Source organism: Gordonia paraffinivorans, assembly GCF_900683595.1.
GTDB classification, from domain to species: Bacteria; Actinomycetota; Actinomycetes; order Mycobacteriales; family Mycobacteriaceae; genus Gordonia; species Gordonia paraffinivorans.
In genome coordinates this window covers 1-114,878 of sequence record NZ_CAACYD010000007.1, presented here as the reverse complement: position 1 = coordinate 114,878, position 114,878 = coordinate 1, and the positions used below count along the sequence as shown (strand labels likewise).

At 68.8% G+C, this 114,878-nt stretch carries 105 protein-coding genes, 7 pseudogenes and 1 other annotated feature (1 of these 113 running past the window's edge); of the genes and pseudogenes, 48 read left to right on the top strand and 64 right to left on the bottom strand.

Annotation, left to right across the window (positions count from 1 at the left end):
- From E1P53_RS13535 to E1P53_RS13520, 4 genes are all read right to left on the bottom strand, one after another.
- Positions 1–11: the 5' portion of an NAD(P)(+) transhydrogenase (Re/Si-specific) subunit beta gene (locus E1P53_RS13535; protein WP_006901008.1), read on the bottom strand. It extends 1,522 nt beyond the left edge of the window; only the first 11 of its 1,533 coding nucleotides appear in the window; it begins with the start codon at positions 9–11; its stop codon lies beyond the left edge, outside the window.
- Entirely contained in the window at positions 8–313 is a 306-nt protein-coding gene (locus E1P53_RS13530; RefSeq protein ID WP_006358004.1) for an NAD(P) transhydrogenase subunit alpha part 2, read from the bottom strand. The genes E1P53_RS13535 and E1P53_RS13530 overlap by 4 nt, the downstream gene beginning before the upstream one ends.
- The gene (locus tag E1P53_RS13525) at positions 313–1,395 is read right to left on the bottom strand and encodes a Re/Si-specific NAD(P)(+) transhydrogenase subunit alpha (RefSeq protein ID WP_131734637.1); all 1,083 of its coding nucleotides are present in this window, start codon (positions 1,393–1,395) and stop codon (positions 313–315) included. The genes E1P53_RS13530 and E1P53_RS13525 overlap by 1 nt, the downstream gene beginning before the upstream one ends.
- A gap of 346 nt (positions 1,396–1,741) precedes the next feature.
- Positions 1,742–3,304 (bottom strand): molybdopterin-dependent oxidoreductase, encoded by a 1,563-nt coding sequence (locus E1P53_RS13520; RefSeq protein WP_131734636.1) that lies wholly within the window; start codon positions 3,302–3,304, stop codon positions 1,742–1,744.
- Positions 3,305–3,476: 172 nt separating this feature from the next.
- On the opposite strand from E1P53_RS13520, the gene E1P53_RS13515 reads away from it, so the two are divergent.
- Entirely contained in the window at positions 3,477–4,949 is a 1,473-nt protein-coding gene (locus E1P53_RS13515) for an FAD-binding protein (RefSeq protein WP_006901005.1), read from the top strand.
- A 128-nt stretch (positions 4,950–5,077) separates the two neighbouring features.
- Here the strand turns inward: E1P53_RS13515 and E1P53_RS13510 are convergent, their stop codons facing one another.
- From E1P53_RS13510 to nadB, 7 genes are all read right to left on the bottom strand, one after another.
- Positions 5,078–7,396, bottom strand: coding sequence for a heavy metal translocating P-type ATPase (locus E1P53_RS13510; RefSeq protein ID WP_131734635.1), 2,319 nt, complete (start codon positions 7,394–7,396; stop codon positions 5,078–5,080).
- Complete coding sequence (locus E1P53_RS13505; RefSeq protein WP_131734634.1) at positions 7,396–7,617, bottom strand: hypothetical protein; 222 nt, start codon at positions 7,615–7,617, stop codon at positions 7,396–7,398. Before E1P53_RS13505 ends, E1P53_RS13510 begins: the two co-directional genes overlap by 1 nt.
- A gap of 33 nt (positions 7,618–7,650) precedes the next feature.
- Complete coding sequence (locus E1P53_RS13500) at positions 7,651–7,857, bottom strand: heavy-metal-associated domain-containing protein (protein WP_131734633.1); 207 nt, start codon at positions 7,855–7,857, stop codon at positions 7,651–7,653.
- Between the two features lie 39 nt (positions 7,858–7,896).
- Complete coding sequence (locus E1P53_RS13495) at positions 7,897–8,190, bottom strand: metal-sensitive transcriptional regulator (RefSeq protein WP_006901001.1); 294 nt, start codon at positions 8,188–8,190, stop codon at positions 7,897–7,899.
- A gap of 178 nt (positions 8,191–8,368) precedes the next feature.
- Complete coding sequence (locus E1P53_RS13490; protein WP_131734632.1) at positions 8,369–9,316, bottom strand: hypothetical protein; 948 nt, start codon at positions 9,314–9,316, stop codon at positions 8,369–8,371.
- A gap of 160 nt (positions 9,317–9,476) precedes the next feature.
- Positions 9,477–10,523: an alpha/beta fold hydrolase gene (locus E1P53_RS13485; RefSeq protein WP_006900999.1), complete on the bottom strand. Its 1,047-nt coding sequence runs from the start codon at positions 10,521–10,523 to the stop codon at positions 9,477–9,479.
- A 114-nt stretch (positions 10,524–10,637) separates the two neighbouring features.
- Positions 10,638–12,299 (bottom strand): L-aspartate oxidase, encoded by a 1,662-nt coding sequence (gene nadB, locus E1P53_RS13480; RefSeq protein ID WP_131734630.1) that lies wholly within the window; start codon positions 12,297–12,299, stop codon positions 10,638–10,640.
- A 171-nt stretch (positions 12,300–12,470) separates the two neighbouring features.
- On the opposite strand from nadB, the gene E1P53_RS13475 reads away from it, so the two are divergent.
- Positions 12,471–14,012 (top strand): FAD-dependent oxidoreductase, encoded by a 1,542-nt coding sequence (locus E1P53_RS13475; protein ID WP_131734629.1) that lies wholly within the window; start codon positions 12,471–12,473, stop codon positions 14,010–14,012.
- 6 nt (positions 14,013–14,018) lie between these two features.
- Here the strand turns inward: E1P53_RS13475 and E1P53_RS13470 are convergent, their stop codons facing one another.
- From E1P53_RS13470 to E1P53_RS13445, 7 genes and pseudogenes are all read right to left on the bottom strand, one after another.
- Positions 14,019–14,891 carry an SDR family NAD(P)-dependent oxidoreductase gene (locus E1P53_RS13470; protein ID WP_131734628.1) on the bottom strand — a complete coding sequence of 291 codons (873 nt, stop codon included), beginning with the start codon at positions 14,889–14,891 and terminating at the stop codon, positions 14,019–14,021.
- 112 nt (positions 14,892–15,003) lie between these two features.
- Positions 15,004–15,171, bottom strand: coding sequence for a hypothetical protein (locus tag E1P53_RS20495; RefSeq protein WP_165484437.1), 168 nt, complete (start codon positions 15,169–15,171; stop codon positions 15,004–15,006).
- A gap of 72 nt (positions 15,172–15,243) precedes the next feature.
- Positions 15,244–16,421: pseudogene (locus E1P53_RS13465) on the bottom strand (IS3 family transposase).
- 208 nt (positions 16,422–16,629) lie between these two features.
- The gene (locus tag E1P53_RS13460; RefSeq protein WP_131733946.1) at positions 16,630–18,024 is read right to left on the bottom strand and encodes an IS1380 family transposase; all 1,395 of its coding nucleotides are present in this window, start codon (positions 18,022–18,024) and stop codon (positions 16,630–16,632) included.
- Between the two features lie 494 nt (positions 18,025–18,518).
- Positions 18,519–19,001 carry a superinfection immunity protein gene (locus tag E1P53_RS21165; protein WP_408877559.1) on the bottom strand — a complete coding sequence of 161 codons (483 nt, stop codon included), beginning with the start codon at positions 18,999–19,001 and terminating at the stop codon, positions 18,519–18,521.
- A gap of 251 nt (positions 19,002–19,252) precedes the next feature.
- Complete coding sequence (locus E1P53_RS13450; protein ID WP_062394413.1) at positions 19,253–19,486, bottom strand: hypothetical protein; 234 nt, start codon at positions 19,484–19,486, stop codon at positions 19,253–19,255.
- 291 nt (positions 19,487–19,777) lie between these two features.
- Positions 19,778–20,017, bottom strand: a pseudogene (locus E1P53_RS13445) (transposase); the annotation flags it as partial.
- A 52-nt stretch (positions 20,018–20,069) separates the two neighbouring features.
- On the opposite strand from E1P53_RS13445, the gene E1P53_RS13440 reads away from it, so the two are divergent.
- The 4 genes and pseudogenes from E1P53_RS13440 to E1P53_RS13425 all read left to right on the top strand — a co-directional run bounded on the left by E1P53_RS13440 (position 20,070) and on the right by E1P53_RS13425 (position 23,572).
- A protein-coding gene (locus E1P53_RS13440; protein ID WP_131734626.1) for an IS3 family transposase occupies positions 20,070–21,322 on the top strand; the annotation gives its coding sequence in 2 pieces (ribosomal slippage) (positions 20,070–20,364 and positions 20,364–21,322; 1,254 coding nt in all).
- Positions 20,354–20,485, top strand: a sequence feature (AL1L pseudoknot). Its footprint overlaps the gene before it by 132 nt.
- A 36-nt stretch (positions 21,323–21,358) precedes the next feature.
- Positions 21,359–21,505: pseudogene (locus tag E1P53_RS20820) on the top strand (IS481 family transposase); the annotation flags it as partial.
- A 10-nt stretch (positions 21,506–21,515) separates the two neighbouring features.
- Positions 21,516–23,141: a phytoene desaturase family protein gene (locus E1P53_RS13430; RefSeq protein ID WP_131734625.1), complete on the top strand. Its 1,626-nt coding sequence runs from the start codon at positions 21,516–21,518 to the stop codon at positions 23,139–23,141.
- Positions 23,138–23,572, top strand: coding sequence for an SRPBCC family protein (locus E1P53_RS13425; protein WP_131734624.1), 435 nt, complete (start codon positions 23,138–23,140; stop codon positions 23,570–23,572). The genes E1P53_RS13430 and E1P53_RS13425 overlap by 4 nt, the downstream gene beginning before the upstream one ends.
- A 22-nt stretch (positions 23,573–23,594) precedes the next feature.
- Here E1P53_RS13425 and E1P53_RS13420 read toward each other — a convergent pair whose 3' ends face one another.
- From E1P53_RS13420 to E1P53_RS13390, 7 genes and pseudogenes are all read right to left on the bottom strand, one after another.
- The gene (locus E1P53_RS13420; RefSeq protein WP_006900993.1) at positions 23,595–24,719 is read right to left on the bottom strand and encodes a hypothetical protein; all 1,125 of its coding nucleotides are present in this window, start codon (positions 24,717–24,719) and stop codon (positions 23,595–23,597) included.
- The gene (locus tag E1P53_RS13415) at positions 24,719–24,940 is read right to left on the bottom strand and encodes a hypothetical protein (protein WP_006900992.1); all 222 of its coding nucleotides are present in this window, start codon (positions 24,938–24,940) and stop codon (positions 24,719–24,721) included. The genes E1P53_RS13420 and E1P53_RS13415 overlap by 1 nt, the downstream gene beginning before the upstream one ends.
- A 519-nt stretch (positions 24,941–25,459) precedes the next feature.
- Positions 25,460–25,748: pseudogene (locus tag E1P53_RS13410) on the bottom strand (integrase core domain-containing protein); the annotation flags it as partial.
- A 7-nt stretch (positions 25,749–25,755) separates the two neighbouring features.
- The gene (locus E1P53_RS13405; protein ID WP_220398983.1) at positions 25,756–27,153 is read right to left on the bottom strand and encodes an IS30 family transposase; all 1,398 of its coding nucleotides are present in this window, start codon (positions 27,151–27,153) and stop codon (positions 25,756–25,758) included.
- 358 nt (positions 27,154–27,511) lie between these two features.
- Positions 27,512–27,811, bottom strand: a pseudogene (locus E1P53_RS21170) (IS3 family transposase); the annotation flags it as partial.
- The gene (locus E1P53_RS13395) at positions 27,808–28,083 is read right to left on the bottom strand and encodes a transposase (protein ID WP_157211702.1); all 276 of its coding nucleotides are present in this window, start codon (positions 28,081–28,083) and stop codon (positions 27,808–27,810) included. The pseudogene E1P53_RS21170 and the gene E1P53_RS13395, both read right to left, overlap by 4 nt.
- Before the next feature lie 216 nt (positions 28,084–28,299).
- Entirely contained in the window at positions 28,300–29,343 is a 1,044-nt protein-coding gene (locus E1P53_RS13390) for an NAD(P)-dependent alcohol dehydrogenase (RefSeq protein WP_006901412.1), read from the bottom strand.
- A 183-nt stretch (positions 29,344–29,526) separates the two neighbouring features.
- On the opposite strand from E1P53_RS13390, the gene E1P53_RS13385 reads away from it, so the two are divergent.
- Both E1P53_RS13385 and pgfA read left to right on the top strand, forming a co-directional pair.
- On the top strand, positions 29,527–30,906 hold the full coding sequence (locus tag E1P53_RS13385) for an ABC1 kinase family protein (protein ID WP_131734622.1): 1,380 nt from the start codon (positions 29,527–29,529) through the stop codon (positions 30,904–30,906).
- A gap of 100 nt (positions 30,907–31,006) precedes the next feature.
- Positions 31,007–32,362, top strand: a complete 1,356-nt coding sequence (gene pgfA, locus E1P53_RS13380) for a cell envelope lipid trafficking protein PgfA (RefSeq protein WP_006901410.1) — start codon at positions 31,007–31,009, stop codon at positions 32,360–32,362.
- A gap of 531 nt (positions 32,363–32,893) precedes the next feature.
- Here pgfA and E1P53_RS13375 read toward each other — a convergent pair.
- Complete coding sequence (locus tag E1P53_RS13375) at positions 32,894–33,859, bottom strand: alpha/beta hydrolase (RefSeq protein ID WP_006901409.1); 966 nt, start codon at positions 33,857–33,859, stop codon at positions 32,894–32,896.
- Between the two features lie 495 nt (positions 33,860–34,354).
- Between E1P53_RS13375 and E1P53_RS13370 the strand changes: the two genes are divergently transcribed.
- The 7 genes and pseudogenes from E1P53_RS13370 to E1P53_RS13340 all read left to right on the top strand — a co-directional run bounded on the left by E1P53_RS13370 (position 34,355) and on the right by E1P53_RS13340 (position 44,041).
- Positions 34,355–35,839, top strand: a complete 1,485-nt coding sequence (locus E1P53_RS13370; RefSeq protein ID WP_181954850.1) for an amidase — start codon at positions 34,355–34,357, stop codon at positions 35,837–35,839.
- A 77-nt stretch (positions 35,840–35,916) separates the two neighbouring features.
- The gene (locus E1P53_RS13365; RefSeq protein ID WP_131734621.1) at positions 35,917–37,578 is read left to right on the top strand and encodes an FAD-binding dehydrogenase; all 1,662 of its coding nucleotides are present in this window, start codon (positions 35,917–35,919) and stop codon (positions 37,576–37,578) included.
- A 113-nt stretch (positions 37,579–37,691) separates the two neighbouring features.
- The gene (locus E1P53_RS13360; protein ID WP_040527183.1) at positions 37,692–38,699 is read left to right on the top strand and encodes a Dyp-type peroxidase; all 1,008 of its coding nucleotides are present in this window, start codon (positions 37,692–37,694) and stop codon (positions 38,697–38,699) included.
- A 48-nt stretch (positions 38,700–38,747) separates the two neighbouring features.
- Positions 38,748–39,548: a family 1 encapsulin nanocompartment shell protein gene (locus E1P53_RS13355; RefSeq protein ID WP_109238044.1), complete on the top strand. Its 801-nt coding sequence runs from the start codon at positions 38,748–38,750 to the stop codon at positions 39,546–39,548.
- 97 nt (positions 39,549–39,645) lie between these two features.
- Positions 39,646–41,379: an ABC transporter ATP-binding protein gene (locus E1P53_RS13350; protein WP_131734620.1), complete on the top strand. Its 1,734-nt coding sequence runs from the start codon at positions 39,646–39,648 to the stop codon at positions 41,377–41,379.
- Positions 41,376–43,288, top strand: a pseudogene (locus tag E1P53_RS13345) (ABC transporter ATP-binding protein). Before E1P53_RS13350 ends, E1P53_RS13345 begins: the two are co-directional and overlap by 4 nt.
- A 53-nt stretch (positions 43,289–43,341) precedes the next feature.
- Positions 43,342–44,041, top strand: a pseudogene (locus E1P53_RS13340) (hypothetical protein).
- A 23-nt stretch (positions 44,042–44,064) separates the two neighbouring features.
- On the opposite strand, the gene E1P53_RS13335 reads toward E1P53_RS13340, so the two are convergent.
- From E1P53_RS13335 to rnhA, 3 genes are read right to left on the bottom strand one after another with little or no spacing between them, the layout of a single operon-like run.
- Positions 44,065–44,856, bottom strand: coding sequence for an SDR family oxidoreductase (locus tag E1P53_RS13335; RefSeq protein WP_006901401.1), 792 nt, complete (start codon positions 44,854–44,856; stop codon positions 44,065–44,067).
- A 59-nt stretch (positions 44,857–44,915) separates the two neighbouring features.
- Positions 44,916–45,827 (bottom strand): D-isomer specific 2-hydroxyacid dehydrogenase family protein, encoded by a 912-nt coding sequence (locus E1P53_RS13330; RefSeq protein WP_131734619.1) that lies wholly within the window; start codon positions 45,825–45,827, stop codon positions 44,916–44,918.
- Entirely contained in the window at positions 45,824–46,300 is a 477-nt protein-coding gene (gene rnhA / locus E1P53_RS13325; protein ID WP_006901399.1) for a ribonuclease HI, read from the bottom strand. The genes E1P53_RS13330 and rnhA overlap by 4 nt, the downstream gene beginning before the upstream one ends.
- A gap of 132 nt (positions 46,301–46,432) precedes the next feature.
- Here rnhA and E1P53_RS13320 point away from each other — a divergent pair, with 132 nt between their 5' ends.
- Both E1P53_RS13320 and E1P53_RS13315 read left to right on the top strand, forming a co-directional pair.
- Positions 46,433–47,200: a methyltransferase domain-containing protein gene (locus E1P53_RS13320; RefSeq protein ID WP_131734618.1), complete on the top strand. Its 768-nt coding sequence runs from the start codon at positions 46,433–46,435 to the stop codon at positions 47,198–47,200.
- Entirely contained in the window at positions 47,200–47,778 is a 579-nt protein-coding gene (locus E1P53_RS13315; RefSeq protein WP_131734617.1) for a DUF1697 domain-containing protein, read from the top strand. The genes E1P53_RS13320 and E1P53_RS13315 overlap by 1 nt, the downstream gene beginning before the upstream one ends.
- A gap of 25 nt (positions 47,779–47,803) precedes the next feature.
- Here E1P53_RS13315 and E1P53_RS13310 read toward each other — a convergent pair whose 3' ends face one another.
- The 5 genes from E1P53_RS13310 to E1P53_RS13290 form a co-directional block, all read right to left on the bottom strand.
- Positions 47,804–48,007: a hypothetical protein gene (locus E1P53_RS13310; protein ID WP_131734616.1), complete on the bottom strand. Its 204-nt coding sequence runs from the start codon at positions 48,005–48,007 to the stop codon at positions 47,804–47,806.
- A gap of 87 nt (positions 48,008–48,094) precedes the next feature.
- Positions 48,095–48,571, bottom strand: coding sequence for a hypothetical protein (locus E1P53_RS13305; RefSeq protein WP_131734615.1), 477 nt, complete (start codon positions 48,569–48,571; stop codon positions 48,095–48,097).
- A 58-nt stretch (positions 48,572–48,629) separates the two neighbouring features.
- Positions 48,630–49,901, bottom strand: coding sequence for an acyl-CoA dehydrogenase family protein (locus tag E1P53_RS13300; protein WP_131734614.1), 1,272 nt, complete (start codon positions 49,899–49,901; stop codon positions 48,630–48,632).
- A 43-nt stretch (positions 49,902–49,944) separates the two neighbouring features.
- Positions 49,945–51,342, bottom strand: a complete 1,398-nt coding sequence (locus tag E1P53_RS13295) for a phosphotransferase family protein (protein WP_131734613.1) — start codon at positions 51,340–51,342, stop codon at positions 49,945–49,947.
- A 166-nt stretch (positions 51,343–51,508) separates the two neighbouring features.
- The gene (locus E1P53_RS13290; protein ID WP_006901392.1) at positions 51,509–51,877 is read right to left on the bottom strand and encodes a YybH family protein; all 369 of its coding nucleotides are present in this window, start codon (positions 51,875–51,877) and stop codon (positions 51,509–51,511) included.
- A gap of 97 nt (positions 51,878–51,974) precedes the next feature.
- Here E1P53_RS13290 and E1P53_RS13285 point away from each other — a divergent pair, with 97 nt between their 5' ends.
- Positions 51,975–52,856 (top strand): LysR family transcriptional regulator, encoded by an 882-nt coding sequence (locus E1P53_RS13285; RefSeq protein WP_131734612.1) that lies wholly within the window; start codon positions 51,975–51,977, stop codon positions 52,854–52,856.
- A 19-nt stretch (positions 52,857–52,875) separates the two neighbouring features.
- On the opposite strand, the gene E1P53_RS13280 is transcribed toward E1P53_RS13285, so the two are convergent.
- Genes E1P53_RS13280 through E1P53_RS13270 form a run of 3 tightly spaced genes read right to left on the bottom strand, consistent with a single transcriptional unit; the run spans position 52,876 to position 54,788 of the window.
- On the bottom strand, positions 52,876–53,649 hold the full coding sequence (locus E1P53_RS13280; protein ID WP_131734611.1) for a hypothetical protein: 774 nt from the start codon (positions 53,647–53,649) through the stop codon (positions 52,876–52,878).
- Between the two features lie 16 nt (positions 53,650–53,665).
- Entirely contained in the window at positions 53,666–54,097 is a 432-nt protein-coding gene (locus E1P53_RS13275) for a CoA-binding protein (RefSeq protein ID WP_006901389.1), read from the bottom strand.
- Between the two features lie 49 nt (positions 54,098–54,146).
- Positions 54,147–54,788 carry a TetR/AcrR family transcriptional regulator gene (locus tag E1P53_RS13270; RefSeq protein ID WP_131734610.1) on the bottom strand — a complete coding sequence of 214 codons (642 nt, stop codon included), beginning with the start codon at positions 54,786–54,788 and terminating at the stop codon, positions 54,147–54,149.
- A 108-nt stretch (positions 54,789–54,896) separates the two neighbouring features.
- On the opposite strand from E1P53_RS13270, the gene E1P53_RS13265 reads away from it, so the two are divergent.
- Together E1P53_RS13265 and E1P53_RS13260 are read left to right on the top strand one after the other, a co-directional pair.
- A complete protein-coding gene (locus E1P53_RS13265; RefSeq protein WP_131734609.1) occupies positions 54,897–56,030 on the top strand; it encodes a phosphotransferase family protein in 1,134 nt (377 codons plus the stop codon).
- Positions 56,030–57,172, top strand: a complete 1,143-nt coding sequence (locus E1P53_RS13260) for an Rv3169 family protein (RefSeq protein WP_131734608.1) — start codon at positions 56,030–56,032, stop codon at positions 57,170–57,172. The genes E1P53_RS13265 and E1P53_RS13260 overlap by 1 nt, the downstream gene beginning before the upstream one ends.
- 69 nt (positions 57,173–57,241) lie before the next feature.
- Here the strand turns inward: E1P53_RS13260 and E1P53_RS13255 are convergent, their stop codons facing one another.
- Entirely contained in the window at positions 57,242–58,333 is a 1,092-nt protein-coding gene (locus tag E1P53_RS13255) for a polyhydroxyalkanoate synthase family protein (protein WP_131734607.1), read from the bottom strand.
- A gap of 227 nt (positions 58,334–58,560) precedes the next feature.
- Here E1P53_RS13255 and E1P53_RS13250 point away from each other — a divergent pair, with 227 nt between their 5' ends.
- Positions 58,561–59,130, top strand: coding sequence for a type 1 glutamine amidotransferase domain-containing protein (locus tag E1P53_RS13250; protein ID WP_131734606.1), 570 nt, complete (start codon positions 58,561–58,563; stop codon positions 59,128–59,130).
- 34 nt (positions 59,131–59,164) lie between these two features.
- On the opposite strand, the gene E1P53_RS13245 is transcribed toward E1P53_RS13250, so the two are convergent.
- Entirely contained in the window at positions 59,165–59,779 is a 615-nt protein-coding gene (locus E1P53_RS13245; protein ID WP_131734605.1) for a maleylpyruvate isomerase family mycothiol-dependent enzyme, read from the bottom strand.
- Between the two features lie 108 nt (positions 59,780–59,887).
- Between E1P53_RS13245 and E1P53_RS13240 the strand changes: the two genes are divergently transcribed.
- Complete coding sequence (locus E1P53_RS13240) at positions 59,888–61,213, top strand: aspartate aminotransferase family protein (RefSeq protein WP_006901382.1); 1,326 nt, start codon at positions 59,888–59,890, stop codon at positions 61,211–61,213.
- Between the two features lie 30 nt (positions 61,214–61,243).
- Here the strand turns inward: E1P53_RS13240 and E1P53_RS13235 are convergent, their stop codons facing one another.
- A complete protein-coding gene (locus E1P53_RS13235) occupies positions 61,244–63,253 on the bottom strand; it encodes an OPT family oligopeptide transporter (protein ID WP_131734604.1) in 2,010 nt (669 codons plus the stop codon).
- Between the two features lie 207 nt (positions 63,254–63,460).
- Between E1P53_RS13235 and E1P53_RS13230 the strand changes: the two genes are divergently transcribed.
- Positions 63,461–64,102, top strand: coding sequence for a TetR/AcrR family transcriptional regulator (locus E1P53_RS13230; RefSeq protein WP_006901380.1), 642 nt, complete (start codon positions 63,461–63,463; stop codon positions 64,100–64,102).
- A gap of 27 nt (positions 64,103–64,129) precedes the next feature.
- Here E1P53_RS13230 and E1P53_RS13225 read toward each other — a convergent pair whose 3' ends face one another.
- On the bottom strand, positions 64,130–65,731 hold the full coding sequence (locus tag E1P53_RS13225) for a GMC oxidoreductase (protein ID WP_131734603.1): 1,602 nt from the start codon (positions 65,729–65,731) through the stop codon (positions 64,130–64,132).
- A gap of 432 nt (positions 65,732–66,163) precedes the next feature.
- Here E1P53_RS13225 and E1P53_RS13220 point away from each other — a divergent pair, with 432 nt between their 5' ends.
- Positions 66,164–67,000 carry an SDR family oxidoreductase gene (locus E1P53_RS13220; protein ID WP_131734602.1) on the top strand — a complete coding sequence of 279 codons (837 nt, stop codon included), beginning with the start codon at positions 66,164–66,166 and terminating at the stop codon, positions 66,998–67,000.
- 70 nt (positions 67,001–67,070) lie between these two features.
- Here the strand turns inward: E1P53_RS13220 and E1P53_RS13215 are convergent, their stop codons facing one another.
- Positions 67,071–67,496: a DUF5313 domain-containing protein gene (locus tag E1P53_RS13215; RefSeq protein ID WP_040527179.1), complete on the bottom strand. Its 426-nt coding sequence runs from the start codon at positions 67,494–67,496 to the stop codon at positions 67,071–67,073.
- A gap of 186 nt (positions 67,497–67,682) precedes the next feature.
- On the opposite strand from E1P53_RS13215, the gene E1P53_RS13210 reads away from it, so the two are divergent.
- The gene (locus tag E1P53_RS13210; RefSeq protein ID WP_006901375.1) at positions 67,683–68,180 is read left to right on the top strand and encodes a MarR family winged helix-turn-helix transcriptional regulator; all 498 of its coding nucleotides are present in this window, start codon (positions 67,683–67,685) and stop codon (positions 68,178–68,180) included.
- A gap of 35 nt (positions 68,181–68,215) precedes the next feature.
- Here E1P53_RS13210 and E1P53_RS13205 read toward each other — a convergent pair whose 3' ends face one another.
- Positions 68,216–69,235: an IS481 family transposase gene (locus E1P53_RS13205; RefSeq protein ID WP_131733169.1), complete on the bottom strand. Its 1,020-nt coding sequence runs from the start codon at positions 69,233–69,235 to the stop codon at positions 68,216–68,218.
- A 128-nt stretch (positions 69,236–69,363) separates the two neighbouring features.
- Between E1P53_RS13205 and E1P53_RS13200 the strand changes: the two genes are divergently transcribed.
- Positions 69,364–70,659 (top strand): competence/damage-inducible protein A, encoded by a 1,296-nt coding sequence (locus E1P53_RS13200; protein WP_109238022.1) that lies wholly within the window; start codon positions 69,364–69,366, stop codon positions 70,657–70,659.
- Positions 70,660–70,668: 9 nt separating this feature from the next.
- Here the strand turns inward: E1P53_RS13200 and E1P53_RS13195 are convergent, their stop codons facing one another.
- Together E1P53_RS13195 and E1P53_RS20480 are read right to left on the bottom strand one after the other, a co-directional pair.
- Positions 70,669–72,315 (bottom strand): acyl-CoA synthetase, encoded by a 1,647-nt coding sequence (locus tag E1P53_RS13195; RefSeq protein ID WP_131734601.1) that lies wholly within the window; start codon positions 72,313–72,315, stop codon positions 70,669–70,671.
- A 172-nt stretch (positions 72,316–72,487) separates the two neighbouring features.
- Entirely contained in the window at positions 72,488–72,697 is a 210-nt protein-coding gene (locus E1P53_RS20480; protein ID WP_165484435.1) for a hypothetical protein, read from the bottom strand.
- Here E1P53_RS20480 and E1P53_RS13190 point away from each other — a divergent pair.
- Both E1P53_RS13190 and E1P53_RS13185 read left to right on the top strand, forming a co-directional pair.
- Positions 72,609–73,595 carry an esterase/lipase family protein gene (locus E1P53_RS13190; RefSeq protein WP_040527164.1) on the top strand — a complete coding sequence of 329 codons (987 nt, stop codon included), beginning with the start codon at positions 72,609–72,611 and terminating at the stop codon, positions 73,593–73,595. The genes E1P53_RS20480 and E1P53_RS13190 overlap by 89 nt on opposite strands.
- On the top strand, positions 73,592–74,461 hold the full coding sequence (locus E1P53_RS13185; protein ID WP_131734600.1) for an oxygenase MpaB family protein: 870 nt from the start codon (positions 73,592–73,594) through the stop codon (positions 74,459–74,461). Before E1P53_RS13190 ends, E1P53_RS13185 begins: the two co-directional genes overlap by 4 nt.
- Positions 74,462–74,568: 107 nt before the next feature.
- Here E1P53_RS13185 and E1P53_RS13180 read toward each other — a convergent pair whose 3' ends face one another.
- From E1P53_RS13180 to E1P53_RS13155, 6 genes are all read right to left on the bottom strand, one after another.
- The gene (locus E1P53_RS13180) at positions 74,569–75,903 is read right to left on the bottom strand and encodes an NtaA/DmoA family FMN-dependent monooxygenase (RefSeq protein ID WP_006901365.1); all 1,335 of its coding nucleotides are present in this window, start codon (positions 75,901–75,903) and stop codon (positions 74,569–74,571) included.
- A gap of 90 nt (positions 75,904–75,993) precedes the next feature.
- Entirely contained in the window at positions 75,994–76,767 is a 774-nt protein-coding gene (locus E1P53_RS13175; RefSeq protein WP_006901364.1) for an ABC transporter ATP-binding protein, read from the bottom strand.
- Positions 76,764–77,651, bottom strand: coding sequence for an ABC transporter ATP-binding protein (locus E1P53_RS13170; protein WP_006901363.1), 888 nt, complete (start codon positions 77,649–77,651; stop codon positions 76,764–76,766). Before E1P53_RS13170 ends, E1P53_RS13175 begins: the two co-directional genes overlap by 4 nt.
- The gene (locus tag E1P53_RS13165; RefSeq protein ID WP_131734599.1) at positions 77,648–79,276 is read right to left on the bottom strand and encodes an ABC transporter substrate-binding protein; all 1,629 of its coding nucleotides are present in this window, start codon (positions 79,274–79,276) and stop codon (positions 77,648–77,650) included. Before E1P53_RS13165 ends, E1P53_RS13170 begins: the two co-directional genes overlap by 4 nt.
- A gap of 102 nt (positions 79,277–79,378) precedes the next feature.
- Complete coding sequence (locus E1P53_RS13160; protein WP_131734598.1) at positions 79,379–80,263, bottom strand: ABC transporter permease; 885 nt, start codon at positions 80,261–80,263, stop codon at positions 79,379–79,381.
- A 1-nt stretch (position 80,264) separates the two neighbouring features.
- A complete protein-coding gene (locus E1P53_RS13155; RefSeq protein ID WP_131734597.1) occupies positions 80,265–81,407 on the bottom strand; it encodes an ABC transporter permease in 1,143 nt (380 codons plus the stop codon).
- A gap of 352 nt (positions 81,408–81,759) precedes the next feature.
- On the opposite strand from E1P53_RS13155, the gene E1P53_RS13150 reads away from it, so the two are divergent.
- From E1P53_RS13150 to fabG, 6 genes are all read left to right on the top strand, one after another.
- The gene (locus tag E1P53_RS13150) at positions 81,760–82,542 is read left to right on the top strand and encodes a GntR family transcriptional regulator (RefSeq protein WP_244941189.1); all 783 of its coding nucleotides are present in this window, start codon (positions 81,760–81,762) and stop codon (positions 82,540–82,542) included.
- Between the two features lie 82 nt (positions 82,543–82,624).
- Positions 82,625–83,137, top strand: a complete 513-nt coding sequence (locus E1P53_RS13145; RefSeq protein WP_131734595.1) for an NADPH-dependent FMN reductase — start codon at positions 82,625–82,627, stop codon at positions 83,135–83,137.
- Positions 83,137–83,640 carry a flavin reductase family protein gene (locus E1P53_RS13140; protein WP_181954849.1) on the top strand — a complete coding sequence of 168 codons (504 nt, stop codon included), beginning with the start codon at positions 83,137–83,139 and terminating at the stop codon, positions 83,638–83,640. Before E1P53_RS13145 ends, E1P53_RS13140 begins: the two co-directional genes overlap by 1 nt.
- Before the next feature lie 147 nt (positions 83,641–83,787).
- Complete coding sequence (locus E1P53_RS13135; protein WP_131734593.1) at positions 83,788–84,570, top strand: SHOCT domain-containing protein; 783 nt, start codon at positions 83,788–83,790, stop codon at positions 84,568–84,570.
- Between the two features lie 210 nt (positions 84,571–84,780).
- Positions 84,781–85,800 (top strand): phosphotransferase enzyme family protein, encoded by a 1,020-nt coding sequence (locus E1P53_RS13130; RefSeq protein WP_131734592.1) that lies wholly within the window; start codon positions 84,781–84,783, stop codon positions 85,798–85,800.
- Positions 85,801–85,862: 62 nt separating this feature from the next.
- On the top strand, positions 85,863–86,639 hold the full coding sequence (fabG, locus tag E1P53_RS13125; RefSeq protein WP_131735321.1) for a 3-oxoacyl-ACP reductase FabG: 777 nt from the start codon (positions 85,863–85,865) through the stop codon (positions 86,637–86,639).
- A 124-nt stretch (positions 86,640–86,763) separates the two neighbouring features.
- Here fabG and ribB read toward each other — a convergent pair whose 3' ends face one another.
- Entirely contained in the window at positions 86,764–88,023 is a 1,260-nt protein-coding gene (gene ribB / locus E1P53_RS13120) for a 3,4-dihydroxy-2-butanone-4-phosphate synthase (protein ID WP_131734591.1), read from the bottom strand.
- A gap of 290 nt (positions 88,024–88,313) precedes the next feature.
- Here ribB and E1P53_RS13115 point away from each other — a divergent pair, with 290 nt between their 5' ends.
- On the top strand, positions 88,314–89,279 hold the full coding sequence (locus tag E1P53_RS13115) for a DUF808 domain-containing protein (protein ID WP_181954848.1): 966 nt from the start codon (positions 88,314–88,316) through the stop codon (positions 89,277–89,279).
- Positions 89,280–89,285: 6 nt separating this feature from the next.
- Here the strand turns inward: E1P53_RS13115 and E1P53_RS13110 are convergent, their stop codons facing one another.
- Genes E1P53_RS13110 through E1P53_RS13085 form a run of 6 tightly spaced genes read right to left on the bottom strand, consistent with a single transcriptional unit; the run spans position 89,286 to position 95,514 of the window.
- Positions 89,286–90,068 carry a sulfite exporter TauE/SafE family protein gene (locus tag E1P53_RS13110; protein WP_109238007.1) on the bottom strand — a complete coding sequence of 261 codons (783 nt, stop codon included), beginning with the start codon at positions 90,066–90,068 and terminating at the stop codon, positions 89,286–89,288.
- A 49-nt stretch (positions 90,069–90,117) separates the two neighbouring features.
- Positions 90,118–91,224, bottom strand: coding sequence for an ABC transporter ATP-binding protein (locus tag E1P53_RS13105; RefSeq protein ID WP_131734589.1), 1,107 nt, complete (start codon positions 91,222–91,224; stop codon positions 90,118–90,120).
- A gap of 54 nt (positions 91,225–91,278) precedes the next feature.
- Complete coding sequence (locus tag E1P53_RS13100; RefSeq protein WP_109238005.1) at positions 91,279–92,166, bottom strand: carbohydrate ABC transporter permease; 888 nt, start codon at positions 92,164–92,166, stop codon at positions 91,279–91,281.
- Positions 92,166–93,122, bottom strand: a complete 957-nt coding sequence (locus tag E1P53_RS13095) for a carbohydrate ABC transporter permease (RefSeq protein WP_109238004.1) — start codon at positions 93,120–93,122, stop codon at positions 92,166–92,168. The genes E1P53_RS13100 and E1P53_RS13095 overlap by 1 nt, the downstream gene beginning before the upstream one ends.
- Before the next feature lie 2 nt (positions 93,123–93,124).
- Positions 93,125–94,474, bottom strand: coding sequence for an ABC transporter substrate-binding protein (locus E1P53_RS13090; RefSeq protein WP_109238003.1), 1,350 nt, complete (start codon positions 94,472–94,474; stop codon positions 93,125–93,127).
- The gene (locus E1P53_RS13085) at positions 94,471–95,514 is read right to left on the bottom strand and encodes a sugar-binding transcriptional regulator (RefSeq protein ID WP_131734588.1); all 1,044 of its coding nucleotides are present in this window, start codon (positions 95,512–95,514) and stop codon (positions 94,471–94,473) included. Before E1P53_RS13085 ends, E1P53_RS13090 begins: the two co-directional genes overlap by 4 nt.
- Before the next feature lie 125 nt (positions 95,515–95,639).
- Between E1P53_RS13085 and E1P53_RS13080 the strand changes: the two genes are divergently transcribed.
- The 5 genes from E1P53_RS13080 (at position 95,640) to E1P53_RS21140 (ending at position 100,077) form a co-directional block, all read left to right on the top strand.
- Entirely contained in the window at positions 95,640–96,686 is a 1,047-nt protein-coding gene (locus E1P53_RS13080; protein WP_131735320.1) for an NAD(P)-dependent alcohol dehydrogenase, read from the top strand.
- The gene (locus E1P53_RS13075) at positions 96,683–98,170 is read left to right on the top strand and encodes a mannitol dehydrogenase family protein (protein ID WP_131734587.1); all 1,488 of its coding nucleotides are present in this window, start codon (positions 96,683–96,685) and stop codon (positions 98,168–98,170) included. Before E1P53_RS13080 ends, E1P53_RS13075 begins: the two co-directional genes overlap by 4 nt.
- Positions 98,167–99,549 carry a xylulokinase gene (xylB, locus tag E1P53_RS13070; protein WP_131734586.1) on the top strand — a complete coding sequence of 461 codons (1,383 nt, stop codon included), beginning with the start codon at positions 98,167–98,169 and terminating at the stop codon, positions 99,547–99,549. Before E1P53_RS13075 ends, xylB begins: the two co-directional genes overlap by 4 nt.
- Before the next feature lie 131 nt (positions 99,550–99,680).
- Positions 99,681–99,911, top strand: a complete 231-nt coding sequence (locus tag E1P53_RS21145; protein ID WP_109237998.1) for a class I SAM-dependent methyltransferase — start codon at positions 99,681–99,683, stop codon at positions 99,909–99,911.
- Positions 99,912–99,930: 19 nt separating this feature from the next.
- Positions 99,931–100,077 (top strand): hypothetical protein, encoded by a 147-nt coding sequence (locus tag E1P53_RS21140; protein WP_165484436.1) that lies wholly within the window; start codon positions 99,931–99,933, stop codon positions 100,075–100,077.
- Positions 100,078–100,131: 54 nt separating this feature from the next.
- Here E1P53_RS21140 and E1P53_RS13060 read toward each other — a convergent pair whose 3' ends face one another.
- Both E1P53_RS13060 and E1P53_RS13055 read right to left on the bottom strand, forming a co-directional pair.
- On the bottom strand, positions 100,132–100,962 hold the full coding sequence (locus E1P53_RS13060) for an aldo/keto reductase (RefSeq protein WP_131734585.1): 831 nt from the start codon (positions 100,960–100,962) through the stop codon (positions 100,132–100,134).
- A 205-nt stretch (positions 100,963–101,167) separates the two neighbouring features.
- Positions 101,168–101,896, bottom strand: a complete 729-nt coding sequence (locus E1P53_RS13055) for a TetR/AcrR family transcriptional regulator (protein ID WP_083900254.1) — start codon at positions 101,894–101,896, stop codon at positions 101,168–101,170.
- An 84-nt stretch (positions 101,897–101,980) separates the two neighbouring features.
- On the opposite strand from E1P53_RS13055, the gene E1P53_RS13050 reads away from it, so the two are divergent.
- The 3 genes from E1P53_RS13050 to E1P53_RS13040 all read left to right on the top strand — a co-directional run bounded on the left by E1P53_RS13050 (position 101,981) and on the right by E1P53_RS13040 (position 104,309).
- On the top strand, positions 101,981–103,426 hold the full coding sequence (locus E1P53_RS13050; protein ID WP_006901348.1) for an MFS transporter: 1,446 nt from the start codon (positions 101,981–101,983) through the stop codon (positions 103,424–103,426).
- Between the two features lie 5 nt (positions 103,427–103,431).
- Positions 103,432–103,920, top strand: coding sequence for a hypothetical protein (locus E1P53_RS13045; RefSeq protein WP_006901347.1), 489 nt, complete (start codon positions 103,432–103,434; stop codon positions 103,918–103,920).
- 185 nt (positions 103,921–104,105) lie between these two features.
- Positions 104,106–104,309 (top strand): cold-shock protein, encoded by a 204-nt coding sequence (locus E1P53_RS13040; protein ID WP_006901346.1) that lies wholly within the window; start codon positions 104,106–104,108, stop codon positions 104,307–104,309.
- Between the two features lie 165 nt (positions 104,310–104,474).
- On the opposite strand, the gene E1P53_RS13035 is transcribed toward E1P53_RS13040, so the two are convergent.
- Positions 104,475–105,116: a trypsin-like serine protease gene (locus tag E1P53_RS13035; RefSeq protein WP_131734584.1), complete on the bottom strand. Its 642-nt coding sequence runs from the start codon at positions 105,114–105,116 to the stop codon at positions 104,475–104,477.
- 207 nt (positions 105,117–105,323) lie between these two features.
- Here E1P53_RS13035 and E1P53_RS13030 point away from each other — a divergent pair, with 207 nt between their 5' ends.
- The 5 genes from E1P53_RS13030 to E1P53_RS13010 all read left to right on the top strand — a co-directional run bounded on the left by E1P53_RS13030 (position 105,324) and on the right by E1P53_RS13010 (position 111,817).
- Positions 105,324–107,627 carry a glycerol-3-phosphate 1-O-acyltransferase gene (locus tag E1P53_RS13030; protein ID WP_131734583.1) on the top strand — a complete coding sequence of 768 codons (2,304 nt, stop codon included), beginning with the start codon at positions 105,324–105,326 and terminating at the stop codon, positions 107,625–107,627.
- Positions 107,624–109,114 carry an HAD-IB family hydrolase gene (locus E1P53_RS13025; protein WP_131734582.1) on the top strand — a complete coding sequence of 497 codons (1,491 nt, stop codon included), beginning with the start codon at positions 107,624–107,626 and terminating at the stop codon, positions 109,112–109,114. Before E1P53_RS13030 ends, E1P53_RS13025 begins: the two co-directional genes overlap by 4 nt.
- Positions 109,111–110,565 (top strand): wax ester/triacylglycerol synthase domain-containing protein, encoded by a 1,455-nt coding sequence (locus E1P53_RS13020; RefSeq protein ID WP_131734581.1) that lies wholly within the window; start codon positions 109,111–109,113, stop codon positions 110,563–110,565. Before E1P53_RS13025 ends, E1P53_RS13020 begins: the two co-directional genes overlap by 4 nt.
- A 108-nt stretch (positions 110,566–110,673) precedes the next feature.
- The gene (locus tag E1P53_RS13015; protein WP_131734580.1) at positions 110,674–110,877 is read left to right on the top strand and encodes a hypothetical protein; all 204 of its coding nucleotides are present in this window, start codon (positions 110,674–110,676) and stop codon (positions 110,875–110,877) included.
- A gap of 97 nt (positions 110,878–110,974) precedes the next feature.
- Positions 110,975–111,817: an alpha/beta fold hydrolase gene (locus tag E1P53_RS13010; RefSeq protein WP_131734579.1), complete on the top strand. Its 843-nt coding sequence runs from the start codon at positions 110,975–110,977 to the stop codon at positions 111,815–111,817.
- A 105-nt stretch (positions 111,818–111,922) separates the two neighbouring features.
- Here the strand turns inward: E1P53_RS13010 and E1P53_RS20470 are convergent, their stop codons facing one another.
- The 3 genes from E1P53_RS20470 to E1P53_RS12995 form a co-directional block, all read right to left on the bottom strand.
- A complete protein-coding gene (locus E1P53_RS20470; RefSeq protein ID WP_230824385.1) occupies positions 111,923–113,257 on the bottom strand; it encodes a DoxX family protein in 1,335 nt (444 codons plus the stop codon).
- Positions 113,258–113,374: 117 nt separating this feature from the next.
- Positions 113,375–114,307 carry a winged helix-turn-helix transcriptional regulator gene (locus E1P53_RS13000; protein WP_131734578.1) on the bottom strand — a complete coding sequence of 311 codons (933 nt, stop codon included), beginning with the start codon at positions 114,305–114,307 and terminating at the stop codon, positions 113,375–113,377.
- Positions 114,308–114,345: 38 nt separating this feature from the next.
- Positions 114,346–114,878: thiolase C-terminal domain-containing protein (locus E1P53_RS12995; RefSeq protein ID WP_407066432.1), on the bottom strand; the 533-nt coding region annotated here is incomplete at its 5' end.

Here is a 114,878-nt window from a genome sequence, read left to right as displayed (position 1 = left end):
GAGCCGATCACTTGGCGGCCTCCTTCTTACCCTTGAACATGCCCAGCATGCGGTCGGTGACCGCGAAGCCACCGATCACGTTGAGCGTGCCGAACACCAGCGCGACGAAGGCGATGATGCGCACGCCCCAGCCGGCGTCGGCGGGCAACTTGCCCAGGACCACCAGCGCGCCGAGCACGACGATGCCGTGGATGGCGTTGGTGCCCGACATCAGCGGGGTGTGCAGGGTGTTGGGGACCTTCGAGATGACGGCGAAGCCGACGAACCCGGCGAGCACCAGGATCGCGAGATTCGCGAGAAGTCCGGAGTACATCAGGCAGTCGCCTCCTCACGCGTGACGCACGCAGCGGCCAGCACCTCGTCGTCGAAATTCGGTGTGAGGGCACCGTTCTCGTCGAGCATCAGTTCCAGCAGCGCCTGCAGGTTCTTCGAGTACAGCTCGCTGGCGTGCTCGGGCATGGTCGCCGGCAGGTTCAGCGGCGCGGTGATCGTCACGTCGTGGCGGACGACGGTCTGGCCCGGCTCGGTCAGCTCGCAGTTGCCGCCGGTCTCGCCGGCCAGGTCGACCACGACGCTGCCCGGCTTCATCCCCTCGACCGCGGCGGCGGTCACGAGGCGGGGAGCGGGACGGCCCGGCACCAGCGCGGTGGTGATCACCACGTCGAAGCCCTTGATGGCGTCCTCGAGCGCCTGCTGCTGCTTGGCACGCTCCTCGTCGGTCAGCTCACGGGCGTAACCGCCCTCGCCGGCGGCGTCGATGCCGAGGTCGAGCCACTGCGCACCGACCGATCGCACCTGCTCGGCGACCTCCGGCCGCACGTCGTAACCGGTGGTCCGGCCGCCGAGACGCTTCGCCGTCGCCAGCGCCTGCAGGCCGGCGACACCGACACCGAGCACGAGCACGGTGGCCGGCTTCACGGTGCCGGCGGCGGTGGTCAGCATCGGGAAGAAACGCGTCGACAGGTCTGCGGCGACGATCACGGCCTTGTAGCCCGCGACGTTGGCCTGCGAACTCAGCGCATCCATCACCTGGGCGCGAGAGATACGCGGAATCGCCTCGACCGCGTACGCCTCGACACCCGCCTTCTTCAGGGCACCGATCTTGTTGTCGGCATTGCGCGGGGCCAGAAAGCCGATGAGCTTCTGCCCGCTGCGCAGCTTCGCGATCTCCTCGTCGGAGGGCGGCGACACGCGCAGCACCACGTCCGCGGAGTACGGATCTCCGATCGTCGCTCCGACCTCGGTGTATGCCTCGTCGGGGATCAGGGCGCCGAGTCCGGCCCCCGACTCCACGACGACGGGCACACCCTTGCCCACGAGCGAGGCGACCACCTTCGGGACGAGCGCCACTCGGCGCTCTCCCGGGGCCGTCTCGCGCACGACTCCCACTGTCATCTATCTCACCTTGTCTGGGCGACGCTGCGGACAGCGTCGCGTCGTTCGGCGCCGATGGTCGGCGCACGCGTTGTACAACGGCGTGACCTGCGTGCAAGTCGTGCAGCTCCGCCATGTATCGGCGGTGCGGACGACCTGACGCAGGTCACGAATGCTGGGTCCGACAGTGATGACTGTCACCCTGCTCACATATGGGTCCGAAGAACATAACACGTGGTGAAAGCCCGAAATGAACCGGAGTCGGAAACCTCACTCCGACCTTGACATCTGAATGCTCATGATCTTTGTGCGTACTCGCCGGTAGCCGCGAAAGCCACCGACCGAGACCGGGTTTCCGGCGGCCCACTCAGGTGATGGTGTACCGGCGTTCGTCGAGTCCGGTCGCGCCGTCCGGCGCCGGTGGTCGGTAACGCTCGACCTGGGGCCGCCCCAGCCTGTCGATCGCGCGGACCTCGACGACGTGATCGCCAGGGGCCGCCTGCCAGACGTACCTCCACTGCCGCCAGGTGTCGACGCTGTACTCGGCCGCCAGGTCGGCGGGCCGCCACTCGCCGCCGTCGATGCGGACCTCGACGCGGTCGACCCCCGTGTGCTGCGCCCAGGCGGTTCCCGCGATCACGACCTCGCCCGCGGGATACCTCCCGGGATCGGGTCGGTCGATGCGCGACGACAGCTTGATCGGGCCGAGCGCCGACCATCCGCGACTCGTCCAGTACGCCTCGGCCTCGGAGAAACGGGTGACCTCCCAGTCGACGACCCACTTGGTGGCCGAGACGTATCCGTACAGTCCCGGCACCACCTGCCGCACCGGGTACCCGTGCTCGACGGGGAGCGGATCGCCGTTCATCCCCACCGCAAGGAGCGCGTCGCGACCGTCGGCGATCGCGGAAATCGGTGTGCCACAGGTCCATCCGTCAGCGCTCGTCGACAGCAACAGGTCGGCGCCAGGTCGGACGCCGGCGAGGTCGAGCACGTCGCGCATGGGGACGCCGAGCCAGCGGGCGTTGCCGATCAGGTCGCCGCCGACGTCGTTGGAGACACACGCGAGCGTCACGTATCGCTCGACCATCGGCATCGCGAGAAGGTCGTCCCAGCTCAGGACGACCTCCCTCTCGACGTCACCGTGTATGCGCAGCCGCCATCCGGCGGTGGTCAGCGTGGGCACCTGCAGCGCCGTGTCGATGCGATAGAAGGCGTCGTTGTCGGTGACGAACGGGGTCACCCCGTCGACGTCGAGCCGCGTTCCCTCGGGTACGGGCGGCGCGGGCCGGACGGGGCGCGGGAGCATCAGCCGCGCGCGGTCCGCGAGGGTCTCCGCGGTGTCGGCAAGCATGCGCCGGCCGATGACGCCCAACGCGACGGCCGCGACGGAGACACCGCCGGCGGTCAGGATGAACCGCCGAGTCAGCGGTGCGTTCCCGTTGACGCCCACGCGCAGCTCCGACTGCTCCTCGTACTGCCCGGATCTACACTGCGCCACAAGGATTCGCAGGACGACCACCCCCACCGCCGCGGCGATCACCGACGGCAGCGCGTGTGTCCACACCGCGCCGGGCCGGTCGAGGGCGGCGACCACTCCCACACCGCCGAAGACCGCGATGAGCAGCGAACCCACCGGCGGCCGACGGTGCTCCAGCGACCCGGCGACGGCCGCGATGATCGCGATGAGGAGTCCCATCCCGAGGAACAGCGCGACCTTGTCCGCGGCGCCGAAGGTCTCGATCGCCCATTCGCGGACCGCCTCCGGCGAGTGGTCGACCACCGACGAGCCCACCGCGAAGTACGGAGAGGCGTCCGGCGACACCGGGATCGCGGCGATCTCCCCAGCCGCCAGACCGGCCCCCGCGGCGACGACGCCCGAGATCCAGGGGCCGAGCGGATTCGCGTGCGGGGACGTCGAGGAGGTCACACTTCTTGATACCGGAGTTCCGACGGCCACGGCGGCGGCGCGCCCCCCCGGACCCCGTCGATCGTCCGACGACCGTTCGGCCGACGCACGGCGCAGAGGGCGGCGAAACCGGTCCTCCCGCTGTTCGGGAGAACACTAGAACAGGTTCTATTTTGTCGGCTAATCTGGCCGCATGGCTACCAGTACCGAGATCCCGGAGACCGTCGCCCTCGATTCGGTGACCGACTTCTCCGACGAGGTCGACGTCGTCGTGATCGGATTCGGCATCGCCGGCGGATGCGCCGCCGCGGAGGCCGCGGCCCACGGGGCGCGCGTCCTCCTGCTCGAGCGTGCCGCCGCACCGGGCGGGACCACCTCGCTGTCCGGCGGCTTCTTCTATCTCGGCGGCGGCACCCCCGTGCAGGAGGCGACCGGCCAGCACGACACCCCCGAGGAGATGGAGAAGTACCTCACCGCGGTGTCGATCGATCCCGAGGTCGACAAGATCCACGCCTACTGCGTCGACAGCGTCGACCACTTCCACTGGCTCGAAGGACTCGGTTTCGAATTCGAGCGCAGCTTCTACCCCGAGAAGGCCGTCATCCAGCCCGGCACCGAGGGCCTGATGTACACCGGCAACGAGAAGGTGTGGCCGTTCAACACGATGGCCAAGCCGGCCCCGCGCGGCCACAAGGTGCCGGTGCCCGGCGAGACCGGCGGCGCCTCCCTGGTCATCGACCTGCTCGTCAAGCGCCTCGACGAGCTCGGCGTCGAGGTCCGGTACGAGACCGGCGCGCGTCAGCTCGTCGTCGATTCCGACGGCTCGGTCGCCGGTGTCACCTGGAAGTCCTCCGACGGCCAGGGCGTGATCCGGGCCGGTTCGGTCATCATCGCCGCGGGCGGCTTCGTGATGAACCCGGACATGGTCGCCGAGCACACGCCGTACCTCGCCGAGAAGCCGTTCGTCCTCGGCAACACCTACGACGACGGTCTCGGCCTGCGACTCGGACGGTCGGTCGGCGCCGAGCTGAAGTACATGGACAAGGCGTTCATCACCGCCCCGATCTACCCGCCCGCCAGCATGGTCATGGGCGTCATCGTCAACAAGTTCGGCGAGCGCTTCGTCACCGAGGACTCCTACCACGCCCGGACGTCGGGATTCATTCTCGAGCAACCGGATTCGGTGGCCTACCTCATCGTCGACGAGGCGCACATGAATCCGAACCAGAACTACCTCATCCCGCTGATCGACGGCTGGGAGACCATCGAGGAGATGGAGAAGGACCTGGGCATCCCGGAGGGCAACCTGCAGCGGACGATGGCCCGCTACAACGAGAACGCCGCCAAGAAGGAGGACCCGGACTTCCACAAGGCGGCGGAGTTCCTCGAACCCCAGGACACCGGCCCGTGGGCCGCCTACAACCTCTCGCTCGGCAAGGCCATGTACGCCGGCTTCACGATGGGCGGCATGGCCACCTCGCTCGACGGCGAGGTCATCGACGAGTCGGGCAAGGTCATCAAGGGCCTGTACGCGGCCGGCGCCAGCGCCTCCAACATCGCCCAGGACTGCAAGGGCTACTGCAGCGGCACGCAGCTCGGCGAGGGTTCGTATTTCGGCCGGCGCGCCGGCCGGCACGCGGCGGCGCGGGTGAAGGCCGACGCCTGAGTTCTCGCACCCACCGACCGGAAGCCGCCCCTGAGATCAGCCCCGCGGAGCGAAGCGGGTGACATATCGTCATCCGCTTTCCCACGGAGGGTCGTTCTCAGGGGCGGCTTCTCGCGTCGGACGACGCGTCAGTTCTGACGCCGAGGAGCAAATCGCCGCAGCCGCAGGCTGTTGCCGACGACGAACACCGACGACAGCGCCATCGCGGCACCGGCGATCATCGGGTTCAGCATGCCCGCAGCGGCCAGCGGGATCGCCGCGACGTTGTACCCGAAGGCCCAGAACAGATTTCCCTTGATCGTCCCGAGCGTCCGGCGTGCCAGGCGGATCGCGTCCGCGACGACGCGAAGGTCGCCGCTCACCACGGTCAGGTCACCGGCCGCCATCGCCACGTCGGTTCCGGTGCCCATCGCGAGACCGAGATCGGCCTGCGCCAGCGCCGCGGCGTCGTTGATGCCGTCACCGACCATCGCCACGACGTGACCGCGCGACTGCAGCTCGGCGATCACCTCGAGCTTGCGCTGCGGACTGACACCGGCGGTCACGTCGTCGATGCCGACCTCGGCCGCCACCGCCCGGGCCACGCCCTCGTTGTCTCCGGTCAGCAACATCGGGGTGAGGCCGAGGCGCCGGAACTCGGCGATCGCCGCCGCCGACGTCTCCTTGATCCGGTCGGCGACCACGATCACGCCGACCGGCGCCGGGAGCGCCTTCCCGTCAGGTGCGCCGGTCTCGTCCGCCAGGACGACGACCGCAGTGGCCCCGCCCGACTCCGCGGCGGCGACCGCGTCGGCGAGCACATCGGGGAGATCGGCCTCGACCTTCGACGGTGACACGACCGAGACCCGGCGGCCGCCGACCGTTCCCGACATCCCGACACCCTGTTCGGCGACGAAATCAGTTGCTTTCTCGGGCAACGGATTCGGTGCTCCGGCGACGATCGCGGCACCGATCGGGTGCTCAGAACCGGCCTCGACCGCGGCCGCGGCCGCGAGGACCTGCTGCTCGTCGTACCCGGGCGCCGCCGTCACCGATGACAACGTCATCTCTCCGGTGGTGACGGTTCCGGTCTTGTCGAGCACGATCGTGTCCACGCGACGGGTCGACTCCAGGACCTCGGGCCCCTTCAACAGGATGCCGAGTTGCGCACCGCGCCCGGTGCCGACCATGAGCGCCGTCGGCGTCGCCAGCCCCAGCGCGCAGGGGCACGCGATGATCAGCACCGCGACGGCGGCGGTGAACGCGAAGGTCACGTCGCCTCCGGTGAGTCCGCCGGACGATCCCGACCCGAGCCAGAATCCCAGCGTGGCAACGGCGATCGCGATCACCGCGGGCACGAACACCGCGGAGATGCGGTCGGCGAGACGCTGCGCGTCGGCCTTGCCCTCCTGCGCGGCGGCGACCATGCGCGCCATCTGGGCGAGTGCGGTGTCCGCGCCGACAGCGGTGGCGCGGACCACGAGCAGTCCGCTGGTGTTCACCGTGGCCCCGATGACGGAGTCGCCCACGGTCACCTCGACCGGGACGGACTCGCCCGAGACCATCGATGCGTCGACGGCCGACGACCCCTCGACCACCACGCCGTCGGTGGCGATCTTCTCACCCGGGCGGACGACGAACTCGTCCCCGACGGCCAACTGCCCGATCGGGATTCGCGTCTCCACACCGCCGCGCCGGACCACGACGTCCTTGGCGCCCAGGCCCATCAGCGCGCGCAGCGCGTCACCGGCTCGACGCTTCGCGCGCTTCTCGAAGTAGCGCCCGGCGAGCAGGAAGGTCGTCACGCCCGCCGCGGCCTCGAGGTAGATGTGCGAGGCGCCGTCGGTCCGTTGTGGCAACAGGTCGAAACCGTGTGTGAGACCGGGTGTTCCGGCGGTGCCGAGGAACAGCGCGTACAACGACCACCCGAATGCGGCCAGCGTTCCGACCGACACGAGGGTGTCCATCGTCGTCGCGCCGTGGCGCAGGTTGATCCACGCGGCCCGATGGAAGGGGTAGGCGCCCCAGACGACGACCGGCGCGGCGAGCGTCAGCGACAGCCACTGCCAGTAGGTGAACTGCCAGGCCGGGACCATCGCGAGGACGATCACCGGGGCGGTGAGCACCGCCGACACGATCAGCCGCTGCCGCAGCGCGTCGAGCTCGGGATCGGCGGCACCGTCCGGACCGTCGGAGGCGTCTTCGGCCGGCGTCTCCGGCTCGGTCCGCACCGGCGCGGCGTCGTATCCCGCGGCCCGCACGACCTCGATCAGTTCCTCGGCGGACACCCCTGCCGGGGCCTCGACGTGCGCGCGTTCGGTCGCATAGTTCACCGTCGCGGTCACGCCGTCGAGTTTGTTGAGCTTGCGCTCGATGCGGTTGGCACAGGATGCGCAGGTCATCCCGGAGATGTCGAGGTCGACGAGCCGGAGGTCGGCGGCCGAGGTCAGTTCGGGGCCTGCGGACATCAGTGCTCACCCCCGTCCTGGTCGTGACCGCCCTGACCGTGGCGGCCGGCGTCGTGGTGGGCGTCATCGTGAGCGGGCGGCGGCGCCGACCCGCCCGTCTCGACGGTGGTCGTCTCGACGACACCGTGCGTCGGCGACTCGTGTGTCGCCGGCTGCGGGTCGGGGCCCCACGCCCTGCCGACGCCGAAGGCGATCACGAAGATCGCGGCCAGGGCGATCACGTACAGCAGGGGCCCTTGGCGAAGGCGGGCATGTCACGCCAGCGCATATCCCGCTTCGGTGACCGCCTTCTCGATCTCCTCGCGCGGGATCTCGTGCTCGGAGACGACGCGGACGGCACCGGTCTCCACGGACACGTCGACGCTCGTCACACCGGCGATCTCCTCGATCTCCTCGCGGACCGAGGCGGCGCAGTGGCCGCAGGTCATGCCGGTGACGGTGTAGCTGCTGGTGGTGCTCATGATGTCTCCTTCTCTCCGGGTTCGGTGCGGGTCGGCTCGTCAGGACTTCACGAGGCGGGCGATGGCCGCCATCGCCTCCTCGACCTTCTCCCGGCCGGCCTCGTCGCTTTCCTGTGCGGCGTGCACGACGCAGTGCGCGAGGTGTTCCTCGAGCAGGCCGAGGCCGACGGCCTCGAGCGCCTTCGTCATCGCCGACACCTGGGTGAGGATGTCGATGCAGTACGAATCCTCCTCGACCATCCGCTGCAGTCCGCGCGCCTGGCCTTCGATCCGACGCAACCGTTTCAGGTAGTCGTCCTTGCGGCCGATGTAGCCGTGCTGATGCTGGTCCATGCGACTCCTGCCGTTCAGGTACCCCCTAGGGGTATCTGCCCTTCGGTATACCACCAGGGGCGAGACTGCACAACCATACCCCCCTAGGGTATGCCTCCGGGACCGCGAAGGGCATGACGGAGCGACTTCCGGCGGGTGCCGCGCGGACGGACGCGGGGTGGGAGAAGACCTGGTCGAGCTAGTCGCGCAGAGCAGCCGCGAGCTTCGCGAGCGCGGCGGCGACCTCGTCGAGGGCCTCGCTGACGGCCGCTCGACGGGCGGGATCGAACAGCACGCCGTCCGTCGACGCCGGGGCCGGCGTCGCGGCCTCGCCGGCGTTCTCGAGGGCGGGAACCCCGGAGGCCACAGGCGCGGAACCCACCGGGGCCTCGACGCGCGAGGCGACGACCGGCGGCTCGGGAGCGGCGTGCTGTGGCGGCACGACGGACTCGGCCGGCTCTGGCGCCGCATGACCGCCGCCGTGCCGGCCGGGCCCCTCCGCCGGCGGGGCCGGTTCGGCGCCCGTCGCGTCGGGACGGTGACGGCGACCGTGACGGTCCTGTGCGACCGGGGCCTCGGCACCGGTGGATCGGCGCCCGCCCCGATAGGTCGACTGCGGTTCGTCGCCCGCCGGATTCGGCCGTCGCTCGGCGGCCGGAACATCAGGTGGGGCCGGCTGATGGGAGTCGGGAAGCCGGTGCGAGCCCGCCCGCGGGTGCGGCGGGCCTGCGGGATCGGCCGGCGGAGGTGTCGGCGCGGCGACGCCCGGGGGAGTCGGGGAGGCCGAGGCCGGGCTGCGTCGGTTGCCGGCGCCGGTCATCACCGACGGCGCATGCCCGTTCGACGGCGCGAAGAAGTGCGCGCCTCCGTGACCTGCGAAGTACACGCATCCCCCGGCGCCGTCCGCAGACGGGACCGGGCAGGGGTTGCGCTCGATCAGGGACTGGGCGCGGTTGTCGAAGTCGTTCCACTCGAGCCAGAGACGGCGATCGTGGCGCGGATGCGTGCTCGCATCGGTGGCGTGGTTCCCGCGGTGCCCGATCGGGAGTCGGCACTGCAGCAGCCAGTCGGAATCCCCGGACAGTCCGAGCGCCGCGCGTTCGGTTGGTCGGCACACCACTGTCGACCAACAGCCTTCGCCGTGCATACGGACTCCCCTTCGTACCTGCAGTGATCCCACTGTCTTCGCGCGCCGGCCGGCCCGCCCTGGCTTCTGTGTGTCTGAAGCTCCCGTGCGGTTCCCACGCAGCCCCGGCACGCGTCGCGTCGTTCCCCCTCCGATCGCGGCGCTGTGAAGATCTCGGGCGTCAGTCTACGAAGGAGTAGGTTCCGGTGCCACCCCCCTGACCCCCGCGCGTCCGGGCGACAAACGTCACGATGATCTTGTTCACCTCAGCCGGGCGATCGAGGTGCAGGAAGTGTCCGGCGTTCGCGATGACTGCGGCCGCGCTGCCGTGCGGCAGCACGTCGTGAACGTGATCGGTGAGCCTCGACTGCATGCATCCGTCATCGGCTCCGTGCAGATAGAGAGTGGGGCAACGCGGTTCGCCCAGCCAGTCGTCGCGCAGGGGCGCATACCGGGGATCGGTGCGACGCCGGCGCAGCGCGCGGTAGTAGCCGAGCGCTGCGCTGCGGTGGGCGCGCGTGGACATCGCCGAGAGGGCGTGATCGATGTCGGGTCGGTAGTCGGGACGCGGCTGTCCGCGATGCCGCAACCGCCACCGTCGCCACAGCAGCGGGACGAGCCACCCCAGGCTCCGCTCGGGCAGCCAGGGCAACTGGTTGAATCCGATGTACCAGCTCATCGCGGCCTGACGGGCGAGGAGTCCTACGGCGCCGAGGCCGTCGGTCGCGGCACGCCGGATCGCGGGTATCGGCGGCACGGCCATCGAGACCACCACCGCGTACGGGTTGTCCTCCCGATGCGCGAGGGCGTTGGCGGTGAGCGCTCCCCAGTCGTGTCCGATCAGGACGGCGTCGGGGCCGCCGCCGAGGGCGCGGTGGATCTCGCGCGCGTCGTGCGCGAGCGCCGCGACGTGAAAATCCTTGTCGGCCGGGATGTCCGACGGGGCATAGCCCCGCGTGAAGGGGGCGACGACGCGGTGGCCCGCGGCGGCGAGCTCCGGCCCGAGGAATCGCCAGGTCCATGCGGAATCCGGAAAGCCGTGCAGACACACCGCGAGAGGGCCGTCGGCCGGCCCCCACGTGAGGGCGTGCAGGGTGATGTACCCGAGATCGATGACCTCGCGTCCCGGTGTCGCGGGGTCGGCGGAACGGTCCGCAGCGGGAAGGGTCGCGCCGTTCCCGGTCATCGCGCGGTCGTGGGGAGTGTCGGGATCAGGGGATGACGACATACCGGCCAAATCTAGTGGCCGGACCCCGGCGGCGCATCGGCTTCGCCCGACTCCCCCCGCTCGGACAGCCCGCTCGAGCCCGGCTCTCGGGCCGCCTGGGCCGGGCCGCGGCCCTCAGACCGCGGCGGCGAGAACCGCGGCGCGCACCTCACCGTCGACGAGGCGGAATGCATGTGAGCAACCGGCCCCGGACGTCTCCGGGAAGTCGATGCGCACGTGCGAGCCCCGTGACTCGGTCCTGGCCTCGGCCGCGGCGACCACCGCCGCGGCGGTCAAGGTCAGTGCCGCATCCTCGATCTCGCGCACCGTCGTCGGGACCCGCCTCGGTGCCGAGCGGAGCAGCGCGGACGCCTCGGCGAGACCGTCGGCCGACCGTCTCAGTGCGACGCGTCGTGTCATGGTGTCCTGCAGGAGATCCCGGTCGAGGACCGGGACCGCGCCCCCGCTCGACGGTCCGTCCGGCGACGCGAGATCTGCGATCGGCAGGTCTCGCCGTCCCACGGCGACCCGGGCGGCGCGACGCCCCATCACCAGCCCTTCGAGGAGACTGTTCGACGCCAGGCGGTTGGCCCCGTGGAGTCCGGTGCGGGCCACCTCGCCGGCCGCGAGCAGACCATCGACAGCGGTGCGCCCCTCGTCGTCGGTCACGACGCCGCCGCAGAGGTAGTGCGCACCCGGTACGACGGGAATCCGGTGGTCCGCGGGGTCGAGGCCCGCGGCGCGGATTCCCGCGCTCACCGTCGGGAACCGCCGTTCGAAGTCGGCGACCGCAGAGGTGTCCAGGTAGACGCAGGGGTGGCCGCTCGCCTCGATCGCGGCCTCCACCGCGTTGGCGACGACGTCGCGCGGGGCGAGGTCGCCCATCGGGTGCACGCCCGCGGTGACCGGGCGACCGAGGACGTCGACGAGGCGGCCGCCCTCGCCGCGCACCGCCTCGCTGACGAGCGTGCGGCGACCACGGGCTCCGGGGGTGTGGAGCATGGTCGGGTGGAACTGGATGAACTCCAGGTCGGCGACGAGCGCGCCGGCGCGCAGGGCCAGCGCGATCCCGTCGCCGGTGGCGCCGGCCGGGTTGGTCGTCGCGGCATAGAGGTGCCCCGCTCCGCCGGTCGCGAGGAGCACCGTCGGGGCCGCGACCACGCCGCGCCGTCCCGCCGACAGGTATTCCACGCCCGTCGCCCGCCCCTCGTCGAGCAGGACGCGGGTCACGATCGCCTCGTCGAGGAACTCGATCGAACCGCCGCGCGTGAACCGCGCGACCGCGTCGTGCAGGGCCCGTTGGATGGCCGCCCCGGTGGCGTCGCCGCCGGCGTGGATGATGCGGCGGACCGAATGTCCGCCCTCGCGGGTGCGCAGCAGCTCGCCAGACCCGTCGCGGTCGAAGTCCGCGCCCCAGTCGATCAGGGCCGACACGGCAGCCCACCCGTCGGCAAGGATCGGACGCGAGGCGGCGGGGTCGGTGAGCCCGGCACCGGCGGCGAGGGTGTCCTCGAGGTGCAGTTCGACCGAATCGGCGTCGTCGGCGACGGCCACCCGCCGCCCGGGCATGACCACCGCGACCCCGCCCTGCGCGTAGAAGGTGGAGGTCGGCTGTTCGCCGCGGTCGGGGCTCCACTGCGGGCCCTTGTTGACGACGACCACCGACAGGCCGCTCTCGGCGGCGCTCAACGCGGCGGTGAGCCCGGCGACGCCCGCGCCGACGACGACCAGATCGGCACGGCGGAGGGCGCCGCGCAGGAACTCGGCCTGCGGCGCGGGGTGCCCGGGCATGTTCATGGTCGTCCGCCTCTCGTCGGATGCGTCGTCATCAACCTTCCGCAACCGTTTTCGATTCCCAGTCGAAAACCTTACCCGCAGCTCGCACGCGCCGACAGTCGGCAGGTTCCCGGCAGGTACGCGACCGGCCGACATGTTTGACAAGCGCCGGCCGGGGCAACCCCCACGGACATGAAGACCCTCTGGTTCGACCCGGCCACCGACACCGATCTCGGCGGCCTGCCCGACGTCCGCCCCGAGACGACGCCGTTCGGCACCGTGGAGACCTACGACCAGGTCGTCGTCGGCGCCGGGATCACCGGACTGACCACCGGCCTCCTGCTCGCCCGTGCCGGCCGGCGGGTCGCGGTCCTCGAGGCCCGCCACATCGGCGCCGCGGCGACCGGTCACACCACCGGCAAGCTCTCGCTGCTGCAGGGCACAAGACTCTCGTCCATCGCGAGTCGCCACGGCAAGGGCGCGGTCGAGGACTACATCCAGGCGAACAGGGAGGGCCAGGCGTGGCTGCGCCACTACCTCACCCACCGCGGCCTGCAGGTCGACGAGCGTGCGGCACTCACCTTCGCCGCCACCTCGTCGGGAGCGAAGAAGGTGGAGCAGGAATACCGGGCCTGTCGCGACTTCGGCATCCCGGTCGAGCACGTCGACGTCCCGGAGCTGCCGTTCGACGTCCGGTCCGCGATCCGGCTCGACGGACAGGCCCAGATCGACCCCATGGTGGTGCTGAGAGCTCTCGCCGACGATCTCCGGGCCCACGGCGGGCACCTGTACGAGGGGGTCCGCGTGCAGGGGCTGCGCCATGGGACACCCCACACCCTCACCACCGACGCCGGTGAGGTGCAGGCGGACTCGGTCGTCCTCGCCACCGGCGTCCCGTTCCTCGACCGCGCCGCCTTCTTCGCGCGCGTCCACCCTCAGCGGTCCTACGCGGCGGCGTTCACCGTCGACGAGGAGATCCCCCGTCAGATGTACCTGGGCGCGGACAACCCGTCCGTCTCGTTGCGGACCGCCACCCGGCCCGGCCACGACGGGGAGCTGCTGATGGTCGGCGGCTTCGGACACGAGGTGGGGCGCACGAAGTCCGAGCGCCGACATGCGCTGGACATGATCGAGTGGACACAGGAGCACTTCCCCACCGCCCGGATGGTCGCGCGGTGGTCGGCGCAGGACTACACGACCATCGACGAACTGCCGTACGTCGGCGAGTTGCTGCCGAAGATGGAAAGCGTCCAGGTTGCAACAGGATTTGCGAAATGGGGTCTCACCAACGGGGTGGCCGCGGCGCTGTCGATGACCGGCCGCATCCTCGGGAAGGAGCCACCCTGGTCGAAGAGTCTTCGTCCCTGGCGCTCCACCGAGGTGACGAGGCCGGGCTCGCTCCTCTCGGCGGCATCCGCGAACGCCCAGGTCGCCGCGTACATGGCCGGCGGCTACCTGAGCCTGCTCAAGCCCACCGAGTCCTCTCCGCCGGAGGGCGAGGGCAGTGTCGGGCACTCGGGCGTGGCACCCAAGGGCGTGTGCACGGTGGCCGGCCAGACCCGCTCGGTCGCACCCCTGTGCACCCACCTCTACGGCGTGCTGCGTTGGAACGACGCCGATCAGTCCTGGGACTGCCCTCTTCACGGCTCGCGATTCAGCCACACCGGCGAGGTACTGGAGGGGCCGGCCACCCGGCCGTTGCCCACCGCCCCGTCGCCGTCGCACGATCGATGAGCGACGTCACGCCACGATCATCCGCCGGAACACCGGTCCGGTGATCGTGGCGAGTGGCCGCTGGAGCGCCCCCGCGAACACTCGCACACCGATGTCGAGGGCGCGGGCGTCCGGCCCCACGAGAATCCGGTCGCGTCCGGCGACGACGCCCGAGAGGATCGCCGCCGCAGCGGCCCTCGGGCGGGTGCCGGGCAGCCGATGGTCGAAGCCGCGGGTCACGAAGTCGCGGACCGCAGGATCGACATACCGGGCGCGCCGCGCTATCGCGGTGTGCACCGCGCCCGGACACACGATGTGGATGCGTACCGGTGAACCGTTGTCCCGCAACTGTTTCTGAACCGACTCCGAGAAGCCGCGAACCGCGAACTTCGACGCCGAGTAGGCCGATTGCGCCGGGGCGCCGAGCAGTCCGAACGCGCTGGAGGTGTTCACGATGTGCCCGCCTCCCGCGGCCTCGAGGTGCGGCAGGAACGCGGTCGTCCCGTTCACCACGCCGCCGAAGTTGACCGCCATGATCCGGCGGGCGTGTCGATCGTCCTCTTCGTGCACGCCCGCGACCATGGTGATCCCGGCGTTGTTCAGGACCAGCGCGGGCGGCCCCTCGCGGCCGACCACGTCGTGAACATAGGCCGCCACCGCGTCGGCGTCCGCGACATCGAGTCCGGCCGCGACGAGCGGTGCGCCCCCGCCAGGCGAGCTCGTCACCGTCTCACCGAGCGCCGCGTCGTCGATGTCGCTGACCAGTACCCGGACCCCGGCCGCCGACAGTCGGTGCGCCAGTTCCCTCCCCATGCCCGACCCGGCCCCGGTGACCACCGCGGGCCGGCCCCCGCACAGGCGGCGCAGCCTCTCATCGGTCACTCGCGGGTACCAGGGCATGGTGGGATCTCGGGGGGAACGTCACGCCGTCGGACTACCCGTGCGGCAGACGCCCACACCTCCCGCGACGACCGGCCGCGCGTTTATCACCCCTCGTCACGGGTAGACGTGACTACCGTGAGCCGAACACGCCCGTGACCGAGCGGGCCGTCTCCAGCACCGGAACAAGTGCTGCCTTGCGGGCGGTCTGGGTGTCTTCGTTGAAGATCTCGATCGCCATGAGTGTGGCCATCATCGGATCGTCACGTAGCTTCTGCATGTGGTTGCGGCGGAACTGCACTGCGGTGGGCTGCGCAGCTTCCTCTGCGATACATTCGGCGGGCGTGAGGAACGAACTGGTGACAGGTTCGGTTTAGGCCGCGAGTGTGAGCGGCTCGGCTAGCTTGGCTTCGAACTCGATGGGCGTCAAGCCGCCGAGGGTGTCCTGGGCGCGCTGGCGGTGATACTTCCGCTCGATCCAAACGACGATGGCGAGTCGCAGCTCCTGCCGGGTCGCCCACCGCTGCTGGTTGAGGACGTTCGTTTGCAGCAGTGACCAGAACGACTCCATGGCCGCGTTGTCCCCCGCAGCGCCGACTCTTCCCATCGATCCGACCATGTCGTGGCGGCGCAACTCGCGGGCCATCGCGCGGCTGCGGAACTGGCTGCCCCTGTCGGCGTGCAGGATGCAGCCGGCGACCTCACCGCGGCGCGCGACAGCATTTCGGACGGCGTCTACGGCGAGTTTCGCGGTCATCCGATCTGAGATCGAGTACCCGACGATTGGGTTGGAGAACACGTCCTTGATCGCGCAGCAGTAGAGCTTGCCTTCGCTCGTCCAGTGCTCCGTGATGTCCGTGAGCCAGAGCCGGTTCGGTGCATCGGCGCGGAACACGCGCTGGACGTGGTCGTCGAACACGGGCGGCCCGGCCTTCTTCCCCTTCCCGCGTCGCCGGCGTTGCGCGGACGAGAGAATCCCCGCCTGCGAGCACAGCTTCCACGCCGTCCGCCGGCTCATCCGCCACCCCGCTCGGCGGGCCTCGTCGGCGAGGTATCGGTAGCCGAACGTCGGGTCCTCGTGGTGCGCATCATGCAGCGCGTTGATCCGATATGCGCGGAGCACGTCCGCGTCCCGGACGGGGTCGTTGCGCCACCGGTAGTAGGGCTGGCGGGCGAGCTTGAGAACCCGGCACGACACCGTCACGGGGATCCCCGCGTCGGCGAGCTCAGATACGAGCGGGTACGTCATTTTGGGGAGCCACCAAGCCGCAGGTTCGCCTGCGACAGATACGCCGCCGCACGGCGGAGGACCTCGTTCTCCTGCTCGAGCAACCGGATCCGCTTCTTCAACTCCCGCGCCTCGGCGGCGTCCGCGGCGGTCTGGCCGGGACGGTTACCGTCTTCGACGTCGGCTTGACGGAGCCAGTTCTGCAACGTCGCTTCGCTGATACCGAAGTCGGCGGCGATCTGTTTGATGGTGACGCCGCTCTCGCGGCTGCGAGCAACCGCAACGACGTCCTCGCGGAACTCTCTGGGATAGGGGCCGGGCATGATGACATCCTCCCCGTCAGCGCCTCCCGGCACTAACCTCGATCTTTCGTGAGGTGGCGGTCGTCTGTTGGGTGGCCCGGGTGGGTGGTCTGAGGACCGGATCTCCGGGCGTAGGCCGTGAGAGGTGCCCGACGCGTCGGTGGGCGTCGGGGTTCACGGCCCCGAGGTGGAACGTCCTTTCTGGATCAGAGGTCAGGTTGGCTTGATGTCAGGCAGGTGCGGGAAGTGCTGCGAGTCTTGAGATCCCGTCGAGCAGCAGTCCAACATGTGGTGCGTGGGCGGCAAGCTTCAACCGGGTTCGGCGGGCGTGGCGGCTGATCTTGGCGGCGATCGAGAACACGCGGTGGCGCAGTCGTTTGGGTTCCCACCGGCGAGCGGGATGATCAGCGAAGGCCAGCAGCTGGGTCCAGGCGATCAGCTCGCAAGCGAGCATCACGATGGCACACCAGATGCGGTTCTGATCGAATCCGTGCAACGGAAGATTGGTCAGGCCACAGTCTTTCGCCGTGCGGACCCGGTCCTCGCAGCGTGCGCGTCGCCGGTGACGCAGTTCCAGATCGGCGAGTTGGCCACGAACGGTGTTGGTGGCGAACGCGGTCACCCGCAACCCATCACGATCGGTGAAGCGTAGCTGCGCACCTGGATGCGGGCGCTCCTTGCGCACGATCACTCGCATGCCTTCGGGCCAGCCCGATAGGTCGATCAGCCCGGTCAACTCGGCCACCCACGCCCCGTCGCGCTCGATGCCCTCGGCGTCGTAGGCCGGGGTCCAGGCCTCGGGACTGATCCGGTCGATCGCGGTTGCGGTCGCTTCGGTGAGCCCGAACCCGACCGAGTACGCCAGGCGTCGTCGGGTGAGGTAGTCGACGAACTCGTGGGTGCCGCCGGCCGAGTCGGTGCGCACCAGCACCGACTTGCCAACCCGATAGCCCGCCACGTGCGGTAGCTGCTCGAGTGCGGCGGCGGTGACCGCGATGTGATCGGCAGCGGTATTGGCACCAGCATTACCCGGGCGCAACTCGATCGCTAGGGGTTCGCCGGTGCCGTCGCTGCCGTGATCGACGAACGCACACAGCGGGTGAAAACCGAACCCCCGCTTGTAGGTTGGTGCCGCATCCTGTTTCTCCGAGTGCGCGGTCACCAAAGTGGCGTCGAGGTCGACGATCACCGGGTCAGCGACGTCGGCGTCATGGTCGGGAGCAGTGGCACCGGCTGCTGACCAGCACGCTGCCCGCGCGGCAGCACGCGCGGTCGCAATCGCCGACAGCGCCGCCGGCGCATCATCGGCCAACGTCGAGATCAGGCGCGACACCGTCGGATCAGAGGCGACCTGACCGAACACCGCCGGGTCGGCGCGTAACTGGTTGATGTCGGCCAAACAGTCGCCACCGATCGCGACCGCCACGGCCAGGTCCGAGATGATCTTGCCCGGATCATGAGTCGCCAAAGGTTTGCGCCACGGCGCCAACGCCTCGGATAATCGGCTGGTCAGACCCGTTTTCTCCGCAGCCCGGAGTAACACCGCGGCGCCGGCGTGCGACACGACCCCGGTTCCGGTGCCATCTGCAGACAGCGTGGGGTACGGCGACGTAGACTTGCTCACCTGAATGGTGCTCCTCGATCTGGTCCGATTGATACCTTCGCAAGTTCAATCATCCCAGTTCAGGGCACCATTCTTTATTCACGACACGAATTCAGCGTGAAAGCGCGAGGCTAACGATCAGTTGTCACCAATCCGTTCCTCACGCCCCCGAGTACGGGCGTCCGCAGTTGGGGTCGAGCCGCACCATGTCCACGACGACAGGCCGTGGCGGGGTGAACAGTCGTAGGGTCCGTTGATCGGGCCACGACTCCCACATGCTCGACCTCGATGCCTCACGCCGATCCGCCGGCGGTTCGCTCTACGAAATGTGGATGGGATGCGCGGAACGCTTCCCGTTCGTCCACGCATCCCATCCAGTGCTCAGCATAGCGCGTAGTCGAATGTATGTGCGAATCACTAGGCGGCCGTCGTGTGCGATCCATGCGTGGACTACATGCCCCAAGGCAGACGAGTCAGACGAGGAAGGCCTCCGCCGTAGCGGAGACCTTCTGGGCTTAGTTGCCTCGGTACTTCAGTGGGTTCGGACGTCGGTACGTTTGCTGCTGAGGCGGCGGTCCGTACTGTCCGACCTGGGGCGGCGGTCCGTACTGTCCGACCTGGGGCGGCGGTCCGTACTGTCCAGCCTGAGGCGGCGGTCCGTACTGTCCAGCCTGAGGCGGCGGTCCGTACTGTCCAGCCTGAGGCGGCGGTCCGTACTGTCCAGCCTGAGGCGGCGGTCCGTACTGTCCAGCCTGAGGCGGCGGTCCGTACTGTCCAGCCTGAGGCGGCGGTCCGTACTGTCCAGCCTGAGGCGGCGGTCCGTACTGTCCAGCCTGAGGCGGCGGTCCGTACTGTCCAGCCTGAGGCGGCACTAGGAAATGGGTGGGGCGCGGCGTCTGCGGCACGTCCCGGACTGCCATTGCCAGTGCCACGATCCAGCCGATAATGGTCCATCCGAGAAGTACGTTGATGACGATGACCGATCCCTTGTTCGGCACCTTCCTCAGCAGGGCGATGATCGACGGCAACAAGCACAGGCCGATCAAGAACAAGAGCTGAACTGCTTCCTTCACTTCACTCCTTGCCTCAACAGACTCGCTGAGTCTATGTCAAGGCAAAGACTTCCTCTCTTGCTCTTGGTGGTGCCGCAATCACCACCACAGGACCGCCGCTTCTCCCCTATCCCCTGCATGCATGGGTTCATGGAGCGGCTGACGTTACAACGTTGTAGCGGTACAACGTTGCAATGTCAGAAGTGTCGAGGGCGACCAGGCTTTCCCTGACTGAGGCCAGCAGCTTCGCCTTCAGCGCGGATCGCGGCGATCACTTCTTCGGGCGACATCTCCGCCATCAGCTTGCGCATCGCGTACCTCGCGATGGCACTCCGGGAGTCGATTCTGGGCTTACTGCGGCGGCCCGCGATGCACACTTCCTCGAGAAAGTCGTCGGTGGCTTCATCGAAGTAGATCGTGCTTGGCCCCACAGTTCGCCCCTTTGTAGTGGTAGCTGGAGGCGCTGCCACTGTTGGCGTCGTCGCCTTCTTCCTCGCCTTCGGGGCCACAGGCTTTGCTGTCGGCCGTGAGGGTGCTGATGTGTCCGCAGCGGGAGCGGGGTCCGAGGAGCGGTTGCCTGCGGTCGCGGCGGGTTCCGCCGGCGCCGCGGAAGTCCTCCCCTCGTTCAGCGTCTCGTTCTCCGTCTTCTGAGCAACAGGGTCGGCCACTAGCTGTGCTGGCGACGGTTCGGCCGGCTTGGGCGCTGGGTGCTTCGCCGGCGGCATTGGCCGGACCCGGGTGCGCTTCTCGCGCTGCCTCATCATGGCTTCGAGACCATTCGCACTCGTACTCATCCGACATACTCCTGAACAAACTTGGCGGTCCTCTCGAGCGTCACCGAGATGGTCAGCAACCTTGGGGAGTCTGCCTTCGGTGTATTCCAGGAGTCGGTCGAACTGCTCGTGCACGGCGGTGGCGGTGGGCTGGTCATAAACGCTGTGCAGCATCGCTTTGACCGCCGGTGAACCGTCCTGGGTCTGGTGGAGACCGTGATCTCACCAGGAGAATGCCGGTATGGCTGCACCAAGGAAGTTCGATCCAGAGACCCGCGAGCGGGCTGTGAGGATGTATCACGACCACCTCGCCGAGCACGGCGGCGCGAAACTCGCCGCCCGCGAGCATGTAGGCGCGCTGCTCGACATCAACCAGGCAACGTTGCGCAACTGGATCGAGAAGGATAAGCCGATTGTCACCACACGGGGAACGACGACGGTGAGCGAACAGGACGCCGAACTGGCTGCGCTTCGCAAGGAGAACGCCGAATTACGCAGGGCAAACGAGATTTTGAAGACCGCGTCGGCGTTTTTCGCAGCGGCGGAGGTCGACCGCCGACTGCGGTGATCGTCGACTACATCGACGCTCACAAGGGCCGGTTTGGGGTCGCCCCGATCTGCCGAGTGCTGACCGAGCACGGCGTGCAGATCGCCCCATCCACCTACTACGCCCGCAAACACGCGGGTCCGGTCTCGGCAACACAAATGGCCGAGGCGTACGACGCTCATACCGTCTACCAGGCGTTTCAGCGTAATCGCGGCGTGTACGGCGTTCGTAAACTGTGGCACACGATGCGCCGTGAGGGCCGGGTGATGGGCCGCGATCAGGTAGGCCGGCTGATGGAGATCTGCGGCATCACCGGAGTCGTGCGCGGCAAGCACCGCACAAGCACAACCCAGCGTGATGATCGCGCGCCGCGCCATCCTGATTTAGTGGATCGGCAGTGGTCGCTGCCGTCGCGTCCGGACCAGTGGTGGGTGGCGGATTTCACCTACTGCTGGACGCTGTCGGGATTCGTCTACACAGCGTTTCTGGTCGATGTGTACTCGCGACGGATCCTGGGTTGGCGGGTGATGACGAGCAAGACGACACCGCTGGTGACCAGCGCTCTCGAGCAGGCCCTGTTCACCCGAAGAAGGACCGACTTCTCCTTTACTGCAACAGGTTTGATTCATCACAGCGATGCGGGAAGTCAATACACCTCGTTCGCCTTCACCGAGGCGCTACGCGACTCCGGCCTGGCCGGCTCGATCGGCTCAGTTGGCGATGCCCTGGACAATGCGTTGATGGAATCGACGATCGGGTTGTACAAGAGCGAACTCATCGACCGCCAGCGATCCTGGACCGGACGAGCCGAGGTCGAACGCGAAACCGCCGCATGGGTGCATTGGTACAACACCGAACGGTTGCACTCGGCAATCGGCTACTGCCCGCCGGTCGAGTACGAGACGCGCTACCGTGAGACCGTCGCCTCCGAAGCGGAGGTGGCCTAAACCAGGTCTCCATCCGACCCAGGACGGTTCAGGCCGGCCGGAATGGGTGATCGGTCCAGCCGGCCCCGATCGTGTCCGCATCGCACCAGCCGGCGCCGGGAACGCCGGGTCGTCGGGTTACGCGTCTCCCGCCGCTGGGGGCCAGCCCGGATCGGATACCACCTGGGGTTGAACGTCTCCACGAGGGGGTCACGTGTCTGATGCAGTCGTCGTCGGCGCCGGGCACAACGGGCTGATCGCGGCCATCCGTCTCGCCGACGCCGGCTGGGACGTGACCGTCCTCGAAGCCGCGCCGCAGGTCGGCGGGGCGATCAAGAGCGCCGAACTGACACCGGGATACGTGACCGACCTGTTCAGCGCCTTCTACCCCCTCGCGGTGGCCTCTCCGGTCTTCGCCGATCTCGACCTGGGGTCGCACAGTCTGACATGGAGTCGGTCCCCGTTCGCCTTCGGACACCCGGCCGGCCCCTCCGACGACGACGCCCCGGTGGTCCACCCCGACCCCGCCGACACCGCAGCGCACCTCGCGCGGTTCGACCCCCGCGACGGCACGAGGTGGCTCGACCTCGTCGCCCAGTGGCAGACCACCGTCCGGCCGATCCTCCTGAACTCGCTCTTCGGCCCGTTTCCACCGGTCCGCGCGCTGCTGCGCGCACTGCGGTCGTCGGGCACCGCCGATGCGCTGCGCCTGGCCCGGTTCCTGCTGTTGCCGGCGAACCAGATGGTCCGCGAACTGTTCCACGGCGAGAAGGCACGCCTGCTCATCCTCGGCAACGCCCTGCACGCCGACATCCCCCTCGACGCCCCCGGCAGCGGGGTGATGGGTTACCTGCTCACGATGCTGGGCCAGGACACCGGTTACCCGGTTCCCGTGGGAGGAGCCGGGCAGTTGGCACAGGCGCTCCGGCGCAGGGCCGAGAAGGCCGGCGTGCTGGTGCACTGCGACACCCCGGTCACGCGGATCGAGACACGGGGCGGCCGGGCGGTCGGCGTCGTCGACGGCGGGGGCCGCCTGTGGCCCGCCCGACGGGCCGTGCTCGCCGACGTCTCCGCGCCCGATCTGTACACTCGACTCCTGTCGGCCGACGACGTGCCCGCCCGTGTCCTCGCCGATCTGGAGACCTTCACCTGGGACACCCCGGTGGTGAAGATCAACTACGCGATCGGCGGCGCGATCCCGTGGCGCAGCGAGAACCTGAGTGGCGCGGGCACGGTTCACCTCGGCGCCGACTCCCACACCATCGCCTCCTCGACCACCGACATCGAGACCGGCAACATCCCCGAACAGCCGTTCCTGCTGTTCGGACAGATGACGGCCGCCGATCCCACCAGGTCGCCGGCCGGCACCGAGAGCGCGTGGTCGTACAGTCACCTGCCGCGGGGTGTCACCGACGACGAGGCCGCCCGATACCTGGCGGCACGGATGGACGCGGTCCTCGAGGCCCATGCCCCGGGCGTGTCGGACCTGATCGTCGAGCGTCACGTGCAGACGCCGCGCGACCTCCAGGCGGCCGACGCCAACCTCGTCGGCGGCGCCGTGAACGGAGGGACCTCGCAGTTGTTCCAGCAGTTGGTCTTTCGCCCGACGCCCGGCCTGGGCGGTGCGATCACCCCGATCGGACGCCTCTATCTCGCGGGCTCGAGCGCCCACCCGGGCGGCGGCGTCCACGGCGCGTGCGGGAACAACGCCGCACGTGCGGCACTCGCACACGACGGACTGCGCGGACTACCCCGGCGGGCGTTGAGCAGACGTGTGACCGCGCTCCTCACCAAGCCCCCGCGACCCGATACCCCACAATCGAACGGAGCACGACGATGAACCGCGTCGAACGACACACGTCAGCGACCCCGGCCCAGGTGTGGTCGATCCTCTCGAACGGATGGCTCTACCCCTCCTGGGTCGTGGGAGCCTCCCGCATCCGCGACGTCGACGATCACTGGCCCCAGGCCGGCGCCCGGATCCACCACTCGGTCGGTCTGTGGCCCGCCCTGCTGAACGACGAGACCGAGTCCATCGAATCGAAGGCCGGACTGCTCGAACTGTCCGCCGCCGCATGGCCTTTCGGCCGGGCCCGGATTCGCATGACGATCGAGAAGGACGGCGACGGCTCGCTCATCGGCATGGAGGAGTTCGTTGAGACCGCCCCGCTGAAGTGGATTCCCCCGGTGATCCAGCAGACCGCGATGTCGCCGCGGCTGAACGAGTGCCTACGGCGCCTCGCGATGCTCGCCGAGCGCAAGGCCGGCTGACGTCCTCACCGGGTGGACCTGGTCATCCCGAGTTCTCGGGTCCCTCGGACTTCTGGCGGCGCAACCGCTCGCGGTAACCATAGGTGGCGCGCAGCACGTCGTCGTGGCTGTCCACGCTGGAGCCCAGCGCGCCCGCGAAGACACCCATCGACGTCGCCAGCCAGGCGAGGTGGACATAACTGCGGAACTCCGCGGGAAATCCCAACTGCGAGCTCAGGAACGACTCGTCGATGACGATCATCGCGGCGACCAGGGTCGCGCCGAACAGGAATGCGTACAGAACGATCCAACTGAATGCGACAGTGCAGACCGTCGCCGTGTTGTAGAGCCGCGCCCGCGGCGTCGACGTCACCGAAGTCCGTTCCCACAGCCGGTTGTTCACGATCAGCCAGACCGACGCGAGGACAAGGGCGAGCACGGAGATCGCGGCGAGGCGCCAGCTGCTCAGGGCGTTGGCCATCGACCAGATCGTCGAGAAGAAGACACCGAACGAGGCCGCGGCGGCGGCCGCGGCCGTCATGCCCGTCAAGGTGGGTATCAGGCGCCACGGCCGGTTGCCCCGCACCATCCCGACCGTCAGGCGCAGCCGGTTGCGAAACCCCACGGCCAGAACGTGATCGGTCTCGTCCTCGTGGACGACGGCCAGACCCCGGCGGCCGGTGAAGGGGTCTGGCGTACCGCCCTTCAGGGATTCGATGACGGCCTCGAGGGCCGACAGGAAGCGACGCCTCGGCAACGCGCCGAAGGCGGGCAGCGACACCACGGCCGCGCTGCCGCCGGTGTCGAGCTCTGCCATCACCACGCTGTTGCGCGACCGCTTGCCGAGGAGCGGCGCCTCCGGACCCGACGCGTACAGACGCGGCATCTCGGTGACGAACACGATGACCTCGTCGCCGGCATCAGCAGCGCCCCAGACGGTCTCGAGGTCACCCCGCGGCGTCGCCTGCAGGGTCACCTCACGGGTGACGGTGACACCCCGGAACTCGAGGTCGTAAGCGTCGGCGATCTGCCGGATCCGGTCCTCGGCTCGGCCGATGAGATCCTCGGGCAGGCCGTGTTCGGCCACGATGCGCAGTCCTGCGATCGTCGTTCCCCCTTCGCGTTCACGGGTTCGCTCCCGTTCCGGCACGGCGGTCGGGTCACGCATCAGTCCGGTGGCTCGGGTTCACCGACGGCCGGGGTCGCCAGGTCACTCTTGTCGTCCTCGGTCGCGGCCGGTTCCGCTTCTCTGTCGCGCTCGGAGGGTTCGTCCACGAGCTCTTCCTCCAGCTCGTCGACCGTGCGCCGCGCGTCGTCGGGAGACGAGACCGACGAGCCGGTCTCCGCGGGCTCGATCGGCGTCGATCCGGACGGTTGTTCCTGTGACATGGACTCTCACACACCACCCATCGGGTGTCGGGGACGGTCACGTCCGGTTTCCCCGGTTACCGGCACCCCAAACACCCGACTTCTCCCCGGCTCCGGATCGGGTTGCCGAGTGCCGAGGACGGCCACCTGTGTAGGGCGCCGACGCGCTGGGTACTCGGCAACCATGTCCGACAACGAGCACCAGTCCTTGGATGATCCGTGCGTACCCAGCGCCGTCCGCCGCTGCCACGGACTCAGCGGGGGTTGCCGCGGCGAGTTTCGTCGACCCCGAGGACCTCTACCGGTTGCAGGGTGCCCAGCACCAGGTCGGGGGTGCTCGATGAACGCGGCGCGTGCGGTCGTCCACGACACGCCGGAACCGGCGGCGACCTCGACCACCGACCGGGTCGCATCGCCGACGTCCCGGCCGACAACCCCTGACCAGACATTGCCCGTGCAAGCTCGAAGAGCCCTTATAGGTCAAGCCCCAAGTAGTGGTGTAACCCGGGACTGCTGCACCATCAGGTGACAGTTTCGGTGTCATGCCGCGGAGGCGGCTGTGTTGATGATGGTCTCGTATTCGATCGGGGTCAACTGGCCGAGGCGGGCTTGCCGGCGCCGACAGTGATACGTGCGTTCGATCCAGGTGACGATCGCGATCCGCAGCCGCTCACGGGTGGTCCAGCGTTGCCGGTCGAGGACGTTGCGCTGCAGCACAGCGAAGAATGATTCCATCGCGGCGTTGTCACCCGCGGCTCCGACCCGCCCCCATCGACCCGACCAGGCCGTGCCGGTCGAGCGCCGACACAAATCTGCGGGATCGGAATTGACCGGGCTCAACCAGTCGATGCAACACCGGCTTGTTGGAGCAACAATAGCTGCTCGTTGAAGGCCTCAGCGGGAGTCATCCATCCGAGCGACTTCCGAGGGCGCGTGTTCAGCGCGAATGCGACGGCTTCGATGTCTTCGGCGCTCCAGCGGGACAGGTCGGTGCCCTTCGGGAAGTACTGACGCAGCAGCCCGTTGGTGTTCTCGTTCGTGCCGCGCTGCCAGGGCGACTGCGGATCGGCGAAGAACACCGGGATGCCGGTTTCGACGCGGAACTGCGCGTGAGCGGACATCTCCTTGCCGCGGTCCCAGGTCAACGAGCGCGCCAGCTGCGCCGGCAGCGCCGACATCGTGTTGGCGAGAGCATTCTTCATCGTGATCGCGCCATAGCCGGCCAACGCCGGCCCGTTCTTCGGCGTCTCCTTGTGCCGATAGCCCTCTTCCCGCGGGAGATGGACGAGCAGCGTGTAACGGGTCTTGCGCTCGACGACCGTGCCGACCGCCGAGCGCTCCAACCCGATCAGCAGATCGCCTTCCCAGTGCCCGGGGACGGCGCGACCGTCGGCTTCCGCCGGTCGCTCGCTGATCAGCGTCTCCGGCGTGACATGCGCCCAGGCCTTGCGCCGCGACCGCTCTCGGGGGACGCGTAGCGCCCTGCCCGTGCGGAGGTTCCAGACGAGTTCGCGCTTGAGCGCGCCGCGGCCCTCGATGTAGAGCAACTGGTAGATCGCCTCTGGGCTGATGCGCATGGACTCATCATCCGGGAAGTCGATCTTCAACCGGTGTGAGATCTGCTCCGGACTCCAAGCCCAGGACCAGGCCCCGTCCTTCCGATGCGGCTTGCCTCTCCCGGTGAACCGCGGCGGCTGGGGACCGGTGACGATCGTGCCATCGGGGCTTGTGATCTTCCCCGACAGGCGCTCCTCGACATACGCGCGCAGCCGCGGGTTCGCGACGAGTTTCGCGACCTTGGGTCGCCTCGCGGTCATGTCTGCTTTCCACTGCGCGACCGACGCCCGATACTCCGGCTTCCCGCCCCGCGTGGCCGCGTTCCGCCGCAGCTCACGAGAGATCGTCCCGGCATCGCGGCCCATGGCGCGAGCGATCTCGCGAACGCCCTTGCCCTTCTCCTTGAGAATCGCGATCTCCTCGCGCTCAGCGAACGAGAGGTAGCGGCCCGATGGCTGCTGGGCGATGTCGAATGGCGCCATGCCGCCAGCGTGTCGGAACCATCTTGCGCCGACCGCGGGCGCCACGCCGACAACCCCCGCGGCTTCCTCCGCGAGCAGCCCTTTCGCGATCTCGCCCCAGAACGCCGCCTCGACGGGTTTCTGAAACTTCGGATGCCCCGGCGAGCGGAGCTTCGGACGAACCGCCCTGTCCGCGGCCTGCTGACGACGAACCATCGAACACCTCCTGATAGAGGTGTTGCGACGACCAGTTGAATTCACCCTGCGATCCGTGGCCGGAATGATGAGTCAACCCGGATAGATCGGTATTGCGCTGCCACACAGCATGATTGAATGCCTGCAGCGGTAGGTCCTCGATGCGCATCGTGGCTGCGACATGCCAGCCGACGATCATCCGGGTACTAGCATCGGCGACAAAGGCGGTACAAGCAAAGCCCTGCCAGGTGCATACGTAGGTGATGTCGACGACCCACAACGGCTTGGCGCGATCGGCACCGAAACGGCGTATGACCAGGTCGACCGGCTTGGTAGCGGTCGGGTCTGGACAGGTGGTGAAGACTTTCGCGCCGCGTTGCACGCCGCCCACGCCGGCGCACCGCATCAGTCGGCGGGTTTGCTCGCGGCCGATGTCGCGGCCGGCCCGACGCAGTGCGGCGTGCATCTTGTTGACTCCGTAGACCCAGTAGATCTGCGCGTGGATGGTGGCGATGACCTCCACCAACTGCGCGTCTCGCACCGCTCGAGCCGAGACGGCCCGCGCGTTGGCGGCCCGATAGCCCCGGGAGGTCAGAAATCCCACACCTGCTGCACGGAGTGTGCGGCAGATGAACTCGACCCCGAACTGATCGCGGTGGGCGTCGATGAACGCGATCATCTCGTCGTGGGCCGGTCGAATTCCGCAGCAGAAAACGCACTCGCCGACTTCAAAAGCTCGTTGGTCTGCTCCAACTCGGCGACACGCTTTTTCAGCCGCCGGATCCCGGCGTGCTCGTCGCTGGTGGTACCGCGCCGCTCTCCAGCGTCGATCTGCGCTTTGCGGCGCCACCGCCGCAGGGTTTCCTCAACGATTTTGTGCTTGCCGGCGACCTGGCGGATCACCTCGAACTCCAAGAGCTCGGCGTCAGCTTCCAACGCCGTCTCCAACACGCACACACCTCTGCCGGAACTCCGGCGGATATCGACGTGGCATAGCTCCATCCTCCTATAGAAAGCGGAACTAAACCTGGGGTACTTCACACACCTGCGGTGCTACTGGCGTCACCGCGAGTTGGTCCGTTTCATATGTTGGTCGGGATCATCATGATGATGGTCTGAGGGCCCCGGCATGATGTCGCGCAACGAGAAGCGGCGGGACCTGTGGCCTCAGAGCGTCGACGTGTCGATCACGAAGCGGTACCGCACGTCCGAGGCGACCACACGCTCGTAGGCCTCGTTGATCTGATCGGCCGAGATCACCTCGATCTCGGCGCCGATGCCGTGCTCGGCGCAGAAGTCGAGCATCTCCTGTGTCTGTCGGATACCGCCGATCAGCGATCCGGCGAAGCTGCGGCGCTTGAAGACCAGCGGGCCGCCCGGCACCTCGATCGGGTGTTCGGGCAGGCCGAGTTCGACGAGGGTGCCGTCGACCTTCAGCAGGTTGAGGTACTTGCCCATGTCGAGGTTGGCCGACACCGTGTTCAGGATGAGGTCGAAGTGCTCACGCAGATCGCGGAACGTCTGCGGGTCGCTCGTCGCGTAATAGTGGTCGGCGCCGAGCCGCAGCCCGTCCTCCATCTTCTTCAGCGACTGCGACAGCACGGTCACCTCGGCGCCGAGGGCGTGCGCGATCTTCACCCCGACATGTCCGAGGCCGCCGAGACCGATGATGGCGACCTTCTTGCCGGGACCGGCATTCCAGTTGCGCAACGGCGAGTAGAGGGTGATGCCGGCGCACAGCAACGGCGCCGCCACGTCGAGGGGCAGGCCCTCCGGGATGCGGCACACGTAGTTCTCGTCGACGACGATGGCCGTGGAGTAGCCGCCGTGGGTGGGCTTCCCGTCGCGGCCGACGGAGTTGTAGGTGCCGGTGTTCCCCTGCACGCAGTACTGCTCCTCGCCGGCCAGGCAGTATTCGCACTCGCGGCACGAGTCGACGAAGCAGCCGACGCCGACGCGGTCGCCGACCTCGTACCGGGTCACCTGCTCACCCACCGCCGACACCGTTCCGGCGATCTCGTGTCCGGGAACGACCGGGAAGTTCGTGCGGCCCCACTCGTTGCGGACGGTGTGGATGTCCGAGTGACAGATCCCGGCGTAGGCGATGTCGATGAGGACGTCGTGGGGACCCAGGTCCCGGCGTTCGATGGTCGCCGGTTCGAGCGGCCGATCGGCTGCGGTCGCCATGTAGGCGCTGACCGTCGTGGGCATTGCGGCTCCTTCGGGGCATGTTCTCCGGGGGGACGGATATGGGGGGGCGGCCACGCATCCGCGCATCCGCCCCGACGCCCCAGTCTGCCGTCGACCCCGGCGCACCGCCATCCGGCACCGGGTGTCACATCGCACGCAGCGGGACCCTGGACCGCTGCACGTCGATCGTTACAATGACCGACGGTGACGATCAACAGCTCCGTCGACGACGGTCGGCGCGCGCAGCTGCACCCGGTGTCGCCGATCGCCGAACTCACGCGATTCGGGACGACCACGGCGCACGCTGCCGCGGGTCTCGGCCGGTTCGTCCTCCACACAGCAGGCGACGCCCTCCGCGGACGCGCGCCGAGTGCCGCACGCGCCGCGCACGAGATCCGCGACACCTTCGAACGCCTCGGGCCCACCTACGTGAAACTCGGCCAGCTCATCGCGTCGAGCCCCGGCGTCTTCTCCGAGACGCTGTCCTCGGAATTCGAGACGCTGCTCGACCGGGTGAAGCCCGCCGACCCGGAGCTCATCCGGGAGCAGTTCACCCGCGAGCTCGGGCGCACTCCCGAGGAGGTCTTCGCCGAGTTCGACCCCGAACCCATCGCATCGGCCTCCATCGCCCAGGTGCACACCGCGACCCTGCACAGCGGCGAGGAGGTCGTGGTCAAGATCCAGCGCCCCGGCATCGCCGACCGGTTGTCGCCCGACGTGGCGATCCTCGAGCGTCTCGCCGGCCTCGTCGAACTGAGCGAGTACGGCCGGATGCTCAGCGCCCGGCACGTGGTCGAGGACTTCGCCGCGGGTCTCGACGCGGAACTCGACTTCCGGATCGAGGCCGACACGATGCGCGAATGGTTCGAGTGCCTGCAGCCCGGACCGTTCGGGGATCGTGTCCGCGTCCCGCAGGTCTACGACGAACTCACCACGCAGCGGGTGCTCACCATGGAACGCATCCGCGCGATCCGCATCGACGACGCGCGGGCCGTCCGCAAGGCGGGCCACGACGGCGTCGCCCTCTGTCGCAACCTGCTGCTGTCGTTGCTCGACTCCGCCTTCCACGGCGGCCTCTTCCACGGTGATCTGCACGCCGGGAACGTCCTCGTCGACGACGAGGGCAAGTTGGTCCTGCTCGATTTCGGCATCGTCGGCCGGTTCACCCCGCGCACCCGCCGCATCCTGCGCCAGCTCGTCGTCGACCTGCTCGTGCGCGGCGACTACGAAGCCGCGGGACGGGCCATCTTCCTGCTCGGCGCCGTGCGCAAGCCCGGGTCGACGGCCAAGGGCGCCGAGGACATCAAGAAGGTCACCAACCCCCTGGCCTCCACGGACCTCGGGTCGATGTCCTACACCGACCTCGGGCGGCAGCTCGCCGCCGTCGCCAGGGCGCACGACGCCCGGCTCCCCCGCGAGCTGGTTCTCGTCGGCAAGCAGCTCCTCTATGTCGAGAAGTACATGAAGCTCCTCGCCCCGCGCTGGAAGGCGATGTCGGACAGGGAGATCTACGCGTACATGGCGGGCATCATGAAGGAGGCCGAGCGCGACCGACGAAGCGAGAAGGCCCAGCTCAACCGATGATGCATGCCCGAATTCGGCATGTCGCGCCTACTGACCAGTACACCGCGGGCGATGCCAGCTAGGGTGGGAGCGATTAGCTGCTGATTCACAGGAGTCACACATGAGACGTTTCGTGCCGGCACTGCTGGCATTCTTCGGCACCGCGTGTATCGCGGCCGCCATTGCCATACCCCTCTGGCTGGTGCCGGACCTGAAGGTGGTGCCCCTCGACCTGGACATCACCTCGGACGCCACCACGGTCTCGGCCGACGGAGAGGCCGGCGACCGCTTCCCGGCGGTCATCTTCGACCGCTGCTCGGTGTCGGAGGATCGGGCCCGCACGCTCGAGGCCCATCTGACCCAGCAGCGACGCTCGGTCATCGTCGAGCCCTCCGACAGCCGGCAGGCAACCGTCCAGTCGGCTCAGACGGTGCGCATCGACCGTCTCCGTGACGCCGAGGGCCAGGAGATCGTGCCGCCGTTCGCCGCCGCCGGCGAGACCCGCACCTGCGAGGACGGCCTGCTCACCGCGACGATCGACCGTGTCTCGGTGAACCGCAAGACCTCCGTCCCCAACGGCGCCGTGAGCTCGCTGCAGCTCGAGGCCGTGCCCGAGGGCGGCAACGTCAACGACGTGTCGGTTCCGATCGACAACCGCAACGGCTTCCAGTACAAGTTCGGCTTCGACGTGCAGAAGCGCGACTACGCGTACTACGACCTGAACACCCGCCAGGACTGCGCGGCGAAGTTCCAGGGCGAGGAGACCATCGACGGCGTCAAGACCTACCACTTCGCGTGCGAGGTCCCGGAGACCGATCTCTCGACGCTGCCCAACCCGCAGGGTGAGGCTCCCCTCGGCACCATGCTGACGATGCCCGCCAAGTGGTGGGGCATCACCGGCCGCGGTATCAAGCCGGAAGATCCGATCACGATGCACCGTTACGCATCGGCGACCCGCCACGTCTACGTCGAGCCGGTCACCGGCACCATCGTCGACGGCCGGGAGGATCAGCACCAGTACTTCAAGTCGCCCGACCAGAGCGAGAGCGCTCCGGCGCCGGTCCGCGACTTCCGCATGGACGCCCTGAAGGGCACCTTCAAGTGGACCGACGAGACGGTTCAGAACCAGGCGGACAAGGCGAGCCACTACCTGAACCTGCTGAAGGTCGGCGGATTCTGGACCCCGCTCATCCTGGGCATCGTCGGCGCGATCCTGCTGATCATCGCCGCGCTGCTGTTCTACCGCGGTCGCCGTGACGACGACGCGGTCACCGAGGGCGCCGACGTCCCGCCGGCCGCGCCCGGTGAGCGTTCCGCCTTCGAGCCCCGGACGACCCGCCTGACCAAGGATGTTCCGCCCGCCGGCTCCAACGCGAACCCGTGGGAACGGCCGACGGAGCAGATCCCGAAGGTGCAGGGCGAGCCGCCCGCCGATGACTCGGCGACGCGCAGCTTCCGCAAGCCGCCGACCGAGTAGTCACTCGACGGCCCGAAGCGAACACCGCGGGCGCATCCGGTACCAGCCGGATGCGCCCGCGGTGTTTTTCTTCCCCGAAGTCGTTGCCATCAGGTCCCGGAACGTGGGCGACGCCCACGCGGATCGACACCCCCCGGGTGCCGGCGAGGAAGATAGACATCGACGCGGGAACGTCCGCTGACGAGAGCGTGGCCGGCGACCGTCTCGCCTCCGTGCTCACGGGCACCGGATCGGTCGTGATGTCGCGGCCCGGGACGGCTGCGTGGTGCCACCAGCGCGGCCCGCTCGAGCGTGAACGGCCCACGCCTCCCGCGGATTCGACCCTGGACGAATTCTCCGCGACCACGTCAGTCCTCGACGGCCACCGACCACCAGGCACACGCCGAACGACGAAGGCCCGGACGCTCCTGCACGGCCGGTGCGCCTCCTGGACCGCTCACGGTGACGCAGACGCAACAAGGGCCGGTGACCCGAAGGTCACCGGCCCTTGCCGTCGTGTCTGTCAGGGAGCGATCGGACCGCTCACCCGGCTCACCAGAAGGCCGGGCGGAAGGTCTTGTTCCACGACTCCTTGAAGGTGTTCTGCCAGTAGTCCCACCAGTGGGCGCCGTCCGGGGTGATCCGGGTGGTCAGCTTGACGCCCGGGACGAGCGCGAGGCGCCCGATGTAGAGCTGACTGCTGGTCGACGCGGCGACCTCGAGCGGGATCATCTGCGCGAACTTGACCGGGTCGAAGTTGGCGCTGGTCGGGTTCACCGACGAGTCGTACTTGCTGCCGACGCCGCTGCCCGAGGAGACGTACACGTGGTGGTTCGCCAGGTTGTTGGCACTCAGGAACGGATCGTTCTGGAACCACGAGCCGGCGGGGTAGAAGCCCCACATGTTGAACGGGTTGCCGCCCATCTCGGCGACCGAGGCCATGATGCCCTGGGTGAAGCCCGGCATGGTGACCGTCGGGTAGCCGCTGTAGGAGGCGACCGCCTGGTAGAAGCCCGGGTGACGCGACGCGAGGTTCAGCGCCGAGGTGCCCGACATCGACAGGCCGGCGATGCCGTTGCGGCGGTTGTCGCTGCCGTGACGAGCGGCCATGTGGCGCGGCAGCTCGCGGGTGAGGAAGGTCTCCCACTTGTTGACGCCGAGGGCCGGGTCCGGGGACTGCCAGTCGGTGTAGAAGCTGCCGCCGCCGCCGAACGGGATCGCGACGTTGGCGCCCTTGCCGTTCATCCAGCGGGCGACGTCGGTGTTGATCAGCCAGCCGCTGTTGTTGTTCGGCGCGCGAAGACCGTCGAGGAGGTAGAGCGTCGGCTTGGGTCCGCTGCCGCCGGCCTTCACGATGCACACCGGCACCGAGCGGTTCATGGCGTTCGAGCGGACGTACTCGACAGTGCAACCGTTGGCAGCAGAGGCCTCCGGCGGAGCGGCGACCAACGTGGCGCCTGACACGGCCACGAGAGCGGCGAGTCCGGCGACGAGGCGCTTACGGGCGCGAGTCAGCATTCGTCTGTTTTCCTTTGTGGATCCTCACGGCCTGTGGGCGGCCGCTGTATGGGTCTTGCCTGAAACCGGGTACTTCGTCCTGCGCACAGAGCACGATCAGCTCTACCGCTGCAGCTGTACGACAGGAGGCGGTACGTAGGGGGATTGTATTGGTCCCCCACGCGGGAGGTACCCGTCGTCGTGAAGTGTAACGGCACGATAACGTCGCGGCAAAGGCTGGAACGACTCCCGTGACCCGGGGCGACGGTGACACATCTCACACGCGTCCGCCCGTGAACAGCCCATTCGCGGCATAGGCGACACCCCGTGGCACGCGTCGGACGGACGATCCGGCCGTCCCGCGATCGCCCCGTTACGCGATCGGTTGACCTCCGTGATGCTCACCGGCGCCGCGCACGCCCGACGACCGTGCCCGTCGGCCTCGCGGGGCTTCCGGCGTCTGGCCTCGCCGGCGATCCGTGGCCGCGACCTCGTCCCGCTCACTAAGGTCGTGGCGTGGACATCGGCGAATATCTCGAGCACGACGCCACCGCACTGGCCGGCCTCGTCCGCTCCGGCGAGGTGACCGCGGCCGAGCTCCTCGAGGTCGCGCGGGAGCGGGCGACGGCGGTCAACCCGACGCTCAACGCGATCGTGATCAGCATGGACGGCGAGGCCGACCGCCGGGTGGCGGGCGAGCTCCGCGGGCCGCTCGCCGGCGTGCCGTTCCTCATCAAAGACCTCGCGCAGGACTTCCGCGGATATCCGACGACGCGGGGCAGCCGCTCCTACCGGCGTCTCATCGCCCCCTCCCACGCGGCGGTGGTGGAGAGGTTCCTCGACGCCGGGCTGGTCGTCTTCGGCAAGACCGCGACCCCGGAGTTCGGGGCGAAGGCGATCACCGAATCCGAGCTGTGGGGACCGACCCGCAACCCGTGGAACACCGACGTCACCCCGGGCGGTTCCTCCGGCGGCAGCGCGGCGGCGGTCGCGGCGGGAATCGTCCCGGCCGCGGGCGCGAACGACGGCGGGGGCTCCATCCGCATCCCGGCGGCCTGTACCGGCCTGGTGGGCCTGAAGGCGTCTCGCGGGCTGATGCCGTTCGGTCCGCACGTCGGCGAGCCGCTGTTCGGGATGGGCGTCGAGGGGGTCGTGACCCGGACCGTGCGCGACGCCGCCGCGCTCTACGACGCGATCATCGGCCCGACCCCCGCCGCCACCTATCCGACCCCGCCGCACACCGAGACGTTCACCGCGCGGATCGCCACCCCGCCCCATCGGCTGCGCATCGGGTTCACCACGCGGTCGGCGATCAACCCGGCACCGCACCCCGAGGCGGTCGCGGCGGTGCAGCGTGCCGCGAACGTGCTCACCGAACTCGGCCACCACGTCGAGGAGGTGGACCCGCCGCACGACGACGCCGAACTCGCACGGGACTTCCTCGAGATCTGGTTCGCCAAGGCGGCCGCACAGGTCGACGAGGCGCGACGCCGGACCGGCGCGTCGGACGCCGACTTCGAGGCAGACACCCTCGCCGTCGCCGAGATCGGCCGGGCGTCCGGCGTGGTCCCGCTGTTCCGCGCGCTCGACGACGTCAACGATCACGTGCTGGCCCTCGAACGGTTCCACCGCACATACGACCTGCTGATGACGCCGACGCTGGCGACGCCGCCCCCGCGGATCGGGGCGATGACCACGCCGCCGCTGCTGCAGCACGCCGCCCGCCTCGCCGCGAAGGCGCGGATCGGGTCGGTCATGTCGCGGCTGGGCCTCGTCGAACAGCTCATCGCGGAGAACCTCGGCTGGGTGCCCTACACCCAGCTGGCCAACCTCACCGGCCGCCCGGCCGTCAGCGTGCCGCTCCACTGGACCGCCGACGGCCTTCCCCTGGGCGTGCAGTTCGTCGGCCGGCTCGGCGCGGACGGCGAGCTGCTGGCCCTCGCGGCGTCGCTGGAACAGGCCGCGCCGTGGTTCCACCGGTACTCCGACATCGCCCTGTGATGCGGGGCTAATCTCGTCTCGGACTGAAGTGTCCGGGTTCACACCCGGGCCGGGGACGAGTGCGCCGAGGAGATGTCGTGACGAAGCAGGTTGCCGATGCGGTGGTCGTCGGGGCGGGTCTGGCCGGACTGGTCGCGACGTACGAACTCACCAAGGCCGGCCGCCGGGTGGTCGTCGTCGACCAGGAGAACCGGAACAACCTTGGCGGACAGGCCTTCTGGTCGCTGGGCGGCCTGTTCATGGTCGACACCCCCGAGCAGCGCCGGCTCGGCATCACCGACTCGGCCGAACTGGCCCTGCAGGACTGGATGGGCTCGGCCGGTTTCGACCGCGACGACGAGGACTACTGGCCGCGTCAGTGGGCTCGCGCCTACGTGGAGTTCGCGGCGACCGAGAAGCGCCAGTACCTGCACGACCTCGGCCTGCGCATCACCCCGATCGTCGGGTGGGCTGAGCGCGGCGGCGGTTTCGCCGACGGCCACGGCAATTCCGTGCCACGGTTCCACCTCACGTGGGGCACCGGTCCGGAGGTGGTGCGGATCTTCGCCGAGCCCGTCCTCGAGGCCGAGAAGCGCGGCCTGGTGGAGTTCCGGTTCCGTCACCGGGTCGACGAACTCGTCGTCGAGAACGGCGTCGCGGTAGGCGTCCGGGGCGCCACGCTGGCACCGACCGACCTGCCGCGCGGCGCGGCCTCGAACCGGGATGTGACCGGCGACTTCGAGATTCGCGCGGGCGCGGTCATCGTCACCTCGGGCGGCATCGGCCACAACCACGAGCTCATCCGCGAGAACTGGCCCGTCGAGCGTCTGGGCCCGGCCCCGAAGACGATGATCGCCGGCGTTCCCGCCCACGTCGACGGACGCATGCTCGCCATCAGCGAGGACGCCGGGGCCAGCATCGTCAACCGCGACCGCATGTGGAACTACACCGAGGGCATCCACAACTGGGATCCGATCTGGCCGAACCACGCCATCCGCATCATCCCCGGGCCCTCGTCGCTGTGGCTCGACGCGCTCGGCAACCGGCTCGCCCCGCCGAACTTCCCCGGTTTCGACACGAATTCGACGATGAAGGCGATCCTGTCGACGGGATACGACTACTCCTGGTTCGTCCTCACCCAGACCATCGTCGAGAAGGAGTTCATGCTGTCGGGTTCGGAGCAGAACCCCGACATCACCGCCAAGGACGTGAAGTTCATGGCGAAGAGCCGCCTCGCGAAGGGTGCGCCCGGGCCCGTCGAGGCGTTCCTGCGCAACGGCGTCGACTTCGTCGTGGCGGACAACCTGCCTGAACTGGTCGCCGGGATGAACAAGATCGCGCGCGGACCCGAACTCGACCTGGCCGCCGTCGAGCGCACCATCTCCGCCCGCGATGCCGAGGTGGACAACAAGTTCTCCAAGGACGCCCAGCTGATGGCGATCAACAACGCACGACAGTTCGTGGGCGACAAGCTCATTCGCGTGGCCAAGCCGCATCGCATCCTCGATCCGGCACACGGCCCGCTGATCGCGGTGCGGCTCAACATCCTCACGCGCAAGACGCTCGGCGGCCTCGAGACCAACCTCGACTCGCAGGTCCTGCGTCCCGACGGCAGCGCCTTCGACGGCCTGTTCGCCGCCGGCGAGGTCGCGGGCTTCGGCGGCGGCGGCGTGCACGGGTACAACGCGCTCGAGGGAACGTTCCTCGGCGGCTGTATCTTCTCCGGTCGCGCGGCCGGACGCGCGGTCGCGCGCAGCTGATCGGCAGACCGCGGCGCCACCGCACACACCGCTGTGAAAAGGATTGCCTCACCTCAGCTTTGAGTCACGATCCGGCGCACCACCGCCGGTCGCGGTCGGATATGGTGATGGGCGTGCCCGTGCCGCAGACGATCCTGACCCGCAAGACCAAGTCGGCGATCTTCCTGGTCCTCACCATCAACGACGGTGGCGAGGACCGGGTTCGCGATGTGCTGGCGCGGATCCCGGGACTGAACAACGCGGTCTCGTCCCGCGCCCCGGAGGCCGCGCTCGCCGGCATCGTCTCCATCGGCTCCGACGCCTGGGACCGGCTGTTCAGCGGACCGCGCCCGCGGTCGCTGCATCCGTTCATCCCGCGCGTGGGCCAGGTGCACACCGCACCGTCGACCCCGGCCGACCTGCTGGTCCACATCAAGGCCGACCCGATGGACCTGTGCTACGAACTCGGCCGGCTGATCACCGAGGAGCTCGGCGACGCGGTCACCGTCGTCGACGAGGTGCACGGTTTCCGCTACTTCGACCTGCGCGACCTGATCGGCTTCGTCGACGGCACCGAGAACCCGGTCGGCCAGGCGGCGATCGACGCGATCACCGTCGGCGACGAGGACCCGGATTTCGCCGGCGGCAGTTACGTCGCGATCCAGCGCTACGTCCACGACTTCTCGGCCTGGAACTCCCTCAGCATCGCCGAGCAGGAAGCCGCGATCGGCCGCACCAAGCTCGACAACGTCGAGATGGCCGACGACGTGAAGCCGTCGAACTCGCACATCGCCCTGAACAAGGTCGAGGACGAGAACGGCGAGGAGATCGACATCGTCCGCGACAACATGCCCTACGGCGACGTCTCCGGGAAGGGTGAGGCGGGCACCTTCTTCATCGCCTACTCGGCCGGCCCGGAGGTCACCGAGGAGATGCTGCGGAAGATGTTCATCGGCGACCCGCCCGGCAACCACGACCGGCTCCTCGACTTCACCACCGCCGTCACCGGCGCGCAGTTCTTCACCCCGACCATCGACTTCCTCGAGGATCTCCCGCCCGCTCCCGGGGCTCCGGAGGACACCGCCGCCGCGTCCGCGCCGCGGCCGTCCGACGGGTCTCTGGGCATCGGGTCCCTGCACTAGTCACCGCACCATCACCGCCCGACCACACCAAGCGCATCAGGAGGCATCATGAACAACCTGCACCGCGAGCTCGCTCCCATCTCCGATGCGGCATGGGCTGAGATCGAGGAGGAGGCCGCCCGGTCGTTCAAGCGCAACATCGCCGGCCGGCGCCTCGTCGACGTGAAGGGACCGCTCGGGCAGGACACCGCGGCGGTGACGCTCGGCCATCGCAGCAAGATCGACTCGCCGTCGCAGGGCATCGAGGCCTACATCCGGCGCACCCAGTCGCTCGTCGAGCTGAAGGTCCCGTTCACCGTGTCCCGTGAGGCCATCGACGACGTGGATCGCGGCGCGAAGGACTCCGACTGGGAGCCGGTCGTCGAGGCGGCGCGCCAGCTCGCCCTCGCCGAGGACCGCGCGATCTTCGAGGGCTACGCGGCGGCGTCGATCACCGGCATCCGCGCCGAGGCCTCGGCCGCGCCGATCCAGCTGCCCGCCGACGTCCGCGACTACCCCGAGGCGTTCAGCCAGGCGATCTCGACGCTGCGACTCGCCTCGATCGACGGCCCGTACGCGGTTGCCATGTCGGCCGAGGTGTACACGCAGGTCAACGAGACCTCAAACCACGGCTACCCGATCCGCGACCACATCAAGCGCCTGGTGAGCGGCGACATCGTCTGGGCCCCTGCGATCAACGGCGCGTTCCTCATGAGCACCCGCGGCGGCGACTTCGAGCTCACGATCGGCCAGGACGTGTCGATCGGTTACGACTCGCACGACGGCGATGTCGTCAACCTCTACTTCCAGGAGTCCTTCACCTACCTGACGCACACCGGCGAGGCGGCCGTGGCGCTCATCGGAAACTGAGCACGCCGACCCCGGTCCGCGTGTCACCCGGGGCAACTAGTCTGTCTCGGGTGACCGCAGTGAAGGCCGGCTCGCTCCCTCTGATCCCGGCGGCGAGATGCTAGTCCGACTGATCCGCCGGTATCTGCGGAACTACCGGCTCAACATCGTCATGGTCGTCACGCTCCAGTTCGTGGCGACGCTGGCGATGCTGTACCTGCCGAGTCTCAACGCCGACATCATCGACAACGGCGTGGCGCGCGGCGACACCGAGTACATCCTGCGTATCGGCGGTTGGATGCTGGTGGTGGCGCTGGTGCAGGTGGTCGCGACGATCACCGCCCAGTTCTTCGGTGCGCGCGCCGCGCTCGGGGTGGGCCGCGACATCCGCGGCGACCTGCTGCACCGGGTTAACTCGTTCTCCGCACGCGAGGTCGGCACCTTCGGCGCGCCGTCGCTCATCACCCGGACCACCAACGACGTCCAGCAGGTGCAGATGCTGATCGTCATGTGCTTCGCAATCCTGGTGATGGCCCCGATCATGTGCATCGGCGGCATCGCGATGGGCATCGGCGAGGCACCGGCCCTGTGGTGGGTCATCGCGATCGCGGTGCCCGTCCTCGGGCTCTCCATGGCGCTGGTGATCGCGCGCATGATCCCCGGGTTCCGGGCGATGCAGGAGCGCATCGACGCGGTGAACCGCATCCTGCGCGAACAGATCACGGGCATCCGCGTGGTCCGGGCGTTCGTGCGCGAGGAGCACGAGCGACGCCGCTTCGCGGTCGCCAACGATGCCCTCACCGACACCACGATCCGGGTCGGCCGCCTGATGGCGCTGATGTTCCCGCTGGTCATGGTGATCACGAATGTCACGATCGTCGCGGTGATCTGGTTCGGCGGACACGCGGTCGCCGACGGCTCGGTGCAGATCGGCGCCCTCACCGCGTTGATCACCTACGTCATGCAGATCCTCATCTCGGTGATGATGGCGTCGTTCCTCGCCATGATCGCCCCGCGCGCCGCCGTCTGCGCCGAACGGATCACCGAGGTCCTCGACACCGAGACCTCCGTGCTCCCGCCGGCCGACCCGATCGGCTTCGCCGACGACCCCGGCACGGTCGAGTTCGACGGCGCCGAGTTCCGCTACCCCGGCGCCGACGACCCGGTGATCTCGGGGATCACCTTCCGCGTCACCCCCGGCACCACGACCGCGATCGTCGGGTCCACCGGTTCGGGCAAGACCACCCTGCTCGGCCTCGTGCCGCGTCTCGTCGACGCCACGGCGGGGGTCGTCAGGGTCGGCGGCACCGACGTCAGGCGACTCGATCCCGACGCACTCCGCGCGGTGATCGGCCTGGTCCCGCAGCGGCCGTACCTGTTCTCCGGGACCATCCGGTCCAACATCCTGCATGGCAGGTCCGACGCCACCGACGACGAGATCTGGGAGGCCCTGCGGATCGCGCAGGCCGAGGACTTCGTCGCGAAGATGCCCGACGGTCTCGACACCAAGGTGTCGCAGGGCGGCACGACGGTGTCGGGCGGACAGCGCCAGCGGCTCGCTATCGCGCGCGCGCTCGTCCGCATGCCCGCCATCTACCTGTTCGACGACTCCTTCTCCGCCCTCGACCTCAGCACCGACGCGCGGCTGCGCGCCGCACTCCGGCCGGCCACCCGCGACGCCGCCGTCATCGTGGTGGCGCAACGGATCTCGACCATCGTCGACGCCGACCAGATCGTCGTGCTCGACCGCGGCCGGATCGCCGGCATCGGGCGCCACGACGAGCTGGTGGCCTCCTGCCCGACCTACGCCGAGATCGTGGAATCCCAGATGGCCGTGGAGGAGGGCGCATGACCCACCCGGGCAGACCGATGGCCGGTCCGGAAAGCAAGCCGAGGTCGTTCTGGCCGTCGGTCAAGCGCCTGGTCCACCAGCTCGGCACCTACCGCTGGCAGATGACGGTGACGCTGACGTCGATCGTGGCGTCGGTCGTACTGCTCGCGATAGCGCCACGCGTGCTCGGGCACGCCACCAACCTGGTGTTCGACGGGGTCGTCGGCGAGATGCTCCCCGCCGGCCTGACCAAGGAACAGGCCGTCGCCGGGCTCCGCGAGCGCGGCGACGACACCTTCGCCGACATGGTGTCGTCGATGGACGTGACGCCGGGTGTCGGCGTGGACTTCGGGGCCGTCGGCCAGGTCCTGCTCATCACCTTCGTCATGTACGTGGTGGCGTCGGGACTCGGCTGGTTCGCGGCGTACCTGCTCAACGACGTCGTCGCCGGGACCATCCGGGAACTGCGCGCCCGGGTCGAGGAGAAGATCCACCGCCTGCCGCTGCGGTACTACGACACGATGCCGCGCGGCGAGCTGCTGAGTCGGGTCACCAACGACCTCGACAATCTCTCGCAGAGCATGCAGCAGACGATCTCCCAGCTGGTGAACTCGGTGCTCACCGTCGTCGCGCTACTGATCATGATGCTCTGGATCTCGCCGCTGCTGGCGCTGATCGCCATCGCGACGGTACCGCTGGCGGTCGTCGCCACCGCGGTCATCGCCAAGCGGTCCAAGCCGCACTTCGCCGCGCAGTGGGCATCCACCGGCGCGCTCAACGCCCAGGTCGAGGAGGCGTTCACCGGCCATGAGCTGGTCACCGCCTTCGGCCGTCAGCGCGAGATCGAGGCGACCTTCGACGAGCGCAACGAGAAGCTGTACCAGTCGAGCTGGCGGGCGCAGTTCATCTCCGGCGTGATCATGCCGGCGATCATGTTCCTCGGGAACCTCAATTACGTGGCGATCGCCGTGGTCGGCGGCCTGCGGGTCGCGTCGGGGTCGCTGAGTCTCGGCGAGGTGCAGGCGTTCATCCAGTACTCGCGGCAGTTCACCCAGCCGCTCACCCAGATCGGCTCGATGTTCAACCTGATGCAGAGCGGCGTCGCGTCCGCCGAGCGCATCTTCGACATCCTCGACGCCGAGGAGGAGACCCCCGATCCGGCCGACCCGAAGACCCCCGAGCACGACAACGGCCTGATCGAGTTCGACGACGTGTCGTTCCGCTACGTCCCCGACAAGCCGCTCATCGAGCATCTGGATCTCATCGCCAGGCCCGGCCACATGGTCGCGATCGTCGGCCCCACCGGGGCGGGCAAGACCACGCTGGTGAACCTGATCATGCGCTTCTACGACGTCGACTCGGGCCGGATTCTGGTCGACGGGGTGGACTCCACGGAGATGACGCGCGACGACCTGCGCGAGCGCACCGGGATGGTCCTGCAGGACTCGTGGTTGTTCGGCGGCACCATCTACGAGAACATCGCCTACGGCGACCCCGCCGCCTCCGCGAGGAGGTCATGGAGGCGGCGCGGCTGAGCCACGTCGACCACTTCGTGCGGACCCTGCCGGGCGGCTACGCCACCGTCATCGACGAGGAGGGCGGCGGCGTCAGCGCCGGTGAGCGCCAACTCATCACGATCGCCCGCGCGTTCCTCGCCAAACCGACCATCCTCATCCTCGACGAGGCGACGAGCTCGGTCGACACCCGCACCGAGCTGCTCATCCAGAAGGCCATGGCGAACCTGCGCACCGATCGCACGAGTTTCGTGATCGCGCACCGGCTCTCGACGGTCCGCGACGCGGACGTGATCGTCGTGATGGAGGACGGCCACATCGTCGAGCAGGGCGATCACGAGGAACTGCTCGCCGCCCGTGGCGCCTACTACCGGCTGTACCAGAGCCAGTTCGCCGGGGCGATCGAGGCGGGCTGACCGCATGCTCCGCGGGTACCGGGCGCGCGGGGACGGGCCGTAGAGTCGTCGATGTGACCGGAATCCTCGAATTCGCGTCTGACTACTGGTGGTTGGTCTTCCCCGTCGGCGGCGTGGTCGGCGGGTGGGTGGGCTCGGTGGCGAAGTACAACGAGAAGCGCCGGAAGGACAAGATCGAGCTCGAGCGAATCCGGGCGTCGGCGAGGACCGAACAGCTGAGGCTGACCACGACATCGCTGCGGCAACTGCGCAAGACCCTCGAGCAGCACGACGCCCTGAACGCACGCTGGTTCGCCTACGAACTCGATCTCGCCACCCTCATCGAGTACCCGCTCATGACCGACATGCGGGAACCGCTGACGCTGGCCTTCCACCGGGCGCGGGTCCGGGCCGACGACCTGCGGCCGGAGGAGCCCGCTCCCGACGCGACGGAGACGTCGTTGCCCCCCGGACGAGTTCGACCGGTACCGCGAAGCGGTCGCGGAGTATGCCGCGGCCTTCGAGGCGGCCGAGCGGGAGGCGCGGCGCCGCAGGCAGGCGGCGTTCTCTCCGGTCGAGCGCGAGGCACTCGAGCGCGCCCGCAAACTCATCGGCGTGGCCTCCGACTCCGGCGCCACCCCCGCCGAGCGACAGGCCGCGTACAAGAAGGCACGCGCCGAGCTCGACGGGCTCATCGACGTTCCCCCGGCCGCCGCCGAGCGGCTCGAGGGCCAGATCGCCGGTGCGCTGGAGCCCGGACGCGGGGACGACTGACGTGACCCGGGTGCGGCCGCCGGCTACAGGTCCGGGATCGGCAGATCGAGGTTGGGCGCGATGATCCCGCCGTCCACCTCGAGGATCTTGCCGGTGACGTATGCGCCGGCAGGCGAGGCCAGGTAGACCGCGGCCGCCGCGATGTCCTCGGGCTCGCCGAGGCGGTGGATCGGGGTGGCCTTCTCCACCGCGCTCCGCATCTCGTCGTTGTCGGCGACGATCTCCAGTGCCGACGTGTGGATGGCGCCCGGGGCGATCCCGTTCACGCGGATCTTGGGGTTGAGGTCCATCGCCGCGATCCGCGTGTAGTGCGCCAGAGCGGCTTTCGCGGTTCCGTAGGCGGCGTAGGCGCGACCCGGAAGCCGCCCGACCGCCGACGTCACGTTGATGACCGAGCCGCCGCCCGTGGTCGCCAGCATCTGCTTGGCACCGGCCACGGTGAGCGCGTGCGCATTGGCGACGTTGAAGGCGAACGCGTCCACCAAGTGCTTGGGAGCGGTGTCGAACAGCGGCCGCGGCATGGCGCCGCCGACGTTGTTCACGACGACGTCGAGGCGGCCGAACTCGTCGACCGCGGTCTGCGCGAGGGCGGCCGCGGCGTCGGAGTTGCTGAGGTCCACGGGGACGATATGGGCCCGGCGCCCGGCGTCGGCGATCTGCCCGGCCACCTGTTCGAGGTCGAACTCGCTGCGCGCGGCGATCACCACGTCGGCGCCGGCCTCGGCGAAGGCGACGGCGATCGCCGCACCCAGCCCTCGTCCGGCCCCGGTGACGACGGCGACGTGGTCGTCGAGGCGGAATCTGTCGAGAATCACTCCCCGACTCTGCCACGATCACCGCCGAAACGAGAACGTGTTCTAGATATTGACCCGGATCAGTAGTTGCGGTCCGGGGTGACCCGCGCCAGCAGGTCCTCCCCGGCGGCGAAGCGGCGGAGGTTCTCGGCGAGCCACGGCGCGAACTCCCGCGTCAGCCCCGACGCCGGGTTGGCGACATGGGGCGTGATGATCACGTTCGGCAGCGACCACAGCGGGTTGTCCTCGGCCGGCGGTTCGGGATCGGTGACGTCGAGCGCCGCACCGGCGATCACGCCGTCGGCCAGCGCCCGGTACAACGCCGCCTCGTCCACCAGCGGACCGCGCGCTACGTTCACGATCCACGCGTGATCCGGCAGCGCCGCAAGGGTTTCGGCGTTGATCAGGTGCCGCGTCTCGGCCGTGGCGGGTGCGGCCAGCACGACGTGGTCGGTGGCGCCCCAGAGCCCGTCGAGCTCACTCGCCCGGCGCACCTCGTCGGCGCCGGGCACGTCCCGTCCCGACCGGTTGACCGCGATCACCCGCGCGCCGCAGGCCTTCAACCGCGGCGCGAGCGACGCCCCGATCCCGCCGGCGCCCACGATGGCGACCGTCGAACCGTGCAGCGACCGCACCGAGGTGTCGATGCGCTCCTTGTCCCAGTGCCGCACGACCGCGGTGTTGATCTGCCGCAGCCCGGCGAGCAGCAGCGCCAGCGCGTGCTCGGCGACGTTCTCGGCGTAGAACCCGGAGGCATTGGTCCAGATGCGGCGGTCGTCCGGCAGGCCCGCGTCGAAGAAGTCCTCGATACCGGCGGACTTCAGCGCGACCCATTCGATGTGATCGCCGATCTCGGGGAAGTCGTCGGGCGTGCCGATCCACACCAGCACCCGCGCCTCGTCGAGGCCGACGATCTCGCCGCCGGTGCTCTCGATCGCGGCCACGAGGTGCTCGTCGCGGTATGGCTCGAGCGCGACCGGTATCGCGGTCACCTGGCCACCGACTTCGCGGCGGTGGTCGCCAGCTCGTCGGCGATCTCGTTGTAGTGGTCGCCCGCGTGCCCCTTGACCCACCGCCACTCCACCTGGTGCCGCTGTTCCTCCTCGATGAGGCGACGCCACAGGTCGGCGTTCTTCACGGGCTTCTTGTCCTTGGTCTTCCACCCGTTCGCCTGCCAGCCGGCCACCCACTTGGTGATGCCGTTGCGCACGTAGGTGGAGTCGGTGTAGATGATCACGCGCGACGGTCGGGTGAGCGCGGCGAGGCCCTCGATGGCGGCGGTCAGCTCCATCTTGTTGTTGGTGGTGTCCGGGTCGGAGCCGGAGATCCGCTTCTCCTTGTCCTTGTAGCGCAGCACCGCGCCCCACCCGCCCGGCCCCGGATTGCCCAGGCACGCCCCGTCGGTGGAGATCTCCACAACGGCGTCGGTGTTCGTGTTCGCAGCAGCGTCGACCGGTTGACTCACGCAGGGAAGCCTACGTCAGCGACGAGACAGCGCCCCAAGCCGACGACCCCCTCGGACGCACCGTGGGCCGAACCCCCACACGTCCCGGTCTGCTGGTGACACCGTCCACGCCGGCGCCCTAGTGTGGAGTGCATGGCTGTCTGGGATCCGGTACGCTACCTGCAATTCGCCGACGACCGCGCGAGACCCTTCCTCGACCTCATCGCGCAGATCCCCATCAACCCGGCGACCATCGTCGACCTGGGCTGCGGCCCGGGCCACCTCACCAAACACCTGCGTGCGCAGTGGCCCGACGCGGAGATCCTCGGCATCGACGAGTCGGCCGCGATGATCGGGCGGGCCATCGGCGACAACACCGATCCGCTCGCGAACTTCGACGTCGCCGACGTCACCGAGTGGACCCCGAACCGCACGTACGACCTGATGATCTCGAACGCCATGTTCCAGTGGGTTCCCGACCAGTTCGCGGTCATCGACCGGCTGCTCGGGCACCTCTCGGATGGCGGGGCCTTCGCGATCCAGGTGCCCAACGGGCACGATGCCCCGTTCCGCACCGCGCTGGCCGAGCTCGCGGCCGCCGAGCCGTACCGGGAGCACCTGGCCGACGTGCGGCCGCTGCCCCGACTCGACGCCGAGCTGTACCTGGAGTTCTTCTTCGACCGCGGTTTCCGGGTGAACGCCTGGGAGACGACCTACCTGCACGTACTCGACGGCGACGACCCCGTCTTCGACTGGATCTCCGGGACCGGGGCACGCCCCTACCTTCAGGCGCTGCCGGCCGAGCACCGCAAGCCGTTCGTCACCGAGCTCAAGAAGCGGCTCTCGGAGGCCTATCCGCGTCGCGAATGGGGAACGCTCTTGCCGTTCCGGCGCAGCTTCGCGGTGGCGACCCGACGCTGATGTCACCGCTTCCCGGACACGACGTGGCGACAAACGCAACCCGATCCGAGGCCGGTCGGCGCATCGTCCTCGTCCGCGCGGTCAACGTCGGCGGCGTGAAACTCCCGATGGCCGAATTGCGGGAGATGGCAGCCGAACTCGGGGCGTCCGACGTGGCCACCTACATCGCGTCGGGCAATCTCGTCTGCTCACCGCCCGGCGACCCGGACCATTTCGACCGGGCCCTCGAGACCGCCATCACCGCACGCTACGGATACTTCCGGGAGGTGATCAGCCGGTCGGCGGAGGAGGTCGCGGCCGCGCTCGACGCGCACCCATTCGAGGTCGTCGACGACAGGTTCTCCTACATCCACTTCCTGGTCGCCGAACCCGATCCCGCACTGGTGGCGGCCTTCGAGAGGCAGGACTTCGGCGACGACCTCTTCCAGGTCGTCCGCCGCGACCTGCACATCCGCTACGAGTCCGGCGCCGGCCGCTCGAAGCTGACCGCCGCTTCCATCGCGCGCGGGCTCGGCGTCCAGGGCACCGCCCGCAACCTCCGAACGGTGCGCGCGCTGCTCGAACTCGCTCGGTCCTGACCGGCAACCGCACGGTGGCCGGCCGTCACGTCCGGGCGTAGCGTCGAGGACGCAAGGCGTCTGAGACCAAGACGAACGCGCACGTCGAGAGGACCGTCATGGACCGGACGACGATGGACCGGACGACGACCATGAACCAACCGGTGCCCCAACCGCCGCCGCCCGAGCCGGTGCCGGCCCCCGAACCCATCCCGGAACCGCCGCCGGAACCACCGATACCGGTGCCCACGCCCCCACCGGCTCCCGATCCGCAGCCCCGGCCGCCGGAGCCGGATCCGCCGCCGCGTCCGACCGTGATCTGAGGTCTACGGCGTGTTCACGCGTTGATGAGGACGCGAGCGACCCGGTCCATGTCCGCGAGCTGGGCGGCCTTCGGGGCCTCCCAGAGCTGCTTGGGGAGGTGCTCGAGGACCTTGATCGCCTCCTCGATGGAGTCGAGCGCCTCGGCGGCCTCGTCGCCGGTCAGCTCGGACGCCGCGATCAGCCGGTCGTCGATCTCGAACACGGCGTCGTCGAGACGGTCGCGGGCGGCGACGAGCTCGTCGTCGTGCGGGATCGCCGGATTGGCGTGCACATCGGCGATCGCGTAGCGAATCCGACGGTGCAGCAACGCCTCTCGGTGGTTGTCGGTGGCCCAGCTCTCCGGCGCCCGCCCGGGCTTGCCGGGGATGAGGTCGGTGGAGCGGGCGAAGGCGCGCACACGTTTGTCGGAGTCGTAGGCGAACCAGGCCGCCCCGGCCAGGATGAACAGCGCGACCACCACGGTCATGACGATGACGACGACTGCGATCATGGCCGGATCACCTCATCCGACGCGACTCGCACACCTTCTCGCATGCCGCCAAGCCTACTCAGGACGGCCGCACACCCTTGGGCGCCTTGCCCGACATGAAACCGAACAGGTATCCGGCGACGCGGCGCATCTGGATCTCGTCGGCCCCCTCGGTGATGCGGTAGCGGCGGTGGTGACGGTAGATGTGCTCGAACGGCTCGTGCCGCGAGTAGCCGCGCCCGCCGAAGACCTGCATCGCCTGGTCGGCGGCGTCACAGCACAGGCGATTGGCCTGGTAGTTGCACATCGACACCTCGGCCGACGCCGAGAACGGACCGTATGTGTCCATCTTCCAGGCGGTTTCCCGGATCAGCGCGCGGACCATCGCACACCGGGTGTGCAGATCGACGAGCGGGAACTGGATGGCCTGGTTGGTCGAGAGCTTCTTGCCGAACGGCGCGCGCTCGTTGGCGTACTCGACCGCCCGGTTGACGCAGTACTGCGCCGCACCGAGACTCGACGCGGCCTGCCGGATGCGGTTCTCGTTGAAGAAGTGCTGCACCACCTGCAGGCCGGCGCCCTCGGCGCCGAACACCGCCGAATTCGGCACGCGCACGTCGCGGAGGGTGATGTGCGCGTGATCGGTCGGCATGTTGAACGTCCACAGGTACTCCTCGACGGTGAACCCGGGTGCCTTCGGGTCGACGAGGAATGCGGTGATGCCCGTGGCGTCGCCGGGTTCGCCGCTGGTGCGGGCGAAGACGATGTCGCGATGGGCGGCGTGGATGCCGGTGTTCCAGGTCTTCTCGCCGTTGATGATCCAGTCGTCGCCGTCTCGGACGGCGGTCGTCTCCATGTAGGTGGCGTCCGAGCCGTGATCCGGCTCGGTGATCCCGAACGCGAAGAACTTGGTGCCCGCCGCGAGGCCCTCGACCCACTCCTCCTGCTGTTCGGGGGTCCCGTATTCGAGCATCAGCAGCAGGCCGATGTTGTTGCCCACGATCGCGTGCTCGTTCTGCAGGTCGCAGTGCAGGCCGAGGCCCTTGGACGCGAGGTGCTCGCGGATGACCGCCATCGCGAGATTCGACCCGTCGCGCCCGCCGTACTCCTTGGGGAACGGGTACCGGAAGTGGCCGGCGGCATCGGCGCGCCGGCGGGCCTCGGCCAGGAGCGCCTCCCACTCGGCATTCGGCAGGCCGCCCCGCTCCCAGTCGGTCCGGGAGTCCTCGCGGCGGTGGTCGAAGAACCGGATGTTGTCGTCGGCATGCTCGAGCGGCTTGATCTCGGCCTCGATGAAGGCGTCGAGCTCGTCGAGGTAGTCCTTCAGCGAGTCGGGCAATGCGAAGTCCACGGTGAATCCTTCTCGTCGGGGTCGGGTCGCCGGTCGGCGCCGGTCACGGGTGCGGGACGGCGAAGTACCTCGGGTTGGCCACCAGCAGCCGGGCGCGCACGTCGGCGACGACGGCGTCACGCACCTTCTCGTCCGCGGCGTCGAGCTCGCCGGACCACAGCGCGTCGCAGAGGGCCCGCTGGTCGGCCACTCCGAGTGCGGCCAGACGTGCGGCGCTCTCCGCGGCCTGCCGGGGCCCCAGCAGGATCTGGCGGCGCACCACGTCGACGACGTTTCCGGCGACGCGGGTGTGGAACCGCACCTGTGGCGACATCTCGGCGGTGACCGAGTCCGAGCGCAGGAATCCGGCGACCGCCTCGAGCAGCTCGAGCGAGCTCGGCTCGCCGTGGGGCGCCTCGTCCGGGACGGCCACACCGGCCGTCAGCGGGTCCTCGACCATCTCCGGGGACACCAGGCCGAGGTCGAGGAGTGCGTCGAATTCCTGTTCCGCGCTGCGTCTTCCGATGGCGGCGAGCTCCACCGACCGTTCGACGCCGTCGAGATGCCGGTTGGCCTGCACCGCGCAGATCAGACCCCACTTGACGGTGGCGTAGAGCTCCCACCAGCGCAGGGTCTCCTCGTCCGGCCGCCAGCCGGCGATCTCGGCGTAGGCGTCGAGCAGCGCCGCCCGCTCGCCCATGCCGGCGACCGGCGCGGCACCGCCGAAGCGCCAGGCCTTGGCGCACAGCCAGCCGAGGTCCTCGATCGGGTCGCCGATGTGGACCAGTTCCCAGTCCAGCACGGCGGCAACGCCTTCGGCGTCGATCAGGAGGTTCCCCAGGCGGAAATCGCCGTGCACGACGCATGTCTTCGGCGACGGCGCCGGCGGGTTGTCGCGCAGCCACCGGACCGCGAGGACGAGGCCGGCGGGCATGGCGTCGAACTCCCTCGGGAAGAGCTGCCTCAGCCCTTCGACGGGATCGGTCAGTTCGGTGAGACCGGGGGCCTCGGCCGCGTCGATCTGGTGCACCCGTGCCAGAATCCGTCCGCACTGCTCGACGAAGCGCTCGCGCGCGGTCGCATGGGCGTCGTCACGGAGGACGCGCCGGGGTATCGACTCGCCGGCGATGAACTCCATTGCCAGGTACGGAAACCCGAGGGGATTGTCGGCCCCGCCGAATGCCGCGTCGAGGATCCGCGGGACCGGGACCCCGGCGTCGGCCGCGGCCCGCAGGACCTTCGCCTCGTCGGCGAGCCCGCCATCGTCGGCGGCGGACGGGACGGCGCGCACGATGACCTGCTCGATCCGCCCATCGGCGTCGACGAGGTCGACCGCATACGTCGCGCGGCTCGCGCCGGCCGGCAGTTGTCGCGCCGAGACGACCGACACCGGGGTGCCGCGCTTCGACGCGAGCCGCCCGGCCACACGCGCGGCCACGTCCTGGGCTTCCGGCACTGACACGCAGATCCCGTCCTCTCGCTCCCTGTGACACCGGCCCGCTCGCCACCTCCCGGCGGGTCGGGTCGGCCCGGTGACGCGGTTCCGGGGAGGTGCCGGTGTAATCCCCGCCACAGCGAAGCTAGCACGAGATCTGAATCCGGTGTCAGAAATGCCGGCCGGCCGGCGCTCACCGTGTGGGCGTGCAGAACTCGGGCTGGTCGATGACGCGTACCCAGGAACCGTCGGGGCGGCGCATCACCACCTGCGCCCGCGCACCGGCGCCGTCGCGGGGCGGCGTGGAGGTGAGGGCCAGGTCCTCTCCGAAGTAGAGCGTCGGCAACGGCGGCTCGGGAACGAAGGTCGGCCGCTGCTCGAGCACCGTCGCCCACAGGTCACGGATCGCCTGACGGCCCCGCGTCACCTGTCCCGGCGGGAAGGCCATCACGGCGTCCTCGTGATAGAGCGCCGCCACCGCGTCGGGGTCGCCGGCGTTCGAGTACTCGACGAACATCCTGGTCAGATCTTCGGGAGTGCGTGCGGTCTCGTGGTCGGACATCATCGAATCCTTTCGATCGGGACGTGTGCCCCCACGGTCGATCAGATCCGGACATAAGTCCAGGTGATGTTTGTGATGCTCGCTATCATCAACAGTTATGGAGTTGCGGCAGCTCGAGTACTTCGCCGCGGTGGCGGCCGAGGGAAGCTTCACCGCGGCCGCACACCGCGTGCACACCACCCAGCCGAACATCAGCGCGCAGATCCGCAATCTCGAACACGAGCTGGGCGCGGCGCTCTTCGACCGATCGGGCCGCGCCGTCCGGCTCACCGACGCCGGCCGAGCAGCCCTCCCGGCGGCGACGGCGGCGCTGTCGGCCGCCGAGGACGTCGCCCGCGCCGTCGCCGAGGTCCGGGGCCTCCTCCGCGGGAACCTGGCCGTGGGAATGGTCGAGGGATGTACCGTCGCACCGCTGTTCGCTGCACTGGGCAGCTTCGGTGCGGCGCACCCGAAGGTCGGGTTGAGCCTTCGCGAGGCGCCCTCTGAGGAACTCGTCGCCTCGGTCGTCGGCGGCGCGCTCGACATCGCACTCGCCGGCTACGGCGACACGCTACCGCGGTCGGTGGAGGCGCTGACGGTCGTCGACGAGCCGGTCGTCGCCGTCGTCCCGGCCGATGCCCCCGACCGCGGGCAGGCGATCGATCTCGACGAGCTCCGGCGGCACTCATTGATCTCCCTGCCGGAGGGCGCGGGAATCCGGGCCGTCTTCGACGCGGCGGCGTCCGCGCACGGCGCACCCGTCCGGCCCGCGATCGAGGCGTCCTCGCCCGATGCGATCATCGAATTGGTGTGCAGCGGAATGGGAACCGGCATCCTCAGCGAGTCGATCGCGGCCGCCGACGAACGCGTCGTCGGTCGTGTGATCCGCGGCATCGACACCCGCGCACGGCTGGGCCTGGTGTGGCGCGTCACGGCGTCGCCTGCGACGCGCCGGTTCGTCGAGATCGCGCGTGAGCACTTCGATCCCGCCGAACGGTGACGACACCGAATCCGACGGTTCAGCGCGGGAGCGCCTCCCCTGTCCCGTCGCGCTTCTCGGGCAGCGCGGGGTCGGCCGGGTCCTCGGTCGGCTTGCCGGCGATCCAGTCCCCGATGGTCAATCCCCGGCGTCCCCAACGCTTGTCGAAGCGGCGTGCGCGCACCGTTGCCTTCTCGAGCTTCTCCGGCGAGTACCGGCGTCGAGCCCACGGGGACTTCGGCCGGGCGAGCCGGATGGCGCCCGTCCAGGCGAAGATCGGGATGAAGACGCCGACCACCGCCGTCGAGTACTTGCCCTTGATCACGCAGACGATCGCCGCGGCGATGTTGACCGGGGCGGTCACCGCGAACACGATCGGGCCGAACTCCACGTCGGTCTCGGCGTTGAACGGATTGAATCCGAGGAGCACCATGCCCAGCGCGGCTACCGTGAGCGCCACCACCTGGACCGACAACTGCCCCTCGCGTGACCAGTACACGTCCTGCAGTCGCAGGATCAGTGCGAACTCGTCGAGCACGAGCGACGCGCCGATGCCGATCATCACCGCGCTGATCGCCGCCCCGGGCTCGACTCCGTTGACGCCCACCGAGATGAAGGCGCCCACGATGGTGAGGGCCAGGCCGGGCACCATGTGATGCACGTGGATGCCGCCGGACACGTTGTTGCGGAACGGCCCCTTGCCGGCCCGGATGAGCCGGGTGATCACGCGCGTCACGATGAACGTGACGACGAACGAGGCGAACAGCAGGAACAGCGGAAGTCGTTGATGGGTCAGATCATCGAGGAGTTCCACCGGTCACCCGCCTTCGTCACGCGGGCACGATGCCGGTGCGGCGCTGTTCGATGATCAGGCAGCGGTCCTCGACGTAGAGCAGACCGGCGTCCTCGGCGATCCGGCGGGCCTCGGGCGAGGTGATGCCGAGCTGCAGCCACAGTGCCGTGGCCCCGGCCGCGACGGCCGCCCGCGCGACCTCGGCGCACTCGGGTCCGGGGCGGAACACGTCGACGAGTCCGACCTGTTCGGGGATGTCGGCCAGCGACCGGTAGGCCTTCTCGCCCACGATCTCGTCCGCGGTCGGGTTGACGGGGATGATCCGCCAGCCGAGGTGCTTCATGTGCGCGGGCACCTCGTTGGCCGGTTTGGCCGGATTCGCACTGGCGCCGACGACCGTGATGGTGTCGTAGGTGGACAGGATCTTCTCGACGATCTCATCGGTGGTGCGGGGGTCTCGGGAGCTCATCCTGCGAGTCTATGTCCGCGCTGCGGCCGCCACGTGACGCCGGTCTCTCTCAGCGCATCACTCCGTGAAGCACCAGGGCCGCCAGCCGGTCTGCCCAGTTCTCGTCGAACATCGCGCCGTCGGCGTTCCCGCCGCGCCGCATCAGGACGTGGAGCATCGCCGATCCGCCGATGATCTCGATGAGGCGGTCCGGGTCGGCGTCGCCGCGTACCTCCCCGCGTTCGACGGCGACGACGAGACGCTCCCGCAGGGCGTCGAAGACCCCGGCGAATCCCGCGTGGACGCGGCGGGCGAGTTCGGGGTCGGCCGACATGTCGGCGATGAGGCCGGGCAGTGCCGCCCGGGTCACCGGGCTCGCGAAGAGCTCACACGCGGCGACGATCATCGTCCGCAGGTCCGACGCCGCCTCGCCGCTCGACGGCGGCAGACGGGTCATGTGGGCGAAGACGAGGTCGTGGACGAGTTCGGCCTTCCCCGACCATCGCCGGTAGAGGGCGGTCTTGGTGGTGCCCGCCCGCTCGGCGATCGCCGCCAGGCTCAGCTTCTGGTAACCCGCCTCGACGACGAGCTCCCCCGCGGCCGCGAGGACCGCGGAGTCGATCCGCGCATCCCGGGGTCGCCCGGCCGCGCCCTCGGGGCCGACGCCCCCATGGGTGTCGCGCGCCGGCGCCACGCCTCTCGAACCACTCATGAGCCCAGCCCTCTTCGGTCGTCGCGAATTTCCCGAAGACGCTGCGGGCCGTTCGCCGCTTCTGATGTCATTACGCTACTCACCGTAGCGAAACCATTGGGGGTTGTCGTGGCCACCGAACCCGTCGTCGAACACCTCGACCATCTGCAACGCTCCAGCCGGGACACGGCCTCGGTCCCGGCGACGCTCGCCGCCTGGCTCGCCGGCCAGCCGGACACTCCCGACGCCGCGCCCGAGGTGACCGTCGAGGCCGGCGTCGACGCCAACGGCATGTCGTCGGAGACCATCCCGGTCACCGCCACCTGGCCGGGCTCGCCCGCCCGGGAGTGGGTCATGCGCATGGCGCCCGCGGCCGCCGACATCCCGGTCTTCCGCACCTACCGGATGGACCATCAGTTCGAGACGATGCGCCTGGTCGCCGAACTCACCGACGTCCCCGTGCCCCGCGTCCACCACCTCGAGCCGACCGGCTCGCTGCTGGGCGCCCCGTTCTTCCTCATGGACCGGCTCGCCGGCGGCGTCCCGCCCGACGTGATGCCCTACACCTTCGGGGACAACTGGTTCGCCGATGCCTCCGCGGAGGACCGGCGGCGCATGCAGGATGCGCTGATCGAGGTGATCGCCGACCTCCACTCCATCCCCGAGCCCGCCCGCCGCTTCGGCTTCCTCCTCGAGGACCTGCCGCCCGGGGACACCGTCCTGGCACGGCTTCTCGCGTGGTTGCGCGACTGGTACGACCTCTCCGCCGAGGGCATCGGCCGCTCGCCCCTGGTCGAGCGCGCGCTGGATTGGCTCGCCGCGCATTTCCCCGACGACGCGGCCGCCGGCGAATCCGTCCTGTCCTGGGGCGACGCCCGGCTGGGCAACACGATGTTCGTCGACGCCGCGCCGACCGCCGTGCTCGACTGGGAGATGGCGCGACTCGGCCCGCGCGAGCTCGACGTCGCGTGGGCGATCTTCGCCCACCAGGTCTTCCAGGAGCTCGCGACCATGGCGGGGCTCCCCGGCCTCCCCGATCTCCTGCGCGAAGACGACGTCCGCGCAACATATCTCGACCGGACCGGCGTCGAGCTGGGCGACCTGCGCTGGTTCCACGTGTTCGCCGCGGTCCAGTGGTGCTGCGTGTTCATGCGCACCGGCGCACGGCGGGTCCACTTCGGGGAGATGGAGTGTCCCGACGACGTCGACGGCACCCTCTTCTACCACCGACCACTTCTCGAACGTCTGCTGGAGGAATCCTGATGAGCCGCAGCGGCCTCGGCCCCCTCGACGAGTTCCCCATCCACCAACTGGCACAACCGATCGCGTGGCCGGGTGACTCCGACCGCAACTTCTACGATCGCGCCTATCTGAACGCGCACGACCGCAGCGGGAACCTCTTCCTGATCACCGGGATCGGTTACTACCCGAACCTCGGGGTGAAGGACGCCTTCGTGCTCATCCGGCGCCGGAACCCGGACGGCGACGACACGCAGACCGCCGTCCACCTCAGCGATGCCATCGACGACGACCGTCTCGACCAGCACGTGGGCGGCTACCGGCTCGCCGTCGACGAGCCCTTGCGCACACTGCATCTCACGCTCGCCGAGACCGAGGGCATCTCGCTCGACCTGCACTGGGAGGGATTGTTCGACCCGTTGCTCGAACAGCCGCACCTCATGCGCCAGGGCACCAAGGTCACCCTCGACGCCCAGCGCTTCGCGCAGGTGGGCACGTGGCGGGGCCACATCACCGTCGACGGCGAGACCATCGACGTCGACCCGTCGACGTGGGTCGGCACCCGCGACCGCTCCTGGGGTATCCGCCCCGTCGGCGAGTCGGAACCCGCGGGAAGGCCTGCGGACCCGCCGTTCGAGGGGATGTGGTGGCTGTATGTCCCGATGGCCTTCGACGATTTCCAGCTCGTCCTCATCGTGCAGGAGGACCCCGACGGCCACCGCACCCTCAACGACTGTTCGCGCGTGTGGAAGGACGGGCGCGTCGAACAACTGGGCTGGCCGCGGATCTCGGTCAACTACGCCTCGGGCACGCGAATCCCCACCGGCGCGACGATCTCCGCGACCGCGTCGGACGGCTCCCCGGTGACGCTGGAGGTCGAGTCCCTGCTGCCGGTGCCGATCCACGTCGGCGGCGGCTACGGCGGCGACCCCGACTGGCTTCACGGCATGTGGCGCGGCGAGGGCTTCACCGAGCGCCTCACCTACGACATGACGAGTCCGGAGATCATCGGACGCATGCCGTTCGGGGTCATCGACCACGTCGGGCGGGCGGTGTGCCGGGAGGCCGACGGCACCTCCCGCACCGGCTGGGGCCTGTTCGAGCACGGCGCACTCGGCCGCCACGATCCCTCGGGGTTCGCCGACTGGCTCAGCGTCGCGCCCTGAGCGCGGTCCGCGGGCGCCGCCTGATCGTGGGGCCCGCGCAATCGCTTGCCGCGACCCGCGCGCCGAGGGTCAGTCCAGTCCCGCCAGGAACTCGTCGATCCGCGGCCATGTCTGCTCGACTGCCGCCGCCCCCGCGATGAGCCCGAGGTGACTCGTCTCGACGGTGGTGAACTCCACCCGCGGCGATCCGGTGAACAGGTCGACGCCGTGGTGCGCGGCCTCCCAGCTGACGATCGCGTCGCGGTGGCTGCCGAACAGCTGCACGGGCACGCCGACCTTCGACAGGTCGAGGGTGAGGTCGTCGAAGTGGACCACCCCGCTCGCCAGCTCGCCGCGCATGATGAAGTTCTCCCACATCTGCTCCGACGCCCGGCCCGGGTAGCCGGGCATCGTCTCCTGGAAGCGGTCGACCGCCTTCATCCGCGTGAGCGCCTCGGTGTCGTGGGCGTTGCGGATGATGTAGCCGGGCTTCTTGAGTTCGCGCTGCCAGGCGGTGCCCCGATAGGCGACCTGGACCAGCGGCGCCGGGATACCGCCGAGCGCCCGCAGCGCCAGCGAGACGGGTGCGGTGCCGATCGGCTTCATCAACGTCTTCACCAGCGGATACGGGGGCACCCGATCGTAGTCGAGGGGCGTGCCGACCGCGGTCATCGAGCGCACCGGCAGACCCGGGTCGGCCGCCAGCGTCAGGAATCCGATGGTCCCGCCCAGGCTCCACGCGATGAGGTCCACCTCGACGTTCGGGGCCTCGTCACCGGACTCGTCGTCGGCGCGGTCGCCGCCGAGATCGGCGACCACCGCCGAGATCGCGCCGGGCACGATGTCGGTGACGAACTCCTCGAACCCGAGGTCGCGGTCCTCTCGGGTCATGTCGCCGAAGTCGACGACGTAGGGCACCCGCCCGGTCGCCAGGAGGTGCTCGACGAGGCTCAGGCCCGGGGTGAGGTCGTAGCAGTCCGTCGACACCGCCAGGGGCGGGATCAGCAGCACCGGCGGCCGCGACCCGTCCCGCGCGGCGGCCCGGGCCGCGTCGTCTCCGTACCGAAGGACCCGCCGATGCGGCCCGTCGGCGATCACCGTGTGCGGCGTCTTCCTGGTCTCGGCGACCTCTCCGCCCCGCACCAGGTGGATCAGCGTCGCGACACCGTCGAGACCACCCATGTCTGACTCCTCCCCGTCGGCCCGATGCGCCCTCGGCGGCGCGTGGCGCAGCTGCACCCTCAGAGAGCGCGTGACGCAGCCATTCAACACGGCGCAGTCGGCCCGCCGATGGTTGGGGCCGGTGGCGCGTGGGTACCTCGGTGTTTCGGCGACCGAGACCAGGTCGAAGCAGATCAGACACTCGCACCGGCGTCCGAGGGACGGTCGGTGCCGGTGAGGAGGAAGTCATGGCCGAAGAACTCAACGACGTCACCGTCGCCTTCCTGGTGGCCAACGAAGGTGCCGAGCAGGTCGAACTCACCGAACCGTGGAAGTCCATCGAGGCGTGCGGCGGCAAACCCGTCCTGGTCTCGATCGAGCCCGGCACCATCCAGGCGTTCGACCATCTCGACCGCGCCGACACCTTCCCCGTCGACGCGACCCTCGAAACCTCCCGGATCGCCGACTTCGACGCGCTCGTCCTCCCCGGCGGGGTCGCCAACCCCGATTTCCTCCGCGCGTCGGGACCGGCCGTGCGCTTCGTCCGGGGGTTCTTCGACGCCGGCAAACCGGTCGCTGCCATCTGCCACGCGCCGTGGACCCTCATCGAGGCCGACGCCGTGCGGGGCCGCACCCTCACCTCGTTCCCGAGCCTGAAGACCGATGTCGTCAACGCCGGCGGCAATTGGGTCGACGAAGAGGTGGTCACCTGCCGTGGCGGCGACAGCGTCCTGATCACCAGCCGCAACCCCGACGACCTGCCCGCGTTCAACGCGGCGATCGTCGCGGAGTTCGCGCACAGTCGCGTGCCGAACTGACCCGGGCCGAACTGACGCGGGCCGGTCTCTGCGGTCACACCACCGAGATCGGACCGCTCTCCCGTCCCGTGAGGACGAGCAGGGCACGCTCCCCCTGCCCGGTGATGCGTGCCGCCTCGGCGGCGGTGGACAGCGCCGAGGCGAGCACCTCCGACGGCAGCGGCGTCGACGAACCGATCGCACGGGCGATGTCGAGTCCGTGCACCGCGAGTTCGAAGGTGCGCGTGGGCAGGTAGTGCGACAGCAGGATGCCGCCCCACGGGGTCGCGACCGGCCGGTCGGCGATGCCGTCGAGCGCCGCGGCGGCGCGGTCTCGACGTGCGGTGGCCTCGGCCGCCGGATCGTCGCCGAGTTCGACGCCGGCGGCGACGCCCCGGGCCGTGACCTCGGGTGCGGACGCCAGTCCCTGGATCCTCGCGTAGTAGTCGCCGACCGAGTCGATGTCGATCGCGGGTTCGGGTTGCGCGAGATAATCGGCGACGGTGGTCAGCGAGCGCGTCGTGTGCCCCACCAGCGAGCGCACCGTCCACTCGCCGAGACCCGGAGTCTCCCAACGATCGTCGGCGATCTCGCCGATGAGGCGCAGGAGATGGTCGGCTCCGGACAGATAGTCGTCGACCGCCTGTTGCAGATTCCGCTCACCCGACATGGAGTTCCCTTCTCGCTCGTGGAAAGACCCGCCTGGCGAGCCCACGATATGCCGCGCGCCGCGGTCCTCGATGCGCGAGGTGGGGATCGCACTCGTACCGTGGTCGCCATGACCACCGACACCACCGCCCTCGAACGGACCCCCACCGGCGTCGACACCCGCCACCTCGTCCGCTACGGCGGGCAGTTCTCGCCGGAGCTGATCGTGCGGGCCTCGGGCAGTTGGGTCGAGACCGCGAACGGCCGGCGCCTGCTCGATTTCACCTCCGGCCAGATGTCGGCGATCCTCGGCCACTCGCATCCCGACATCGTCTCGACCGTCACCCGGCAGATCGGCGAGCTCGACCACCTGTTCAGCGGGATGATCTCCCCGCCGGTGGCCGATCTCGCGGCGCGCCTCGCCGGCACCCTGCCCGACCCGCTGGAGAAGGTGCTGCTGCTGAGCACCGGTGCCGAGTCGAACGAGGCCGCGATCCGCATGGCCAAGCTGGTCACGGGAAAGCACGAGATCGTGTCGTTCGCACGGTCCTGGCACGGCATGACGCACGCCGCCGCGGCGTCGACGTACAGCGCCGGGCGCACCGGCTACGGTCCCGTGGCGCCCGGCAACTACGCACTCCCGACCCCCAATCCGTACCGGCCGGACTTCACCCGCCCGGACGGCACCCTGGACTGGCAGCGGCAGCTCGACTTCGGTTTCGAACTCATCGACGCCCAGTCGACCGGATCGCTCGCCGCCTGCATCGTCGAGCCGATCCTGTCCTCCGGCGGGGTGATCGTCCCGCCTCCGGGTTACTTCGCGGCCCTCAAGCGCAAGTGCGAGGAGCGCGGGATGCTGCTGATCGTCGACGAGGCGCAGACCGGCCTGTGCCGCACCGGTTCCTGGTATGCCTTCGAACGCGATGGCATCGTGCCCGACATCCTCACGCTGTCGAAGACCCTCGGTGCCGGCCTCCCGCTCGCCGCGGTCGTCACGTCTGCCGAGATCGAGCAGGCCGCACACGAGCGCGGCTACCTGTTCTTCACGACCCACGTCTCCGACCCGCTCGTCGCCGCGGTCGGGCTCACGGTGCTCGACGTGCTCCAGCGCGACGGTCTCGTCACCCGTGCGGCACAGGCCGGCTCGGTGCTCCGCGACGGGTTGCTGGAGATCCAGGCCCGGCACGAGTGCGTCGGCGACGTGCGCGGCAGCGGGCTGATGCAGGGCATCGAACTCGTGACCGACCGCGAGACCAAGCAGGGCGCCGACCGCCTGGGCGCGGCCATCACCGCGCGATGCTTCGAACTCGGACTGCACATGAACGTCGTGCAGCTGCCCGGCATGGGCGGCATCTTCCGGATCGCCCCGCCGCTGACGATCTCCGACGACGAACTCCGCACCGGTCTGGAGATCCTGGACACCGCGATCGGCGAATGCGTCTGCGCGGCTTCGTGATCGGGTGAGCGCCGGCCCGGCGGGCCCCGGTCAGGCCTGCGGGCCGCCGGCCTTTCCGCCGGGCTCCAGCGCCGGGTCCCCGCTCGCGGTCGCGAGCTTCGTCGTGCGGTTGTAGAGGTAGGCGACGACGGCGGCGAACACGACGACGCCGAGGATCTGCGCCCAGGTGTCGAAGCCGTCACCGACGATCGCCAGCACCGAGTCGTCGCCGGTGGCGGCGACGATCCCGGCGAAGACCACGCCGAACAGCGCCTCGCCGACGATGAGGCCGGTCGCCAGGAGGACGCCCATGCGCTTCTTGTGGTCGACCGCGCCGCCGGAGCGTTCGGCCCATCGGTTGTAGAAGTGACCGAGGAACGCGCCGACCGGGATGATGAGGGTCACCGACATCGGCAGGTACATGCCCATGCCGACGGCCAGCGGCGGGATGCGGAAACGGCCTGCGCGCCCGAGGACTTCGTCGATGAGGATGACGACCGCGCCGATCAGCGCGCCCAGGCCGATCAGGCCCCAGTTGAGGTCGGCGCCCAAGACGCCCTTGGCGAGCGTGGACAGCAGGCCGGCCTGCGGCGCGGCGAGGGCATCGGGTCCGGCGCCGGGCGCGCCCACGAAGCCGAAGACGTCGTACATCAGGCCGAGGATCGGCGGGATGATGGCCGATCCGAACAGCACGCCGACCACCAGGGCGACCTGCTGCTTCCACGGCGTCGCGCCGACGAGCTGGCCGGTCTTGAGGTCCTGCAGGTTGTCGTTGGAGATCGTGGCGACGCCGAAGACGATCGCCGCGGTGAACAGCGTGTAGGCGATCAGCGCGTCGGTCTGCGAGTCGTCGGCGCTTCCGTACACGGCCTTGATGAGGATGGCCGCGATCAGCACGACGAGGATGCCCACGCCGGAGATCGGTGAGTTCGACGACCCGATGAGTCCCGCCATGTAGCCGCAGACCGCCGCGACGGCCAGGCCGATGACGAACACGAACACGACGCTGACCGCGATGATGCCGGCGGCGCTGCCCTCGAGAACGGTGCTGTGCACGAAGTCCCACAGCAACAGGCCGATCGGGATGAGCAACACCAGGATGCTGCCGCCGACGATGTTGAAGGGGATGTCGCGCTCGGTGATGTCGACCGTCTCGCCTTCCCGGCGCGACCGCGAGGACGCCAGCGACCCCTTGATCCCGCGGACGATCGGGCCCATCACCTTGATGAGGGTCCAGATGGCGGCGATGGCGATGGCGCCCGCGCCGATGAGCCGGACGTCGTTGGCGAAGACACCGGAGACCATGTCGCTCAGGGACTCACCGGGCTCTCCGGCGTTCTGGCTCTCGATCGGGAGCAGGACGCCGTAGGAGATGAGCAGGCCGATGAGCATCGCGATGCCGACGGTGACACCGACGAGGTGCCCGATGCCGATGAGGGACATGGACAATCCGGCGGTGAACAGCGTTCCGCCCGCGCCGACCTTGATCGTGGCGGAGATGGTGTCGCTGAGCACCCGCAGCTTGGTGAGCAGCGCGAACCCGGCCGACGCGATGGACCCGATGATGATCGCGCGCAGGCCGGCCTTGTTCTCCTCGGCACCGCCTGCGGAGTCGCCGACCTTCAGAACCTCTGCTGCGGCAATGCCTTCCGGGTAGGGAAGGTCCGACCCGGTGACCAGCGCCCGCCGCAGCGGGATGGAATACATGACGCCGAGGATGCCGCCGATCGCACACACCGCGACCGTGATCCAGTACGGGAACCCCGTCCACCACCCGATCATGACCAGACCGGGGATCACGAAGATGATCGCCGAGAGCGTCCCCGCGGCCGATGCGATGGTCTGCACGATGTTGTTCTCCACGATCGTGTGATTCGCGAAGTTGCGCAGGATGCTCATCGAGATGACCGCGGCGGGGATGGCCGTGGCGAACGTCAGGCCCACCTTGAGCCCGAGGTATACGTTCGCGGCAGTGAAGACGAGGGTGATGACGCCGCCGAGCAGGATTCCTCGGAGTGTCAGTTCCGGCAGGCTTTTCGCGGCCGTGGGCGTCGTCGCCATCAGGTCCCCTCAGACAGATCGTGACCGGTCGGCAGATTGTGTCCACACGCCGATTCACACGGTTGGATTCGATCCACCATAGGTCGGCGGGATCTGCCACGCACGCACCCCCGCCGGCTTCCCGACGGCGACCGCCGTCCGCGACGGCGGGCCGGACGGCCGCGGACACGGCTCGGGAGATCGGCGCCGGTAGGGCATCATCGATGCATGGCCGAGGGGAAGACGGGGCAGTCCGCGCGCACTCGCCATGCACTCATCACCGCGGCGGAGAAACTCATCGCCCTGCACGGCGTGGCCGCGGTGTCCAGCCGGCAGATCAGCAAGGCCGCAGGCCAGCGGAACAACTACGCGGTGGGGCACCACTTCGGCAGCAAGGACGACCTGATCCGGGCCGTGCTGACCGCCCACAACACGCCGATCGACCACCTCCGCCGGAAGGCCCTCGACTCGATCGGACCGGATCCCCGGGTGCGGGACTGGGTTCGGTGCCTGGTGGCCCCGGAGATCGAGTACCTCGCCGGTCTCGGCGCACCGACGTACTTCGCCCGGTTCTTCGCCCAGGTCTCGGCCGATCCCGCGACGACGATGCTCCTCTACGAGCAGATGGGCGGTTCCGAACCGCTCGTCGCGATCCTCGAGGGCTTCTACGGGGCGTTGCCGTCCTTCCCGGACGACGCGCTGGAGATCCGCAACAACATGACCCGCCACATCATCGTGAACACGCTCGCCGACATCGAACGCGCCGCCGAGGAGCCCACGCACGTGCCGATCCCGTGGGAACGTCAGTGCGAGATCGTCGTCGACGCACTGACCGGCATGTGGCTCGCGCCGGTCTCCGCCGCTCCCTGAGGCGGAGCGGGCCAGGCCGGCGCGAGGTCAGATCGTCGTGCCGACATCCTCGGCGACGATGCGGTCGAGTGCGCGTTCGGCGACCGCGGCGATGGTCATCGACGGGTTGCAGGCCGCGGTGTTGCCGGGCATCAGCGCCCCGTCGATGACGTAGAGACCCCGCTGGCCCTTCACGCGCCCCTCGAGGTCGCAGACGACGCCCATGTTCGCGCCGCCCAGCGAGTGCCAGGTCGACGGGAAGACCGCGTTGGTGTCGGTGAGGATCGCATCGGCTCCGGCGATCTTGCGCACCGCACGGTCGATGTGCTTCGTCTGGATCTCGGAGTCGCCCTCGTGCGGCCACTTCAGGATCGCATCGCCGGCCGCCGAATCGTAGGTGATGACACCGCGCCCGGAGCTCACCCCGAACCCGACGAGCATCGTGGTCCCCGCATACACCGGGAGGGGCGGGAGCGATGCCTGGATGACGGTGAAGGCACTCTTCGGGTCGCTCCAATTGGGACTGCCGTACACGACCGGACCGCCCTGCACCGCGCCGAAGTCGATGCTCGGGCTGCTCCAGGTGTAGATGCGGTCGGCATTGGTTCCCCAGCCGTGTCCGAGACCGTCGGGCAGATCGGTGATCGTCCCGGCCTCGCGCGCCCGGACGAGGAGCTTGGTGGTGTTCACGCTACCCGCCGACAAGATCAGCGCCTTGGTGATGATCTCTCTGTGCTCCAACACTTTTCCGGTCTCGTCGGTCCGCTCCACGTCGAGCGACCACCGGCCGTCGGGGCGCCGGGACACCTGCCGGACGGTGTGCAGCGTGCGCACCGTGACCAGGCCGGTGGCCTCGGCCTGACGGATGTAGGTGACGTCGACGCTGTGCTTGCCGCCGTTGTTGACGCCGATCGCGCCGTCGCCGTTGGTGTAGGCGGGCTTCATCTCGCCCCGGAGTTCGGCCTCGGCGTAGCTCCAGTCGATCGGCATAGGGATCTTCTGCAACGGGAGGCCAACGGACCGAACGCGTTTGGCGAACTGTCGGGGCGCGAGGTACTGCGGGGCGCGAACGAGCCGGTCCGGCGCGACGGCCACCTTGAGCATCTCGGCGACCCGCGGGTAATGCACCCGGTTCATCAACTGCCAGTCGAGCGCCTCGGGGAAGTGCTCGTTGAACACCGCCTCGCTGGGCTGGAGGGTCATCCCCTGATAGACGAGCGAACCGCCGCCGAGACCGGTGGGACACAGCGCCGTCATGTTCACCCCGGCGACCGATTCGAAAAGGCCCACATAGGGTTCGACGCTCAGCGGCCGACCGAACAGGTTGGGCGTGGACTCATGCCACAGCATCCGCTTGTCGGGCGCCGACGCCCTGGGGAAGGTTTCCGAGTTCGGGCCTGTGGGCCAGCGCTTTCCGCGTTCGAGCAACAGCACCGGAACCCCTGCCTGGGCCAGACGGAGAGCGGCGACGCCGCCGCCGAAACCGGAACCCACGACGACCACCCGGTGTTCGGAACGCGTGTGCCTCACCCGCCGGGAGGGCGCCGCCGACGCCCGTCCGGCGACCGGAGTCGCTGCCGCGGCCGTACCGGCGGCGGCGACGGCCGCGGCCTTGAGGAAGGTTCGTCTCGTCGGCAGAGGGCGGGACATGCGTCTCCTGTCGTCGATGCGGGACGCGCCGGTCCCGCACACACGTGCTGAGGGCCCGTGACCAGAACACGCCGCGGGCGGATACGAGCGGCCGGCGCGGATGCCGCGCCGCCGGGAGAAGGTTTTTACATCGAGGCTCCCGTGTCAAGGGCAGCAAGGTTTTTCGGTCCCGATCCGGCACGAACGGACCACACCCTTGACAGACCATCAGTCATGTGACTGAATCGAGCGACGGGTCCGCGATCCAGCGCCTCCGGAGGTGGACGCCCGGGCAGATACGTCCTCTCGCGCGACCGCGACCCGGCCGCGCGGCCAGGGGCGTGGTGACCGGTCACGGTGTTCCGAGGGGTGCGCATCGTGACCTGGCCCGGCTCGGTCCGGGTCCGCCGAGGCGTTGCCGGGATGACGCGTTCTACGAGGGCCGGGGGCTGCATGTCAGATCACTTGCGGGACAAGACCATCATCGTGACGGGAGCCGGTGGTGGCTTCGGCCGCGTGATCGCCGAGAAGTGCGCCGCCCGAGGCGCCCACGTGGTCGGCGTCGACATCGACGCCGACGGGCTGCGCGGCGCCGTCGGCGCGATCGTCGCGAGCGGCGGGTCGGCCGTCGCGCACGTCGCCGACGTGACCGACATGCAGCAGATGAAGGAGGGCGCCCGCATCGCGGTCGAGCGTTTCGGGGCGATCGACGTGATCGTCAACAACGCGGGGGTGATGCCGCTGGCGTTCTTCGCCGATCACGAACGCGCCTGGGAGAAGTGGCATCGTGCGATCGACATCAACATCAAGGGCGTCGTCAACGGGATCTCTGCCGTCTACGACCAGATGATCGCCCAGGGCCGCGGCCAGGTCGTGAACATCGCGTCGATCTACGGCAACGGCGGTTTCGAGGGATCGGGCGTCTACAGCGCGACGAAGGCCGCGGTCACCATGCTCTCGGACTCCTTGCGCATCGAGGCCAAGGGGAAGATCAAGGTCACCACGGTCAAGCCGACGGGGGTGGCCGGCACGGACCTCGCGAGCTGGATCGTCAACGACCGAGCGATCCGCGGCATCGTCGGTCAGCGTGCGGCGTCCTACAAGGAGCACGTCGGCGCGATGCTTCGGGGTGAGCTGCCCGAAGATCTGACCGACGTCGATTCGATCCGGTACTGGCTCATCACGCCAGAGGATCTCGCGGACGCCGTCGTGCACGTCATCGACCAGCCGTGGGGCATCAGCCTCTCGGATGTGACGGTACGTGCGAGCGGCGAGGACTACCTGTACTGAGGGTGCTGGCGATGAAGGACGTGCTCGCCATGAAGAGCGCGATCAGTACGGGGCGATCGGCACCGAGGGATCAGTACGGCCGACGGTGCTCGCCGCGGTACTTGCGGTGATACTCGTCGTAGAGGTCGGCGTTCTTCTCGCGCTCCAGCCGGTTGACCAGTTCCGGGTCGAGGCCGTGCTGGGCCAGGCGATGGCGCCGGTAGACGCGGTTGAGGGCGATCGAGAAGAAGAGGTACGCGAGGAGGATCGGCATCGTCATCGTGAACCGGACGCCGAAGTCAGCGGGGACCAGCCACATCGGCGCGAGGATGATGATGCAGGGGACCGCCCAGCGCACGACCATGCGCAGCGCGGCGCCCGGACCGGCGAGGTCGTTCTCGACCCAATCGAGCATCGACTTGGGCAGGGGCGCCCAGTAGGCGTACTTGATGCGCTGCCAGGCGCTCGGGGTCGCGCGTTCTGTCATTGATGTGCTCACCCTTCGATCGTGCACCATCATGGGCACAGGTCCCAAAAAGTTGCACTCCTCAACAGCTTGGAGAACGCCAGCTCACGGCGTTGCCGCGCGAGCCCAGCGTGGCCGAGAGCTCGGTGTTGCACGCGCTGTCGAGTGCGACGGGCCACACCGCCCCGGTACCCTGACCGCGACCTCTTCGCTCCACACCCGAAAGGACCCGCCCACATGACCTCGGATTCGACCGCCGCCGCACCGGGCGACCCGATCGACTCCGACGCCATCGGCGGCCTCGAGGCCGAGCTCACCGACTTCTGGCGGCGCGGGCGCATCCGCACGCGGCTGCGGGCGCGGGCGATCGATCCGCGTCTCGACCCGTCCTGCTACCCACTCATCACGGTCCTGGCCAGGCACAACTCGATGCCGATGTCCGAGCTGGTCAGCGCCGTGGGCATGGAGAAGTCGACGGTCACGCGTCAGATCGACGCGGTGGAGCGGCTCGGTCTCGCCGAGCGGCACCCCGATCCCCGCGACGCCCGCGCACGAGTCGTCACACTGACCCCGCACGGCCGCGAACGCGTCGATGCCGTCCTCGCCTCCGCCGTCGCCGAGTGGCGCGCACGCCTCGCGAAGTGGGACCCGGAGGACATCCGAACCCTCACCCGCCTGCTGCATCGCCTCAGCGAGGCCGCCTCGGACGACCACGCCCCACACGCCGACGCCTGAGACAAACGCCACACCCGCTCGCGGCGTCGGGCCGACTAGGTGTACTGACCCGACAGGTTGGGTACGCGGTCGGCGGGTGAGTTGCCTCGGAGTGCGGTGTGGCCGCGTTCGTGATTGTAGATGCGAAGGAACTCGGGGAAGGCCGCGACGCGTTCGGTTTCACTGAGGTAGGGACGGGCGTAGGCCCATTCCTCCTGCAGGGTCCGGTTGAATCGTTCGACCTTGCCGTTGGTTTGCGGCCGGTACGGTCTGGTCCGCTTGTGCTTGATCTTGTTGTCGTGCAACAAGTCCCGAAATATGCGGGACCGGTAACACGACCCGTTGTCGGTCATCACTCGCGCGGTGGTGACACCGATCGAGGCGAAGTGCGCCAACGCCCGAGTCATGAACGCGGTCGCGGTTTCCTTCTTCTCATCAGCGAGGATCTCGGAGTAGGCGTAGCGGGAGTGGTCGTCGACGGCGTGATGCAGATACGCGTACCCCAGGTTGGGGCGGCCAGCAACTTTGCGGGTTCGTCCAGGCTCGCGGTGGGCACTGGAGTTGCGGGTGCCCTGGGCGCGGCCGTGTACGCGATGTCCACCGCCGTCGGGGATTCTGCCGAGCTTTTTGATGTCGACGTGGATCAAGTCTCCGGGCGCTTGGTGTTCGTACCGGCGGACCTCGCGTCTGCGGGCACGTACCGGCGCCCCGGTTGCCGGGTCGATCCACGACAGTCGTAGGCAGCCGTAGCGGGTGAGGATGCGGTGCACCGTGGAGACGTTCAACCCCAGGTGGTATCCGATCCGGGCTGGCCCCCAGCGGCGGGAGACGCGTAACCCGACGACCCGGCGTTCCCGGCGCCGGCTGGTGCGATGCGGACACGATCGGGGCCGGCTGGACCGGTCGACCATTCCGGCCGGCCCGTGGTCGCGGTAGCGATCCGCCCATCGCTTGGCCGTGGTGACTGAGACGTTGAACCGGTCAGCTGCGCGGCGCAGTGGCCACCGGTCGTCCACAACACACCGAGCCAGACGCAACCGGCCAGTCGGGGACAGCGGTGAATTACGGTGGGACATGAAGACCTCCGGGTTGAGGAGCGGTTCTTAGACAGCTCCACACCTCACTCGGAGGTCTTCCCTATGTCACGTCGACTCGCCGAACTCTGTACCTAACGTTCCGGGTCAGTACAACTAGGCTCGACGCCGTGAGTGTGCGCGCAGGAATCGTCGTGACCGGAACCGAGGTGCTCACCGGCAGGATCTCGGATCAGAACGGGCCGTGGTTGTCCGAGCAGCTCCTCGCGCTCGGCGTCGACGTCGCCCACATCACCATCTGCGGCGACCGTCCCGCCGACCTCGCCGCCCAACTCCGATTCCTCGCCGAACAGGGTGTGGATCTGATCGTGACGAGCGGCGGACTCGGCCCCACCGCCGACGATCTCACCGTCGCCACGGTCGCCGAGTTCTGCGGCCGTGAGCTGAGACTCGACCCCGAGCTCGAGGAGCACATCGCGGACATCATCCGCCGGTGGCGCCCCGACACCCCCGACATCGACGAGGGGCCGACCCGGGTCGGCATCCGCAAGCAGGCGATGGTCCCCGCCGGAGCGGCCTCCCTCCCGCCGACCGGCACGGCTCCCGGCGTGGTGATCCCCGCCGTCGGCGGCCCCACACCGATCCCGACCGTGGTCATCCTGCCGGGCCCGCCCGGCGAACTGCAGGCCATGTGGCCGTCGGCGATCGCCGCTCCCGCGGTCGCCGAGGTGCTCGCCCGGGCCGACGACCTACAGCAGGCGACCCTACGTGCCTACGGCCTGCACGAGGCGCAGCTCGCCGAGACACTGCGTCTCGCCGAGACACGGGTTCCCGAGTTCGACCGTCTAGAGATCACCACCTGCCTCCGCCGCGGTGAACTGGACATGGTGACCCGCTTCGCCTCCACCGACGCCGGCGTCTATCGGCAACTGCTCGACGTCCTCACCGAACACCATGGGCGGCAGATCTTCTCGACCGACGGCTCCACCATCGAGGACCAGCTCGTCGAGGCGCTCGGGGGCCGGCTGATCGCGACCGCGGAGTCGTGCACCGGCGGACTCGTCGCGGCACGCCTCACCGACCGCCCCGGCTCGTCGGAGTACGTGATGGGCGGTGTCGTCTCGTACTCCAACGCGGCGAAGGCCGATCTGATCGACGTGCCGGCGGAGATGATCGCCGAGCACGGCGCGGTCAGCGAGCAGGTCGCCGCGGCGATGGCCGAGGGCGCCCGACGCCGCCTGAAGACCGACGTCGCGGTCTCGACCACCGGCATCGCCGGCCCCGGCGGCGGCACCGAGGCCAAGCCGGTGGGGACGGTGTGTTTCGGCGTCGCGATCGCGGGCCGTCCGACCCACACCGTCACCCGCAGGTTCCCCGGTGACCGTGAACGCGTCCGCGCGCTCACCACCACCGCGGCACTGCACCTGGTGGTGCAGCAGCTCAGGCGAGCCGACTCCGAGAACTGACCGCCGCGCTCACAGCGGTCCGGCGGGCAGCAGCCTCCGCACCAGCTTGCCCGTGGGGTTGCGCGGCAACTCGTCGACGAACACCACGTCGCGGGGCACCTTGTAGCGCGCGAGATGCGCCTTCACGTGGGCCTTGATGTCGTCGGGGGTCGGATTCGCGCGAGGTGCCGCGACGATGAAGGCGCGCAACCGCTTTCCGAACTCGTCGTCGTCGACGCCGATCACCGCGACGTCGTCGATGTCGGGATGTTCGGCGAGCAGGTTCTCGACCTCGAGCGGGTAGACGTTCTCGCCGCCGGAGACGATCATGTCGTCGTCGCGGCCGTCGATGTGCAACAGGCCGTGCTCGTCGAAGCGCGCCATGTCGCCGGTCGACATGTAGCCGTCGATGATCTCCTTGTTCCGGCCGTCGGTATAGCCCTCGAACGGTGCGCCGTTACGGACGAAAAGCCTTCCGCGGACGTTTGTTCCGTGGATGCGGTTGCCCTCGTCGTCGAACAGCGCCAGCCGGCTGGTGACCGGGGGGCGGCCGACGGTGCCCGGGGCCAGGCGCAGTTCCGCGGGGGTCGCGACCGACGCGATCGCCACCTCGGTGGAGCCGTAGAGGTTGTAGAGCACGTCGCCGAAGGTGTCCTGCACCGCCTCCGAGAGTGTCGGGGAGAGCGCGGATCCCGCGATGACGATGACCCGCAGCGCGGAGGTGTCGTACTTCGCGATGGTCTCGGGGCCGAGGGCGAGGATGCGGTGCAGCATCGTGGGCACCGCCACCAGCATCTCCGCCCGGTGCTCGGCCAGCGCGGCCAGGGTCTTCTCCGGATCGAACCTCCGCAAGACGACGGCCTTGTTCCCGAGCGCGGCGGCCACGCCCCACAGCGCGAAGCCGGTCGAGTGGAAGATCGGCGAGACGATCACCGCCGTCCCGCGCCGGGGGACCGGGATGCGGTCGACGATCAGCGCACTGGAGAACGGGGACAGCTTGGTGCGCTGCGCCCCCTTGGGCAGGCCGGTGGTGCCGCTGGTGAGGATCACCAGGCCGGCCCATTCGTCGGGTTCGGCCGGCGTCGACGTGTCACCGGTCGCGGTGATGTCCTCGAGGGTGCGCACCCCGTCCGGGATCGGGCGCTTGCCGTCGACCCAGGTGACGATGCGCAGGATCTCCGGGGGCAGGGCGTCGGCGAGGTCGCCGAACTCCTCGTCGTAGAGCATCGCGGTGACCTTCTCGCGTTCGGCCACCTCGACGAACTGGGTCTTGCCGAAGCCCGTGTTCATCATCGCCAGCCGGAGCCCGGCCTTGCCCGCGGCGCTCATGGTGGTCAGGAGCCCCCGATGGTCCCGGGCGATCACGCCGATCACCGAGCCGCGCTCGATCCCGGAGGCCAGGAGGTGATTGGCGAGCGCGTTCGCGTGGGCGTCGAGCTCTCCGTAGGTGAGCTCGCCCTTCTCGTCCGCGATCGCACCGGCGTCGGGATACTCCTCCGCGCCGTGCGCGACGACCGATCCGCACGGCCCGATGGTCTTTGCGCGCTTGACCGTGGTGAGGGTCTCCTTGGGATTCGTCGGGTTGAGCAGGCCGGAGCGCACGAGCACCTTGAGTGCGCCGACCGCGTCCTGGACCGATTCGACCGCCGTTCCCACCGCCGAGGTCACCGAGACCATGTGAACCCACCTTCCGCGGCCGGAGCCGCACATCGCGCCACCCGGTACGGCACCCGGCGGTACCGGCCCGGAACGTGCCGGCCACGAGGTGCCGATGTAAACGCCAGACTAGGTCGCCGTCTGGGCGTTCTGTCCGGTTCTTCGGAAAGTCGCTGTGCGCCAGCCGAAGTCGTCACCCGATATCGTTTTCATCCGCTAACGACCAACTCTCTACCGCGCGGCGGTCACGAATTCGTTGCGAAACGAGGACAGGTCTGACAACATCCGTCATCAGATAGACGAGGCGGAGGATCATGTTCGGTTTTCGACGATTGACGACGATGGTGACCGCGGCGGCGGCATGCGCGGTGATGGCGGCGAGCGGATTGGTCGCCACCGGCACGGCAGCGGCAGCGCCTGCGAAGAAATACCCCGTGTCCTGGGATTTCCGATCCGCGATCCCGAGCGCGCTGCAGCAGACCGTGGACCCGAACTGGGCTCCGCCGGGTGCCAACGACCCATCGTGCCGGCTCACGAAGGAGCGTCCCAACCCGGTCGTCCTCCTCAACGCCACGGCCACCACCCAGTGGGCGTACAACGCAGGCGCCCCGTATCTCGCCAACAACGGCTACTGCGTATACACGTTCAACTACGGCAACATCACCCCGATCCCGACGTTCCCGATCCAGGGCCTCGCCGACATCGAGCGCTCGGGCCGGGAGATCTCGCGTCAGATCGACCGCATCCTGCGCCGGACCGGCGCGAAGAAGGTCGACCTGGTCGGCTGGTCGCAGGGCGGCGGCCTGTTGCCGCACTACTACATCGACTTCCTCGGCGGCGACAAGAAGGTCGACAAGCTCATCGGCATCGCCCCCGGAAACCACGGGTCGACAGGCGACATGCTCACCTATGTCCGGTATTTCATCCCCCCGTTCGGTCCCGTAGGCTACGAGATCTTCAAGGCGCTCTTCCCGGCGTTCGCCCAGCAGGCGCAGTACTCCGACCTGGTCCGCAAGGTGTATGGCAACGGCGACACCAAACCGGGCCCGCACTACACGACGATCGTGACGAAGTACGACGAGATCGCCACCCCGTTCACCAACGGCTTCCTCGAGGGGGACAACGTCACCAACATCCTCCTGCAGGAGGACTGCCCGGTCGACCTCTCCGAACACCTGTCGATCAACTTCAGCGAGCGCACCTGGCGGCACGTGAAGAACGCGTTGACACCTGCCGAGGCCACCCCCGTACCCTGTTTCCAGGTCGACCCCTTCTACCCGGGAATGAGCGAAGGCCGATGACAACGGACGCGATCGGCGCGCAGACGCCGGCAACCGACGACGCGGACATCACGCCGCTCGGTCCGGATTCGGTGGCGTGGAAGGTCTTCGGCGATCTCACCTTCGTCCTCGGCGCGCCCCGGCGCCTGCTCATCGACGTCGCGCACCCGGTCGTGGCGACCGGTGTCCGCGAGTTCTCGGTCTTCGAGTCCGACCCGTACGGCCGCGCCGAGCGGACGCTGAACATGATCATGGGTGTCGTCTACGGGCGTGACGACGCCCTCGACATGGCCCGGCGGCTCCGCGAACGGCATCGGGACATCAAGGGCCGCAACCCGGACGGCACGCGGTGGAGTTCGCTGAACCCCGAGGCGTTCCACTGGGTCCACGCGAGCCTCGTGCACGGTGTGTACACCCAGCAGAAGGAACTCGGGCGCGGCTGGAAGCCGGGCGAGGTCGAGCAGTTCTACCTCGAGATGCGACGCGTGGGCCGCATGTACGGCGTCCGCGAACAGGACATGCCGGCCGACTGGGCGTCGTTCTGCGACTGGTTCGACGAGATGACGCGGACCCGGCTGGAGCGGTCGGACATGACCGACCGGGTGTTCGCGGTGGCGACCTCGCCGAAGCCGCCGCCGCACATCCCGGTCCTGCGCATCCCGTTCCTCTGGAACTCCACGATCCGCCCCGTGGCCGGGCTCGTCGTCGGCACCGTGACCGCCGGTCTGCTGACCCCGGAACTGCGGGGCCTGCTGAGCATCGACTGGGGCCGGGGGCGCCGGTTCTTGTTCCGGCTCATCGCTGTCCAGTCGAGGCTGATCATCCCGCGGTTGCCCAAGCGGATCAGGATGGTGCCGCATGCGCGAGCGGCAGCACGGAAGAAGTAACCCCGGCAATACCCGTCTCCGCGAGGGCTCTGACCTCCAGGCCGCTGTGCCCCTGCACACCGTGGCGTGCAGGGGCACAGCGTCTCTCGTTCGGCGGCCCGGGGAGATCAGAAGGCGCGCAGGTTCTCCTTCAGGGTCGAGCCGGTGTACTCCTCGCGAATGAGGCCGCGACGACGCAACTCCGGGGCCAGGCCGTCGGAGATCATGGCCAGGTTCATGCGGGTGGTGGGCAGGTAGAACAGGAAGCCGTCGCCGCCGGCCTCCTCCATGATCTCGCCCATCTTGTCGGCGATGGTCGACGGCGAACCGATGAGGCCCATGTCCTTGACCTGGAAGCTCGAGGCGACGACCTCACGCAGGGTCTCGTCCTCGCGCCCCTCGAACAGGCCGGCGATCGAGGTGTACTCGCCGTTCTGCTTGCTGAGGTCGATGTCGCGGACCTTGGTGTCGGGATCGATCGCACCGAAGTCGATCCGGCCGCCCGAGGTGTAGGACATGTTCCACAGGTTGTACTCGATGGCCTTGTCCGTCTTGCGGAATGCCTGCGCGGCCTCGTAGGCGGCCTGGGCTTCGGCGTCGGTCGCCGCGATCGTGGGGGTCGCGATGAACAGCACCTTGATGTGATCGGGGTTGCGACCGGCGGCGGCCGCGCGGGCGCGGATGTCCTCGCGGTAGGCCTTGGCCGCCGCGGCGTCCTTGACGATCGCGATCTGGGTGTCGTCGTAGTTGGCGGCGAGCACGCGGCCCAGCTCCGAGCTGCCGGCCGAGCAGACCGGCACCTCGCGCTGCGGTCCCGGGATGGTGTTGAGCGGGCCGCGGCACTTGAAGAACTTGCCGACGAACTCGATCGGGTTGACCTTGGTGTGGTCGGCGTAGACGCCGGCGTAGGGATCGGCGATGACGGCGCCCTCCTCCCACGAGTTCTGCAGCGCCTTGACGACGTCGATCCACTCCATCGCCATCTCGTAGCGCTCGTCGTGCTCGAGGTGACGCTCGTAGCCGAAGTTCTGGGCGACGCGGTCGGTGACGCTGGTGACGACGTTCATGCCCACGCGTCCCTCGGTGAGATGGTCGAGGGTGGTGAAGGCACGGGCGGCGAGGAACGGCGGGTACTGGATGGTCGACACAGTCGGGATGATGCCGATGTGCTTGGTCTGCTGGGTCATCAGCGGGACCAGCGGCAGCGGATCGTTCTTGGGCGCCATGAAGCCGCGGCGCAGCGAGGTCTCGGCAGAGTTCTTGTAGGAGTCCTCGACCATCGAGGTGTCCTCGATGAGGATGTAGTCGAAGCCGGCTCGCTCGAGGCTCTTGGCCATGTCGACGTGGATGTCGGGCTTCATCCAGTCCAGGTGGTTGGTGCCGGTCCAGGGACCGTCACCGTTCGTCGGGCTCCAGGGGTGAATGCCGAAGCCGTCTCCGAGGAACCAACCCATATGGAACATGTGAATCTCCTGTCGTGAAATACCTGCGATGGGGTCCGCCCACCGCGAGAACTGTTGGTCGGCAGCGAGTGCCGCCGGTGATCCGAAGGGTCAGGCCACTGCTTCCATGGCCTGGTAGGCGCCGACGAGGGTCTGCGTGTAGTCGTTCGACGGCGCGTTGAGCAGCGACATGGTCTCGCCCGATTCGACGACCTTCCCGCGGTTCATCACCAGCAGGTCGTCGGTGATGAACGCGGTCGCGGGAAGACCGTGCGAGATGAACACCAGCCCGAGGGAATGCGTCGTGACGTAGTCCTTCAGGAGGTTGAGCACCACGGCCTGGGCCGAGACGTCGAGGGCGCTGACCGCCTCGTCGCAGACCAGGATGTCGGGGTGCACGACGAGTGCGCGTGCGATCGAGAGGCGTTGCCGCTGACCGCCGGAGAGCTGATGCGGATACCTCTCGACCAGCTCCGGGGCGATGCCGAGGTCCGCGACGATCGAGTCGACCGCATCGTCGGCCGCCTTCGAGTCCAGGCCGCCCAGGATCTGCGCGGGACGCCGGATCGCCTCGCGGACGATGCGGCGCGGGTCGAAGGTGGTCGTGGTGTCCTGGGCGACGAGCTGCACCTTGCGGCGGTACTCGAGGCGCCCGGGACGCCGCTCCAGCAACCGGCTCAGGTCTCGTCCGTCGACGAGGACCTGACCCGACGTCGGTGCGGTCAGTCCGACGATCATCTTGCCGAGAGTCGACTTGCCGGAGCCGGATTCGCCAACGATCCCGACCGACCGGCCGCTCTCGAGCTTGGTGGTGACGCCGCCCACAGCGGTCACCTTGCGGCCGTACTGCTTGTGGACGTCGACGACCTCGATGATGGTGCTCATGCCGCCGGCTCCTCGGTCATGACCGTGTCCAGCGTCGGGAGACGGTCGAGTTGGGCCGAACTCAGCGTCGGCATGCACTGCAACAGGCCACGGGTGTACGGGTGGCGGGCGTGGTCGAGGTCGCGCGCGGCCACCGTCTCGACGACCTCGCCCTTCTGCATCACGAGCACCTTGTCCGCGAACCGGCGGGCGAGCGCGATGTCGTGGGTGATGAACACCAGCGACGCGCCGTTCGCGACGGTCAGCCCCGTCATCAGCTCCATCACCGACACCGCCAGCGAGGCGTCGAGCGCGCTGGTCGGCTCGTCGGCGATGAGCAGCTCCGGCTCGGACGCCAGGGCGATGGCCATCATCACGCGCTGGCGCATGCCGCCGGAGAGCTGCCCGGGCACCGACGACATCACCCGTCGGGGATCGACGATCCCCACCTGCTCGAGGCGCTCCTCCGCGGCGGCGGCACGCTCCTTGCGGGACCCGTACCTGCCCTTCGGGAGGACCGCCATCAGCTGGCTGCCGACCGACCAGATCGGGTCGAGGGAGCTCATGGCGTCCTGGAAGATCATCGAGATGCCCTGGCGGCGATCGGGAATCCGCTTGGCCGGCAGATCGAGCAGCGAACGACCGGACAGCGACATCGTCGTCGCGGCCACCTCGCCCACACCCGGCGGGATGAACCCGCCGAGTGCGTTGGCGATGCTGGACTTGCCCGACCCCGACTCGCCGACGATGGCGACCCGCTCGCGCGTCCCGATGGTGAACGAGGTGGGGTGGATCTTCTCCACGCCGCCGTAGCGGATGGTCAGGTCCACCACCTCGAGAACCGGCGACGGCGCCTCGTGCGTGCTCTTCGTCTCGGGAGCAACCGAATCGGTGAGCGTGGTCACGGCTTGAGCACCGAGTAGTCGATGACGCTGTCGGTACGGAACACGTAGCCGCCGAGACCGTTGCGGAAGGCGTTGAGCGGCTGTACGTATCCGATGTACACGGTCGGCATCTGGTCCTGCAGGACCCGCTCGGCCTTGTTCCACTCCGCCCAGGCCGCCGGAGTGAGCGGCTCTCCGGCCTTGTTGCCGGCGGCGATCGCGTTGTTCAGCGGGGCGTAGTCGAAGTCAGGCCAGTTGATGGGCGAGCCGGGGGTGTAGAACAGCGACAACACGTACGGCGGGGACTGGACGACCGCGTAGTCGCGACCCATCGACGCCTGGAACGTCTTGGCGGCCAGGCCCTCCTGGAAGACCGCCGAGTTCACCTCGTTGAGGGTGATCTCGAAACCTGCTGCGCGGGCCGCGGTCTGGATCTGGACGGCGGTCTCCTTGAGATCCGGGACGGCGTTGTTGATGGTCAGCTCGAACTTGACCGGGGTGCTGACGCCGGCGTTCTTCAGGATCTCGAGCGACTTCTGCGGGTCGAAGGTGTTCGGGTTCAGGCCGCTGCCGTTGAAGTCGGGCAGGGTGTCGTTGAGGATCGACGAGATCGGCCCGAGGCGCCCCTTGTAGACGTCCTTCATGATCGCCTCGTAGGGCACCGCGTGGGCGAACGCGCGGCGGACGTCGACGTTGTCGAAGGGCGCCTTGGTGGTGGTCAGCGGCACGTAGACGTAGGCGTTGCTCGGGACGTCGAAGATCTGGGCCGCGCCGGCGTCGCTCAGGGCCACCTGGTCGGCCGGGCGCAGCTGGGTGGCGATGGCGGCGTCACCGCTCTTCACCAGGTTCGACCGCTGGCCGGCGTCGGCGACGACGCGCTGCACGATCTTCTTGACCTCGGGCTCGCCGAGCGCGTAACCCGGGTTCGCCTCGTAGACCATCTGCTGGCCGGGGGTGTAGCTGACCAGCTTGTATGCACCGAATCCGTAGTCGGCGTTGGTCTTCGAGCGCTCGACGCCGTACGGGTCGTCGGGGGTCGCGTGTGCCTTGAGCACGTCGGAGTCGTAGATGGTGTAGGGCTGGTTCGACAGCAGCGACAGCAAGGTGAAACCGTGCGCCGGATCGTCGATGGTGATCGTGACGGTGTCGTCGTCGATCTTCTTGACCTGGTCGGGCGAGGTGATGACCGGGGCGCTGACGAACGCCACGATGCTGGTGTCGACCTCGAACTTGCGCTTGAAGGAGAAGACGACGTCGTCGGCGTCGAGCGAGTTGCCCGAGGCGCTCTTGGCGTCGGTGTTGAGGTCGAAGGTGAAGACCTTGCCGTCCGGGCTCACGTCGTAGCTCTTGGCGAGGACCGGTTCGAACTTGAACAGCTCCTGGTGGGCCGCGAGTCCGTCGGTTCCCTCGACATAGGGGTTGCGGATCAGGGTGGCGCCGGTGTTGAGCCAGAACTCCGCGGCCTCGTAGCCGGTGGGGGTGCTCTCGTAGCTGAAGCTCGGCGGCTGGGCGGCGGTCACGATGACCACACCGCCCTCGGCCGAGTCCCCCGACGAGCCGCCGCAGGCACTGAGCGTCAGCGCGGCGGCGAGGGTGAGCGCGGTGCCGCTCACCAGAGCGGACAGTCTCTTCCTGGTGGACTTCATGGGTATCGAGGACTCCGTTCTACTTCGAGGTTGTCGAGACGAGATGTGCACGACGCGGTGTGCACGAGGACCTGGCACGAGGGGTCGGGCGGGCCGGGATGATCAGGTCCGCCGGCGGCGGGAGATGAAGGTGGTGACCTTGGATGCGGCCCACACCGAGTAGGCGAGTGCGAGCACCGGGAAGAGCGCCGGCCACCACCGGCCGACCGCGGCGTCCGCGGCGCCGTCGGCGAGCATGTTGCCCCACTCCGCGGTCGGGAGCGGGATTCCGACTCCCAGGAACCCGAGGCCGGCGCAGAAGATGATGGCCATGCCGAAGATCGCCGACGCGTTCTCGAGAACCGGTGCGCACGAGTTCGGGATCACGTGGCGGAACAGGATCCGGATCTCGGACTCGCTGCTCATGCGGGCTGCGGTGACGTACCCGTCGTTGCGGGTTCGCAGGACCTCGGTGCGCATCAGACGTCCCTGGAAGGGCATCAGCACCAGGGCCAGCGCGATCGAGACCACGACCTCGTTGCGCCCGAAGAAGGACACGATCACCAGCCCGCCGATCATCACCGGCAGCGCCTGGACGAGATCGATGGTGCGGCCGAGCGTTCCGGCGATCACGCCGAGCAGACCTCCCCTGGAGCCGTACATGCCGGCGATCGCGCCGATGGCCATGCCCACGACGGTCGCCAGCAGGGTGACCGCGATCGCGATGAGGATGTCGAGGCGGAAGGCCGTGAGCGTCCGCGAGAAGACGTCGAACCCGTTGGAGTCGGTGCCGAACCAGTGGTCTCCCGACGGCGCGGTCGACGGTGTCCCGACCACCTCGGTCGCCGGCTGCGGGGCGACGATCGGCCCGATCACCGCGAACAGCAACAGGATTCCGAACGGGATGAGCGCGGCGTGGCGACGCAGGCCGGCGACGGCTCCGGCGGACCTGCCCGCCGATCGGTCGACGTCGGTCTCAGAGGTGCTCTTCAGCGTTGGCATCACCATGTCAGACCTCCTGGTTTCGCGAGTCGCGGCGGCGGGAGTCGAGGAGACCGGTGGCCACCTCGGTGAGGAAGTAGACGATCAGGCAGAGACCGGCGATCACGACCAGGAACGAGCGGAGCGCGAAGACGTCCGAGGCGCGGACCGCGTCGACCGCGTACTGGCCGAGGCCGCCGAGGCCGAACAGCGATTCCAGGACCACGGCGCCACCGAGGAGCAGACCGAAGATCATGCCCAGCATCGCCACCGCCGAGGGCAGCGCCCGGCGGTACACGCTGGCGATCACGATGCGCCGCGGGGCACCCGAGGCGATCCGGAATCGCGTTGCCGGGTTGTCGATCTCGGTGTCGAGCGCGAGGATCAGCGACTTCACCAGGATCGCCGTATGCGAGACGACCATCACCGCCACCGGGAGGATCAGGTGGGAGATGTAGGAGTTGGCGGCCTCGGCGTCGCCGGCGATGAACGCGTCGAGGATCGGGAACCCGGTGACCTCGGCCGGTGGCATGAGGATGGGATCCAGACGCCCCGACGGTGCGGGCACCCAGGCCAGTGTCGCGAAGAAGACGAACAGGAACAGGATGCCGACCACGTACTCGGGGATCGCACCTGCTGAACTCGCGTAGGAGCGCAGGACTTTCGAGAAGCGGTTGGTCGGCTTGGTCACGACGAAGTACGACATCGGCAGGGCGACGAGGCAGGCGAAGAACAGGCCGGTCCCGATCAGCTCGAGCGTCGCGGGGATGCGCGTGGCCATGTCCTCGGCGACCGGGCGACCCGTCGCGATCGACTCCCCGAGGTCGAAGCTGAACAGCGAGGTCAGATACGACCAGAACTGGGAGGCCAGGGACCCGTTGAGTCCGTACACTTCTCGCGCCTTCCCCAGCGCCTCGCCGGACAGGCGGCCGCCGGACGACGACACGAGCGGGTCGCCGGGGATCAGCTGGACGAGGAAGAAGGCCGCCACCACGAAGATGAGGAAGTTCACGATCGCGCGGCCGGCGGCGCGGCCCACCCAGGCCCACTCCGACAGTCGGGACAGCACCGACTGCGCACCGAATCCCTTTGTCCCGGTTCCGCCATCGGCGGTTCCGGTCACGAGCGTCGGATCTGCGATGCCCGTGTCGACTCGTATATCGACGGTCACTCGACTCCTCCCATCCACGGGTCGATCAATCTGTTGGGACCTGATCCTGTGGTCGATTTGTTTCGAAACCCGCGTCGCGGCGTGACTGATCAATTGCGCGGGTTCACAAACGGGAGATGGAACCGATCTGCGCAGGTCAAGAGGTCGGGGTCTCCGATCGCATCGGTTTTGCGCCGAATGTGATGCGCGCTACTCGGCGCGACCTCGGCCGCAAGAGTCCTTAGACTCCCTTTGCATCGGCCGTTCAACCCCCACTCTTCACGATCGGAACCTGATCATGACGACGCCACCCAGCTTTCACCCCCGTTCGCGCGGAGGTTCGGCGCGTGGGCGCCAGGTGTCCTCTCGCCGCGTGCGCGACCTGATACTCGCCTCGATTCGCAACGGCACCATCGACATCGACGCGCAGCTGGTCGAAGAAGACCTCATGATCATGTTCAACTCCAGTCGGGGTTCGGTGCGCGCCGCGCTCAACGAGCTGAGCGAGACCGGCGTCGTGATCCGCCGGCCACGCGTGGGAACCCGGGTCAATCGCCGCGATCTCGGTGTGGCGCTTGACGACATCGCGGTGACCGGCGGCGAGCAGGTCCACATACAGGTGACCGATCAATGCATCGTCCCGACGTTTCCGCTGGTCCGTTCCCGGTTGAAGATCGACGACGACGTCGTCCGCCTCGTGGAGAACTCCTTCATCGCCCGCGGCGAGACCATCGGGATGCGCAGCGCCTACTTCTCACCGCGGTTCAACGCCGATCCGAACCTGTTGCGCGACAAGCCGATCTCGATGGCACGGACGCTCGCCGAGTTCTTCGGCGTGGCGCCCGGGGGCGCGGCGGTCTCCATCGGCGCCGAACGCGCCGACGATCGCACCGCCCGCCTCCTGGGTGTCGCCCCCGGAGAGACCCTGCTGTCCCGCGAGATCCTCTACACGGCCGCCGACGGCGCACCCCTGGAGATCGTCTTCGACCGTTTCCGCGCCGACCTGGTCCGCTTCGAATCGCAGGTCGACCACTCCGATCTGACGTGGTGCCCCGATCCGAATCCTGTTCCGCCCGGGCGGGAATCGGCGTTCACCGATTCGCGCGAGGTTCACACCGGCGCAGATCGGGTGGGCACTGTGGCGCAATCTGTGTGAAATGATCGCTTGACGCTTCGGCAATGTCGCGCGCGCACGCTGCTGGTGAGATCAACACCGCGACATTCGAAGGGGAAGCATCGTGATCGTTTCCGTTGTGGCAGGCAACCCGAAGCCTGCGTCGAGGACATTGACGGCGGCGAGCCTGCTGGCGTCGACCCTCACCGGCAAGGAGCCCGATCACGTGGTCGACGTCGTCGACCTCGGCGCCGGGCTCCTGGGGTGGGGCGATCCCGCGGTCGCTTCGGCGGTCGAGACCGTCGCCGGCGGCGACCTGGTCGTGTTCGCCTCCCCCACCTTCAAGGCGACCTACACCGGCCTGCTCAAATTGTTCCTCGATCAGTTCTCGACCAGCGACGGGCTGCAGGACGTCACCGCGATCCCGCTCATGCTCGGCGCGGGACCCGCCCACTACATGGCGCCCGATCTGCTGCTGAAGCCGGTGCTCGTGGAGCTCGGCGCCACGGTGCCGGCCGCCGGGCTCTACGTGGTGGACAAGCTCTACGACGATGCCGAGGCCTTCCAGCCCTGGATCGACCGTTGGGGTCAGGTGGTCCTGTCGTCCGCCTCTGCGACCGTGTCGGCGGGTGAGTGATGACCACGTTGATCCCCACCGCCGAGATCGACAGCGCCGAACTCCGAAAGGCCTTCGGCGCCTTCCCCACCGGCGTCGTCGCCCTGGCCGGGATGGCGGGCGACGAGCCGACCGTCATCGTCGCCTCGTCGTTCGCGGTCGGTGTCTCGCAGGAGCCGCCGCTGGTGATGTTCGCGGTCCAGCAGAGCTCGACCACTTGGCCCGTCCTCCGAGGCCTGCCCACGCTGGGGATCTCCGTGCTCGGTGAGACCCACACCGAGGTCATCCGGCAGTTGTCGTCGAAGGACAAGACCCGGCGCTTCGCCGGCGTCGACACCACCGTCCTGCCGAGCGGCGCGCTTCTCCTCGACGAGGCGCCGGTCCATTTCGAGTGTTCCATCGAGAGTTCCCACGTCGCCGGCGACCACGAGATCGTGGTGTTGCGGGTGATCGGCCTGGCCAACGATCACTCCAAGAATCCGATCGTCTTCCATCGGTCGGCCTTCGCACGGCTGTCCGCCTGACCACCCGGCCCCCGGGGTGGTGCGCGACGATCCCCCGCCTGCCGCGCACCACCACGTCCCGGCCCGCTCCGGGCCGCGATGATCCCGGTGTCCCCGTCGAAGCTGTGTAGCCTGTTGAGGGCTCCGGCCTCGACGAAGGACATCTCCATGAACGCATCGGTCACCCCCGAAGCCGAATCCGCCATCGCCGACATCTCCGCCCGCTACGGGATCTCCCGCGACGCGGTGCTGGCGATGCTGTTCGCCGTGAACTCCGGCGGCGGGACCATGGCGCAGTTCAACATCCCCGAACTCGGCGGCTCCGGCCAGTGGATGTGCGGAGGGATGACGATGGTCGGCGACATGTTCGACAACTCGCTCAAGGCCCGGGTCGATTCGCTGTGCAACGAGTTGTCGAACCTGCTGGCGACCATCCAGATCTTCCCGCCGGCCCCGGCCGGGAACGACGCGTTCGCCGGGTCGGGCGCTCAGACGTCGGGCAATTGGGGGCCGGCAGATCTCGGCATCCCTAGTTCGTCTGGAGCCCAGAACGACCTGCGCTACGCCGTCTTCCCGGGCACGCGCCGCCTCGCGATCCAGGTCGCGGGCACCACGCGCGTGTTCGACACCGGAGACCACCAGATCTCGGGCGTCCAGCAGCAGCAGGGCACCGGTTATGGCTCGCTGTCCTTCTCCAGCCAGTACGGCACGTTCGACGTGTCGAGTCTGGTGGAGCCCGGGGCCGACCAGGTCGCGGGGACGCCGGTCGCCGCACCCGCGCCGGACGCCCCGGCCCCGGCGGCGGAACCCGTCCGGGGCGCGGCGTCGGCACCGCAGGGGGCGTCGGACATCGTCGCCGCGATCGAGTCGCTCGCCGACCTGCATCGACGCGGAATCCTCACCGACGAGGAGTTCGCCGCGAAGAAGGCCGAGCTCCTCGGCCGTCTCTGACCCCGCGGTCGCCGGTCCCCGCGGGCGACCCGGCGCCCTGAGACGCGGGTCACCGGGTGGTCGGTGTGATGAGCTGTGCGACAACACTTGTCGTCACGGGCACGGGTTTGCTGTTACCACCTTGTTTCGCCTTCCCGCGTCTCGCTAACCGCAGGTAAAAAGACCGTCCTTCGGACTGCTAAAGAGTGCTTCCGGCGCGACGATGTTCCGGTGTCCGGATTGCCTGCAGACCACCGCGCCTTCGCAGAGGCCGCTCTACCCCTCTACGGGCTCGCGCCGTCCGCGGCGCTGCGCCTGCTGAGCCTGTCGGAGAACGCCACCTACCTGGCCGATGACGGGAACTCGCAGATGGTCCTGCGGGTTCATCGTCCCGGCTACCACTCGCTCGACGCCGTGCGCTCGGAACTGCACTGGATGTCGGCCCTCGGCGCACAGACCCCGGTGTCGACCCCGACGCCGATCTCCGCGGTCGACGGCTCCGACGTCGTCGAGGTGACCGTCGACGACAGATCCCTGCTGGTGGACGCGGTCACCGTGGTGCCCGGCCGCACCGCGGAGGAATCCCCGGACATGGTGGACTTCGCCACCATCGGGACGGTCACCGCACACCTCCACGACCACAGCATGTCGTGGTCTCCGCCGGCCGGATTCACCCGGTTCACCTGGGACGTGGAGTCGATACTCGGTCCGCGTGCGCGGTGGGGCCAGTGGCGCGAGGCACCCGGACTCAGCGAACGCGACCGCGCGGACATCGCCGCGGCCGCCGAGGTCATCGCCGAGCGCCTGCAGCGTTTCGGCACCGGACCCGACCGTTTCGGGCTCGTCCACGCCGATCTGCGTCTGGCGAACCTCATGGTCGACCCGGGCTCCGATCTCCCGGTGGTCACCGTCATCGACTTCGACGACTGCGGCTGGTCCTGGCATCTCGCCGATCTCGGCTCCGCGCTGTCGTTCATCGAGGACTCCCCCGAGGCTGAAGAGCTGATCGCCGACTGGCTGCGGGGGTACACCGCGGTCCGCCCGCTCCCCGACGAGCATCGGGCGATGATCCCGACGTTCGTGTTGCTGCGGCGCATCCAGCTGACCGCGTGGGTGGCCTCGCACGCCGATTCCGACGCGGCCCGCGAGCTGGGCGAGGATTTCGCGTCCGGCACAGCCGCTCTCGCCCGCAACTACCTCGGCGATCCGAACTGGCTGCGAGGAGCCGTCGACCGATCGTCCGCCGCCTGAGCCCCGTCCACCCCCGTCACCGGCGCCCGCCGGTCTCACCGATCCCGAGGAGAACCATGTCCCTGTTCGATCTGTCCGGCCGATCCGTGATCGTCACCGGCGCCACCAAGGGCATCGGCCGCGGTATCGCCGGCGTGTTCGCCCGCGCCGGCTGCAATGTCGCGGTCGCCGCCCGGTCCGAAGCCGAGATCGAGGCGTGTGTCGCCGAACTCGACGCCCTCGCAACCGGGAAGATCATCGGGATACCGACCGACGTGAGCAGCCGCGAGTCGTGCGATGCCATGGCCGCGGCGGCGATGGACGCCTTCGGCGTCATCGACGTCGTCTGCGCCAACGCCGGCATCTTCCCCGAGGCCTCGCTGCCGACCATGACCGACGCCCAGCTCTCGGAGGTGCTCGACGTCAACGTGAAGGGCACCGTCTTCACCGTCCAGGCCTGTCTCGACGGCCTGACGGCCTCGGGCAGCGGCCGCGTGATCATCACCTCGTCGATCACCGGGCCGATCACCGGATTCCCCAACTGGTCGCACTACGGGGCGTCGAAGGCCGCCCAGCTCGGCTTCATGCGCACGGCCGCCATCGAGCTCGCGGCCAGTGGGATCACCGTGAACGCCATCATGCCGGGCAACATCCTGACCGAGGGCCTGGTGGAGATGGGCGAGGACTACATCGCCGGCATGACCCGCGCGATCCCGATGAAGGCGCTGGGCACCCCGGAGGACATCGGCACCCTCGCCGCCTTCCTCGCCACCAGGGAGGCCGGCTACATCACCGGTCAGGCGATCGCCGTCGACGGCGGCCAGGTGCTCCCCGAATCACCGGACGCGATCCCGGCCTGACGGGTCTCCACCCGAACCCCGATGCACGATCGCGGGGCGGGGCTTTGAATCGCACATCCTCACATGCGATTCCGGGTCCCGCCCCGCGATGTCCGTCTCGCCCGGGTCTCCGCGGGACCGGGAATCACACCGAGGCGACCGACGTCCCGTCGTCGACGACGTTGTCGAAGAAGTGCCCCAGTCGACGACGCTTGGTATCGAGGTAGCGCACGTTGGCGGGCTTGACCCCGACGATCAGCGGCACCCGCTGCGCGATCGCGATCCCCGAGTCGGTGAGCGCACGGACCTTGTCGGGGTTGTTCGTCAGCAGACGCGCGCGGTCGATACCGAGATCGGCGAGAATAGCAGCGGCAGCGCCGTATTCGCGGCCATCGACCGGCTCGTCGAGTTCGAGGTTCGCCTCCACCGTGTCGAGTCCCTGGTCCTGCAGGCGGTACGCGGCGAGCTTCTTGAGCAGGCCGATGCCGCGCCCCTCGTGCCCGCGGAGGTAGACGACGACCCCGCCCTCGTGGCTGATGCGTTCCAGCGCGGCCTCGAGCTGCGGACCGCATTCACAGCGCTGCGACGAGAAGGCTTCTCCCGTCAGGCATTCGGAGTGGATGCGGACGAGCGGGGCCGGGCGGCGCAGTCCGTCGCCGGCGACCCCGCCGCTGATCAGGGCGATGTGTTCGTCGCCGGTCTCGGTGTCCCGATAGCCGATCGCCCGGAGCTCGCCGGTCGGGGTCGGCAGGACCGTCTCGGCGCCCCGGCGGACACGCGGCCCCACCGTCCAGCGTCCGGCGTCGTGCATCCGGCGGTAGTTGACGAGTTCCTCGATGGTCAGGACGGGCAGGCCCATCCGCGACCCCAGCGCGGCGACCTGCGGATAGCGCATCATCGATCCGTCGTCGGCGACGAGTTCGGCGATCACCCCGACGGGGGCGATGTCGGCGATCGTGCACAGGTCGACGGCCGCCTCGGTGTGGCCGGGACGTTCCAGGACGCCACCCGGCCGGGCCCGCAGGGGCAGAACGTGCCCGGGACGGGTGAAGTCGCGCGGACCGGCGGCGGCCGCGGCAAGCATGCGCAGCGTGTGAGCCCGGTCGGCCGCGGAGATCCCGGTGGTGACACCCTCGGCCGCATCGACCGTCACCGTGTATGCAGTCGCCTTGGGGTCCTCGTTGTTCGCCACCATCGACGGCAGTTCGAGCATGTCCGCCCGCTCGGCCGTCATCGGTGCGCACAGCAGCCCGGAGGTGTTCCGGACCGTCCATGCGGTCCATTCGGTGCTCACGCGGTCGGCGGCCAGGATGACATCGCCCTCGTTCTCACGATCGGCGGCGTCGGTCACCAGGACCGGCCGACCCGCACGAAGTGCATCGATGGCGTTCTCGATGGCGTTCATCAGTTCTCCTCGTCGTCGACGACCATGCGCGTCGTGGCTCCCACGTGTCAGTCATTCGACACCGCGACCATGACGGCACGGAAACCCGCGCGTGGCAGATTGATTTCGCCGATCACGAGATGCGAATGCGCAGGCCACACGCATGTCGGCGGCGAATCCCGCCGGTTCGGCGTTCCCCCCGGCGCGATTGCGCCGGACGGCGAGGGCATCCCCGGCCGCCACCGGGTCTTCGGCATACTGTTCTTCTGACACGGCCCGCACCGATGGGCCCGGCCGAACTGGAGGTGCCCGTGGCCACTGGCCTCGTCGCCCTGCTCGACGACATCGCGACACTCACCCGTGCCGCCGCCGCGTCCCTCGACGACATCGGGGCCGCGGCCGGCAAGGCCAGCGTGAAAGCCGCGGGCGTCGTCGTCGACGACACCGCTGTCACGCCGCGCTACGTCGACGGGTTCACGCCCGACCGGGAGCTGCCGATCGTCCGGAAGATCGCGATCGGGTCGATCCGCAACAAGCTGCTGATCATCTTGCCGGTGGCGATGCTCCTCAGTCAGTTCCTCCCCGGCGCGCTGCCGTACCTGCTGATCGCCGGTGGCCTGTTCCTCTCCTACGAGGGGGCGGAGAAGGTCTGGGAGGCCATCGGCGGCGGCCACCACGAGGACGCGGGCCCGAAGCAGGGCGGACCCGAGTTCGAGAAGACCATGGTCCGCGGCGCGATCCGCACCGACCTGATCCTGTCGGCCGAGATCATGGTCATCTCGCTGTCGTCGGTCGAGGACGAGCCGTTCTGGACCAGGCTCATCGTCCTGATCGTCGTCGCGTTCCTCATCACCGCACTGGTCTACGGCGTGGTCGCGCTCATCGTGAAGATGGACGACGTCGGCCTGGCGCTGGCCCGGCGCGAATCGCGGATCAGCCAATCGGTCGGCCGCGGTCTGGTGAACGCGATGCCGAAGATCATGGCGACACTCACGGTGGTCGGCATCGCCGCCATGCTGTGGGTCGGTGGCCACATCCTGATCGCCAACGTCGGCGAGGCCGGATTCCACTGGCCCGCGGATCAGTTGCACCACCTCGAGCACTGGTTCGCCGAACTGGTCCACGGTGGCTTCGGCGGGTTCCTGTCCTGGACCGCCGGGACGGTGGTGTCGGCTCTCGTCGGCCTGGGCGTCGGCGCGATCCTCGTGGCGCTGCTGCACTTCCTGCCCAAGCGGGCGAAGAAGAACGAGGCCGCCGCCGAGGTCGAGGCGCACTGACCTCGGTCAGCCCACCAGACGCCACAACCCGATCAATCCGACCACGACGATCACCCCGCGCAGCGCGCCCGGCGACAGGCGTCGCCCGTACCGCGCGCCGATCATCCCGCCGGCCAGCGACCCGAGGGCGATGACCCCGGCCGCTGCCCAGTTGATCCGATCGAACGCGACGAGCGTGTAGGTGACCGCGGCGACGACGTTCACCACGAGCGAGAGCAGGTTCTTCGCCGCGTTCATGCGCTGGATGTGGTCGGGCACGACCACTCCGAGAACGGCGATCAGCATGATGCCCTGGGCGGCGGTGAAGTAGCCGCCGTAGATGCCCACGGCGAAGGTGCCGGCGATCATCGCCGTGATGCGCAGCGGGGTGAGGTGCTCACGCTCCGGGTGCACGGGGCCGGTCGACCGGCGCGCCACCCACGCCGAGATGCGCGGTTGGGCGACGACGAGTATCAGCGCGGCGACCAGCAGCACCGGTACGACCATCTCGAAGACCCGCTCCGGCAGATGCAGCAGCAGCCAGCATCCGACGATCGCGCCCACGAACGACGCTGGGATCTGCCACCGCAGTTGCGGCCACTGGCCCTCGAGCTCCCGCCGGTACCCCCAGGTTCCCGACACGCCTCCCGCAACCAGGCCGATCGCGTTGGAGATGGTGGCCGTGACCGGCGGAATCCCGAACGACACCAGCGTCGGGAAGGTGATCAGTGTGCCGCTGCCGACGACCGCGTTGATCGCGCCCGCTCCCACGCCGGCCAGCAGAACGGCCAGCAGTTCCCAAGTCGTCACAGTGTCCGAGGGTGCCCGCTGCGCCGAGGGACGTGAACACCGGGGTGGGTCACACCAGTCGCTCGCCCGTCTCGGCGTGGAACAGGTGCACGGCCCGATCGGCCTGCTTCAGTCGGATCCCCTCGCCGCGTTTGGCCGGGGACCGCTCCGAGGACCGCGCGACCATGACCATCGGCTCGGCGTCGAGGTTGCGCACCGACGGGTCGGCGAGGTTGGCGTAGATGTAGGTCTCGCTACCCAGCTCCTCCAGGAGGGCGACCTCGGCGTCGATGCCGGTACCGTCGTCGGCGAGGGCCAGGTGTTCGGGCCGGATGCCGACGGTGACCGACGACAGACCCGAACGGCGCAGTGCTGCCTGCGATTCCGCGTCGAGATCGACCCGTGCCCCGGAGACGGTGATCTCGCCGTCGGAGACCGGTGCGGTGAAGAGGTTCATCCCCGGCGATCCGATGAATCCGGCGACGAAGGCGTTGACCGGACGGTCGTACAGCTCGGTGGGCGACGAGAACTGCTGCAGGACGCCGTTCTTGAGAACGGCGACCCGGTCACCCATGGTCATCGCCTCGACCTGGTCGTGGGCGACGTAGACGGTCGTCGTACCGAGCCGACGCTGCAGCGCCGCGATCTGGGTGCGGGTCTGCACACGCAGCTTGGCGTCGAGGTTGGACAGCGGCTCGTCCATGCAGAACACGCGCGGCTCCCGGACGATCGCACGACCCATCGCGACGCGCTGCCGCTGGCCGCCGGACAGCTTGGCGGGCTTGCGGTCGAGGAAGTCGGTGAGATCGAGCAGCTTGGCGGCCTCGGCGACCTTCCGCTTGCGCTCGTCGAGGGGAATGCCGCGCATCTTGAGCGCGAAACCCATGTTCTCCCCGACGGTCTTGTTGGGATAGAGCGCATAGTTCTGGAAGACCATGGCGATGTCGCGGTCCTTGGGCGGCACTCCGACCATGTTCTCGCCACCGATGCGGATCTGCCCGGAATCGATCTCCTCGAGACCGGCGAGCATACGCAATGCGGTGGACTTGCCCGAACCCGAGGGTCCGACGAGGACGACGAACTCGCCGTCGTTGATGTCCAGGTCGAGGGAGTCGACGGCCAGCTTGTCGGCGCCGGGGTAGACGCAGCAGGCCTTGTCGTAGGTGATGGATGCCATGGTTTGCTCCGGAGGTCGTGGTGGTGGGTCAGGAGAAGAACGGATGCCGGTGGGTCATTTGATGGCGCCGAACGACAATCCTCGGACGAGTTTGTTCTGGGCGATCCAGCCGCAGATGACGACCGGTAGCGCGGCGAGGACCGAGGCCGCCGACAGCTGCGCCCAGTACAGGCCCTGCCCCGACATGAACCCGGTCAGGAACACCGGCATGGTCTGGGCGTTGACCGCGGTCATGTTGACGGCGAAGAAGAACTCGTTCCACGAGAAGATCACACAGATCAGCGCGGTGGCGGCGATTCCCGGTGACACCAGCGGGAGGATCACCTCGCGGACCGATGTCCACAGGCTAGCACCGTCGATGCTCGCCGCCTCGAGCAGTTCGCCTGGAACCTCGAGGAAGAACGAGCGCATCATCCACACCGCGATCGGCAGATTCATGGCGGTGTAGAGGATCACCAGCGTCCAGATGTTGTCGAGCATCCCGATCTCGCCGACGATCACGTACAGCGGGATGATCGCGGCGACGATCGGCAGCATCTTGGTGCTGATGAAGAAGAAGAGCGCGTCCCTGGTCTTGCGGACCGGCCGCAACGACAACGCGAACGCAGCCGGAACACCGAGCAGTAGGACGAGAATCGTCGAGACCACGGTCGCGAACACCGAATTGAGCAGTGGTGTCGCGATTCCCGCGTCGAAGACGTCACGGAACTGTTGCAGCGTCGGGGTGAAGACGAACGTCGGCGGGTTGGTCGCCGCATCGGACTCCTGTTTGAACGCGGTCAGCACCATCCACAGGACCGGGAAGAAGAACCCGATGGCGAGGATCCAGGTGAACACGGTCAAAGCCGCTTGCCGTGGATGCCTGCGTCGACGGATCTCTGTGTGAGACAGACCTTCCGGGCTCGTCTCCACGGGCGCGGTCGGGCGGGTGTCGGTGGTCATCAGGCCGGCTCCTCTGTTCCGGTGAACGACTTGAAGATCAGTCGGAGCGCCAGCGAGGCGACGACGATCGTGCCGATCACGGTGACGACGCCCATCGCCGCGGCCTGACCGATGTCGAAGCCGAGGAAGGCGCGCTGGTAGATGTAGTACGAGAGGTTGGAACTGGAAACGCCCGGCCCGCCGGAGGTCATCATGTACACGGCGTCGAAGGTGTTGACCAGATAGATCGCGCCGAGCACCGCGCCCAGTTCGATGAAGCGGCGCAGGTGCGGCAGCGTCAGTTCGCGGAACAACCGGAAGCTGGTGGCGCCGTCCACGCGGGCGGCCTCCTGGACATCACGCGGCATCGACTGCAGGCCGGCCAGTATCAGCAGCATCATGAACGGCGTCCACTGCCAGACCAGTTCGGCCATGACGCTCATCAGCGGGAACTCCGACAACCAGTCGATCTCCACCCCGAATGGGCCGAGCGCCCAGTTGACCAGACCGTTGGTCGGCGACAGCAGGCTCGTCTTCCACAGCAGCGCCGCGGCGACCGGCGTCACCAGGAACGGGGTGATCAGCAAGGTGCGAACCACGCCGCGGCCCAGGAACTTCCGATCGAGCAGCAGCGCGAAGAGCAACCCGAGGACGATCGAGACGAGGACCGTGCCGACGATCAGCAGGACGGTGTTCGCGGTGACGCGCCAGAACTGGTTGTCCCGGAAGACCGCCACGTAGTTGTCGAGGCCGACGAACGAGCGGGAGTCCGGACGGACCAGGTTCCACGACTGCGTCGAGTAGTACAGTGTGAACAGAAACGGAACCTGCGTCACCACGATCATGAAGATCAGCGCGGGCAGGAGTGGTCCGCGGCGGCGCCACCCCTCGGCGCGTGAGATGTGGTCGCGCGACGAGGTCAGCGGTTCCTGACCGGCGGGTTCTTCGGGGGCCCGCGGCGGGGCTGCAGTCGCCATGATCAATGCTCCCTCTGGTAGGACTTGCCGACGACCTCGGCGTACTCCTGCGCCTGGGCCAGTGCGTCGTCGACGCTGATCTGTCCGGCGATGGCAGCCGAGATCTGCTGGCTGACACGGGTTCCGAGATCCTGGAACTCGGGGATCGCGAGGAACTGAACGCCGGTGTAGGGGACCGGCCTCAGCGTCGGTTCCAACTGGTTCGCAGCCTGCATGGACGCCAGCGTCTGTTCGGCGAACGGTTCGGCGAGTTCGCGGTAGGCCGGCAACTCGTAGGTCGACATCCGGCTGCCCGGCGGCACGTGGCTGGGGCCGAGTTTCTCGGCGACATATCGGATGTACTCCTTACCCGTCATCCACCGGATGAACGCCCATGCCTCGTCGGGATGTTCGCTGCTGCTGGGGATGCCGAGCGACCAGGTGTACAGCCAGCCGTTGTCCTTCTTGGCCATGCTGGGCGCGGGGAGATATCCGACGTCGCCGGCGATCGTCGAGGTCTCCGGGCTCTCGAGCACCGACACCGCGGAGGTGGCGTCGTACCACATCGCAACCCTGCCCTGCGACAGCAGGTTTCCACATTCCTGGAAGCCCGACGACGACGCCCCGGCCTCGCCATACCTGCGTACGGTGTCGACGTAGAACTGCACCGCCGCCTTCACTTCCGGACTGTCGAGCCGGGCGTTCCAGTCCTCGTCGTACCAGCGGCCGCCGTAGGCGTTGATCACGGTGTTCAACGGCGCGAGGACCTCACCCCAGCCGGGCTTGCCGCGCAGGCAGATCCCGGCGACACGGTCGCTGTCGAGTTTCGCGGCCGCCTCGGCGACCTCGGGCCAGGTGGGATTCGGCGGAAGGGAGACCCCGGCCTCGGCGAAGAGCCTCTTGTTGTACATCAGGAACGACGACTCGCCGTAGAACGGGGCCGAGTACATCGATCCGTCGTGGGACAGCGCCGTTTTCAGGGTGGGTATGAAGTCGTCGGCGTCGTAGTCGGGGTCGGCCGCCATGTAGGGGCCGAGGTCGACCAACCAGCCGTACTCACCCCACATCGGGGTCTCGTAGTTACTGATCATCACGACGTCGAACTCGCCGCCGCCGGTGGCGACCGATGCGGTGATCTTGGCGCGCGCCTCGTTCTCCGAGAGGGTCACGAACTTCACGCTGACGCCGGGGTTCTGCTGTTCGAACTGGTCGGACAGGGCCACTGCATCCTGCATCTGCGAGTTGGAGACCATCGCGACGGTGATCTCGCGCCCGCCTCCGCCGGTGAGCGATCCGGCCCCGGAACAACCGGCCACCACCAGCGCCACCGTCGCCACGAGGACGCCGAGGACGCTGCGTCGGGAGAACTTCATTGTTCGCCTTTCTTCTGCAACACAAGCCATTCCGCGGTCGCAACATCGGTGACGAGGATGGTGGCGTAGCCGCCGCGGAGGGCGCCGAGAATCGACTCGCGCCTGTGCTCGCCACCGGAGACGAGGATCGACGTGGGACATGCGCGCACCGCGTCGAGCGGGACCGAGATGGTCCGGTCGACGAGGCTCGACGCCACCGGGTTGCCGTCGGCGTCGTAGAACCGGCCGCCGATCTCCCCGACCGCGCCCAGTTCGAGGAGTTCGTCGAGCACGATCGCGTCGATGAACGCCCCCTCGAAGAGGGTCGTCGACGTCGAGACCGACCCGACGCCGAACAACATCACCTGCGCGCCGCGAGCAGCTGAGAGCGCCTGCGACAGAATCGAATCGCGATTGACCGCGGCCACGGTCTCGGGGTCGACGTAGAGCGGGGCGACGAGCCGCAGCGGGCGTGCGTGGAGACGCTCGGAGAATCGCGCGAGCGCGTGGTCGACTCCGGTGTGGTACTCGACGGAGGTCATCGAACCGTCCATCTGCACCACCCGCTCACATGACGAGCTGGCGCCCAGGGCATCGGCGACGGCGACCTGTTCGGGCCCCCAGGTGAAGCCGAAGGTGTCGGAGGGTTGGATACGGCGTGTCAGCACCGATGCCCCGGCGCGGCCGAGCGCGGCGTTGCCGGTGGTCGATCCGTCGGCCACCTCGTCGATGACCAGCACCTCGTCGAGGCCGAATGCCTCCTCCACCCGCCGTTCGAGGTCGGTGTGGATCGAGGCGGACAGGTGCGGCGGCGCCGACACCGTCACCTGCACCAGGCCCTGGGCGCGGGCACGGGCGACGAGCCGGCCCGCGGTGGGACGGGAGACGCCGAGCCGGGCCGCGATCTCGGCCTGGGTGAGGCCCTCGAGGTGGTACATGGTGGCCGCGCGGACGAGGAGTCGCAGGTCCTGACCGGTGTCGGCGCCGGCTCTCCCGGACGGACGCGCGGTCGCGGTCTGCTGATCGTCGGCGGAGTCGACCGCCGGTTTGCGAGGTGCCATCCAGGCCCACCCCCGTCGTCTCGTGTGAGCATCTGCTCACTAGCGGTAAATATGCTCAGTAAGCTAGCATCCACTGTGTGACCCACGCAACACCCCTCACCTCCACCCCTGAGCCGCCACAACGCATGCGCGCCGGGGTTCTCCACCCGGATCTGTCGCTCAGGATCGAAACCCGCAGGTCACCGAGGCCGGGTCCCGGCGACGTCCTGGTTGCGGTGCGCGCGGTCGGCGTGTGCGGCTCCGACGTCCACTACGTCCGCCACGGTCGCATCGGCGAGTACGTCGTAGACCGGCCGCTGATCCTCGGCCACGAGGCGTCCGGCGTCATCGTCGCGGTGGGCGAGGGTGTCGCGGCCGACCGCGTCGGCGAGCGCGTCTCCATCGAGCCGCAACGCCCCGACCCGACGTCGGCGGAGTCGAAACGCGGGGACTACCACCTGTGTCCGCACATGCGGTTCTTCGCGACCCCGCCCGTCGACGGGGCGTTCGCCGAGTTCGTGACCATCGGTGCGGACTTCGCCCATCCGGTGCCGCCTGAGGTGTCCGACGAGGCGGCCGCGCTGCTCGAGCCGCTGTCGGTCGGGATCGCGTCGGTCCGCAAGGCGGCGGTGTCGGCGGGCGACTCGATGCTGATCACCGGGGCCGGCCCGATCGGGCTGATGATCGCCCAGGTCGCCCGGGCTTCGGGTCTCACCCGCATCATCGTCAGCGAGCCCGACGACACCCGCCGTCGGCGCGCGCTGGAATTCGGTGCCACGCAAGCTGTTTCCCCAGAGGACCCGATCGATCCGGTGGACGCCTTCATCGATGCCAGTGGAGTCGCCGCCGCGGTCCGGGCGGGGATGGACGCGGTCCGCCCGGGTGGGCGGATCGTCTTGGTGGGCATGGGCGCCGACACGATGGAACTCCCGGTGAACCTCATCCAGAACCGCGAACTGGTGCTGACCGGCGTGTTCCGCTATGCCAACACCTGGCCCACCGCGCTGGCACTCGTCTCCGCCGGCGCGGTCGACCTGGACGCGATGGTCACCGCGCGGTTCGGCCTCGACGAGCTCGCCGACGCCCTCGACGCCGACCGGATGCCGGGAACCATCAAATCGGTTGTCCACCCGGCTGTTCGACGCTGGGACGACACCACACGACTCGACACGACAGGAGCAGCTCACCGATGAGCTCGACGCCGACCCCTCCCCTGACCGCCGCGACCCTGGACATGGTCCACGACGCCGCGGTTCCCGCCTACGACCGTGACGCCGTCACACCGGGAATCGTCCACTTCGGCGTCGGCGCCTTCCACCGCGCACACCAGGCGATGTACCTCGACCGGCTCCTCGCCGCCGACCCGTCGGCCCGTGGGTGGGGCATCTGCGGGGTCGGTGTGCGTCCCGCCGACACGGCGATGCGTGATGCGCTCGCGCCCCAGGACGGGTTGTTCACCCTCACGCTCAAACATCCCGGTGGGGCGGCCGAGACCTCGGTGATCGGTTCCATCGTCGAATATCTCTACGCGCCGGACGATCCCGAGAAGGTCCTGGAACGGCTGGCCGACCCGGCCATCCGCATCGTCTCGCTCACGGTCACGGAGGGCGGTTACAACTTCTCCCCCGCCACCGGCGAGTTCGACGCCGCGAACCCCGACATCGTCGCGGACCTGGCCGGGACCGAGCCGCCCCGAACGGTGTTCGGTCTGGTCACCGAGGCGCTCGCCCGTCGCCGCGACCGCGGGATCGGATCGTTCACGGTGATGTCCTGCGACAACATCCAGGGCAACGGCCACATGGCACGGTCAACCTTCCTGGCCTACGCACGCCTGCGGGACCCCGAACTAGCGCAGTGGATCGAGGCCAACACCCGTTTCCCGAACTCGATGGTCGACCGCATCACGCCCGCGACCCCGCCCGAACTCACCGACGAGGTGACCGCACGCACGGGCGTCGTCGACGCCTGGCCGGTGGTCGCGGAGCCGTTCACGCAATGGGTTCTCGAGGACGACTTCGCGATGGGCCGCCCGGCTCTGGAGACCGTGGGCGTGCAGGTCGTCGACGACGTGACGCCCTACGAGCTGATGAAGCTGCGGTTGCTGAACGCGGGCCATCAGGCGCTCTGCTATTTCGGGTATCTCCTCGGCCACCGGTACGTGCACGACGCGGCATCGGACACCGATCTGCAGAATCTCCTGCGCCGCTACATGACCGAAGAAGGCAAGACCACCCTGCGGCAACTGCCCGGCGTCGACGTGGACGTCTACATCGAGACCCTGCTGCAGCGGTTCGCCAACCCGGCGATCGGCGACACCATCGCCCGGCTGTGCCAGGACTCCTCCGACCGAATCCCCAAGTGGTTGGTGCCGGTGATCCGGGAGCGTCTCGCCGACGGGCGGCGCAGCGAGTTGGCCGCCGCAGTGGTGGCCAGTTGGACGCGGTATGCCGAGGGTGTCGACGAACAGGGCGAACCGATCGAGGTCGTGGACTCACGAGCGGCGGATCTCGTTCCACGGGCCCGGCGGTCACGCACCGACCCGCTGGCATTCGTCGCCGATCGTGAACTGTTCGGGGATCTGGCCGAGCAGGAGGGCTTCACCACGCCGTATCTCGCCACGCTGGATGCGCTTCGCACCAAGGGCGCACGCGCCACGCTGACAGAATTGCTGTCATGACCCTGGTCGCCGGAATCGACTCGTCCACGCAGTCCTGCAAGGTCGTCGTCTGCGACGCGGGGACGGGTGAGGTCGTCCGCTCGGCGAGTTCACCCCATCCGCCCGGCACCGAGGTGAATCCCGAGCGGTGGTGGGAGGCGTTGCGCGACGCCGTGTCCCGGGCCGGCGGACTCGACGATGTGGCCGCGGCGTCGGTGGCAGGGCAGCAGCACGGGATGGTGTGCCTGGGCGCCGACGGGCAGGTCGTACGAGAAGCGTTGCTGTGGAACGACGTCCGTTCGGCATCGAGCGCCGCGGATCTGGTCGACGACCTGGGCGGATCGGACCGGTGGGCGAAGGCGGTCGGTGTGGTCCCGGTCGCGGCCATCACCGCCGCCAAGCTCCGCTGGCTCGCGGACCACGAACCCGAGGCCGCCGACGCCACCTCCGCGGTGTGCCTGCCCCATGACTGGCTCACCTGGCGCCTGCGCGGCAGTACCGACATCTCCGAGTTGACGACCGATCGCAGCGATGCGTCGGGGACCGGATACTTCAGCGCGCCGTCGGAAGAGTATCGACCCGACCTGCTCGAACTCGCGTTCCGCGGCCGTCGACCGGTGGTGCCACGCATCGTCGGGCCTGGCCAACGGTCCGGCGTCACGCCGTCCGGTGTGGTCGTCGGCGCAGGTGCCGGTGACAACGCGGCAGCGGCCCTCGGGCTGCATGTGCGTCCCGGCGAGGCCGTGGTGTCCCTGGGCACCTCCGGCGTCGTGTGCGCCGTCTCCGACTCCGCGCCCGCCGACCCGGAGGGACTCGTCGCGGGGTTCGCCGACGCCACGGGCCGGCATCTCCCGCTGGTGTGCACGCTGAACGGTGCGCCGGTGCTGGCGTCGACGGCGCGGATGCTCGGAGTCGACCTCGAGGAGTTCGCCCATCTCGCGCTCGCCGCTCCTCCCGGGGCGAACGGTCTGACGCTGATTCCGTACTTCGCCGGTGAGCGCTCCCCGAATCTCCCCGACGCGACCGGGACACTGACCGGGATCACCGCGGCCAACCTCACCCCGGCATCGGTCGCGCGAGCCGCGGTCGAGGGGCTGATCGCGTCCCTGGTGTTCTGCCGGGAGAAGATCGAGGCGCAGGGCATCACGGTCGATCGGATCCTGCTCACCGGTGGTGGTTCGAAGTCGCCTGCGGTGCGGGCGATCGCGCCGGCGATGCTCGGTGGCGGGGTCGACGTCCCGGCCGACGGCGAGCACGTCGCCCTCGGCGCGGCCCGCCAGGCCGCATGGGCTCTCACTGGTGAGCTGCCGGACTGGGACGTCGCGCGCCGGAAGCTGACCGCCGACCCGGCCCCGGAGGTGTACGAGCGGTACCGCTCCGTCGTCGACGTCGTCGGCTGAGCCGCGCGGCGCACGAGCGCCGGGCCGCGAGGTCCCCCGCGCGACCCGCCCGTGTGGAATCCACCGATCCCGTCCCCACGGTCGTTCCAGCGAGGACCATGGAACCCGGACCTCTGATGGCGGGAGATGCGATGGTCGACTGGGATGGTGCGAAGTATGCCGAGGTCAGCGGGCTGCAGCGGATGGTGGCCACCGAGTCGATCGCCGGCCTCGAACTGAACGGCGACGAACGCCTGCTCGACGTCGGGTGCGGCGACGGGTTCATCACGATGCTGCTGGCCGAGCGCCTTCCGCAGGGTTCGGTGGTCGGCGTCGACGCCTCGCGGCGGATGATCGAGCGCGCGCTGGAGCGCGGTCGGTGACTTCGCCGACTGGTTCAGGGTGGGTTCACCGGCCTGGACCTCCCGGCTCTCCGATGACGAGACCCGCGAGTTCGTCGGAGAGGTGATCAGTCGCCATCAGGGCGTCATCGGTGAACCGGCGCTGTTCCGGTTCAGCCAGATGCGGGCGATGCTGACCAAGCACTGACCGACAGTCGGGCGGGCCACCGGTTCCGGTGGCCCGCCCTCATGCGCCGTCAGATCAGGGAATCCAGTTGAACGTGTCCGGATCGGGTCCGATGCGCTCGTCCCGGTTCACCGCGTCGATCGCGGCGATCTCGTCGTCGGACAACTCGAAGTCGAACACGTGGAAGTTCTCCTCGACACGCGATCGCGTCACCGACTTCGGGAAGACGATGTCGCCGCGCTGCAGGTGCCAGCGCAGGGTCACCTGCGCCGGCGTGCGGCCCTTCGCCTCGGCGATCTTCGTGATCGCCGGGTCGTCGACGATCTTGCCCTGCGCCAGCGGCGACCACGCCTCGGTCACGATTCCGTGCTCGGAGTTGAAGGCACGCAACGCATTCTGCGAGAAGTAGGGGTGCACCTCGATCTGGTTGACCGCCGGCACGATCTCGGTCTCGTCCAGCAGTCGCTGCAGGTGGGCCTGCTGGAAATTCGACACGCCGATGGCGCGCGCCTTGCCGTCGGCATAGGCCTTCTCCAGCGCCTTCCAGGTCTCGACGAAGTCGCCCACGCCCGGCAGCGGCCAGTGGATCAGGAACAGGTCGACCTGCTCGACCCCCAGGTCCTCGTTGGTCTTGTCGAGCGCCTTCAGCGCGTCGTCGTAGGCGTGGAACCCGTTGTTGAGCTTGCTGGTGATGAACACCTCGTCCCGGCTCAGCCCCGACTCGCGGATGGCTTCCCCGACGCCCTTCTCGTTGCCGTACATCTCGGCGGTGTCGATGTGCCGATAGCCGACCTCGAGGGCCGTCGCGACCGCGGCGCGGGTGTCCTCCGGCGGGACCTGCCACACACCGAAACCCAACTGCGGGATGGATACTCCGTTGTTCAGCGTGATGTTCGGGACTGTCATACGCGATCTGTCCTTTCGTCGGGATGTACGAGGGGTCACCTCGAGACCGGGCCGCCGCGAGGGGAATGCCACCGCCTGGCGGCATCCGCGCCGCGACGGGCCATGATCATGTTCAAGTCCTCGCGGGGGTCGACATATTCCACGGCGACTCGCGCAGCCCCGTGACCTGCACTTCCCGCGGATCACCGGCCCACCGGCCGTGGACTCAGCGCTCGTCCCGGGCATGGGCCAGCAGGCCGTCGACGAAGGCCTCGAGCGCCCACGGGTACGTGTCGCGGGCCGAGATCACCGGCCAGTCCTGACCGATCTCGGCGAGACGAGGGAACCGCTCCGGGTTCGCCGTACTCAGGAACCCTTGGAGGAGTTCGGGTTCGGCGGGACGCCGGGGGTCCGAGTGTGCACGCACGAGGATCTCGCCGACGGTGAAGTACCAGATGCTGCGGAACACGACCACCGCCTGCTCGGTCGTGCATCCGTGATCGACGGCGGCGCCGACGATGGCCTCGACCATCTCCAGGGACGACTCGCCCAGGCGTCCGAGGAAGCCGTCGGTGGTGAGGATCTCGGCCGCCCACGGCCAGGAGCTCAGCGAGTCGTGGATCACCAACGCGGCCTGGACGATCCGATCACGCGGCGCTTCCGGGAGCGGCGTGCGCACCGTGGCGTCGGCGTGGTCGTTGAGCAGCTGGATCAGCAGGTCGTCCTTGTCGCGGACGTGGTGATAGAGCGTGGTCGGTCCGACCCCGAGCTCCGACGCCAGGCGACGGATCGTCAGCTTCTCCCATCCGTGCTCGTCGATGATCGCCCGGGCGGCCGCCAGGATCTGCGCACGCGAGGTCACCGGCGGCCGCCCGGTGCGGCCGCCGGAGGAGCTGCCGGGCGCGGCGCCGGAGGCGCGGTCGGGCGTCGAACTCGATCGGGTCACGCCCTCCATTCTGCGTTGTGGGGGAAAACCCCGAGGCGATGGTCCGCGAAATCGAGGGTTGACACCCGACCTGCGCGTTCTTACTTTCGGAACATGTTCGAAAAGTATCCGGAAACACTCGCCCGCTCCCAGTTGGTCCTCGCCGCGGTGGCCGTGACGCAGTTCCTGGTCTCGCTCGATCTCTCGGTCGTCAACGTCGGATTGCCCCGGATCGCAGACGGCCTCGGATTCGATGCGGTCGGCTCCACCTGGGTCATCCACGCCTACGCGCTGACCTTCGGCGGACTGCTGCTCCTCGGCGGCAAACTCGCCGACCGGTACGGCCGTCGACGGCTACTCCTCACCGGACTCATCGTCTTCGGGATAGCCTCGGTGGCAGGCGGTTTCGCGATGAACCCGATGCAGCTCGTGGTGGCACGGGCGATCCAGGGCGTCGGCGCCGCCGCCATGGCGCCGGCCGCGTTGGCCCTGCTGTCCACGACGTTCCCGGCGGGACGCGAACGCGTGAAGGCGTTCGGCATCTGGAGCGCGATGAACGCCGCGGGCGGCGCCTTCGGCGTGGTGATCGGCGGCGTGCTCACCGAGTACGCCGGATGGCGGTGGGTCATGTTCGTCAACGCCCCGATCGCCGCGATCGCCCTGGCGGTCGCGACCGGCATCCCCGCCGATCGCCTGACCGGCGGCCGCCGGAGCCCCGACGTGCTGGGGGCCGTCCTGGCGACCGCGGGCATGATGACGCTGGTCTACGGCATCGTCCGGACCGACGCCGTCGGCTGGGCGTCGACGAGCACCGTCACCACCCTGGCCGCGGCGGCCGTGCTGCTCAGCGCATTCGTCCTGGTCGAGAAGACGACACGCAACGAACCGCTCGTCCGGCTGGGGATCTTCGGCCACCGATCGGTCACCGGCGCGAACATCTTCAACCTGTTGCTGGGCGGGGCGATGGCGTCGGCCTTCTACTTCGCCTCCCTGTACGCCCAACGCGTGCTGGGCGAAGGGCCGGCCGTCACCGGCCTCGAGTTCCTGCCCCTGGCCCTCGGGGTCATCGTCGGGTCCGTGCTCGCCGTGCGGCTCGGCTACCGGTATGCCCCGCGCACCCTGATGGTGATCGGCGGCGGACTCACCGCACTCGGGTTGGCCTGGTTCGGCCGGATCTCCGTCGACGGCTCGTTCCTCGCCGACATCCTCGGGCCGGCGATCGTGACCGGCGTCGGCTTCGGGCTGGCGCTGGCACCGGTCGTCTCCGTCGCCACCGCCGGCGTCGCGGCGGACGAGAGCGGAACAGCGTCCGCGCTGCTCAACAGCTCCCGGCAGATCGGCGCCGCGCTCGGCCTGGCCGCACTGGGCACGCTCGCCGCGAGCCGAACCGGGGGCGACCCCTCCGTCGACGCGGCGAACGCCGGATACGGACTCGGCCTCACCGCGGCCGCAGCACTGCTCGTCGTCGCGGTTCTCGTCGCACTGACCGTCATCCCCCGCGGGGCTCAGGCGACGCACCGGGACGTCGACGAGTCCCCCACCGTCCAACGAAAGGAGTGAGAACGATGAGCAGTACAGCGAACACGAGGGTGGTCACCGGACTGACGGCGCTGGGCGCGGTCCTCACCGCACTGGTCGCGATCATCCCGTTCGGGATGCGCGACGTGCTGACCGATCACATCCGGCACGGGTATCCGGATTTCACGCCGGACGAGATCGACACCGCCGCCACGGCGTACCTGGGCATCCTCGGGATCATGGGCGCCGTCGGCGTCGTCGCCTGGCTGACGAGCGCCTGGCTGATCCGGCGCGGCACCCGCCATGCGCGGACGATCGTCTCGACGATCTTCGCCGCCGCCGTCGCCGTCACGGCCACCCTGGTCTTCATCGAGGACACCTCGGGGGAGGTCGGACTGGCCCCGGCCGTCGGCTGGATGCAACTCGTGCCGTGCGTCGTCGGTGTGATCGTCGTGGCATTGCTGTGGCGCGGCGGGTCCCGATCCGGCACCGACCGCCGCATCGGCGCACCGAGATCGGACACCGTGCACATCTGATCCCCGGCCACGCTCACGAAGACCCGCCCGACGGGAACGGCACCGGACGCGCACCGACCTCCCAGATCGTGCCACGTCAGCGCCCTTTTCGGACTCACCGTTTCCCAGGGCGGGTTTTCTGTGACAGACTGGCCGAGCAGCCATCGGTTTGGGTGGCTGTTCACTGAAGAAAGAAGTACAGCAGTATGGCACAGGGAACCGTCAAGTGGTTCAACGGCGAAAAGGGCTTCGGCTTCATCGCACCCGACGACCAGGGCGCCGATGTTTTCGTCCACTACTCCTCGATCAACGGTAGCGGTTTCCGCAACCTCGAGGAGAACCAGCGCGTCGAGTTCGACGTGGAGCAGGGCCAGAAGGGCCCTCAGGCAACCAACGTCAGCGCGCTCTAAGCACACCTGACTTCACGAAGCGTCGCGTCCGGCATGTCCGGCGCGGCGCTTCGTCGTTTCACGGCTTCGTCGTTTCACGGCTTCGTCGTCCACCCGCCGTTCCCGCCCCGCTCGCACCCGACCCGGATGGTGTCCGAAAGGTACAGCGCCGCAACCGATCCGGGTCTAGCGGAGCGCTTTCGGCAGCTTCGACAGCGGGACGACCCTCGTACCGTCGGCCGTGCCCGACGACAGGATGCCGACGACCCGCCCGCGCGCATTGCGCACACCTGCACCGCTGTCACCCATCTCGGAGCGAAGCGTCGTGGAAATCGTGTAGGACTCATGGACGTCGACGAACGGCGGTGCGAGCGAGAAGCCGGCCGACGTCCGCACCGCCGGGACCGGGTCGGTCACCTTTCCCCTGCCGGAGCCGGTGGCGATTCCGTTCTTGGTGACGACCTGGCCGCGGACGAACCCCGGCTGCCAGTCGATCTCGTCGACCCGGATCTCGGCCCGCGGCGCCAGGGAGATCACCGCGACGTCGAGCTTGCGGCCGACATGGTTCGCGGCCACGGTCCCGATCCGGTTCCCGTGCCGGTCTCGGACGGCGCGCCCGAGAGCGCCGCAATGTCCTGCGGTCAGGGCCTTCCCCCGGGAGATCACCGCTCCGAGCGTGCAGTTGTTGACCGTCAGGATCGTCTCGTCGATGCTGATCTGCATGCCGGACCGCACCGTGGGCGGTGCGGCATCCGCGATCGCAGCCGGGCCGCCGACGACCGCAAGCGCCGCCCCGACGGACGTCAGCGCACGTAACCGAATCCCCATGAATCCCCTCCCCGGACCCCGTCAGCCTATCCGCGACGGGCGGTGCACGAGAGGTCATCGCACCGACCCGAGCCGCATCGTCGAAAAGGCACCGCGTCCGATGTAAGCCACGTCACAATGGGCAGTGGGATCCGAGCGGCGAATCGTCGGAGCCGCCGGGACCCCGGGGGCGCAGTCCCCGTCGAGGCGACGTGAAGGGTGATGTAGGTGACCGACCCGGTTCTGGTTCTGACCAAGGCCCGTACCTCCTGCGAGATGCAGGCCGTCTCCGAGTGGGCCGCCGACGCCTATCCGGATGCCGAGATCCGCCCCGGCTCGGAGGTGGACTTCGAGGAACTGCCGCCGGAGACGCTCCTGGTTCCGGTACGACCGGTCTGGCTTCCCGCGGCCCGCCAGGGGGAACGCCGCGTCACCCTCGGCGACGTCCTCGTCCTGTCGAATCCGCGCCGGCCACTCGGCCCCATGCAGCCGATCATCCGCAAGCGCCGCCCGGACGCCCTGCGCGTGGCCGCCGGCGAGCCGGCCACCATCGCCCAACTGCGGGAGCGCCACGATCGCGAGCAGGTGGCGTCGTCCTTCGACGAGTTCGTGCGGCTGCAGGCATCCATCTCGGCCGAACGCGCCGAACGACAGATCGTCGGTGACCGCTACAAGGTGCCGAGGCTGGTCGCCGAGCAGATCAGCAGCTCGGCCCGTTTCCGGGCCGGGGCCGCCGAGCTCGCCGCCGAGCTCGGGCGTCCGACGGACGCGGTGGTCGCCGAGGCCATCGATAAACTGTCGGGCTTCGTCGCAACCCAGAGCCGATTGATGAGAGACATCTTCTCCGCCACCTTCGACCGTCTCCACGAACGCGCATGGAATGTGAGCGTCGACGTCGACACCCTCAACTCGCTGCGCAAGCTGAACAAGAAGACGGGCCTGATCTTCCTGCCGTCGCATCGCTCGTACGTCGACCCGCTGGTCCTGGCAAAGGTCCTGCGCAGCAACGACTTCCCGCCGAACCTCGTCCTCGGTGGGAACAACCTGTCGTTCTGGCCGGTGGGGCCGATCGCCCGCCGCTCCGGGATGATCTTCATCCGGCGCAAGTTCGGGGCCGACCCGGTCTACAAGTTCGCGATGCGCTCCTACCTCGCCTACGTCATCGAGAAGCGCTTCAATCTCGAGTGGTACATCGAGGGGGGACGCAGCCGGACCGGCAAGCTGCGCCGGCCGATGCTGGGGTTGCTGCGCTATGTCGTCGACGCGCTCGACCAACTCGAGGACGTGGATGTGACCATCGTGCCGACCTCCATCGTCTACGACCAGCTGCATGAGGTCGGGGCGATCGCCGCCGAGGACGCCGGCGGGGTCAAGAAGCCCGAGAGCGTCGGATGGCTGCTGCGATACGCCAAGGCGCAACGCGACTACCTCGGCGAGGCGAGGGTCCGTTTCGGCAGGCCGCTGTCGTTGCGGGAAACGCTCGCCGAGGCCGGCGAAGGGAGCGCACAGCTCGAGAAGGTCGCCTTCCGCGTCATGGACGAGATCAACTCGGCCACCCCGATCACCGCGACGTCCCTGGTCGGCTTCGCCGGGCTCGGCGCCCGGGACCGCGCCTACACGCTCTCCGAGATCGAGGCCGTGCTCGCCCCGCTGCTGGACTACATCGACCAACGCGGGCTCCCCGGACCCGACCCGTCGCTCTGCCGCGGGGTCGGGCTGATCCAGACGCTGCGGGTCCTCGCCGGCAACGGCGTCGTCGCCACCTATGAGGGCGGGTCGGAGCAGGTGTGGTGGATCGTGCCGGAGAACCGTGCAGTGGCCGCGTACTACCGCAACGGCGCCATCCACCACTTCGTCGACCGCGCCATCGTCGAGATGGGGCTGCTGGCCCTGGCCGAGGGCGAGGTGCAGGCCGGCAGCACGCCGATACGCAGCGACCACGTCGGCAGTACGCCACCCAGTCCCGACGAGGGGCTGCTCGCCGCGGCCCAACGCGAGGCGCTACGCATCCGGGACCTGCTCAAGTTCGAGTTCTTCTTCCCGCCGAAACAGGAGTTCCTCCACCGCCTCGGCGTCGAACTCGATCTGCTGGCACCCGGCTGGCGCGAGGTCACCCCGTCGCAGGAGTGGACCTACGAGATGCTGCACCGCCACACCGGCGCCCTGTTCGCGCGCCGGACCCTGCAACCCTTCTTCGACGCCCAGCTGGTCGTCGCGACCAAGCTCGTCGAACTCGGCAACACCGCCCGCGAGAAGGACACCTTCATCAAGGACTGCCTCGGCCTCGGCCGGCAGCTCGACCTGCAAGGTGTTCTGCGGAGCAAGGATTCGGTGTCGAAGGATCTCTACGACGGCGGCTATCGCCTCGCCGACAACCGCGGGCTCATCCACGGCGAGGGCGTCGTCGACCTGCGTGTCGCCCGCCAGAACTGGCTCGACGAGGTCGAACTGATGCGGGACCGGCTCGCGCGCATCGCCGCGATCGAGGATCTCCAGCCCGCCGGCCGGACCGACGAGGAGGTCGCACGGTGAGCGCGTTCACCGATCGCATGCGGGCGATCCGCTCGGCGCCGCGGGGCAAGCAGGTCGCGGCGCTGTTCGACTACGACGGCACCCTGATCGAGGGATTCTCCGCGGCGGCGATCATGCGGGCCCGGTTGCGCAGCATGGAGTTCGGGCTCGGCGAGCTCGCCGAGTTCCTGCTCATCGGCCTGCGCGGCGTCGTGTCCGAGCAGGACTACGCCGAAGTGCTCGCGGCGACGCGGCCGACCTTCGCGGGCAAGACCTATGCCGAGCTGATCGCCTTCGGCGAGTACCTGTTCAAGCACGAGACCGCCGCCAAACTCCGACCGCAGATGTGGCAGATCCTGCGCGCGCACCGCGAGATGGGGCACACGATCGTGATCGCCTCGTCGGCGACGCGATTCCAGATCGAGCCGATCGCCAAGGAGATCGGCGCCGACTATGCGCTGGCCACCGACGTCGAGGTGGTGGACGGCGTGGTGACCGGCAACATCAAGGGCCGCCCGCTGTGGGGCCCCGGCAAGGCCGCCGCCGTCCGGCAACTCGCACGCGAACACGACATCGACCTCGACGCATCGTTCGCCTACAGCGACGGCAACGAGGACATCCCCTATCTCGAGGCCGTCGGCAACCCTGCGGCCGTCTCCCCGCGCCGGATCCTCCGCGCCGAGGCCGAGGCGCGCGGGTGGCCGATCATCGACCTGAAGAACCCCACCTACAACAAGCTCGGCATGCTGGCCCGGACCGGCGCGTTCTACGGGTCGTTCCTGGCGTCGGCGGCGGTCGGCGTCGCCGCCGGCATCGTCCGGCGCGATCCGCAGGCCCTGGTCGAGGCGCTGCCCACGGGCAACGACGTCGGGCTGTCGCTGGCCGGCGTGCACGTCCAGGTGCTCGAGGGCGGGGAGTACCTCTTTTCGGACCGGCCGTGCGTGTTCCTGTTCAACCACCAGTCCAAGCTGGACCTGCCGGTGATGATCCACCTCATCCGCGGCGAGGCCACCGGCGTCGCCAAGAAGGAGGTGGCCCGGGTCCCGGTTCTCGGGGAGATCCTCAAACAGGCGGGCCTGGTCTTCATCGACCGCGCCGACCGGAGCAAGGCTATCGAGCAGCTCGCTCCCGCCGTCGACGCACTGCGCGACGGGATGTCGCTGGTCATCGCCCCCGAGGGCACCCGCTCCCCGACGCCGCGGGTGGGCGAGTTCAAGAAGGGGCCGTTTCACATCGCGATGCAGGCAGGCGTGCCGATTGTCCCGGTGGTGCTGCGCAACACCGGCGAATTGATGTGGCGCGGTGCCCAACTCATCAGACCCGGGACCGTCGAGGTGATGGTCCTCCCGCCGATCGACACGAGCACCTGGACCGTCGAGGAGATCGGCAAACGCGCCGAGGAGGTCCGACAGATGTACGTCAGCACGCTCGCGGACTGGCCGCTGGAGTCGTTCGTCGACGACTCGGTGAAGTCGCTGCGTCGTTCACCCGAGGAGACCGCACGATGAGCAACGACGCCGACCTCACCCGCGGCGTGGACGAGCCGCTCGACTGGGCCCGAGACCCGCACATGTCGCCCGTCGACACCATCATGTGGCGCGGCGACACCGACCGTCGCATGCGCGGCACGATCTGCATGCTCGAGATCTACGACTGCGACCCGGACTGGGACCGCCTGGTCGCGGCCCACGAGTGGGGCAGCCGCATGGCGCCGCGGTTCCGCCAGCGCGTCGTCGACTCCCCCTTCGGCACCGGAACACCCAGTTGGGCAGTCGATCCCGACTTCGACCTGCATTACCACCTGCGGCGTGTCCGGCTGGGCGGCGACGGATCCATGCGGGAGTTGCTGACGACCTGCGAGCAACTCGCCATGACCGCCCTGGACGCCGCGCGCCCGCCGTGGGAGGGCTACCTGTTCGAGGGCCTGCCCGACGGCAAGGCCGCCTATTTCCTCAAGGCCCATCACGCGCTCACCGACGGCCTGGGTGCGATCATCGGTCTGGCGCAACTGCATTCGCCGACGCGCGAGCACAACCCGAAGAAGCCGCAGCCGCCGAGCCCGGACCCGGTGAACATCACGACGCTGGACATCCTGGAGCGTCAGGTCGCCGAGGAGATCCGCCGTGTTCCCCATCGCATCGACCTGACCCTGAAGGGCATTCGCGCACTCGCCCATCCGCGGGAGGCGCTGAGCACGGCGCTCCGCTACGGCAGGTCGGTGCCGCGAGTCGCCGGTCTGGTCAGCCCGCCCGGCTCCCCACTGCTCGCCAACCGGAGCGTGTCGTGGCGGTTCGGCGCCTTCGAGGTCCCGTTCGCCGATCTCAAGGCGGCCGCGACGGCGGCACGGTCGTCGGTCAACGACGTCTACCTCGCCGGCCTGATCGGCGGCTTCCGGTACTACCACGAGAAGATGAACTGCCCGGTCGAGGCGATCCCGGTCGCCATCCCGATCTCGGTGCGGCGCCCGGAGGACCCGGCCGGCGGCAATCGGATCGCGGTCGGGCGGCTCGCCGGCCCCGTCGGCATCGCCGACCCCTTCGAACGGGTGCTCACCATTCGCGAGCAGGTCCGGCAGGCCCGGCACGAGCCCGCGGTCGACATCTTCAACACCCTCGGCTCCGTGATGGCCTGGTTGCCGGGTTCGGTGTTGATGCGCTTCAGCGGGGCGACGAGCCAGAACGACCTGCAGGCGTCGAACGTGCCCGGAATCCCGTGGGACACCTACGTCGCCGGCGCCAAGGTCGAGCGGATGTTCCCGTTCGGCCCGCTCCCGGGCTGCGCCATGATGGCCACGATGATCACCCACAACGGGGTCGCCTGTCTCGGCATCAATTCCGACGGCGCCGCGGTGACCGACCAGGAGCTGTGGGCCGAGTGCCTCGTCGCCGGGTTCAACGAGGTCCTCGCGCTCGCGGCCGACGACAACCGTCCGCCCGGGCAGCTGAAGCGGGTGGCGTGACATCCTGAGCACGCACTGGCAGACGCCGTTTCGGCGACGCGACGTCGACCGAGATCGCGTCGCCGAGACGAGGTCTGACCGGGCAGGTCGGGGAGGCGACCCACCGGCATGGTGAACGGCCTGATGCTGACGCTGGTGCTCGGCTGCGGCGTCATCGCGTCGCTCTGTGCGATCACCGCGGCCTGGTCGTACCTGCGTCGCGGACGCGAGCCCGAGACCGCCGACCGGCTCGCCAGGCGCTGGCTCGTCGCGACGGCCGTGTTCGGAATCAGCGCGCTGGTCTTGCGGTTCGTGTGGCTCCTGCTGCTCTGACGCGGACCTCCGAACTCGACCGAAACAGCGTCTGTCGGTCATCGCCTGGCACTCTGTAGAAGTCCGATGCAACCGACCGACGAGAGAAGCCTTGCACGTGAAGACCTTCGTTTCCGGCGATCTACGACTGCAGTTCATCGACCTCGGTCCAACCGACGGACAGACAGTGGTCCTCCTGCACGGGTTCCCGCAGGATTCGTCGTCGTGGTCGGAGGTGGGCGGTCTGCTCGCCGACGCGGGGTTCCGAGTGCTCATCCCCGACCTGCGCGGGTACTCACCCGAGGCGCAACCCCGTGAACTCGCGGAGTACACGGTCGACGCGCTCGTCGGCGACGTCGTCGCGCTGCTCGATTCCCACGGACTCGCTTCCGCGCACATCGTCGGTCACGACTGGGGAGGCTCGCTGGTCTGGACCATGAGGAAGACACATCCATCGCGGATGGCGACTGCGACGGTGGTCTCGACACCTCATCCGGCGGCTCTGTCGTGGGCCTGGACGCACACCGGACAACTCCTCCGCAGCTGGTACATGGGAGCGATTGCCCTTCCGCTGGTTCCGGAACTGGTCGTCCGGCGTCGACTCGCCTGGCTGCTCGAGCGGTCAGGGCTACCGGCCGAGCGGGCGACCCACTATCAGGAACTCATGAACCGGCCCGGAGTCGCCACGGGAGCTCTCAACTGGTACCGGCAGATGCTCCGCGACACCGTGCTCCCCAAGCGCAGGACCGGTTCGGCGAGAGATTCCGCACCCCCGCCGCGCACCCTCTACATCTGGGGCACCGAGGACGCCTACTTCAACCGAGCCGTCGCCGAGAAGACCGTCGAGACCGTCAGTGACCTGACCTTCGTGCCGATCGAATCCGGCAGCCACTGGCTCCCCGAGACCGAACCGGAGGTGCTCGCCATGCGCATCACCGGGCACATCGACTCGGCCGTGTGATCGCTCCTCTCCTACCGACCGCACACCGCGGTGCCCGGACCGCCCGGGCATGACCACGCTCGTCGGACGTTCTGGGAGTCACGCCTCTACTTCGGCGCCGACGGCCTACCGGAAATACGGCTCCTCCTGGATCCAGTGAAACCCTCTGCTGCGCAGGGTCATCGAGTCGTGATCGAGACGGTGTGCGGTCATCGCGGTCGGCGTGCCGTCGACGACCCCGGTGAGTACCAGGGTGTCGGCGTCGGTCCGCCTCACGTGGAGGTCTGCGTCGGGACGGACAATGGTCATCCTGTCGTCGTCCACCCGTGCCTGCACGGGTACCAGCTCACCGTCCATCATCTGGAGGGTGACGGCCCCGTTGGTGTCGAACACCACGCGCTGCCAACGCTGTTCGTCGGTGGTCAGCGGCGGGAGCGACCGCCCGTCCACACGATGGTCCCCGACCGACCAGATCCCGTACAGCGCCGGCTTCGGCGCACCGCCACCGTACTCGTTGTACTCGTACCAACTCTCGTATGCGGCACCAGATGCGACCCAGAGTCCCAGGATCACCAGTACCCACCCCGCGCGACGGTTCTGATCAGCGCGAGCGAACAGCGGCGGTATGCGAAGCGGACGGGACGTGCGCCCGAAGACGAACAGGTCCGCGAGCCCTCTCGCGTACGGCGCGAGGAGGATCGCCGCGAAGACCACCAGATGCAGCGACAGGATCTTCACCGGAACGTCGAAGGTCAGGTTGAGGATCAGCACCTGGGTCATCGCCGCGAAGCTGACGAGCGCGCCGAGAACCGCTGTGCGCGAGCAGAACAGCAAGATCCCGCCGAGCACCTCGACGCTGCCCAGGATCATCTCGTAGACCGGGGAGGACCCCACCTGCATCCACAGCACCGATGCCGGGCTGAACTCACCGTACGGCTCGAGGAGGGTGGCCAGAGGAGGCTGTGCCATCTGCACCGGGATGAGCTTGGCGAATCCGTAGGCCAGCATCTGTCCGCCCAGCGCGAGTCGCAGTCCCAGCACGGTCCAGGCCCACAACCGTCGGTGGTCGCGACGACGCCGGTCCACCGCCGACCAGACGGCCGCCGCTGTCACCGCCACCGCTGCGATCAGGAACCAGAGGACCCAGAACGCGGTCTGGTCTCCACTACCGGTATTGCGCAGAACGGCATCGACGCCGAAGAAGGTGCGCCCGGCCCACTCGATGACCGGAGAAAGCAGCCCCAACTGCCACAAGGCCATCCGCTCCGGCAGCACACTCGCCACCACGCCGGCGTAGACGATGGTGATCTGCGACAGTGCCAGGCAGAACAGGATCGAGTAGACGAAGAGAAGGCGGAAGGCGATCGTGCGGGCCGTACCCCATCCCGGCGGCGCGTCGTTCGTCGTCGTCGCGGCCGGGATGGAGGCCGTTTCGTGCGGGCCGGTGTCGATCGCAGTCATACCTCGACGCTAGGGAGCGTGTGCGCGTCGTCACATCGGGGAAGAAGCCGAGATCGACCCCCTTCCGGGAGTCCTTCCCTCAGGGGTCGACTCGGGTTACCCGGGCGGCACCCGGATCTACTCCTCCACCAGCACCTCGGTCGCGCGCAGCCGGTGCCGGCACTCGCTGCAGACGAGCAACGGATCGAAACGATTCCCGCACCGATGAGTGAACTCGATGGCAGGCCCCTCCGGCGCACGGAACCAGCGCTGCCCCCAGGCGATCATCAGCACGACGACCGGGAAGAACGCCTCACCCTTCTCGGTGAGGTGATAGGTGACCCAGTCGGGGCGGTTGGGGGCCGACTCCGTGGAGATCACACCGAGCTCGGTGAATCGGCGGAGGCGGTCGGCGACCATCGCCGGCGGCGCACCCGTCCGATCGCTCAGCTCACCGAATCGTCTGGCACCTAGCATGAATGCGCCGAGCATCGCCGCCGACCACCGGTTGCCGAGAAGCTCCATGGTGTGGGGCAACAGTTGCGAGGGCTTCAGTGCGTTGGCCGAGCGGCGTCGGCCAATGGAGGCCGGCACACTGCGGGACCAATCGCCGCTCGGTCCGAGCCTGGCCGCGACGTCGTGACGAACCGTCTCCTCGCCGCACGCCGCGCAGACGAGGACGGGGGCGAAACGACTGCCGCATTCGCGGTGCCGCATCGCCGGTAGCGGGGCGTCGGACATCGGCGCCCATCGCGCCTCCCACGCCCACATGCTCAGCAGGATCGGCCAGACCGAGACACCGCGCCCGGTCAGCTGATACTCGTAGCGGGCCGGACGGTCAAAGTAGCGAACCTTGTCGAAGAGCCCCAGCTCGGTGAGGCGGGCGAGTCTGGCCGAGAGCACCGAGTTGGAGATCGACCCGTGCTCCATCCAGTCGCCGTAGCGTCGGCAACCGGCGATCGCGTACCGCAGAATCCACAGGTTCCACTCGTCGCCGAGCGCGCCGAGGGTGACCGCGATGGCGTTGTCACCACCCGGTTCCAGCTCCGTGTACGCCGCCCGTCGTGCCACGTCGCAGAACTCTATCGGGGCGGGTCGAGCGTCACCCGTCACGCGCTCCCCACGACGAAGCTGACGGTGGTGGTCGTGCTGCCGCCGATGTTGAGCGTCGCGGCGCGGCGGGCGCCCTCGACCTGGTATCCGCCCGCGGTCCCGGTGACCTGTTTGTGGCAGTCGAGCAGCATGCGGATTCCGGTGGCCCCGACCGGATGCCCGCCGCCGAGGAGGCCGCCGCTGGGATTGACCGGGATTCGTCCGCCGATCTCCAGCTCGCCGGACTCGATCGCGCGCCAGCTCTCCCCGGGCGGGGTGATCCCGAAGTGGTCGATCGCCATGTATTCGCTCGCGGTGAAGCAGTCGTGCGTCTCGATCAGGTCCAGGTCGTCGACGGTGCCGACCCCCGCCCGCGTGAACGCGTCCTGAATGGCCTCGGTGACGTGGGGGAACATCAGGGGCTCGTCCGAGCTGCGCTCCAGCTTCTCCTCGAGCAACAGGCCTGCCGTTCGGTGCCCCCAGCCGTGGATGCGCGAGATCGGCCGCTGTCGGAGCTCCGGGTGCGCAGCGAGGAACCGGTCCGACACGA

Coding starts and splice junctions, on each gene's coding strand:
- E1P53_RS13085 (WP_131734588.1), bottom strand. CDS start 95,514: ATGGCACCTCGCAAACCGGCGGTCGACTCCGCCGACGATCAGCAGACC.
- E1P53_RS13175 (WP_006901364.1), bottom strand. CDS start 76,767: ATGAGCACCATCATCGAGGTCGTCGACGTCCACAAGCAGTACGGCCGC.
- E1P53_RS13260 (WP_131734608.1), top strand. CDS start 56,030: ATGAGCCGCAGCGGCCTCGGCCCCCTCGACGAGTTCCCCATCCACCAA.
- E1P53_RS13495 (WP_006901001.1), bottom strand. CDS start 8,190: ATGGACCAGCATCAGCACGGCTACATCGGCCGCAAGGACGACTACCTG.
- E1P53_RS13210 (WP_006901375.1), top strand. CDS start 67,683: ATGACCTCGGATTCGACCGCCGCCGCACCGGGCGACCCGATCGACTCC.
- E1P53_RS13270 (WP_131734610.1), bottom strand. CDS start 54,788: ATGAGTGGTTCGAGAGGCGTGGCGCCGGCGCGCGACACCCATGGGGGC.
- E1P53_RS13105 (WP_131734589.1), bottom strand. CDS start 91,224: ATGGCATCCATCACCTACGACAAGGCCTGCTGCGTCTACCCCGGCGCC.
- E1P53_RS21145 (WP_109237998.1), top strand. CDS start 99,681: ATGGTCGACTGGGATGGTGCGAAGTATGCCGAGGTCAGCGGGCTGCAG.
- E1P53_RS13185 (WP_131734600.1), top strand. CDS start 73,592: ATGACAACGGACGCGATCGGCGCGCAGACGCCGGCAACCGACGACGCG.
- E1P53_RS13490 (WP_131734632.1), bottom strand. CDS start 9,316: ATGCACGGCGAAGGCTGTTGGTCGACAGTGGTGTGCCGACCAACCGAA.
- E1P53_RS13075 (WP_131734587.1), top strand. CDS start 96,683: ATGAGCTCGACGCCGACCCCTCCCCTGACCGCCGCGACCCTGGACATG.
- E1P53_RS13240 (WP_006901382.1), top strand. CDS start 59,888: ATGACCACCGACACCACCGCCCTCGAACGGACCCCCACCGGCGTCGAC.
- E1P53_RS13135 (WP_131734593.1), top strand. CDS start 83,788: ATGAACGCATCGGTCACCCCCGAAGCCGAATCCGCCATCGCCGACATC.
- E1P53_RS13090 (WP_109238003.1), bottom strand. CDS start 94,474: ATGAAGTTCTCCCGACGCAGCGTCCTCGGCGTCCTCGTGGCGACGGTG.
- E1P53_RS13485 (WP_006900999.1), bottom strand. CDS start 10,523: ATGTCGTCATCCCCTGATCCCGACACTCCCCACGACCGCGCGATGACC.
- E1P53_RS13425 (WP_131734624.1), top strand. CDS start 23,138: ATGAACCGCGTCGAACGACACACGTCAGCGACCCCGGCCCAGGTGTGG.
- E1P53_RS13350 (WP_131734620.1), top strand. CDS start 39,646: ATGCTAGTCCGACTGATCCGCCGGTATCTGCGGAACTACCGGCTCAAC.
- E1P53_RS13475 (WP_131734629.1), top strand. CDS start 12,471: ATGAAGACCCTCTGGTTCGACCCGGCCACCGACACCGATCTCGGCGGC.
- E1P53_RS13080 (WP_131735320.1), top strand. CDS start 95,640: ATGCGCGCCGGGGTTCTCCACCCGGATCTGTCGCTCAGGATCGAAACC.
- E1P53_RS13050 (WP_006901348.1), top strand. CDS start 101,981: ATGTTCGAAAAGTATCCGGAAACACTCGCCCGCTCCCAGTTGGTCCTC.
- E1P53_RS13020 (WP_131734581.1), top strand. CDS start 109,111: ATGAGCAACGACGCCGACCTCACCCGCGGCGTGGACGAGCCGCTCGAC.
- E1P53_RS13375 (WP_006901409.1), bottom strand. CDS start 33,859: ATGCTGACTCGCGCCCGTAAGCGCCTCGTCGCCGGACTCGCCGCTCTC.
- E1P53_RS13355 (WP_109238044.1), top strand. CDS start 38,748: ATGAACAACCTGCACCGCGAGCTCGCTCCCATCTCCGATGCGGCATGG.
- ribB (WP_131734591.1), bottom strand. CDS start 88,023: ATGAACGCCATCGAGAACGCCATCGATGCACTTCGTGCGGGTCGGCCG.
- E1P53_RS13510 (WP_131734635.1), bottom strand. CDS start 7,396: ATGTCCGCAGGCCCCGAACTGACCTCGGCCGCCGACCTCCGGCTCGTC.
- E1P53_RS13415 (WP_006900992.1), bottom strand. CDS start 24,940: ATGTCACAGGAACAACCGTCCGGATCGACGCCGATCGAGCCCGCGGAG.
- E1P53_RS13160 (WP_131734598.1), bottom strand. CDS start 80,263: ATGGTGATGCCAACGCTGAAGAGCACCTCTGAGACCGACGTCGACCGA.
- E1P53_RS13045 (WP_006901347.1), top strand. CDS start 103,432: ATGAGCAGTACAGCGAACACGAGGGTGGTCACCGGACTGACGGCGCTG.
- E1P53_RS13060 (WP_131734585.1), bottom strand. CDS start 100,962: ATGACAGTCCCGAACATCACGCTGAACAACGGAGTATCCATCCCGCAG.
- E1P53_RS13390 (WP_006901412.1), bottom strand. CDS start 29,343: ATGCCCACGACGGTCAGCGCCTACATGGCGACCGCAGCCGATCGGCCG.
- E1P53_RS13305 (WP_131734615.1), bottom strand. CDS start 48,571: ATGATCGCAGTCGTCGTCATCGTCATGACCGTGGTGGTCGCGCTGTTC.
- E1P53_RS13180 (WP_006901365.1), bottom strand. CDS start 75,903: ATGTTCCATATGGGTTGGTTCCTCGGAGACGGCTTCGGCATTCACCCC.
- E1P53_RS13420 (WP_006900993.1), bottom strand. CDS start 24,719: ATGCGTGACCCGACCGCCGTGCCGGAACGGGAGCGAACCCGTGAACGC.
- E1P53_RS13315 (WP_131734617.1), top strand. CDS start 47,200: ATGTCACCGCTTCCCGGACACGACGTGGCGACAAACGCAACCCGATCC.
- E1P53_RS13250 (WP_131734606.1), top strand. CDS start 58,561: ATGGCCGAAGAACTCAACGACGTCACCGTCGCCTTCCTGGTGGCCAAC.
- E1P53_RS13035 (WP_131734584.1), bottom strand. CDS start 105,116: ATGGGGATTCGGTTACGTGCGCTGACGTCCGTCGGGGCGGCGCTTGCG.
- E1P53_RS13275 (WP_006901389.1), bottom strand. CDS start 54,097: ATGAGCTCCCGAGACCCCCGCACCACCGATGAGATCGTCGAGAAGATC.
- E1P53_RS13500 (WP_131734633.1), bottom strand. CDS start 7,857: ATGAGCACCACCAGCAGCTACACCGTCACCGGCATGACCTGCGGCCAC.
- E1P53_RS13040 (WP_006901346.1), top strand. CDS start 104,106: ATGGCACAGGGAACCGTCAAGTGGTTCAACGGCGAAAAGGGCTTCGGC.
- E1P53_RS13055 (WP_083900254.1), bottom strand. CDS start 101,896: ATGGAGGGCGTGACCCGATCGAGTTCGACGCCCGACCGCGCCTCCGGC.
- pgfA (WP_006901410.1), top strand. CDS start 31,007: ATGAGACGTTTCGTGCCGGCACTGCTGGCATTCTTCGGCACCGCGTGT.
- E1P53_RS13230 (WP_006901380.1), top strand. CDS start 63,461: ATGGCCGAGGGGAAGACGGGGCAGTCCGCGCGCACTCGCCATGCACTC.
- E1P53_RS13205 (WP_131733169.1), bottom strand. CDS start 69,235: ATGTCCCACCGTAATTCACCGCTGTCCCCGACTGGCCGGTTGCGTCTG.
- E1P53_RS13515 (WP_006901005.1), top strand. CDS start 3,477: ATGGCTACCAGTACCGAGATCCCGGAGACCGTCGCCCTCGATTCGGTG.
- E1P53_RS13470 (WP_131734628.1), bottom strand. CDS start 14,891: ATGCCCTGGTACCCGCGAGTGACCGATGAGAGGCTGCGCCGCCTGTGC.
- E1P53_RS13290 (WP_006901392.1), bottom strand. CDS start 51,877: ATGTCCGACCACGAGACCGCACGCACTCCCGAAGATCTGACCAGGATG.
- E1P53_RS13530 (WP_006358004.1), bottom strand. CDS start 313: ATGTACTCCGGACTTCTCGCGAATCTCGCGATCCTGGTGCTCGCCGGG.
- E1P53_RS13245 (WP_131734605.1), bottom strand. CDS start 59,779: ATGTCGGGTGAGCGGAATCTGCAACAGGCGGTCGACGACTATCTGTCC.
- E1P53_RS20470 (WP_230824385.1), bottom strand. CDS start 113,257: ATGACTGCGATCGACACCGGCCCGCACGAAACGGCCTCCATCCCGGCC.
- E1P53_RS13140 (WP_181954849.1), top strand. CDS start 83,137: ATGACCACGTTGATCCCCACCGCCGAGATCGACAGCGCCGAACTCCGA.
- E1P53_RS13100 (WP_109238005.1), bottom strand. CDS start 92,166: ATGACCACCGACACCCGCCCGACCGCGCCCGTGGAGACGAGCCCGGAA.
- E1P53_RS13525 (WP_131734637.1), bottom strand. CDS start 1,395: ATGACAGTGGGAGTCGTGCGCGAGACGGCCCCGGGAGAGCGCCGAGTG.
- E1P53_RS13165 (WP_131734599.1), bottom strand. CDS start 79,276: ATGAAGTCCACCAGGAAGAGACTGTCCGCTCTGGTGAGCGGCACCGCG.
- E1P53_RS13015 (WP_131734580.1), top strand. CDS start 110,674: ATGGTGAACGGCCTGATGCTGACGCTGGTGCTCGGCTGCGGCGTCATC.
- E1P53_RS13195 (WP_131734601.1), bottom strand. CDS start 72,315: ATGGTCTCGGTGACCTCGGCGGTGGGAACGGCGGTCGAATCGGTCCAG.
- E1P53_RS13285 (WP_131734612.1), top strand. CDS start 51,975: ATGGAGTTGCGGCAGCTCGAGTACTTCGCCGCGGTGGCGGCCGAGGGA.
- E1P53_RS13320 (WP_131734618.1), top strand. CDS start 46,433: ATGGCTGTCTGGGATCCGGTACGCTACCTGCAATTCGCCGACGACCGC.
- E1P53_RS13190 (WP_040527164.1), top strand. CDS start 72,609: ATGTTCGGTTTTCGACGATTGACGACGATGGTGACCGCGGCGGCGGCA.
- nadB (WP_131734630.1), bottom strand. CDS start 12,299: ATGAACATGCCCGGGCACCCCGCGCCGCAGGCCGAGTTCCTGCGCGGC.
- E1P53_RS13235 (WP_131734604.1), bottom strand. CDS start 63,253: ATGGCGACGACGCCCACGGCCGCGAAAAGCCTGCCGGAACTGACACTC.
- E1P53_RS13215 (WP_040527179.1), bottom strand. CDS start 67,496: ATGGTGCACGATCGAAGGGTGAGCACATCAATGACAGAACGCGCGACC.
- E1P53_RS13405 (WP_220398983.1), bottom strand. CDS start 27,153: ATGGTTCGTCGTCAGCAGGCCGCGGACAGGGCGGTTCGTCCGAAGCTC.
- E1P53_RS13220 (WP_131734602.1), top strand. CDS start 66,164: ATGTCAGATCACTTGCGGGACAAGACCATCATCGTGACGGGAGCCGGT.
- E1P53_RS13095 (WP_109238004.1), bottom strand. CDS start 93,122: ATGGCGACTGCAGCCCCGCCGCGGGCCCCCGAAGAACCCGCCGGTCAG.
- E1P53_RS13225 (WP_131734603.1), bottom strand. CDS start 65,731: ATGTCCCGCCCTCTGCCGACGAGACGAACCTTCCTCAAGGCCGCGGCC.
- xylB (WP_131734586.1), top strand. CDS start 98,167: ATGACCCTGGTCGCCGGAATCGACTCGTCCACGCAGTCCTGCAAGGTC.
- E1P53_RS13255 (WP_131734607.1), bottom strand. CDS start 58,333: ATGGGTGGTCTCGACGGTGTCGCGACGCTGATCCACCTGGTGCGGGGC.